This is a genomic window from Yoonia sp. D2-7 (assembly GCF_055809435.1).
On the sequence record NZ_CM147912.1, the window covers coordinates 628893 to 743871 of the forward strand.

Here is a 114979-nt window from a genome sequence, read left to right on the forward strand (position 1 = left end):
GGCAGACAACAACTACTTTTCGCATACGTCCCTAGATGGCAGCACCGTAATCGATCGCATTCGCGCGGAAGGATATGACGCCCGTGGCTGGGGAGAGAACATCGCTGGACGTCAACAGGATCAAGAAACCGCGTTCGACGGTTGGATGAATTCGCCGACGCATTACGACCTGATGGTCGCCGACGGTCTCGAAGATTTTGCCCTTGGTGTCGCCGGTGTTGGATCGCGCACAAGGTGGGTGCTGTTGATGGCCGTTGAGCGGTGATCTGCCGTGCCGATTTGTACAAACGACGGAATGCTTTAAATTTGTCATAGCCAAACGCCCATAGGAGGTTCTTTGATGCATCGCTCTATTATCGCCGTCTTCGGATTGGTTGCTCTGGCGGCCTGTCAATCGACTACCTCGGGCGCCAAAGGTATTGTGGCTGATCCAGGTGTCGCAGAAGTCCCGGTGGATATCGCTGCTGATCCAAGTGTCGAAGAGGTCTCGGTGGACATCGCGACCGATCCAAGCGTCGCAGTTGTCCCAGTTGTCAGCCCCTTAATGGATACGCCACCGACAACGGCCGTTGCGGACGTTGATTTTGGCGAACTTCTGAATGGTCTCAGGATTGATAACGGCCTGACGATGGTGACCTATGACGCCCGTCTGGATGCTGCGGCACAGAAACACGCGCAAGATATGCTCGACAATAACTACTTTTTGCACATCTCGCAGGACGGTCGGACACCTTTGCAACGGATTGCCGCCGAAGGGTATGTCGCGGCCTATGCCGGCGAAAACATCGCACAGGGTCAGCAGAATAATCAGGATGTAATAGATGCGTGGCTAGATTCGAAACCGCACCGTCAGCTGATGCTTGACCAAAGCCTACCGAACCAAGTCGCAGAGGATTTTGCGCTGGGTGTCGCCGGACAAGGGGCCGATACGCGGTGGGTTCTGCTGATGGCACGTGAACAGTAGACGTTCAGCTGCCCCAGAAGAACTGCGTTAGATGGTAGAAAATCGGTGCCGCAAAAACCACGCTGTCCAGTTGGTCCACAAATCCACCTTGCCCCGGAATAAGATGCGACCAATCTTTAACGCCCCGATCCCGTTTGATGGCCGCAAAGACCAGATTGCCGAACATCCCAACCAGTGACGCGATGCCCGCCATGGCCATTGCCCCAAACACGCCGAAGGGCGTGATCCAGCTTAGCAAAGCACCAATCAGAACCGCGCTACCAACCCCGCAGGCCAGCCCTTCCCATGTCTTTGGTGACAAACCCGGTGCGATCTTTGTTTTGCCAATTCGGCGGCCAAAGAAGTATTCAAGAAGGTCCCCGAATTGCACGACGAGCACCAAGAAACCGATCAGCAAGACCGACCTGTCGTTCACCCCGTCGAATGAAATGGTCATCAAGGCGGGCACATGGCTGAGGCAGAAAACACTAATCATCAGCGCCCATTGGGTTTCCGCCACGCGGATCAGGTAGCGGTTCGCGTCACCGCGCAGGGCTGAAACGATGGGTAGCAGCAAGAATGCGTAGACGGGGATAAAGACGGTAAACAGGCCTTCCCAACCCATCCACACGAACAGGTATTGCAGCGGTAAAACGGCAAAGAACGCCAAGGCCAGTGATTTGTGATCCGCTTGCCGTTTTGCCGTCAGCGTCAGGAATTCGCGCAGGGCTGCGAAGCTTGCGAAGAGAAATAATATGACGACCGCAACGCGCCCCGTGATCAACGCGAGGCCCACCAATAGGACGATGCCCCACCAGCTATGGACACGTGTCATGTAGGTTTCGAGAACAGGGCTTTCTTCGCCCATCCCTTGGCGCGCACGCAGGACTTCGCCCAATGTGGTCAGCGCCAACAAAATGGCCAGAACGCCAAGGAACAGAAGGACAAGGTCAGACGTTGTCGTGGTCATTTCGACCGGTAGGCTTGTCGGGTTCATGACGTCGCCTCCTGATCGTCGGGTTGGTTTGCGTCAGGGCGCAAGTCCGACAATGCTTTGGCGGCGCGGGCCAAAAAGGCGTCTTTGCTTTCGCCTTCGTGGACCTTCACAGGGGTCCCGAATGTCACTGTACAGATCAACGGCAACGGGATCACTTCGCCTTTTGGCATGATTGTGTTCAGGTTCGCCACCCACGTCGGGACAAGATCAACATCGGGACGCGCGACCCCCATGTTGTATAGGCCCGCCTTAAACGGCAGCAGCGGGTCTTCTGTCATGTTCCGATTGCCTTCGGGGAAGATGATCAACGATGACCCTTCGTCCAGCGCCTCTAGTATCTTGTCCATTGGTTTGTCGTTCACTTCGGGACGACGATCGACCAGCACGCAGTTAAACACCTCTGGCCCAACAAAGGCGCGGATCGGGTTCTTGAGCCAATAATCGGCTGCGGCAACCGGACGGACGCTGCGTCGCAATGCAGATGGCAACACCGCCCAGATCATCGGCATATCGCCGTTGGACGTGTGGTTCGCGTAATAGACCCGTTGGCGCGGAACCGGTTCGATGCCTTGCCAGTCGGCACGCACTGCGGTGATGAAACGGGCGAAAAGCCGTAAAGTGTGGCCGACGATTTTCGCGGCAAGAACGCGTAGAATATTCATCCGGCCACTTTGTCGCGATAAGTCGATCTTGGAAAGAGACTTATCAGTTTTTGCGCGCCCGAACGGGCGTGCCCTTTCACGTCTTAACTGGCGCACCACCCGCGAAAGTATTCACGCCGTGATACCCGATCGGGTCTTCCTGCATTTGCAGATGCAATCCGTCGTCTGTGTACGGATGTGCGCGGGCGAGGTTTTCGTCCACGTCAATACCAAGTCCGGGGGCGGTTGGGACCGGAATATACCCGTTTTCTATTCTGATGCTGTTCTTGATCAGCGCATTGTGGAACGGTGTTTCAATCGTTTCAGCCATCAGGATATTCGGAATAGAAGCCGCCAATTGCACGTTAGCAGCCCATTCGATGGGCCCTGCATACAGATGCGGCGCGACCTGCGCGTTATAGGTTTCGGCAATCGCTGCGATCTTCTTCGTTTCCCAGATACCGCCTGATCGTCCCAACGCAGGCTGCAGAATGGACGCGCCATTGCGCAAGGCATCCGCGAATTCGATCTTCGTCGACAGACGTTCGCCGACGGCAATGGGGATCGGAACTTGGGCTGCGATTTTGCTCAACTCGGTTGGTGTGTCGGGCGGAATAGGTTCTTCGTACCAAAGCGGGCTATAGGGTGCGATTGCACTGCCAAGCCGGATAGCCCCAGCCGTCGTAAACTGACCATGTGTGCCAAACAGCAGATCAGCTTGATTGCCCACAGCATCACGGATCGTTTTGCAAAATGCGACAGACAGGCTGATGTCGTGCATCGCTGGCATATGTCCTCCACGGATCGTGTAGGGGCCCGCTGGATCAAATTTGACGGCGGTATAGCCTTGCGCGACCGCCTGAACCGCACTTTCAGCCGCCATATCAGGATCGGACCAAAAGGTGGGCAGGGCATGGCCGGATTGCGGGTACAGGTATGTGTAGGCGCGAATGCGGTCGTTCATGCGCCCACCGATAAGCGCGTGAACAGGACGGTCGCGATCTTTGCCAAGAATGTCCCAACAGGCGATTTCTAACCCTGAAAACGCGCCGATAACGGTCAGGTCGGGACGCTGGGTGAACCCCGCCGAATAGGCACGGCGGAACATCAACTCGATGTTCTCTGGATTTTCGCCCGCCATATGGCGGTCAAACACGTCGTGGATCACAGCCCGCATTGCATCGGGACCGACGGAGGACGCATAACATTCGCCCCAACCCGTGATGCCGGTGTCCGTCGTCACCTTGACCAATATCCAATACCGCCCGCCCCATCCGGGGGCAGGGGGCGCGGTTATGATCACATCAAGGTCTTGCAGCTTCATGGACGTGGCACCCTTGGTTGTTGCGGACAAATCAAACGCGTCGTTAGTCGAAAATGATCACATTGCGTTTGGCGCTGCCGGTTTTTGTGTCTGCAATGGCTTCGTTGATCTGGTCCAGCGACCAACGACCCGAAATCAACTCGTCTAATTTCAACCGTCCTTGATCGTACAGATCGGCCATCCAAGGGATGTCGCGTTTGATCACAACGTCGCCCATTTTCGATCCGACAAGGCTTTGCCCGACAGCCGCAAAGTTTGCGGGTTCGTATTGCGAAACGGCCCCCGTTGCGGGCATGCCAACCATAATCACCTTGCCACCATAGGCCAGATAACGCGGCGCCGTATCGTAAACGGGGGCAGCGCCGACCGTCACAAACACAGCGTCCGCGCCGCGCCCCAGCGCTTGTTTAGCAGCTTTCCACGGTTTGTCTTGGGATGCCAAAACACCATGCGTCGCACCAAATTCTTTCGCGATGGCCAGTTTTTCTTCGGACATGTCCACAGCCACAATGCGCCGTGCGCCAGCGATCCGCGCACCTTGGATCGCGTTCAGCCCAACACCGCCGGCACCGATCACGACGGCGTCTTGGCCTGCTTTAAAATTTGCGGCGTTGACGACAGCCCCGACACCAGTGATCACGCCACATGCCAGCAACGAAGCCGCGTCCATCGGCATGTCAGCCGGAATTTTCACGACTTGGCTTTGATCCACAACGACCTTTTCAGCGAATGCGCCGGATGCCATCGCCTGATGCAACTTGCCCCCGTCCGCTGTTTGCAAAGGCCCGTGGTCCCCGTCGTACGGCGTGCCGCAAATCGTCGGTTTGCCGGACGAACAAGACGGGCAGGTCCCGCAGGCGCGGATCAACGTCACGACAACAGCATCACCGACGTTCAGACCGGATACGTTGTCGCCCACGCCAGTGATCAGACCTGCAGCTTCATGGCCGTAGACCGCTGGCAGCGATCCGCCCCATGCGCCGTCAGCAAAGGAAATATCGGAATGGCAAATCGCGACAGCCTTCAGCGTGACTTCGATTTCGCCAGTTCGTGCCGCGCGTAGGTCAACGGTTTCAACGGTAAGCGGGTCGCCGAATGCATGACAGACGGCAGCTTTGATTGCGGGCATATCGGCTCCTTTGCGTTTGATTGCAGCAAAGAATGGGCGCGATTGATAAGCAAGCTTTTTATCTGGTCGTGGGGCGCGAACCAATAAACAGACCGATGCAACCCAGGGTCAAGATTGCGGACAATAAGAACGGCGCGCCGGGCAGGTAAAGTGTCGCATCATTCCGTGTGAAGTAAAAGAAAGTTTGCGTCATGATCAGCGGTGCCGCGATCGTTGCGACAGCATTGATCGATGCGATTGTGCCCTGCAGTTCGCCCTGTTGATCATCAGCGGCGGTGCGCGACATGATGCCTTGCAACGCCGGTCCGGCGATCGACCCAAGTGCGGTCAGCGGCGTCATGGCCAAGGCCACCCATCCGTTTGTGACGAACCCCAAGGCCACAAACGCCAACACATCGATCAGCAGGCCAAAGATCACCGCGTTGCGTTCCCCGATTTTAGCGAGGATCGGACGGATCAACAGGCCTTGGACGACCGCGATACCGATCCCGAAAACGCCCAATGAAATCCCGATCATGCCGGGTGACCAGCCGAATTGAAGCGCCCCGTAGTAGGCCCAAACGCCCGGATACACGAAGAACGCAATCGCATAGACGAACAGGATCACCATCATCGGGCGCAGACCCGGCAGGTTGCCGATGTGTTTGAATGCACCGAACGGGTTGGCTCTGCGCCATGTAAAAGGGCGTCTGATCCGGTCTGTGACTGTTTCCGGCAGGACGAAGTAACCAAACGTGGCGTTACCTGCGGCCAGCGCTGCTGCCGCCCAGAACGGTGCGCGTGTCCCGTATTGCGCCAAAACGGCCCCGATCAGCGGGCCAAGCACAAAACCAACCCCAAAGGCCGCACCAATCAGGCCGAAATTCGCGGCTTTTTCTTCGGGCTTGGAAATATCAGCCATGTAAGCAGCTGCAGTCGACTGTGTCGCCGCAGTGATCCCGCCAATGATCCGTCCAATAATCAACAACCACATCGTCGTGGCCACCGCCATCAAGACGTAATCGAACGCCATCACGACAAGCGAAATCAGCAGAATGGGTCGCCGTCCGTACCGGTCAGACAGGCTGCCGATGACGGGCCCAAAGAAGAACTGCATCACGGCGAAAATCGTCGCAAGAACTCCGCCCCAGACGGCGGCACTGCCGATATCGGTGCCTTCAATTTCGCGGATCAGATCAGGCATCACAGGCATAATCAGCCCGATCCCCATAGAGTCCATCACGACCGATAGCATGATGAAAGTGATCGCAAGGCGCTGGTTCATAAATCGGGCTTTCCGCAGAGAATTACTTTGGGGCGATGAAACGCCCCAAGCCTAACACCATTTGGGGCAACGTCATGGCCTGAACAAGAGGTGCCGTTTCTGGTGACGCTGATTGCAGGGCCGCATTCAGATGTGGCATCTGATGTTGGATCGCGGCATCTGCTGGCGTTTGCGTCTGAACCGCAGCGGCAGCGTCGCTGATCCAATCCGCGATGGATTGAATGTCTTTCACAGGATCGGTGCCGTGCCCGTCGCGCAAGCCCAACCCGCCAGCAATGCCGTCAGAAATCGCGGCGTCTTGGTGGTAGGCTGAGAACGTTGGCGTTTCGTCTTGGCCCAGACGCGCCGCAATAATCTTGAACGATTGACGCAGACGTAAAGACAGGCCTGTCGCCGCAGTCAGCCCAGGATCGCTTTCGAAATGGATCCACTTTGCGTGTTCGGGCGCTTGCATCTCTTTGCCGAACTCGGCGACCAGCGCGGTCACGGGATCGCCTGTTTCTGCCGTCATGGCCGAAAGCGCTGCGGGATCAACCTGCACTTCCATGCTGGCGCGCTGGATGGCTTGGGCTGATACGTCAGGGATCTGGTTAGCTTTGGCTTGGGTAAGAGCAAGCGTGCCCATGACAAGCAATTTGGCCCGTAATTCAGCGGTATCCGTGAACAGGGGGGACAGTTCAGTGTCGTGAAACACCCCGCGCCATGTGGGGCTGTCGTAAAGGCTGGCAGTCATCGTTTAGCTTTCTGCAATGCGGATCAGTTCAGCGGCCAATGCGGCGGGCGCTGATAGGAATGGGGAATGGGACGTCTGCATTTCGGACACAGTGCCGTCTGGCCAATCGGACGTACGGTCGATCTGGTAGGCAGGCGGAATGGCGCGGTCATCAAGGCAACGGATGTAGTGGCGATTATGGGTGCGTGTCCCGCCTGCATAGGCCGTCACCTGCGGGGCAATCGGTTGCGGGCACAACTGCGCAATCGCCCAATCCGAAAGGCTGGGATCAACGTCATGGTAGAACTTTTCATGCGCGAGGTCCGGATCAATCGTGACGGTTTTCCCGTCTTCGCTTTTGATCATCGCGTCCGCCAAAGGCTGCGTATCGGCAAGCAGACGCATATCGGCGATGGACTTGCCCGCTTCCGGCACATGGGCACACAGATAGATCAGTTTATCAATCATATGCGGGGATTGGTCGGCGGCAACGGTGATCGGGTAACCAGCCATGGAATGCCCCACCAGAACCGTTTTGCCATGCATCGCGGCCCTGATCTTGCCTGCGTACATATCAAGCGTGACCAAAGCGGCGGGGGTTTGGTCGTCGCCATGTGACGGCAGATCGATGGCGCGGGCGGTGTGGCCTGCGGCAGTCAGATGCGGGATCACATGATCCCAACACCACGCACCATGGGCAGAGCCGTGTATCAGTAGAAAATCAGTCATTCGTTCATGTGGCCGGTGGCAGCGATGAAATCAATCAGGATTTTAGCGTAAGCCTCTGGTGCTTCAACGCAGGGCAGGTGACCGACGCGCCGCATCAGCTCAAACTGCGACCCCGGAATGAGATCAACGGTTTCGCGGACCAGATCAGGCGGGGTGGCCCCATCTTCGGACCCTGCGATACCGAGCGTCGGGATGCGCAAGCCAGAGGTTGGCGTGTAAAAATCAGTGCCAGCAATCGCGGCACAAACGCCCGCGTAGCCCGCGGCAAGTGTATCGGTCAGCATCTTACGCGATGCGGGCAGGTCGGGCGACATCAGATAGTCGCGGCTAAACCAGCGGGCCATTGTGACATCAGCGATTGACCCAAGCCCCTTGTCGATCACCGCATCGATCCGGTCCTGCCACATCGGGCCATTCCCGATCTTCGCAGCCGTATTCGATAAGACCATGGCGCGGATCAGATCGGGGCGTTTGACGGCAAGACCCTGCGCAATCATGCCCCCAACGGACAAACCAACGAATAGCGCGTCCTTCACGTCGCAAGCGTCACAAACAGCGGCGGCATCGGACACCAGCGCGCCCATTGTGTAAGGTGCGTCTGGCACGTCGCTTTGGCCATGTCCGCGTTTGTCGTAACGGATGATCCGCAATCCTGCGGGTAAAAGTGGGATGATCCCGTCCCACATATGCAAGGTCGTCCCAAGCGAATTGGCGAAAACAATCGTCGGCGCAGTCGCATCATCCAAGCCGTCAATGCGCACGTGGCAACCCACACCTTCGCGGTCGACTTTCATTTCACGCATCGTGGAATCCTTCGTTCTGAATGCTTTGAAAAAGAATCAAGCCGCGCAATGAGGTCTCCCTCGCGCGGCTTGCTCCCGTTATCCAGCGACCCTGTAAACAGGGGTGAATAACCCTCCCGGGCGCAGAAGACGAAATTGTCACAGAACTGTCAACTCTTGGGGTGCTTATTTTATTTCCGAAAAGGACATTCATGTTTGCTAAAATAACCCAAGGGTTGCATCGCGGCAATCACCGGACATTTCCACCGATTTCCAGGTCTAGCCGTCACGCAACCGCATATGCGCCATGATTTGTCCGTGATCAGAGGCAAGTTTGTTATACGGGGCTTCTGGATGGCTACCGTCAGTCAAGTGATCGTTGAAGACGCTAAAATATTCCATGTCTCCAATGCGTTGCTCGTAATCTGGCGCAAAATGACGGGACATCAGAATCTGGTCGATGCTTTCGAAAACGCCGCCAAAGGCTGACGTATAGACCATGTCGCGGGCGGATTTTCGCACGAACATCTTCTCTGCTGAATGCAGTCGGACCGCGTTAATCTGTTCCCGAATCGCGTCGTTTTCGTGATCTTTGTAGCGATCACCTTGGTGTTCCGCGTCGTGCCTGCGCATCCATGCGTAGTTTTTAAACGGCGTTTCACCGGTAATTATTTCGCTACTTACGGCATGTTCGCTGTCGTTAAAGTCGCCCAAAACCATCACGGGGCGACCTTGCGTCAATTCATTAAGAATCGCCCGCCGCAGAATCCATGCTTCCGCCATCCGTCGCAGCCCTGCACGTAGTGACCCAAGAGCCCGTCCGGCGGCATCATAGTTCACCAGATCGGCGGCAGGTGGGAAAGCGGCACCAGCAGGTTTATCCAATTCACCCAGCTTCGATTTCAGGTGGCAGTTGAAGACGCTGACAATTTGATCGCCGACGGGAATGCGAACCTTTAAGATCGGACGGGACAGGCGGCTGATCTTATATGATCCACCATCGCCACCACCCAGATCACTGAACGGGATTTCGATCGGCTCGGGCAATTCCTGCAAAATCTGCGGGGCATCGGCAAAGCCGAACCGCGACAGTATCGCGACGCCGGGCCGCCGTTCACCGGGGCCGCCGTCGTTCACATTAGGCGCAAAGGCCAGTTCGGCCTGCGCATAGGGTTTGTAAGCCAGTTTGCGGAAAATCGCCTTGCGTGCGTACCGCTTTGACGGGTCCGGCACAGAGGCTTCATTCGCTTCGATTCCTGCGGCGTCGGCTTCGGCGATCACCGCTTGCAGTGCCGCTTCATCGAAAATCTCTTGAAAGCAGACAATATCAGCAGACAGGCTTAGCAGTTGATCCGCGAGCCACGCCTGTTTCCAAGCATGTTCTTCGACCGTGTATTTCTCATAGCGGTAGTATTCTTGCTCCGCCCCGATCAGGTTTTTGACGTTGAAACTGGCGATTGAAAATTCGGTCATGTCTTGTCCTTAAGTCAGGGTCGCAAGGGCGCGGGCGAACATCGGGGCATCTACATTGCCGCCAGAAATCACCGCAATCACTGTGTCGTGGTTCAGTGCGTCAGGATGGAAAAGGGCCGCCGCTAGTCCAACAGCACCACCGGGTTCTGCGACGACCTTCAGCCGTTCAAATGCATGCGCCATTGCTTGCAGCGCTTCATCATCGGTGACGACAATCGCGGGGCCACAAAGTTCCTTGATGATCGGAAACGTCAGATCGCCTGCTTGTTGGGTCAGAATCGCATCGCAGATTGATCCCGATTGCGATGGGTTCTTTTCGATCTGGCCTGACGCTTGGGATCGCGCCACGTCGTCAAATCCAGCAGGTTCAACGGGGCGCGTCACCATGTTGGGTGCATCAGCAGCCAAAGCCGTGGCGATCCCGGACGTCAGCCCGCCACCACCGCAGCAAACGGTCACATCGGCATGGGTAATGCCGAGCGCCTTTGCGTCTTCGGCAATTTCCAACCCGACGGTGCCTTGGCCCGCGATCACATCGGCATTGTCGAAAGGTTTGATCAACGTCAGACCACGGCTATCGGCGATCTCTGCGCCCAAGGCCTCGCGATTGGTATTTTCGCGGTCGTACAGGATAACCTCTGCGCCCAGCGCTTTGGTGTTTTCGATCTTCAGCGTCGGGGCGTCGTCCGGCATGATAATCACTGCCGTTGTGCCATGTGATGCGGCGGCAAGTGCGACGCCTTGGGCATGGTTCCCGCTGGAAAACGCGATAACGCCTGCTTTGCGGGCATTGTCACCTAGGTTCGATACAGCAGACCACGCGCCGCGAAACTTGAACGATCCAGTGTGTTGCAAGCATTCGGGTTTGATCAGCACACGCCGTCCGGCAATTTCGTCCAGAAACGGCGACGACAACAGCGGTGTGCGCCGCGCTTGGCCGTTGATCCGTTTGGCAGCAGCGCGGATTGCGTCGATGTTCATTCCATATCCTCAAGCCATTCGTGCAGCGCGTCCAATGCCATTTCCTCATCTAGAAACGGCACATGACCACGTCCTTCGATATCAGCGCGGATCATGTCGATCCGACGGTCGAGCATTTTATCCGCCGTCGCCTCTGACAACAGATCAGAATTCTCGCCACGGATCAGGCAAAGCGGCAGACCAAGCATCGCATCATACAGCGGCCAAAGATCGGGCATCGGCTGGGTACCAGCCTCAAGCACGGCATCGCGCAGTTTCGGATCGTACCGTAGGTCTAGGCCCGTGTCGGTTTCGATGTAGTGGTTTTCAACCTCAGCCAGCCAGCGCGCCATCGGCACGTCGTTAAAGTGGGACCAGGATTTCGCACGGAATGCGGCGGCCTCTGCGTAGGTCTTTTGCGCTGGGCGACGACCGATGTAATTTTCAATGACATCAAGGCCAGCTTTATCCAGTTCCGGCCCGATGTCGTTCAGCGCTACACCTAACAAGCGGTCCTTCGACGTGGCCGCGATGAACATCGCGATCAACCCGCCCCGCGATGTCCCCAGAATTGCAGCCTGTTCCAGCCCCAGATGATCGAGCAGCGCCAGCGCATCTTCGGCCTCTTGCGGGATCGTGTATGTTTTGTAATCCGCCCAATCCGATTGCCCGCGTCCGCGATAATCCAGGCGGATCAAACGCACAGGCATCATCGTCGGCAGGTGCGGGGCAACATGATCAAAATCGCGCCCGTTGCGGGTCAGTCCTGCAAGGCACAGGATCGGAATACCTTGACCTTCGTCGGTGTAATACAGGCGGGTGCCGTCTTTGGCGTGAAATTCAGGCATATCAGGTTAGGTCCGGAATTGTGGTTAGGTCAGACAGAACATGGTGCGGTTTCGCGTAAAGGCGATCAATTGGTTCGCCCGCGCGGTTCACCCATGCGGTTTGGAACCCGTAGCCCGCAGCACCAGCAGCGTCCCATCCGTTGGATGAGACAAACAAGACCTGATCGCGGGCGCAGCCGTAATGCGCCTCGACAAGGTCATAAACTTTCGCATGGGGTTTAAAGACGCCAACGCTTTCAACAGTCAGGTTCGCGGTGATGAATTCACCCAATCCGGCTGAATCGACCGCACCCGACAACATGTCGGGCGATCCGTTGGATAGGATGCCGGTCTGAATACCACGGCTGTTCAGCTCTGCCAGCATGTCAGGGACTTCCGCGTAGGCGGGCAGTTCCCAGTATAAGGCAAGCAGACGTTCGCGCAGGATCGGATCGTCAAGGCCTGCAGCCTCCATCGCCCAATCTAACCCGTCTTGCGTGACCTGCCAGAAATCGCAGTGCTGATCAGCGACCGCACGCAGCCATGTGTATTGCAGCTGTTTCAGTCGCCAATCGCGGGCAAGCTGGGGCCAGACGGCGGCCAATGCGTCTTGTCCGGGTTCATCTGCCGCCAAACGCGCAGCGGCGTTCACGTCAAACAAGGTCCCGTAAGCATCAAAGATGCAGGTGGTGATTGGCATTGTGTCCCTCCGTCGCGTGTCCCGCCGCACGTTGGCATGCACAGGCGGGAACGAAAAGGGGCAAAGCGGTTTGCGACCTGCGGCGCGTGCCTGTAGGGTCCGGCGACTGAAAATTGAAAGGACGATTATGTCAGAGGCAAAACAGGGCGATACCGTCCAAATCCATTATAAAGGCACATTGGACGACGGGACTGTTTTCGACAGCTCTGAAGGCCGTGATCCGCTGGAATTCGCAGTTGGATCCGGCATGATTATTCCGGGCTTGGACAAAGCCATTCCAGGCATGAAAGTTGGCGACAAGAAAGTCGTGAATGTGCCTTGTGCGGAAGCCTACGGCGAAGTGAACCTTGAAAACCGGCAGGCTGTGCCGCGCGACCAGTTCCCAGACAACATCCCGATGGAAGTCGGAACACAGTTGCAGATGCAAGGCGAAGGCGGCCAGGTGATGGTCGTGACCATCGTCGAAGTAGCCGACACAGAGGTTACCCTTGATGCAAACCATGCGCTTGCGGGCAAGGACCTGACGTTTGCGATTGAAATGATCGCGATCCAGCCCGCCTAAAAAAATGCCCCGCAGGCCTGTTGTCTGCGGGGCATTGAAACAAAATAATGTACTACTCGATAATGTTCACATCGCTAGATTGCGATGGTTAACAATCGGTTAATGTAAGAGTTGCGCGTTTATGCGCGACGTGACTTGCCCAAAATGTTGCTTTTCGGTTTCAGTTTAGCGGTCCGGCCGCGATGATGACATCCCAGACCGTTGCCAAGACGGAACGATGACGCCGGACAGGCCGACGTCATAATCTTACAGGTTGTCGATCTGCGGCATACCAAGCACGTGATACCCACCATCGACGCGAATAATTTCGCCCGTTGTGCACGCACCCGCGTCAGACGCCAGATAAACAGCTGTGCCACCAACCGCTTCTAGTGTTGCATTGGCGCGCATCGGTGCGTTTTCGCCAGTGTGCTTGTAAGTCCGACGTGCACCACCAATCGCCGCACCAGCAAGCGTTTTCATCGGGCCGGGGCTGATCGCGTTCACGCGGATACCGTCAGGGCCAAGATCATTGGCAAGGTAGCGGACAGCGCTTTCCAGCGCGGCCTTTGCGACACCCATCACGTTGTAGTTCGGGGTCACACGGTTCGCACCTTGGTAGGTCAACGTCATGATCGTGCCGCCGTTTGGCATCAATGCGTGGGACCGGCGGGCAACGTCGATCAGCGAATAGCAGGAAATCTCCATCGACCGACCAAAGTTCTCGCGGGACGTGTTCATGATCCGGCCAGTCAATTCGTCCTTGTTCGAAAACGCGATGGCGTGAACCACAAAATCAATCGTGCCCCATTTTTCTTTGATGCCTTCGAATGCGGTGTCCATCGACGCTTCGTCCGTCACATCAACATCGACCATGAAGTCGGACCCGACAGATGCAGCCAGTGGTTCAAGACGTTTGCCGAATGCTTCGCCTTGATACGTGAACGCAAGCTCGGCACCGGCCTCTGCCAACGCCTTGGCAATGCCCCATGCAATAGAGCGTTCATTGGCTACGCCCATTACCAAGCCACGTTTGCCTTGCATCGAAAGTGTCATGTCATGTCCCCTTTGTTGGATTCTCATTGGCGGGTTTGACGGATGAGGTCAAGTTTTAGGGATGTCGCCTGAATTGCAGCAAGAACGGCAGATTCGGCAGCTGATAGGACCACAAGGAAACAAGGGCGTTTTAGGTGCCGCGACAGCTATACGAATGACCTTGCGTAAGTATCTGTTTACGTTGCGAAAAAAGGCGGAATGGTCATTTTTGCGTTGTTTGGGGCAACACTGTGGCTTTGATCAGCACATCTTGCTGCAATTGAGTTGATGAAAACCCCGCCCAGACCGCATTGTCGCCAATTACGAGACAAATTCGATCCATAACACTGCGGTGATTGAATAGGTCGCCTGATGCACTTTGCAAACCGTCCAACGAGGTCGGAACACAAGCAGCAGGCAGCCTATTTGTTGGGATCAATGAAGGGTGAACTAATGATCGGAACGAAATTGAAACTGGGTGTGGCTAGCTCCATTCTTGTGATGGCTGCTGGTGCAGCACAGGCGCAACAGGCGTGTGAATCTTATACTGTCCAGCCGGGCGATTCACTGAGCGGTATCGCACGGTCTGCCTATGGCGACATCAACTTTCAGCAAATCTGGGATGCAAACCGTAGCAAAATCGGTCGCAACCCGAACTCTATTTCCGTAGGGATGCGTTTGGAACTGCCTTGTGCAGACGGCACGCTTGCCTCCGTTGCTGCCGCAGCACCAGCAGAAGACGCTGTTGAAGAAACCGTTGCGGCCCCAGCTGCCGCACCAGCGACAACGCTGAAAATCGGTCTTGTGACTGGCGACGACTACCCACCTTACACGGACGAAGACGCAAACGGCGGCGGTGTTGTGACACAGCTGGTGCGCGAAGCACTTGCAACGGTCGACACAAGCGTCGAAGCCGATATCACATTCATCAACGACTGGGGCTCGCACCTTGACGTGTTGGTGCCATCAGGCGCATTCGACGGCACATTCCCATGGGTCGCACCTGATTGCGAAGCAGGCGGCCTGTCCGAAGACATGCAAGCGCGCTGCGACAACTTCCGCTTTGCTGATCCAGTCTACGAAATCGTAACCGGTTTGATTACATCTGCTGATAACCCACTGGGTACAACCGAAAATTACGCAGATTTCGAAGGCAAAACGATCTGTATCCCTGAAGGCTACGGCGCATTCGTCATGTCCTCTGGTGGCGTGGCAGAAGACGCGGTGACCTATGAAAAGCCAGCAACACCCGAAGCTTGTTTCGAACAGTTGGTCGCAGGGTCTGTCGATGCTGTTGAAATGGAACTGCGTCAGGCGGCTGATCTTGTGTCCAAATTGGACATCGAAGATGAAGTTGCCGTGAACAATGCAGTGAACGCAGTCATCGCTTTGACGGTCTTTGTTTCACAAAACAACGAAGACGGTGATGCGATCTTGGAAGCGATCAATACTGGCCTCGAAAACATCCGCGGCAACGGTGTTTGGTTCCAAACCGTACAGTCCGGTTTCCAAGCCTACTACGGCGAGTAATCGGGTTTCATGCAGTCTTGTACGCCCAAAGAAACCGAAACCAAGGACAGCGCATTTGCGCTGTCTGCAAACCGGAATGGAAATATGTGCACTCAAATTAGTCCAAACTCCAAACCTATGGTCGCACGTCTCGGCGGGCTTTCACAGACGATCGCCTTGGCCACTGCTTTGTGTGGTGGCCTCGCGACTGCAGGCTTTGCGCAAACAGAAAATACAGTCACGCTGAAATACCAAGGCGGTGAAGATATCACGGGCGAATTCCTGGAAGTCGCCAATGGTATGGTCAAAATCGATTCAGCCATCGGCATGATCGCAATTCCGCTGGACGGTCTGTCCTGTGTTGGTGCGGCGTGTCCGGACGGCACCCATATTGAACTGGCGGGTGAACCTGTGACCCTGACGTCCAAAGTCGGTAATGTATCCCTGTCGGGTCACCTGATTGATATCGTCGACGGGCAATATGTCTTGGCGACGAACATCGGCGAAATCAAGATCGACATCGATACGGTCAACTGCGCAGGTGTTGATTGCTTGCCGCAAGAAGGTAACGACGAAGTTCCCTTTGCTTTTGGCGGTAAAGTCACCTTGGTCGGCGGTTCTGCGCGCTTGGAAGGCATTCTGACAGACTTTGTCGATGGTGCCTTTGTGGTCGAAACCGAAAACCTCGGGTTGGTTCGTGTCAGTTCCGACAGCTACACGTGCGAAGGCGAAGGTTGCCCGTAAAAGGTGCGTTCTTCTAACCAAGACCCATAATGCGAAAAGGGGCACATCTTTGCAGATGTGCCCCTTTTGTGTCGTGTGATCGTTGGGCTTAGCCCTTGAATTTGCTCAGCAGCATCGACCCGTTTGTCCCGCCGAACCCGAATGAATTCGTCATGACCGTGTCCAACCCTGCGTTTTCGACGACTTCGGTCGCGATTTCCTCGGCTTTCAATGCGGGGTCCAGATGTTCCACGTTGATTGACGGCGCGATGAAATCGTTTTCCAGCATCAACAGGCAGTAAACAGCCTCGGACGCACCAGTGGCCCCTTGGCTATGACCTGTCATGGACTTTGTGGATGACACAGGTGGTGTGCTGCCTTCGCCAAATACGCGACGAACGGCTTCAATTTCGCCAACATCGCCGACTGGCGTCGATGTGCCGTGTGCGTTGATGTAGCTGACCTTGCGGCCTTCAGGCAGCGTTTTCAAAGCGCCGCGCATTGCACGTTCGCCGCCTTCACCGGATGGGGCAACCATGTCAGCACCGTCAGATGTGGCCGAGAAACCGGTCACTTCGGCGTAGATTTTCGCGCCACGCGCCTGCGCGGCCTCAAGGCTTTCCAGCACAACCATCGCGCCACCGCCTGCGATCACGAAACCATCGCGACCTGCATCAAACGCACGGGACGCTTTTTCAGGGGTGTCGTTATATTTCGACGACATCGCGCCCATTGCGTCGAACAGGCAGGACAATGTCCAATCCAGTTCCTCGCCACCGCCCGCAAACATCGTGTCTTGTGTACCAAGCGCGATTTGTTGAGCTGCCATGCCGATGCAGTGCAGGGACGTGGAACAGGCAGACGTGATCGAGAAATTCATACCTTTGATCTGGAACGCGGTCGCGAGGTTTGCAGATACCGTGGACGACATCGTCTTTGGAACTGCAAACGGCCCGATGCGCTTTGTAGCACCGGTGTTCTCAACAACCTTGTGGGCCGCGAACATCGCAGATGTAGACGGACCACCAGAACCGGCAATCACACCCGTCATCGGGTTCACCACTTGGTCTTCTTCCAGACCGGCATCTTCAATCGCTTGCTTCATCGCAATGTAGGAATACGCCGCACCTGGCCCCATGAACCGCAACGTACGTTTGTCCACGTGATCGGCCACGTTCAACTTCACAGTACCCGCGATCTGGGACCGAAAGCCGTGTTCAACCATATCGGGGCTGGTTTCAATGCCGGATTTCCCAGCTTTCAAAGAGGCCAGAACCTCGTCTGCATTATTTCCGATAGGGGATACGATCCCCAAGCCTGTAACGACGACGCGACGCATGATCAGTCCTTTTTTAAGTCCATGCCTGTTTAGGCGACCCTGCCTGAGAGGCGCAAGAAGAAAGGGGCGCCCGTTCAGGTGCATTCGTATCTGTGACATGCTATTTCAGGGTGAATTCAATTTGGGCCGAATTGTTGGTCCTTTCGGTAGATGAGGTAAGTATGATCGACTGGGCCGGAATATTGCGCGAGCTCATCACGATCTTTGTTGTGATCGACCCTATCGGCAGTGTGCCGGTATTCTTGTTCGCGACGGCGGCGGTTCCGGTCGAATTGCACCGCAGGTTCGCCGCGCGCGCGGTCCTGATCGCGACGCTGGTGTTGTTGGGGTTCCTTGTCGCGGGCCAATATGTGCTCGAATTGCTTGGTCTGCGGTTGGGATCGTTTCAGGTGGCGGGCGGTGTCGTGCTGTTCCTGTTCGCGCTGTCGATGATTTTTGGCGACTCAAAACCGGCCGATGAAATCAATCAGGCCGAACGCGATCACCTGTCCGGCGCGGTCTTTCCGCTGGCGATGCCGTCAATCGCATCACCCGGTGCGATGCTGGGGATCGTGGTCCTAACCGATAACCGTGGGAATACTGTGGCCGAACAAGCCGTTACCGCAGGGCTTCTGATCGCGGTCCTGCTGTTTACACTGCTGTTGCTGCTGGCCGCCGGACAGATTTTCAAAATTATCGGCAACACAGGGGCCAGCGTGATCAGTCGCGTGATGGGGATTATTCTTGCGACTATCGCGGTCGATTCCATCTTCAACGGGTTTGAGGTTCTCGGGATCATCAACGTCACTGGCTAAACAGGCCGCAATGTGATGCTATCCTTTTCGTCAAGAATATTGCGATCAGGAACGGGTTAACATGTCAGACAAAGTAGCTTTGGTCACAGGGGCGGCCCGCGGTATCGGGCTTGCCACGACACAGTTGTTTATCGAAATGGGCTGGCGCGTGGCGATGGTGGATCAGGACGCCGACGAACTGGGAACCGTTGCGGCTAGCCTAAACGATGCGTCGCCCTTTGTGTGTGACGTGTCATCGCCCGATGACGTGGATGCGATGGTGTCCGATGTGACCCGCACATTCGGTCGGATCGACGCGGTGGTGAATAACGCAGGCGTGGCTGACTTTGGCCCGATTGAAGAAACCGACTTCGCACGCTGGCGGCGGGTGATGGACACCAATTTGGACGGTGTATTCCTCGTGTCGCAGGCGACCATTCCGGCATTGCGCGAAACCAAGGGGGCGCTTTTGAACATCGCGTCCATCTCTGGCCTTCGGGCGTCCACGCTACGTGTGGCCTACGGCACATCCAAAGCGGCCGTGATCCAACTGACGAAACAGCAAGCAGCGGAATTGGGCGAATACGGCATCCGCGCCAATTGCGTCTGCCCCGGACCAGTGCGGACCAAGCTGGCCATGGCAGTGCATTCGCCCGAAATCATCGCGGCGTACCACGACGCGCTGCCACTGAACCGCTACGGAACAGAACGCGAAATCGCAGAGGTAATCACCTTCCTCTGTTCAGAAAAAGCGAGCTTCGTAACAGGTCAGATCGTCGCGGCAGACGGCGGGTTTGAAAGCACAGGGGTCGGGTTGCCTGCGTTGCGGGACTAGCCGCGCGCGGCTTAGTGTTCGCAGGCCATTTTGCGAAATCCGATCACGGCTTCGGAAGGGATTGCATCGGGCGATACGACACCACCCGTAGCCAGCCATTTCGAATATTGCGGCGTGTCGCAATCGACCGACAGTATCCCGTGAAAGTCGCCAGACTTACCGTCGCCCACGACATAAAGATTTGTGCCAGACCCATTTCGATTTTCGACGGTCTGTGCGTACCAGCCTTGGGAATAAACGCCGCCGAGTTCTTCTTCAAAGACATGCGAAAGCGCGTTCGCGGCGTCCGCTAGGGCGGGGCAAGGTGCAATCGCCGCAAGACCGACGATTGCGAGTTCGTGAAATGTGAAAGGACTGCGCGTCAAGGGCTTTAGCTCTCGCTCAACGCGACTTTCATGTCTTTCACTTGATAGATGACTTCGCCGTCCGCTTCGACGATCCCGTCGGCGACACCCATCGTCAAACGACGTGTCTGGATCGCTTTGGTGAAATCAATTTTGTAGGTCAGCATCTTACGCTCTGGGCGGACCATGCCGGTCAGTTTCACTTCGCCTACGCCCAGCGCATAACCGCGCCCCTGCCAGCCGCGCCAGCCAAGGTTGAAACCGGTCAGCTGCCACAGACCGTCAAGGCCCAAACAGCCGGGCATGATCGGGTTGCCGGGGAAATGACATTCGAAGAACCACAGGTCTGGATTGATGTCGAATTCAGCGACGATATGACCTTTGCCATGCGCGCCGCCGTCTGCGGATACGTCTGTGATCCGGTCCATCATCAACATTGGCGGGGCAGGAAGCTGCGCGTTGCCGGGACCAAACAGGTCGCCTGCCGCGCATTTCAAAAGGTCTTCTTTGCTAAAACTGCTCGGGAATTGTGACAATGGACTGGCTCTTTTTTGGTTAGTTGCTTTGGCTCACCTGTATCATTTGCGGTAACTTAAGGGCAAGTGGTGTGCCCTTTGCCTGTCAGATCAGCCAAATCCGATGCAGAAAAAGTGTTTTCATTTGATCCTAGCGGTTTTTTACCCATATTAAGAGAGGCAAGGAGACGACCGTCGATGATCGAGACAGCAACAGACCGCGGCACATCATGGCTGGCAACAGCCGACGTGCGCCCAACACGCCAGCGTGTCACGCTTGCGACATTGCTTGTGGGCGATGGTCAGAACCGGCACGTCACAGCCGAAAGCCTGTTTGATGCGGCGTCCAAGCACGGTGAAAAAGTGTCACTGGCCACGGTTTACAACACGCTGCGTGCGTTTTGTGATGCGGGCCTGATGCGCGAGATTACCGTCGACGGATCAAAAAGCTATTTCGACACCAACATCAGCGATCACCCGCATTTCTACTGGGAAGACGATCACAAGCTGACCGATGCAGCCGCTGAACAGTTGGAAATCGCAAAATTGCCTGACGTTCCGGCTGGCGCTGAAATCGCATCTGTTGATGTCGTGATTCGGCTGCGCCGCACTTAATGTCAGGTCGGGTTTCGCTGACCTTGATTCAGTAGAAACACGCTGTCAGTCTTATCGGCATTATACACCTGCTATTCCGCAGGAATTTTTTTAAGTCGATTTCGGGGGCAGCTTTCATGCCAGAACAACATCGGGCCGATTTGGTTCTGTCATTCACGCGCGTCCGCACGGCGCTGGGCATTCTTGGCATGTGTTTGCCGCTTGTCTTGGTACTTGGCGGTCTACTTGATCACCCACGTATTGACGCTGAAACGGGCCGGATTGAACCTACGATCAGCGATTTCTACCACACGACCTACCGCGACATTTTTGTGGGGACGTTGTGCGCTATTGGCGTGTTTCTGATTTCCTACCGTGGCTATCGCCGCGAAGCAGGGGAATGGATCGACGATGATTGGTTGGCAACCACCGCTGGGATCGGGGCCTTTGGCGTCGCGTTCTTCCCGAATGAAGGGGGCGGGGTGACGGTGACCAGCATGACGCAGAACATGCTCGGCGCGGAATTCACGCCGATCATCCACTACCTGTCCGCGCTTGTTTTCTTTTCCAGTCTGGCCGCGTTCTGCTTCGTGAAATTTGCGCGCACCTGTTCGATGGGCCGCAGACGCGTCTACATCGCGTGCGGCTGGGGGATTGTCGCGGCACTTGTCCTAACGGCGGTTGCAGTCATCTTTAAGCGCTTTGTCGGCGGCGTCGGTCGGGAAATGGTCTTGGACTACAATCTGATCTTCTGGTTCGAAGCGATGGGCATCTGGGCTTTTGGGTTGTCATGGCTGACCAAAAGCAAAGCTGATCTCGCTTTGTTCAAACGCTTTGAAAAGCCTTCCGATGACCTACCGTCTCATAGTGGTTTGGACGAAGAACAAATCGGCTAATACGGACTGTGCGACAGCGATTCAGATTCTATTAACCAAGACATAGCTATCTTGGGGTATGACCAGTTTCATTCATCCCGCGCTCGCCACAAATGCCACGTTCTTCACAGTGCGTCTGCAAGATCCGCAGTCGCGTCTGCTTGTTGATCAAGTGGATATCTTACGCCAATCCTTTCGGGTTTGCCGAAAATCGATGCCGTTTCAAATCATGGCTGCCGTGGTCTTACCCGCGCGCCTACATATGATCTGGAGCTTGCCGGACAAGGACGACGATCATGCCGCGCGTTGGCGGATCGTCAAATCCACCTTTTCGCGGCATTGCCCTAAACCGGACACCGCTGATCTATCCCCCGCGATGATCCGCCGTCGGGAAAAAGGCATCTGGCAGCGCAGTTTTTGGCAACACGATATTCGCGATCAATCCGACTACGACCTGCACGAACACCTGATTATCCATGCGCCGGTGTCAGAAGGTCTGGTGTCGCGTCCCGGTGATTGGGCGTTGTCATCGCTCCATACGCGGGGGCAGGGTGTCAGGTTTGCACCGAAGGTCGCGATGCCTGCGGCAACGGTTTCAAGGCCAGTAGCAGACGCCTTATTCTAAAACCACTGACCCGGTTCCATAAGCCCAAGGTTCATCAACTGTGTCGATGACCATTCGAAGGGTGTGGATGACCGCCATCTGAAATCCTGAATCGCATCGCGACTGCCGGGGTTCGATTTCAATGCTTTTGCCGTGCGGAACGAGCAAATCGTTGCCGTTAGGTTGTTATGCCATGGGCAGGCGTAGGTGTTGAATTCCGGTATGTTAAAGGTGTGATCGCCCTGCAATTCCAAACCGGGACGGGCGCGGAACAGGCTGACGCGATCGATCCGGCGACGCACCCAAGGCACATGTTCCTCAAACCGCCACCGCAAACCACCAAAGAAATCCAGCTGGCGATCTTCGTATTCCTGACCGTTCCACCGGGCCAGCGCATAATAACCGGACGTGTCCATATACGCATTTTCCAACGAAACGGCGTTCGGCGATTCCGTCAAATCCCCTGCATACAGATCGACCGTGAAGGTCAGGATCGTCTCGCGCCGTTCTTCGGCGTTAAAGGCCAGCATTTCGCCGACCGTGCGGTCTTCGGAAAACGGGTAGTGTAGATATTCGCCGTTATAACAGTAGTATAACCATTTGCCGGGGGCTGCTGCGATAACGCTATTCACCGCCGTTTCCAGCGCGCCGTCGTCTGACATATCGTGGCCGACCCAGTGGACGCAGTCATCTAACCCGCCCAGCGGCGCGATTTCGTCGCTGGCAAAGACGACAAGCGATTGAAAACCGGCCCGCAGGTGGTGATCAATCGTCGATCTGATTTCGACGTTGTCTTCGACCATGATCAATCCGATAGGCCCCTTGGCAAGTGCGGCTTTGCCGGTGCGCAGGAAACTGGCTAAATCAGGGTACGTCATGTCCGGGTCCATGTATGGATCAACTACTGCTCTTACGTCTCTTTTGCCGTGAAGTTTGCCTGCATTGCAAGCGCGGGCGGTGCAGGGTAGGACAGCGACTGATTTCGCACTCGCTAGGATGTCACAGATGTCAGACCGCACGCCCGCCCCAAAGAAGCTATATATCAAGACGTATGGATGTCAGATGAACGTCTATGACAGCGAACGCATGGCTGAAGCGCTGGGCGGCAAAGGGTATGTCGAAACCAAGTCACCCGAAGACGCAGACATGATCCTGCTCAACACCTGCCACATCCGCGAAAAGGCGGCTGAAAAGGTGTATTCGGAACTTGGCCGTATGAAAGCGTTGAAAGATGAAAAGCCTGATCTGAAATTTGGCGTAACCGGATGCGTGGCCCAAGCCGAAGGCGAAGAAATCATGCGCCGCCAGCCGATGGTTGATCTGGTCGTGGGGCCACAAAGCTACCACCGGTTGCCTGCAATGGATGAAGCTGTGCAAGCGGGCAAAAAGGCGCTCGATACCGATTTCCCAGATGACGACAAATTCGAGACGTTGACAAAACGGTCCAAAGCAAAGCGCGGACCAACTGCGTTTCTGACCGTTCAGGAAGGTTGCGACAAATTCTGCGCGTTCTGCGTTGTGCCCTACACGCGCGGTGCCGAGGTGTCGCGCCCTGCGGATCGTATCATTCGTGAAGCCAACGAACTGGTGGAAAGCGGCGTGCGCGAAATCACGTTGCTGGGCCAGAACGTCAACGCATACCACGGCCACGACGGCGGTTTGGCGGGTCTGATCTGGGACTTGGACAAAGTCGACGGTTTGGAACGCATCCGCTTTACGACGTCGCACCCGAACGACATGGACGACGCTTTGATCGATGCACACGGCACCTGTTCGAAACTGATGCCTTACCTGCATTTGCCCGTTCAGGCGGGGTCAGACCGCATTTTGAAGGCAATGAACCGCAAACACACAGCCGAAAGCTACATTCGGTTGATCGAACGCATCCGCGGCGCACGCCCGGATCTGTTGCTTTCGGGTGACTTTATCGTCGGTTTCCCGGGCGAGACTGATCAGGATTTTGAAGATACGATGTCCCTGATCCGCGAAGTCCACTACGGGCAGGCTTACTCATTTAAGTACTCAACAAGGCCCGGAACGCCAGCGGCAGAAAAGCCTCAGCTGCCAGAAGACGTGATGAACGAACGTTTGCAACGTCTGCAAAGTTTGTTGCGCGAACAACAGGTTGAGACACAGGAAAGCATGGTCGGTCGCGAAGTTTCAGTCCTGTTTGAAAAGGCCGGTCGCGAAGCAGGGCAGATGATCGGGAAATCCGAATACCTTCATGCCGTCTTCGCAGAAGCGCCCATGGACGTGATCGGTCAGGTTCGAAAAGTGAGAATCACCAGATCAGAAAGTAACTCTTTGGGCGGAATCGTGACGGGCGCGCCATAATTGGGGCGGCATTTGTTGTTACGTTAACGTTAATGTTGGGTGTTAATAGTCACTGTTTCCGACGCGGACACAATATGTGGTTATTAGTTCTTTCAAAGTGACCCAATGCTGGTAGAACTATGTCCAATGTAAGGCGAGTAGACGGTAAAAGGTTCCGTCTTTGTTATAGAGACGCAAAACGAGGATATGGTCGTGGCGAAAAAGAATGTCATAAAATCATCGCGTGCGGTGAGTGCAATTGCAGCGGCGGCATCCTTGTCGTTGATGGTGATTGCGGCTCCCGTATCCGCACAAGAAGTTGTCGCAGAAGCTGCGAACGGGACACGCACAATTGTTGGTGAAGAATACACGCCAACAATCTGGGTTGATCCGGATGGGTGTGAACACTGGGTGTTCGACGACGGCTTCGAAGGCTTCATGTCACCACACCGTAACCGTGACGGCAGCCCAGTTTGCCGCCGCCAAGAAGTCTGCGGTGTTGTGCCATCCGACACATTGTTCGCCAACGACGAGCCATGGATCCCTGAGGGCCGCAAGGCACAGCTGATGGATTACTTCGCGAACCTCGGCGTTTACGGTGTTCTGATCCACGGCCACACAGATGCAAACGCGTCAGACGAATACAACATGCGTCTTTCACAGCGCCGCGCCGATATGGTTGCAGGCATTGCCCAAGACGCTGGTGTTAACGTTGTTGAATCTCGCGGGTTCGGTGAACGTCGCCCAGCACAGGCAGGTACATCTGCTGCTGCATACGCCGCGAACCGTCGCGTCGAAATCATTTGTCTGAAGTAAGGAGCAGTATGATGAAAATGGTAAAAGTTTCCGCTCTGCTCGTTGCTAGCTTGTCCTTGTCAGGCTGCGTTGATTTGTTTGCAAGCCAGCTTGAAGGTGGACAGCGTACAGGTCTGGAACGCACATTCGATGCGGGCCGTGACAGCAAATCCTTGTCCCAGCTTGTTGCTGGTATCTGGGTCGATCCAAACGGCTGTGATCACTGGATCATCGACGATGGCGTCGAAGGTTACCTGTCAGAGCGTCTGACACCAGATGGGCGCCCTGTGTGTTCCGGTGTGGCGCCGCCTGCGACAGCGACTGGCCCGTTCCGTGAAGGTACAGACATTCCTGATCCGCTCTAAATTCGGGCATTTCAGATTTTCCTAAAAGGCCGCGGTTCATCCCGCGGCCTTTTTTCATGTTTTAGGCTCTTGTCGCATGCTGCACTTGCGCCTACCTGCGCATCTTGCAACGATACAAATACGAGTTTCAGAACCGCTTGATCAGGAGAGTTGATTGACCCCTAGCGACCAGACCACGAACGACGATGTTCACACCGGTGATGATGTGTCTGAATCATTGCTCGCATTCCCTGACAATTACCTGCTGATTGACCTATGTGGTGAATTTGACCGCAATCTCGCGACCCTCGAAGATCGGCTATCGGTTCAGATTATCCGGCGCGGCAACGAACTTGCGGTGATCGGTGAAGAAGAGCCGCGCAAGAACGCAATTGATGTGCTGAAATCGCTATACGGGCGGCTTGAGGCGGGCAAATCGTTGGAAGACGGCGACATTGACCGCGAATTGCGGATGGGTCCGGCAGAGGTGCGCGGCGCAGAACCGGGTGATCAGAAAGAACTGTTCAAAGGCGTCAGCGGGGCACGCGTCGAAATCAAGACGCGCAAGAAACTGGTTGAACCACGTACAGAAGCGCAAAAGGCCTATGTGCGGTCTTTGTTCGACAAAGAACTCGCCTTCGGGATCGGGCCTGCGGGGACAGGTAAAACCTACCTTGCTGTCGCGGTCGCGGTGAACATGTACATCAACGGAGAAGTCGACCGGATCATCCTGTCGCGGCCAGCGGTCGAAGCGGGCGAAAAGCTTGGGTATCTACCGGGCGATATGAAAGACAAAGTCGATCCGTACATGCAGCCGCTTTATGATGCGCTGAATGACTTCTTGCCGGGTAAGCAAACCGCGAAGCTGATCGAAGAGAAACGGATCGAAATCGCACCTTTGGCGTTCATGCGGGGCCGGACGTTGTCGCGGGCGTTTGTTGTGCTGGACGAAGCACAAAACGCGACGCCGATGCAGATGAAAATGTTCCTGACGCGCTTGGGCGAAGGATCGCGGATGGTCATCACTGGTGACCGAACCCAGATCGATTTGCCGCGTGGGGTGACGTCTGGCTTGTGGGATGCCGAACGGTTGTTGAAAACAATCCCGAAGATCAGCTTCAACTACTTCACCTCAAAAGATGTCGTGCGCCACCCGCTGGTTGCAGCGATCATCGAAGCCTACGAAGCAGACGATCCCAAGTGATCTGGTTTTACCGCGAAAAATCGAGCTGCGATCGTGACCGTTGATTGCGTGATCGAAGATCCGCGCTGGGCGGATCTTGAAGCTGTGGCTGAATTGGCATCGAACGCGGCGCTGGCTCACTTGGGGCTCGATCCGTCCGCGTTCGAAATCAGCCTGCTTGCTTGCGACGACGCACGTATCGCAGTGCTGAACGCAGACTTCCGCGAAAAGGCGAAACCCACGAACGTGCTCAGCTGGCCATCTGATGAACGCGCCGCTGAAGTGCAGGGCGAAATGCCAACGCTGCCGACCCCGGGGCCTGATAGCGAACTGGGCGATATCGCAATTGCCTATGACACTTGCGCGCGCGAAGCCGATGAACAGGAAAAGCCTTTCAAGGACCATGTGACCCATCTGATTGTTCACGGAACCTTACATCTTTTGGGTTTCGATCACGAAAATGAGCCGGATGCCGCCCTTATGGAAGGTTTAGAGACGGAAATCCTTGGCAATTTGGGGTTAGCTGACCCATATAGGGAATAACCCGCGTATTTGGGTGTGTTTAAGGCAAGGATGAATGGGCGACACAACGGACGGCTCCTCTAACGCGGCGCAACGCGCGCTGGGTGAGGAAAGTGAAGAAATGAACCGCGGCTTTATTGGCCGTTTCTTTGATGCCTTTAGTGGTCCGGGCGATACGCCTGAGTCAGACACGGACAAGCCGCATCTGATATATCCACAACCGGCCATGCCTGGGATGCGGAACCTACGGTCCATGCGGGTCGAAGATGTCGCAATTCCGAAGTCGGACATCGTGGCAGTACCAATCACGCATTCCCAAAGCGATCTGATGGACGTGTTCCGCGAAAGCGGACTGACACGGCTGCCCGTCTTTGACGGCACGCTTGATACGCCGCTTGGCAACGTGAACATGAAAGACTTCGCGCTGGCGTATGGTTTCCAACAGGATGCCGGTGCATTTGATCTTCGCAAAATCCTGCGGCCATTGTTGTTCGTGCCGCCATCCATGCCGTTGGGCGTTTTGCTGCAGAAGATGCAGCAGGAACGCAAACACATGGCGTTGGTGATCGATGAATACGGCGGGACCGACGGGCTTGTCACAATCGAAGATCTGATCGAACAGGTCGTTGGCGCGATTGAAGACGAACATGACCACGAGGAAGAAAAACAATGGGTGCAGGAAAGCCCCGGTGTTTATTCTGCGCTCGCAAAGACACAGCTTGAACCGTTTGAATCCGAGATCGGGATCGTCCTGACGGCCCACGACGAGATTGACGAAGAAGAAATCGACACGCTCGGCGGGTTGGTCTTCATGTTGTCTGGTCATGTGCCTGCACGCGGTGAAATCGTAAGCCACCCAGACGGAATCGAATTCGAAGTTGTCGATGCTGACCCGCGCCGGATCAAACGGCTGCGCGTGCGATTGCCTGATGCCGTAGATGGCTAACGCGATGGCGATGCGCTTTGCCGGTCTTGGCTGGCGGTTGCGCGGGCTTTGTCTTGCGTTGCTTGGTGTGTTGATCGGCCTTGGTCACGCGCCCTTTGATCTTTGGTTCATCAGTATCGCCGCACTTGCGGTGGCCTTTGTACTGATGCGCAACGCGCCCGATGTACGGACAGCGCTTTGGCACGGCTGGGCGCTGGGCCTTGGCTATTTCGGCTTTTCACTGCGCTGGATCATTTCGCCGTTCCTCGTTCATGTGGAACGTGACGGATGGATGGCGCCGTTTGCGCTGGTCCTGATGGCTGCGGGCTTTGCCTTTTTCTGGATGCTGGCGGCAGGGCTTAGTCGCAGGTTCTACAATGGCGGCATGATCAGCCTTGGTTTGTTGATCGTCGGGGTCGAAGCCTTGCGGTCGTTGATCCTAACCGGATTTCCGTGGGCGCTACTTGGGCATGTTTTGCTCGAAGTTCCCATGGTGTCCGAATTTGCCGCACTCGGTGGTCCGCATTTGCTATCGCTGACGGTCGTTACGCTTGCGTTGAGTTGCGCGGCCTTTGGGACAGAACGATACGGTGCGAGTTTCTTGGGAATAGGGATCATCGCGATCCTTGTGTTTGGTTTCGGCATCACCCGCTTCAACACCGCCCCGCGCGACAGCAGCACTATCGTCCGCCTCATCCAGCCAAACGCCCCGCAAGACGAAAAATGGGACATCGACAAACGCCACATCTTCTTTGAACGGATGATTGGATACACTGGCGAAGGCGACGTGCCTGATCTGATCGTCTGGCCCGAAAGTTCAATACCGACGCTGCTGAACTACGCGGATAGCGAACTCGAAGCGGTCGCAGATGCGGCGCGCGGTGCGCCTCTGATTGTCGGCGTGAACAGGGCCGAAGGCGGTCTGTACCACAACAGTTTCATTCTGCTGGGGCGCGGCGGCGTGATTGACGCTTTCTATGACAAACAGCACCTTGTGCCTTTCGGCGAATATGTGCCCGGTGGTGATTTGCTACACGAATTGGGTGTTCAAGGTTTCGGGTCGTCCTACGGCGGTGGGTTCACCCCCGGACAAGGCCGCCGCACGATTGACGTGCCCGGCATCGGGCCAATCCGGCCCCTGATCTGCTACGAAGGCATTTTTGCGGAAGAAGTCGGCGGAACGGACGTACGACCGCGCGCGCTCGTTCTCATCACGAATGATGCGTGGTTCGGCAAAGACGCAGGGCCATTCCAACATCTCGCGCAGGCCCGATTGCGGGCAATCGAACAGGGTATCCCGATGATCCGCGTCGCAAACACAGGCGTCAGTGCGATGATTGATCCATACGGTCAGATCACGGCATCAATCCCGATGAATACGAAAGGTTTCCTTGATGTCGCTCTGCCCCATGTCCGCCCGCCGACTCCTTACAGCAGGTATGGCGACTATCCGGTCTTGGTGTTGCTTTTTGCCGCTTTGTGCGTCCTGACTTTGCGTCGCCGACAATTTTAGTTGACCCTAGGGGGGGAGAGGCCTAGGTCCAATGCTAGCCTGCCACAACGGCTTCCTGACGTGGCAGATTGATTTAATGGAGCACTATCTCATGGCCAGACAAGACTATATTTTCACTTCGGAATCCGTTTCCGAAGGGCATCCTGACAAGGTTTGCGACCGTATTTCAGATTCCATTCTGGATGCGTTCCTTGCAGAAGAACCAGAGGCGCGGGTCGCCTGTGAGACATTCGCAACGACAAACCGTGTCGTTGTTGGCGGCGAGGTTGGCCTGTCCGATCAAAGCAAGCTGACAGAATACATGGGTCAGGTTGAAGGCATCGTGCGCGGCGCCATCAAAGACATCGGCTACGAGCAAGACAAATTCCACCACGCAACGTGCAAGGTCACAAACCTTCTGCACGAACAATCCGCGCATATCGCGCAGGGTGTCGATGCGGCTGTGGACAAGGAAGAAGGCGCTGGCGACCAAGGGATCATGTTTGGTTACGCCACAACTGAAACCGAAGAACTGATGCCGGCCCCGATCCAGTATTCCCACGCAATCCTGCGGCGTTTGGCCGAAGTGCGTAAAGACGGGACCGAACCAACATTGCGCCCTGACGCGAAAAGTCAGGTGTCTTTGCGCTACGCTGGCGGTAAACCGGTTGAAGTCACATCCATCGTTCTGTCCACGCAGCATTCCGATGAAACGCAAACAAGCGACGACATCCGTGCGATCGTCGAACCCTACATCCGCGACGTGCTGCCTGACGGTCTAATCACGCCAGAAACCAAATGGTGGGTGAACCCGACAGGGATCTTCGTCATCGGTGGTCCTGACGGCGACGCGGGCCTGACAGGTCGCAAAATCATCGTGGACACATACGGTGGTGCGGCCCCGCATGGTGGCGGTGCGTTTTCTGGCAAAGACCCGACCAAAGTTGACCGCTCTGCCGCCTACGTGTCGCGCTATCTCGCGAAAAACGTTGTGGCTGCTGGTATGGCTGAAAAATGTACGATCCAGCTCTCCTATGCGATTGGTGTGGCCAAACCGCTGTCGATCTACGCGAACTTGCATGGCACCGGTGAAGTCCACGAGACGGAGATCGAAAAAGCCATCGCCGAAGTGATGGACCTAACACCACGCGGTATTCGCGAACACCTGCAACTGAACCGCCCGATCTACGCACGGACAGCGGCCTACGGTCACTTTGGCCGCGCACCGGATGCAGATGGTGGGTTCTCGTGGGAAAAAACCGATCTGGTTGATGCCCTGAAAGCTGCTGTTTAAGCCGCAATTACACGAGACGAATATCAGGGCAGATTGCGCAAGCGGTCTGCCCTTGTTACATCGCAGCCCATGACACAAGACAAACACCCCTCCGGCGCCCCATGGCGCAACTTCTATGGTCGCTTCAAAGGGAAAACCATGCGGTCGTCCCAGCAAGAATATCTTGATGAGGACCTCGCCGCATTGTCACCGGGTGCTGTCGACTGGGATGTAAACCCGGACCGGACCCCGATTGATCTGAACGCTTTGTTTGGCGACAAAGAAATCTGGCTCGAAATCGGTTTTGGCGGCGGTGAACATATGGTGCATATGGCCGCGACATATCCGGATATCGGCTTGATCGGCTGCGAACCGTACCTGAATGGTGTGGCGATGCTGCTTGGTAAAATTCGCAAGGCTGGCGTGTCGAACCTCGCGGTGCATCCGGGTGATGCACGTGATCTGTTTGACGTGTTGCCGCCGGAATCGATTTCCAAGGTGTTCCTGAACTACCCTGATCCGTGGCCCAAAAAGCGCCACCACCGTCGGCGGTTTGTAACGCAAGAACATCTCGTGCCCTTGCACGGTGTCCTGAAACCGGGCGCTGAATTTCGTGTGGCCACTGACATCAAAGACTACGTGCGCCAGACGATGGAAGAAGTGCCGAAGGCCGGTTTCACATGGACCGCTGAAGGTCCAGAAGACTGGCGCGTCGCTTGGGACGACTGGCATTCCACCCGTTACGAGCAAAAAGCGATCCGCGAAGACCGGACGCCACACTATATGACGTTCCGCCGGAATTGATGGCGGGAGCCTCCGGCGGGGATATTTGAAGCCAAAAGAAACAACGCGTTATGGACCCAATGGGCGACCTAAGGTAGACGCGACTGATACTTAATACGGAGCGCAGCATGTCTGGCCACGGTACACCCATTCCAATGACTTCCCGCCCATGTGGGCCTTTGACGGGCGAGGCCAATGTTCCGGGTGACAAGTCGATCTCGCATCGGTCGTTGATCTTGGGCGCATTGTCAGTCGGTGAAACCCGCATCACAGGGTTGCTGGAAGGCGAAGACGTGTTGGATACCGCGAAAGCCATGCGTGCCTTTGGCGCAGAGGTCACAGATCACGGCGGCGGCGAATGGTCCGTTCACGGCGTGGGTGTCGGCGGTTTTGCCGAACCTGAACAGGTGATCGACTGCGGGAATTCCGGCACTGGCGTTCGGCTGATCATGGGGGCGATGGCGACCAGCCCGATCACCGTAACGTTCACGGGCGATGCGTCGTTGAACAGTCGTCCGATGGGCCGCGTTACCGATCCCCTGGCCCTGTTTGGCACGCAGACTGTTGGCCGCACTGGTGGCCGCTTGCCGATGACTTTGGTCGGTGCTGCTGATCCATTGCCTGTGCGTTACGTTGTGCCGGTGCCATCCGCCCAAGTAAAATCCGCCGTTCTGCTGGCGGGGCTCAACGCCCCCGGCCAGACTGTCGTGATCGAAAAAGAAGCAACCCGCGATCACACTGAACGAATGCTTGCAGGTTTCGGCGCTGAACTGACTGTTGAAGAAACGGATGAAGGGCGCGTCATCACGCTGACCGGCCAGCCGGAACTGAAACCGCAGGATATCGTCGTGCCGCGCGATCCGTCTTCTGCCGCGTTCCCTGTCTGTGCGGCGATCATCACGCCGGGGTCCGACGTGCTTGTCCCGAACATTGGACTGAACCCGACCCGTGCGGGCCTGTTCACCACGCTGCAGGAAATGGGCGCAGACCTGACGTATGAGAATATGCGCGAAGAAGGCGGCGAACCCGTTGCTGACCTGCGTGCGAAATTCTCGCCGAACCTCAAAGGGATCGCTGTGCCGCCTGCACGTGCGGCCAGCATGATCGACGAATACCCAGTGTTGTCGGTCGTTGCATCCTTCGCAGAAGGCGTGACCGACATGCAGGGCGTGAAAGAATTGCGCGTGAAGGAAAGCGACCGGATCGACGCAATGGCCAAAGGCCTGCGTGCTGCTGGCGTGACTGTTGATGAAGGCGATGACTGGTGGAAAGTCACTGGTCTGGGCCACGGCAACGTGCCGGGCGGTGTCACGGTGGCCAGCGTGCTGGATCACCGGATTGCGATGGCGTTTATGGTCTTGGGCATGGCGTCGAACAAACCGATGACCGTGGATGACGGATCGCCGATTGCGACGTCGTTCCCGATTTTTGAAAGCCTGATGGGCGCACTTGGCGCACAGCTGGTCCGGTCAAACGCATGACGTTTACGGTCGCGATCGATGGGCCTGCTGCAGCTGGCAAAGGCACGATTTCCAAGGCGGTTGCAGCCCATTTTGGGTTTGCCCACTTGGACACTGGCCTGTTGTACCGCGCAGTTGGTGCAAAGGTGATCGCAGGATTAGCACCGATTGACGCGGCCCAGACGCTTGATCCGTCCGATCTGGAAGACGACAGTCTGCGCACAGCTGCCGTGGCACAAGCGGCAAGCGAAGTCGCCGTGATCCCTGAAGTTCGCGCCGCGTTGGTCGATTTTCAACGCACGTTCGCCGCACGCGATGGCGGGGCTGTCTTGGACGGCCGTGATATCGGCACCGTGATTTGCCATGATGCGGATGTGAAACTGTTCGTCACGGCATCTGCGGCCTGTCGTGCTGAACGGCGCTATAAAGAATTGGCTGGCAAAGGCCACGATGTGACGCCCGCAGGCGTGCTTGCCGATGTGCAGGAACGCGATAAGCGTGACAGTGAACGTGCTGCAGCACCGATGGTCGCGGCTGACGATGCGACTTTGATCGACACGTCCGATATGTCGATTGAACAGGCCGTTGCCGCTGCAATCTCGGCTGTGGACACAGCCCGTCACAATTGATCACAGTCATTTTGGTCGCCAGCGTGACAATATCTGGCTAGCCTTTGGATAACCCGAAGGAGACCCCGATGTTTCGCGCCATGATCACAGCTGCATTGCTGACCGCCACGCCGCTTGCCGCCCAAGAGGCGGAACCGCATATGACGATGGAACGCTTGGCCGAAATCGTGCTGGTTCTGGACGAAGATGCGAATGTTACCCCCAATGGTCTGGAATTCGTCATTGATGATGTGCCTGTCCTGATCGTCGCCGATGTCCGCGCGAACCGGATGCGTGCAATGGTGCCGATTTCGTCTGTCGAAGGCATGACATCCGAAGAAATGGAACGCGTCTTGCAAGCCAATTTCGACAGCGCACTTGATGCCCGTTACGCGATTGCGATGGGGCGGTTGTGGGGCGTCTTCATCCATCCGCTTCGTGAATTGGAACGTGATCAGCTGATTTCGGGCATCGCCCAGACCGTCAACGTGGCCCAGACCTACGGCAGTCTTTACACCTCAGGTGCTGCGCAATTCGGGGCAGGGGATAGTTCTGGGCTTCAGGCGCAGTTGCTCGAAGAATTGCTTGAAAAAGGCCAAGACATCTAGCCGCGCCACCAGTGTTGCAGATGTAGCCAGCCTGTAAACGGAACGATGGCCCACAGCACGACACCCGCAATATGATCGGCAAGATTTGCGTTGGCCTGAAACGTCGCGATAGCCTGCAAATGGGGCGTATCGAACAGGCCGTCGATGACCCATTGCGACGGTAAGCCTTCAAAGATGAATTGGTAAAAGGTGTAAAAAACCTGCGGCGATACCGTGAGGATTACACCAAAGACCAACATACCGATTGCAATATCGAACAAGGCCCATGCTGTGCCGGACACCTGTGTCTTGAGGGATAAAATGATCCGCGTCTTGACCGCAAACAGCCAAAACACGCCCGCCATCCCAAATAGACTAATGCTAAGAACGCCCGCGCGCCCCGCGATGCCAAGTGTCCAGTAACTGTCGTCAGGATAACCTGCTGCGATCATGGGCCAAATCCCCGCGGCGGCGATGCCGACACCGATCATGCAGGCAATCACCCCGATGAATAACCGCCACAGGTTCGGCGATTTGTCACGGGTCAGCAGCCAAAAGCCTGCAAACCAGATCAGCGCCAATCCTGTGGAAAGGGCGGTCACGCAGGGTCGTACATCACCAGTGGCATGGTGTTGCCCAAGAAATAACGGACCGCATCAACGTAATCGAAGACCAGCGAAATCCCGATAATGACAATCATGAAGGTCAGAATACGTTTCGGCCATGTCGGGAAATCGTCACGCCGATTTTGCATGATCAGGTAAACGATCAAAGGGGTCCACATGATGATATGCGGCAGGCCAAGCAATTTCACATAGCCCATCTGCTTATACATGTAATCGATTGCAAACGCAGCGATCAGGCTGGCGACAATCGAAATGATCCCGATCATGCGGGTCTTGCTCCAGAAGATCAAAACCACTGGCGCAACGAACCCGCCCAGCATCAAGAGCGGCAACCAGACCCGCAACCACGAAGGTCCAAATTCGGCCATTGCTTCATTAAGTGTCATTGCGCTGCTCCTGATTTCCACGTGCACAATCACTGCTGGAATGTTGGGCGGCTTGCAAGTTTTTACGTAAACTTTTGTACGACCCACCATCGGTAGAGCCTTTGTTTACAGGTTGCTCGTAAGCCTACGTCGCAGTGAAAACAAAAGGAATATTGAGATGGCTTTTTCAAAAATGGGCAATGTCTTGACCAAAGCGACGGGTGCGGTCGCGATCGTCATGCTGGCGGGTTGCTTAGGCGGCTCCAACGGGGGCACCACGGGCCAGCCTCAAGATATCGTGGATAATCTACCTGAAGAAATCATTCCAATCGTTATCGAAAATGAAGACGAAATTCGCGACATCATTGATACGGAATTGGACGGTGATCTACAGGAACAAGCGGACGAGATTGTTGATCTCATCGTCGCAGTGACGACCACGACTGTTGCAGTGACCAGCGTAACAACGGCTGCCGCTACGGATTAAGGCATAGGGCCTGTCACCGCGTTACAAAAAAACGCAGTGGCAGGCGCCGTCACCATATCACGCAGCCTGCTCAGCGGTGTCGGGGGGGGTGACGTCAATCGAAAAGGCCGGCACCCAATCGTGCAATTCGCGGTCCGGCAAAATCAGCGACGCAACGCTTTGCGTCGTACGCAAACATCCCCGACCAAAAGGGTAAAGCACGTCTTCTGTCGGGTCGTTATGCGTACGTCGGGAATATGCGTAGTTAAGCTGACATCCCGCAGGCACCGGACCAGCACAGGTCAATGTCAGATGACCATCTGCGGTTGGGGTGATTGATTGGACGAAATCGGCGGCTTGGCCAGTGACCTCAAATCCATCGGTAAATCGCGGTGCAGGGACGCATTCGCGGTCAATGACGGTCGTTGCAGGGGTGCGTAGCTGCACATGAATAGAACATCCGTCGGTGGTCGCCGATATCGGCGCGATAGGCGCGGTCGGCATTTGCCCATTGTGAATGCGGGCGGCGCATCGACCAACTTGTTCGCCTGTAAGCACTTTGCCAGTTGCATCCAAATGCGCGGAATCGAAAAGCGGCATCGCATAATTGGCGTTGGCAAACGCGGCATTCGGACGAATATCAGCGATATCTTTGATACCTAACCGGTTTTCCCACGCGTTTCCGTTGTGCATTGGTGCGGTACCGGACGCTTGGGTCAAAAGCCATGTCGTTGGAATGCCAAGATCATTTGCCGCGTCGTCGATGATATCCATCATCTGGGTCAGCAGCGCGATGTACTCCGCGCGGGGCGTGTTGCGGTCGGCCTCACCGTGGTAAAACGGGATGAACATATGATGAATGGGTTGTCCCATTTCGTCCGCGGCAGCGGCCATTTGTTGAATATCCGCGATCATGCTCAACATCAAAATGGATGCTGTACCGTCATGTTCGCGAAAGATGCCTTCGATAACGCGGTCACGGTGGATTCGACCGACAAGGGGTCTGCCACCTTTTGCACCGCTGCGGACGATGACTTGGCCAATGTTGGCGTCGTTCGCGTCGTGCAGAAAACGGACTGCGGTTGCGACGCCGCTGGACTGGCATTTGGGATCAAATCCATAGGACGGCACAAACCCATCGATCACTTTGGTGCGGGGGCGCCCCATGACACCGCGAAACCCGAAACCGTCATTGGGCAACACGATCCGTGGGTCATCCAAGATCGGTTGGTCGAATGCGGGTCCAGCGTTGTGACAATCGGCGTTGGATTGTCCGAAGGACATGAAAAGAATGCTGTGCGTCATAGCGCGATGTTAGGCCTGACATTTGGGGCATGAGTTAGGCGAAGATTTGAAAAAATCGGATGCGGATGTGGGGCTGCGGTTCAATACATCAACACTTTTTCACCTTTCAGTTGTGTTGTGACCCGCGAATGGATATCCGACATCTGTTTACAAGTATTAAACTAACTGAATTTGGAGTGTGTTTTGTTGAAACCTACGTTGGCGACTATCTGCTTTTTTGCCTTGATCAGCTGTGGTGGCGCGCAAACAAAACCGGTGATCGATGACGTCGATGTGCTGACCGTTATCCGCATTGATGATACCCACACTCCGATTAGCCCCGAAGAACCGAATGTCGGGCAATCTCAACCTGATCCGGTTGATAGGATTCCGCCCGAATTGCCTACATTGGGTCTCGTCGCGGACGAAGATACCTCCGGCTACTATTATCCGGTAGATGTCGAACCGGTCGCCGATACTGGGATTAGCGCCATCGTCTTTTCGGAATCCGGATTGATTGTTCTGCCGAAGACTTTGATCAATAATTCCCTGAATGATCCGGGCGCTATTCAGGATCTTTTGCTGCGTGGCCTAGGTGAAAGCTTCCCGCAGGCCGCGAACTGGACCTTCCGTGCGCTCAATAACTCCGATGAAATCTCGTGGGTTCTGTGGTGGCGCTACGGGTTCTATGTGCCAAACTATTCCCCATACGGCGTCATTGTTGTCGGCGACGAAGATGCGTTCTTAGGTCAACTTTACGAAGCCATCTTTGGTGATCCACTGGAACCCGACACTGGTACATACGACATGATCTCTGACATTGTGACGGCAAGCTCTTCAGTCACCACAACCAGCAGCAGCCATTAACGCAGGCTTTTGGCGGCGTGACAGATCAAAAGCAGCGATCAGGCTGCTTTTGACTTGGCCTCATTGCGGACGCCAATCGTAAAGCCGGGCACCCACCGCAACAACTGTTCGCCGGGTAGAACAAGCGACGCACCAATCCATGCTTCACGCAAACAGCCGCGCCCGAAGGGGTAGGATGTGTCTTCTGTCGGATCAGCATGGGTGCGCGACGCGAATGCGTAGTTCAGTGTAAACTGCGCAGGCAGCGGACCGGAACAGGTCAGACGAAGTGCGCCGTCTTCTGTCACCTCGACGGCCTCCACGAAATCCGCCGCTTGGCCCATTACCTGAAAGCCAAAGTTGCATCTAGGCTGCGGAAAACGGGTGCGGTCGATCTCTAATTTGGGTGCGCCGCGGAACGTGACGGTAATTGTGTTATCCGATGCAGTCACGTGATCCGGACGGATGTGCGGCACATATCGGCCATTGTCGATTGCAGCGGCCTGCATCCCGATTAATTCACCTGCCATGACTTTGCTGCGGGCATTCAGGTGGGCGGCGTCAGCCAATTCGTATCCGTAATTTGCAATCACGCAGGACGCGTTTTCGCGCGTATCCGCGATATCCTGGATGGCCATACGGTTCTGCCACGCGTTGCCGGCATGGGTTGGCGAAGTACCAGACGGTTGGGCCATTAACCAATGAACGGGTAGGTCCATATCGGCAAATGCCTGATCGACGTAGTCCATCATCGCGGTCAATTCCGCGAGATAGACCGCGTAGGGGGTGCTTTTGTCTGCTTCGCCATGCAAAAACGGGATCATCACACGGGAAACAGGACGGCGTTTGCGTGCCGCGATGTCAATAATATCGCGGGCCTGTGATAGATAACTGTCGAGGATAAATGAAATTTCGCCGGTCGCACTGCGGAAAATGCCATCAATGTCGCGGTCGCCCTTCTTGACCCCCAATAAGGCGCGTCCACCTTTGGCTCCGCTGCGAATAATCACCTGTTCGATGTCATGATCACGGCGATGCTTCAAATACCGGACCGCGGCAGGCAAAGCTAAGGATTGGATGCGCATGTCCCGACCGTAGGCTTTTTGAAAGCCGGTCATCGGACGTTTGGGTGCACGCCCATGTGTGCCGCGAAAGCCATGACCGTCGTTCGGAACCACGACTCGGTCGTCGTCCAGAAAATCGCTGGTAAAGGCAGGACCAGCATCATGGTGGTCCGCGTTCGATTGGCCGTAAGGCATCATTAGTAAACTACTCGTCATAGGTGTTCAGATAAGACGGAACGCAGCCTAGGGGAATGCTGCCCCGACGGAAATGAAACGGGCAGGACGCGAAACCGGCGGAATGTGACCTGCATGCAACCCCAACGAATTTGCACCGCGGCCCTTGCTATTAACGCAAACTCGGCCTATACGCCGCCTTGTCTAAGCGTCGAAACAGGCGCGGATATGAGACTCGAGCAGGGTTGGTTTGCGCCAGCCCTGTTGTTTTATGTTCGAAACAAACGTTTGGACCAAACCGAAACCCAAGACCGGCGGACACAACCGCTTGGCCCACACAGTACTAAACGTTAGGAAAACGACGCCTCATGGCTAACACAATGGAAGAGTTTGAAGCACTCTTGAACGAAAGCTTCGAAATGGACACACCGAGCGAAGGCTCAGTTGTCAAAGGCAAGGTTATCGCGATCGAAGCGGGCCAAGCTATCATCGACGTCGGCTACAAAATGGAAGGCCGCGTTGATCTGAAAGAATTCGCAAACCCTGGTGAAGAAGCTGAACTGGCTGCTGGCGACACTGTTGAAGTGTTCCTGCGTCAAGTTGAGAACGCCCGTGGCGAAGCTGTTATCTCTCGTGAGATGGCGCGCCGCGAAGAAGCTTGGGATCGTCTGGAAAAAGCATATGCTGACGAAGAACGCGTCGATGGCGCAATCTTTGGCCGCGTAAAGGGTGGTTTCACTGTAGATCTGGGCGGCGCTGTTGCGTTCCTTCCGGGTTCTCAGGTTGACGTACGCCCAGTACGCGATGCGGGCCCATTGATGGGTCTTAAGCAGCCATTCCAGATTCTGAAAATGGACCGTCGTCGTGGCAACATCGTTGTATCCCGTCGTGCCATCCTCGAAGAATCACGTGCTGAGCAGCGCGCTGAAGTCATCGGCAACCTGACTGAAGGTCAGGAAGTTGACGGCGTGGTTAAGAACATCACTGAATATGGTGCGTTCGTTGACCTTGGCGGTGTTGACGGCTTGCTGCACGTGACAGACATGGCTTGGCGCCGTGTGAACCACCCATCCGAGATTCTCACAATCGGTGAGACAATCAAGGTTCAGGTGATCAAGATCAACAAAGAGACACACCGTATCTCCCTCGGCATGAAGCAGCTGCAGGACGATCCGTGGAACGCTGTTGAAGCCAAGTACACAATGGAATCTGTCCACACTGGTCGCGTGACCAACATCACTGACTACGGCGCATTCGTTGAGCTGGAACCAGGTGTTGAAGGTCTTGTGCACGTTTCTGAAATGTCTTGGACAAAGAAAAACGTACACCCAGGCAAAATCGTTTCTACTTCGCAAGAAGTTGAAGTCATGGTTCTGGAAATCGATTCAGCCAAGCGTCGCGTTTCCCTTGGTCTCAAGCAGACACAGCGCAACCCATGGGAAGTCTTCGCAGAACAGTTCCCTGAGGGCACTGAAGTTGAAGGCGAAGTCAAAAACATCACCGAATTCGGTCTGTTTGTTGGCCTCGAAGGCGACATCGACGGCATGGTTCACCTGTCCGACCTGACATGGGAAGGCCGCGGCGAAGACGTCATCGGCGATTTCCGCAAGGGCGACATCGTGAAAGCCAAGGTTGCTGAAGTTGACGTTGAGAAAGAGCGCATCTCGCTCTCTATCAAAGCGCTCGACGGCGACCCATTCGCTGAAACAATCGGCGGCACAAAGCGCGGTTCGATCATCACTGTTGAAGTGACTAAGATCGAAGAAGGCGGCATCGAAGTTGACTATGAAGGCATGAAATCCTTCATCCGTCGTTCCGACCTGTCCCGTGACCGTGCAGAACAGCGTCCAGAGCGTTTCGGCGTTGGTGATAAGGTCGACGTTCGCGTCACCAACATCGACTCCAAGACACGCAAACTGGGTCTGTCCATCAAAGCACGTGAAATTGCTGAAGAAAAAGAAGCAGTTGAGCAGTTCGGTTCTTCCGACTCCGGCGCTTCCTTGGGCGATATCCTTGGTGCAGCATTGAAGGGCGGCGACGAGTAATCGTTACCCCTTAAGACTTGAAGAAGGCCTCGCAAGCAATTGCGGGGCCTTTTTTGTGCGTAGCGTCAGGCGCTGGAACAATTGACTGACGGGCAATCGTTGTTAGGTGTCTTGTCTGTCACAAGATCGGGGACCCAGATGACTTTACCAGATACGATGTTCGGCGTTGTTATGACGGGGCATGGCGGTCCCGAAATGCTGGAATGGCGCGATGATTTGCCAACGCCAAAACCGGCAGCGGGCGACGTAGTCATCCGCGTGGCGGCCGCTGGCGTGAATAACACCGACATCAACACGCGCATCGGTTGGTACGCAAAAGAAGGCGCAGATGACGCATCTTGGTCCGACACGCCGCTTGGTTTCCCACGCGTTCAGGGCGCAGACGTCTGCGGCGAAATCGTTGCGGTCGGTGCGGATGTCGATCCGGCGCGGATCGGCGAACGGGTCCTGATCGAACCTTGTATCCACGTGGCAAATGGCGAAACAAAATCGCCGCCATGGTACTTCGGGTCTGAATGCGACGGCGGGTTTGCAGAATTTACCAAGGTCGACGCCCGTTACGCCCATCCCGTGAAAACGGACATGACCGATATCGAACTGGCGTCCTTCCCATGTTCCTACTCGACAGCTGAAAACATGCTGACGCGTGCGGCTGTGAAATCAGGCGACACCGTTCTCGTAACCGGTGCATCGGGCGGCGTCGGGTCCGCAGCTGTGCAATTGGCAAAGGCGCGCGGGGCAGAGGTGATCGCAATCACGTCTGCTGCGAAGGCAGATGCGCTGAAAAAACTGGGTGCCAAACAAACGTTGGACCGCAAGGACGATCTGATCGCGACACTCGGCAAAGATGCCGTGGACGTTGTGATCGACCTTGTTGCGGGGCCGTCGTGGCCTGCTTTGCTTGACGTGTTGCGCCCGAAAGGCCGGTATGCGGTTTCGGGTGCCATCGCGGGGCCAATGGTGACGCTGGATGTCCGGACGCTCTACCTGAAAGACCTCAGTTTCTTTGGCTGTACCGTGATCGAACCAGAGGTGTTCGGGAACTTGGTCAAGCGGATCGAAAACGGGGACATCGCGCCATTGGTCGCGCAAACTTACCCGCTGCGTGACATCGGTCAGGCGCAGGAAGACTTTCAAGACAAAGGTCACATCGGCAAATTTGTTCTGAACGTATCTGGCTAAGTGGATCGCGCCCCGCCCGCAAAGGCGAGGCGCTGTTTCTTAGAACTTCATGTGCCCCATGGTGATCAGGTCAATCTTGAACTGTTGCGCATGATCCTGAGGCGGCAGACCAATGTCTGCCCGCATCCGGTCGCTCAAACCGTCAACGCCGGGCTGCTTTTCAACTGCAAGGTCCGGTGGGCGGGTTCGCTTGAACAGCCTTGCGACAGTTGCCAAAACCACCTTTTTGATGCCGAATTCGGCAACCAGATCGTCGATGATCTCTTGTGGTGTTGGTGTTTTGATAGGAAGTGCATTCATTGTCGTCACGTTTTCCGGCCGCGCACGTGCGAAACCGTTCCTTTACTGATGAAGATCCGGTCGGCAAACGGCAGACAAACTGCGGCAGCCAATAAGGGGATCAAATTGTTAAGTTTTGGGATGGGATGGCACGAAATGCCGAGGCGGCTTTAAGCGCGAGAACCTGCGCCTGACGGAGTCATAGCCACTGCAAAATTCGCCCAAAGGGTATGTAAGCGTTCGAAATTGTACATGCGACACCCTCCTTAGGTTGTGTGGTTGCAGTGCGGTATGCGTAGTGGAGGAGCGGATTCGATCAAGGGTCTCAGTTCGATCAATCGCATGACCCATCCGTATTGTTGCCAAAACGCAACACTTCAAGCATCCCAAAAACACTGCGAAATCGGCAGGGACATTCCCCGAAACACTGTTCCAGACCTGCGAATCGGGGACCTATGCGCCAACGTGACTTGCCTTATGATGCTCAAAACACCGGAAAATATGTAATTTGATGTGGCTCAGGCAGGGCTGAACCCGCCAATCAGGTGTATTTTCATACAATTTCCCCGCGTCGGTGTATTCCGTGAACAGAATTTTGCGGCTACAGTCATCGGAAAGCAGGAATAGACCTGCGGATACTGCCTGACTGCCTTTGGGGGGCCACTGCCATGATCCGATCCGAATTGATCCAAAAGATCGCTGACGAAAATCCGCATCTTTACCAACGTGATGTCGAAAAAATTGTGAATACAATTTTCGAAGAGATTACCGATGCGATGTCTAATGGCGATCGGGTCGAACTGCGCGGATTTGGCGCATTTTCGGTAAAGAAACGTGATCAGAGAATAGGCCGGAACCCTCGTACCGGTGAATCGGTTGAGGTAGAAGAAAAGCACGTGCCTTTCTTTAAGACCGGTAAACTCCTGCGCGACCGTCTCAACGGCGGCTGAAAGTAAACAACTGATGAAAACGATCCGTTATGCCTTTTGGGCACTCGTTGCCCTTGTTCTGATCCTTGTTGGGCTGGCCAACCGTGACTTTGTGACGGTCCGCGCGATGCCACCAGCGTTGGCTGATATGTTGGCGATTTCGCCAGACGTGTCGCTGCCGATGTTCATCATCATTTTCATCAGCGTCGGCGTTGGTCTTTTGATCGGTTTCTTCTGGGAATGGATCCGCGAACACCGCATTCGCGTCGAGGGCCGCAAGAAGGCCCGCGAAGTGCACCAGCTGAAGCGCGAAGTTGATACGCTGAAAACGGAAAAAGCGGGCGGCAATCAAGATGATGTGCTTGCTCTGCTCGAAGGCCCGACCGGCAAAGCCTGATGCCTACTGACACTCGTGTAAAGATTTGCGGCCTGCGCGATCAGGCCATGATGGATGCTGCCGTGACGGCAGGGGCTCATTATGTGGGGCTTGTTTTCTTTCCGAAATCGCCGCGCAACGTCAGTATTGCCCAAGCCGCACCATTAGCGCAATCCGCGCCCATCGGAATTGCGAAGGTCGGGTTAGTCGTTAATCCCGACAATGCCTTGCTCGATGCGATCCTTGCAGATGTGCCGCTTGATGTCCTGCAACTCCACGGGTTTGAAACGCCAGAACGTGTCGCAGAAGTGCGTGCGCGTTATGGTCTGCCAGTCATGAAAGCGGTTGGCGTTGCTGATGCTGACGATCTGCCTGCGCTCGATGATTACGCACAGGCCGCCGACATGTTGCTGGTCGATGCAAAGCCGCCAAAAAACGCTGATCTGCCGGGCGGCAACGGCCTGTCATTTGACTGGACCCTGATTGCAAACCGCAGGTGGCCGACGCCATGGATGCTTGCTGGTGGGTTAACACCTGACAACGTGTCCGAAGCAGTGGCGCTGACCAAAGCGCCACAAGTTGATGTGTCATCAGGTGTGGAAACGGCACCGGGCGAAAAATCAGCCGACCTAATCAGCGCATTTGTCGCTGCGGCTACTCGCTGATCTCGTCGACCGCATAATCACGCAAGACATCAATCGGGACGATTTCTAACGCACGCACATGCGTAGCGTGAAGATTCACGCGCGGCGCGCAGCCTTCTTCGTGGGCTTGCAGGAAACGCGACGCACACAGGCACCAACCATCGCCTGCCTTTAACCCCGTAAAACCGAATTCAGGGCGTGGCGTGCTTAGGTCGTTGCCCACATATTTGGAAAACGCGAGAAATTCGTCGGTCATCACTGCGCAAACTGTGTGGCTGCCCTGATCTGCAGCGCAGGTGTCACAGGCGCCATTGCGAAAATAACCCGTCACGGGATCAAGCGAGCAGGTCTGCAACGTGCTGCCGAGGACGTTGAATGACGGGTCTTTCTCCATATCAGTCTAGGCTTTCTGCGATGGCGCGGAACATGTCTTCGTTTTGACGGTTCACGCCTGCGAAACGGAAATTGCGGTCACTGGCATTCAACACAATGACAACGTTCCTCGGTTGGTCGATGTAGATGTACTGACCGTAAATGCCGCGCGCCATGAACTGCCCCGGGGTCGCACTCACAGGAATCCACCACTGATAACCATATCCGGTATTTCCGGGGGCGGTATTCGCGGATGGCACGGTAGAGGCGGCGATCCAGTCAGCAGGGACAATTTGCTGGCCTTGCCACTGACCATTCTGCGCAATCATTTGTCCAAAGCGGGCATAATCACGTGTCGTGATATTCAGGCCACCCAAGACAAATGCGACGTCGTAACCGTCGACCAAGTAAGTCGGCTCTGCCTCGAACCCAAGCGGCGCGATGATCTTTTCGCTCAACAGATCAGGGATCGTGCGACCGGTCGCACCACGGATCACCATGCCCAAAATATGGGTATCAATCGACACATATTGCCATTGCTGACCTGCGGGCGCAAAGGTTTCGGTCAGCCCTTCAGCAAACCCGTCCATCGATCCACCTAGCGCAAGGATACGCCCCATGCGGTTAATGTCGCTGCTGAATTTCAGGTAATCTTCGTCAAAGGTGACGCCGGACGACATTTGCAATACGTCTTTGATCGTCGCGCCATCGTATGCTGAACCGATCAAGCTTGGTACATACTGGGTAACCGGCGCATCAATGGTTTCGATCGTGCCTTCATCCACCAACACGCCCATTAAAGCTGAAAGAAAGCTTTTTGCGACGGACCACGAAATCCGCAAATCGTTCGCATCGGTGTCTTGGTAGTAATCCTCGAACACCACTTGCCCGTCTTTGAGAACAAGCAGGGCGGTGACGTTACGATCTGTGATGAACGTATCGATTTCTGCGGGCAGCGTGGCTGTCGATCCTGCGGGCAGTTCACTGACAGGCCCTTCGCCGCGCGATACGGGAACTGTCAAAAATGCAGCGCCCATATTCGAGAAATTGTTGGTGATGTCGTCTTCGGAAAACAGGCTTTGAACGGCCATCAAACGACCGATTTCTTCGTATTTCACGGCGCAGCCCGCCAATGCTGCCAGAACAACTGCGGCGGCGATGCGACGATACTTCATTTGAAACGATCCATCAGCTTTTGCATTTGGGTGCGGGTATCTTCGGGTTCCGGCGCGGGGGCGGGCTTGGCCTTCTCAGGCTTGGGTTTTGTTGTGGACGACCGCGGTGGGGCTACGCGCAAGGCCACCGCATTCAGGAACTTGCCACTGTCGCCCGCGACCAAATGATCAATGCCGTCGGAAATACCGCGCATTTCGTCGTCCAGCCAATCCTGATCAGCCTTCGCAAAGTCACGCAGCACAAAGCCGGGCACCGCGTCTTTATGACCAGGGTGTCCAACACCAAGCCGAACACGGTCATAGTCGGGTCCGATATGGCTGTGGATGGACCGCAATCCGTTATGGCCCGCATGTCCGCCGCCCGTTTTGACGCGCACTTTTGCAGGGGCTAGATCAATTTCGTCGTGAAAGACGATCACATCCGCAGGGTCGAGCTTGTGAAACCGCATGGCTTCACCGACCGATTGACCGGACAGGTTCATAAAGGTTTCAGGCTTCAGCAGGATAACCTTGTCGCTTCCAAACCGACCTTCAGAGACTTGACCCTGAAATTTCGACCGCCACGGGCTGAACCCGTGATCAGATGCAATGCGATCCAGCGCCATAAACCCGATGTTATGACGGTTGCCTGCGTATTTTGTGCCGGGATTACCAAGGCCAACGATAAGTTTCATGCAGGTATCTTAATGGTGCAATGCGGGGGCCTCAAGCGACCTCTGACGTGACGCGGCGGCGGGAGCCTCCGGCGGGGATTTAGAAAACGTCAAAGAAACAAAAAGGGCGTCCGCATAAGGACGCCCTTTGAAATCGTAAAAGTCGGGAAGATTACTCTTCGCCGCCCTCAGCTGCTGCTTCTGGTGCTTCAGCTTCGCCTTCTTCTTCGTCGTCCGCGCTAACAGTCTTAGGCGCAGAAATCGCAGCGATTGTGAATTCACGGTCGATAACCGGCTTGGAACCTTCTGGCCAAGTCACGCTATCGGATGTGATCACGTCGCCGATGTTGGCTTCGGACAGATCGATGTCGATGCTTTCCGGAATGTTGTTGGCTGTCACGCGCAGCTCAATCTCAGTCCGGTTGATTGTCAGCATGCCGCCAGCAGGGGCGTAAGGTGCGTTTTCTGCGTTGATGAAGTTCACACCAACAAACAGGTTCACCTTAGATGTCTGACGCAGACGCATGAAATCAACGTGGATCGGCAGATCCTTAACAACGTCACGCTGAACGCCACGGCAGATGACGCGGACGTCTTCTTGACCTTCGACTTTCAGGTTGAACAAAGTCGCCAAGAAGCGACCTTTGCGCAGACGTGTCAGCAGTTTGTTGAAGTCGAGGTTGATCGCAACAGGATCAGCACCGCCACCATAAACAACACCAGGCACCATGCCTTCGCGACGTGCTGAGCGGGCGGCCCCCTTGCCTGTCCCCGCGCGAGCCGTAGCTTCGAGATCTGGAATGTTTCCAGCCATAAGAATTCTCCAAAGTAATAATGGGACCGCCCTCCAAGGGTGTGCGATCCGGTGAAGCCTGCCTATTAGGGGGGAATCGCCTGCTTGGGAAGGGGTTTTTGACCCAAAATGCAGAAGAATGGGTATGGTGTCGCATATGTCCGCAGTCATTTCATCTTGATCATTGGGATGAGTGGTGCGAACGGTTCCGTTATGTCAATTTTGTCAGCCTTGCGTATCTCGCGCCGCCCTGCTGCGGCCTTTGTCATTGTCGGCCTCTTTTGGGGGTGTTTTGCGGCTTATGTGCCTGTGTTGAAAGACCAGCTTGGCGCAAGCGACGGGTTGTTCGGGATACTGCTGTTGGGGTCGGCGACCGGTCTTGTGTCATCCATGTGGATCGCGCCGCGTGCTGACCGCATTTTGGGATCGCGCAGTATGCAAGTCGGTGCGGTGATGCTGGCCTGTATCTGGTTGGTGCCGGGCGAAATCAGCACACCAATCTATTTCGCCTTTGCATTGGGTTTTGTCGGGCTGGCATCGGGGTTGCTGGACGTGGTGATGAACGCGCGGGTGTCCGAATTGGAAGCCGCGCACAACAGGTCCTTGATGAACGCCAATCACGCAATGTTTTCGGTGGCATATGCGGTGTCGGCCGTCATCACCGGTATCGCCCGCGAAGCAGGCATGCCGCCCACACCCGTCTTTGCGGGTTTCGGGGTGGTGGCCATTCTGCTGGTGCCCATGCTGAACATGGAGGTCGCCGACGTCGAAGCCGATGACGGTACCCAAGGCAAATACCCGCTTTGGCCTATCATGCTGTGCGGCGCGATTGTTTTGGTGGCCTTCATGTCCGAAGCCACGGTCGAAGCATGGTCTGCCCTGCACGTCGAACGCACACTAGGTGGCGGTGCCGCCGAAGGCGCGCTTGGCCCCGCGATGCTTGGCATCACGATGGCCGTCGGTCGGTTCTCGGGGCAGGCAGTGTCGGAACGGTTCCGCGAAACGCAGGTCGTGATCATCGCGTCTATGGTTTCTGCGGCAGGGGCCATCATCGCAGCAACGGCCGCGTCACCTTGGATGGCTTACGTGGGCTTTGGCACGCTGGGCCTTGGTGTGTCGGTCATCGGACCAATGGGGCTTGCCTTGATCGGCAAAGTCGTCCCGCCACACCTGCGGACCGAAGCGATCAGCCGCTGTGCGGTCATCGGCTTTTCAGGGTTCTTCTTTGCCCCGATGGTCATGGGGCTGATCTCGGAAAGCTACGGGCTGCGGGTTGCTTTCGCTTGCGTGGCGCTGCTGTTGATATCCGCAGCACCACTGGCGTTGTTGGCATCCCGCCTGCCAAAATATGCGAAAAAGACCTAGGTCCAGTCGCCTGCAAAATCCTTCGGGACAAGCAGAGTGTCACGATCAACTGTATTGATATCCCGGTGCCCGCATAGGGCCATGGTCAGGTCCAGTTCCTTGTGGATCACCTCAAGCGCCTTGGTCACACCAGCTTCGCCCATCGCGCCCAAACCATGCACAAAGGCACGGCCGATGTAAGTACCCTTTGCGCCCAAAGCCATGGCTTTCAAAACGTCCTGACCGGACCGGATACCGCTATCGAGATGGACCTCAATCTTGTCACCCACAGCGTCGACGATCTGTTCCAGCATCCGGATGGACGACAACGCACCGTCCAACTGCCGACCACCGTGATTTGAGACGATGATCGCATCGGCGCCAATCTCAACGGCCTTCTTCGCGTCTTCAACGTCCAGAATACCTTTCAGGATCACAGGTCCGTCCCACATCTTACGCAGTTCCGCGACACGGGCCCAATCCAGCGACTGATCAAAGGAATCAGCGGTCCACGTGCTAAGCGATGAAGGGTCGGTCACTTCTTTCGCGTGACCGACAATGTTGCCGAAGAAACGGCGCTTGGTCTGCAACATCTCGATCCCCCACGACCATTTCGTGGCGAGGTCCGCGATGGTCTTGGCCGTAAATTTTGGCGGGGCGGTCAGGCCGTTCTTCAGGTCTTTGTGGCGCTGGCCCAGAATTTGCAGATCGAGGGTGATCATGATGGCAGAACATTTTGCGTCCTTTGCGCGGGCCATCAAACGGGTCATGAATTCATCGTCTCTCAGGGTGTAGACCTGAAACCAGAACGGTTTTTCCGTGTTCTCAGCGACATCTTCAATCGAACAAATTGACATCGTAGACAGTGTGAACGGAACGCCGAACTTTTCGGCGGCCTTCGCGGCTTTGATTTCACCGTCTGCGCATTGCATGCCAGTCAACCCGACAGGGGCAAGCCCCACAGGCATCGCAACATCCTGACCGATCATCGTGGTTTTCGTGGTCCGATCGGCCATATCGACAGCCACACGCTGACGCAGCCTGATCTTTTCGAAGTCGGTCGTATTTTCGCGGAATGTCTGTTCGGTCCAACTGCCGCTCTCGGCGTAATCATAAAACATCTTCGGGGTACGGCGTTTGTGCATACGCTTTAGGTCTTCGATGTTCGTAATCACGGGCATTGGGATATTCCTCAAATTGGTGCATATTTCTTACCAATCAGGCATGGTTCTGGCAATACCCCAAACCACAGACCCGCTAGTCGCTGTTAAACATCCACCCAACGCCAAACCGATCCCGACAAATTCCAAACGCACTGGCCCAGAACGTCGGCGCGAGCGGCATGATCACCGCGCCACCTTCGGACAGAATTTCGAATGCGGTCTTCGCTTCTTCCAGCGTGTCCCAATTTGTCTGAATGTTGAAACCGTGATGGCCCGGAAACGGATCATTGCCCATCGTGTCGGACACCATAATGACCTGTCCGCCGAACCGGACTTGACCATGCGCCAGCCTCGCGCCGACCTCTGGCGGGAACTTTCCCTCAGATTCGGGCATCTCGTCGAACCGTTGGACTTCCGCCAATTCACCGCCCAAGGCGCGGGCATAAAGCGTCAAGGCGTCACGCGCGGTTCCGTCGAACGTCAGGTATGGGCACATTTTCATCGCTTTTCCTCCTGTAATGATGTGATCGTAACATAAGTCTGGCTTGCAGCGCACAGCGTTGCTGCCTAGAAGCGCGGGAACGCAAAACCGGAGAGTGCTGCAATGGGTTTCAAAATGGGTATCGTGGGTCTGCCAAACGTTGGCAAATCGACCCTGTTTAACGCGCTGACAAAAACAGCAGCGGCGCAGGCGGCGAACTTTCCGTTCTGCACAATCGAACCAAACGTCGGTGACGTGGCTGTGCCTGATGCGCGGCTCGACACGCTGGCAGGGATCGCTGGGTCCAAGCAAATCATCCCGACACGGATGACGTTTGTCGACATCGCAGGCCTCGTCAAAGGCGCGTCCAAAGGCGAAGGGTTGGGTAACCAGTTCCTCGCGAACATCCGTGAATGTGACGCAATCGCCCACGTGCTGCGCTGTTTTGAAGACGACGACATCACCCACGTCGAAGGCCGTGTTGATCCGGTTGAAGATGCGGATGTGATTGAAACTGAACTGATGCTCGCCGATCTCGAAAGTATCGAAAAGCGTCTGCAAAACCTGACCCGCAAAGTACGCGGCGGCGACAAAGAAGCTGTCGATCAGGTGCGTCTGCTCGAACTCGCAAAAGCAGCGATTGAAGACGGCAAACCTGCGCGGACTGTGCAGATCGACGAAGACGACGCAAAGCAGTGGAAAATGCTGCAACTGCTGACCACCAAGCCCGTTCTGTACGTCTGCAACGTCGAAGAAGACAAAGCAGGCACTGGCAACAGCCAATCCGACCGCGTCGGTGAAATGGCCGCAAAGCAGGGCAATTCCCACGTCGTGATTTCTGCACGGATCGAAGAAGAGATTTCCCAGCTTGAAGCTGATGAGGCAGAAATGTTCCTCGGCGAAATGGGTCTGGAAGAAGCCGGTCTCGATCGTCTGATCCGCGCAGGTTACGAATTGCTGCACCTTCAGACATACTTCACCGTCGGTCCAAAAGAAGCACGCGCATGGACCATCAAAGAAGGCACATCCGCACCGCAAGCCGCTGGCGTCATTCACGGTGATTTCGAACGTGGCTTTATCCGCGCTGAAACCATCGCTTACGACGACTTCGTAACCTTGGGCGGCGAACAACCGTCAAAAGAAGCGGGCAAAATGCGCGCAGAGGGCAAAGGCTACATCGTTAAAGACGGCGACGTGCTGCACTTCTTGTTCAACACCTAAAACGGCCTATTCCGCTGCGATGTCGGACCCTCCGACATGCGTGGTTTCGGTCAAGTGCATGATGGACGGGGCGCTTCGTAAAAGGTGCCCCGTTGCTGTTTTCAGGTCCGCGACAAACGCAGCTTCTGCTGTTTCCCGATCCGCATCTGACAGCCGCAACAGGTGCGATGGGTGAACCGTCAGGAACACGGGCAGGCCATCGGTGCCCACCTCGACGGTACCGCGCCGCCGCGTGATGTCTTTCCCGTTGCCCGTCGTGGCCCGCGCGGCAGAGGCCCCCATCGCAATGATCAGTTTTGGTTTCACCAACGCCACCTCTGACCGCAGCCACCACGCGCAATGGTCCACCTCTGACGTCGTGGGGTTCACGTGCAACCGACGTTTCGCGGTCGGTTTGAATTTGAAATGTTTGACAGCGTTCGTGATGTAAGCGGCGTCAGGATCAAGGCCCGCTTGTGCTGCCAAGCCGCGAAAGAGCTGGCCAGCAGGCCCCACAAACGGCAAACCTTGCATATCTTCATGATCACCGGGCTGCTCGCCGACAATCATCAACGCAGCATCACGCGGCCCGCAGCCTTTCACGACCTGCGTCGCAGGTGCATGCAGCGGGCAACGGGTGCAGCCGTTCAGATCGGCATCCAACATGTTCCAGCTCGCTGGCTGTGCGGATTGCATCAGCTGGTCGCGGATCGCAGCCATCCGTTCAGGGGGCAGGGTCGGGGCCGCATCCTGCATCTTGCGTACCTTTTCTTCGGCGTCTGCGATCAGCCCGGGAATGAACTGCGTTTCCGGCATGTTCTTCCAGTATTTCTTGGGCATCTCGGACGTCATCGCGCTGATCTTCACCCGCGCGGGATTGAAGATGTTGCAGAAATAGGTGCCCCAAAGGTCTTCGGCACCATCCTCTGGCAGCTCCGGTTTTGTGTCACCGGGGTGCAGCGTCAATTTACCGTTCGTGAACTTCGCGGTGACCGATGGCGTCACGATCATCCAGTCCATGTCGCCAAACCTGCGTACAAAAAACTGGGCGGTTGGTTCCATCGTGTGATGCGTGGGCTCAAACCACGCGCCAAAGCTACGGCGCGGCCCTTCGCTGCGCAGATCACGGAACCGCACGAACGCCTTCATCTTATGCTGACACCGCCGCACAGCTTTTTCCATCTGGCGCAGTTTGGCCAAATCGGGATCGGCGCGATCCGCCATCAGACCAGGGGTATCCTTCAGCCGCCACAGCAGCGCGTAAAGACGGGCAAACCGCTGCGGATCCTTATGCCAGACGACAACATTGGCAAGCTCGACAAAGTCCTTCGACACTTTTACTGCCCGACGCGGGGCAGGCAGGTCTGCCGTGCTTTCAAACAATTGCGGCGCCTGACCGTCGAAATCCCACAGCACATCATCCGGTTTTACTCGGGCCGCCAGCAGACGCCGCGCCGCATCGCGCCACGCGGTATCCGTACCAATCATCGGGATCGAAATCGTATGCATTATAGTAACGTCAGTTGTTCCGGTGGCGGGGCGTAACGGGCGCGCAGGTTCGCCGCATCTGTCATCGCACCCGGTGTCCAGCCTAATGCGGTGATGAACGGCTGCGCCTTCTTCACCGATGCGCCCAAACGCAGCAGGTCTTCGTAGCGCAACGTGCGTCGGCGGCGGGTCTGCAGAATGCGGCCCACGGTTTTGGTCCCGAACCCCGGTACGCGCAACAACATCTCGCGGGATGTGATATTCACGTCCACAGGAAACAAGGCGCGGTTTTGCAAGGCCCACGCCAGTTTCGGATCAATCTCAAGATCGAGGTTCCCATCACTGCGCGCCGCCGTAATCTCACCCACATCAAACCCATAAAACCGCAGCAACCAATCCGCCTGATACAGCCTGTGTTCGCGGATCAACGGGGGCTTCACCAAGGGCAGTTTTGCGGTGGCATCAGGGATCGGGGAAAACGCCGAATAATAGACGCGGCGCAATTTGTAGCCCTGATACAGTGATGTCGATTGGCCCAAAATCGTCGCATCGGTAGATTGATCCGCCCCCACGATCATCTGCGTCGACTGACCTGCGGGCGCAAATTTTGCGGGACGTTTACCGCGATAAGACCGATCCTTTTGCGCCGCCCGTTTGTCAGAAACCTTGCCCATCGCTCGCCGGATCGTCGCCGGTGATTTTTCGGGGGCATAGGCCTGCACAGCGCGATCCGTCGGCAGTTCCACATTGATCGACAATCGGTCCGCATAAAGCCCTGCCTGATCAATCAGCGCCTGATCAGCATCGGGGATCGTTTTAAGGTGAATGTACCCCTTAAACCCTTCATCCTGACGCAATCGCCGCGCGATTTCGACCATATCTTCCATCGTCTTATCGGGGTTCTGGATCACACCAGACGACAAAAACAACCCTTCAATATAATTGCGCCGGTAGAATTCGATTGTCAGTTGCACGACCTCATCCGGCGTAAAGCGCGCGCGCTGCACATTCGATGAAACACGGTTAATGCAATACGCACAGTCATAGATGCAAAAGTTCGTCATCAGGATTTTCAGCAGACTGATGCAGCGCCCATCAGGGGCGTACGAATGGCAAATGCCGGACCCTTCCGTAGAGCCAAGCCCGCCTTTCGTGCTGTCACGACGGGTCGTCCCGCTCGACGCACAAGACGCATCGTAACGGGCCGCATCGCTCAGAATCGCGAGTTTCTTTTGGAGATCAAGTTGCGCCATGTGTTCATGTTATGTTCTCATTGCGGGGAGGGCAAGAACAAGAACGCAGGCGGGGCAAATTACCACAGTCAATTCAAACGGATCTGTGTGCTTCGCGGCATGCGCATGTGTTTGCCACGTTGCACCATTCGCGAAAGGGCGTGCGCGTCATTCACACTGACATCCCGACATCGCCAGTGCACGCCTTGTGCACTGGTTGTGCACGCAAATCACACGCTGGATTGTGGAGGTTAAGGGTTTAAGATCACACCGATGTATGCGGCGTCACACTTTCTTCCCAAAGCCCCTTGCCCCCTTCGATCCACGCAGCTAAACGGGTCAACGGAGACGTGGCCGAGTGGTCGAAGGCGCTCCCCTGCTAAGGGAGTAGGCCCGGAAGGGTCTCGAGGGTTCGAATCCCTTCGTCTCCGCCACCTTCATATTTTATCCTTTATTCATAAGGGTTTATGGGAGTGATTGGCGAACCTGAGATTTTGGTTCGTCAAGTTTTGTTCCCCTTTAGATCCGGCCCAGCCTCGTGATAGCTTCATCAGCAAGCATAGGGCGACTTGCGTCTCTTGTATAGCGAGTCACCTCAGCCAGAGTAGTGTGGCCAGTGACGGCCATGATCTCATGAGGGGATGCGCCGGCCTCAGCCAAACGTCTCGCAATAGCTTTTCTCAAGCCATGCGAGGTGCATTTCGGGAGGTTGGCTGCGTCGCACCAACTTCGCATACTGTTTCCAAGTCCGTTGGCCGAACGATTTTTTCCAGCTTTTGTTTGAAGGAAAGTAAAGTTTTTGATCGGACATGCGTCCAGCGCCGAACGCAGTACGGAATGCACAGGGATGTCGATGAGAACACCGCCGTTGTCTTCAGTTTTTTGACGCCGGTAACGTATGCGATCTCCGTCAACATTCCCCCAACCCAAGTTCACAGCGTCCGCACGCGCCGCGCCAGTATAGAGCATCAACGTCATGCTGATGTGGGCCGTCGATCCAACAGCGTGTACTGAATAGAATTTCTCAATCTCTTCTTCAGTCCACGTGTGAAAACCTGCAGACCGAGTTTTTATAGGTTTGACATGCCGAACCGGATTATCAGCTCTCCACTCAAGGTCGATGGCTAAATCCATCAGTGCCTTAATCCTATCTCTCAGATTGTTGGCTGCACTGGGCGTATCATTCTGTGCGGCAAGGATTGCCTTTACATGCCGCCGGGCCATACTGACCGAGCTCTTAGAGCCATGCTCAACACGGAATCTTTCCAGAATACCCCGATATGATGTCTTCGTACTGGACTTGAGGCCAAGGAATTCGGGAGACTGGTAGTATCTCGCGATCAAGTCGGAAATTGATTTCGGAACGGTTTTTTCCAATCCAGCTCCTGGTTTCAAGCGCACGCCGGCAACCGCATTTTCGTATCTTCTCAAAAATTCTTTAGAGCCGTATTCCGAACCAAGCTCCGCAGAAAAACCCCTCTTGCGAAACCGCCAGCGTTTTTTTCCGTGGCGATCAGAATACTCGGATACGCCGCAAAACTTCTTGTCTGCGCAACAACTCATGTGAGATTAAGTCCAATATCCCATTCGTTCGGCGCATCCTCGCTGCCGGGCTCCCCCAGAAAAACTCTAAGACCTCCGTCTTGGAGAATCTCGAACTTAGCGACTGAGTATCCGGAACTCTTGGCCGCTTTTAATGCTCTCTGTATTTCAGATTGGGTAACGATGGCTTTCCTGTTCGACATGTTTGACCTAACTTTAAGCGCGGCGGGACGTGTTGACCCAATAGGCAATCTATTGAGCCTCCGTGTGCCTACATGACAACACTGGAAAACTCTCGTAGCGCAGTTTGAATTACGGTCATTCGGACCGGACAAATCTTCATGATTTAGTCAAGATTAGGTGTCGATTTTTCGATGCGCCCACTTTTCAGCTATCAGAAATTTAGGTTGCCGATTTCTGGTTTCAGCCTCTTCGAAGCGCGTTGTGTAAATAGATGTATGGTCAGTTCAATTTTTGACGAAGTAATTTTTTTGATTTTTTCATATGCACCTGCAGCTCATAGGTTGCCAAGTTTGTCGATCAAGCAAATCTGACGATTTCGTCGGCGTGGGTGCTCTCTCATTTTGCGATGGCTTAGCCAAGCACTCACCGCCGCAGCGCATTACGATGCCGTTGGCGTATCCATGCTATAGGTAGATCCAAGCCTAACCCGTTCAATTTAGTTTTTCAGCACAATGATCCGCGTCGTATCGAAGGCGCATGCCCTGTTCCAAAGAGACAATTCAAGAAATTCCTTCGTATCAAACATCTTCGACCAATCTCATTATTAGAAGCCGCGATGAAGGAAAAAGACCAAAGGAAAAAAAGAAATTTCTTTGCCACCTGCTGATTTTCGCGCCCTCATTGTGAGGCGCGATTTTCACCAGGTAGCGACGACATGAACCTCCAAAAGACCCTGACACCACCGGGACGAAACCCGACTTTTACCACTCAGGAGGCAACATGTATCACGACAAAAACATCCCCAATTGCGAACTCTTACACCGTCAAATTGGCGAAATCTCTCTTCGGGCGTACTTCGATCAAAACGAGGAAGGGCTCGGGCATGCCGCAGTGCTGCTCGGTGGGCGCCGCGGCGCGCGTCTCATCAACGCTATCCGTGAGGCATTGTCACAGCCTGGGCCTATCACGCGTCGCTTGCGGAGCCAGTTGTTTGACCTGCGGCGCCTACTGTTTCTCGAGCATACCTACGATGAAAATTGGGGTGATGACGCATGTTTTGTACTGCTCGAGCCTGATGATCCGTTCGTTCCGGAAATCTGCCTTCTTGCTGACACCTTAAACGAAGCGTTGGAGAATGCTGGATTGATCGACACTGGTGACGGCCGCACGGCGTAAGAGCTTGCCCGCATTTTTGGCGACACGCAGAAGTGCGGGCACCCCCACCTCTCCCAGGAAATTCGAGTAAAGGCCAATTTTCTTCTTCTCTATTTGCGACAGTGGCCAATCTCATTGTCACCAACGCAAGAGCCAACCAACTGATCTCACCTCAGGAGCCGACAACCACAGGAACTACCTCCACCGACCGAGCGACCATGAAGCCGCAGAATAGGCATTCGAACCATATATCGCTTTCTCGCATGAACGGAGGTATCTCATGCTTAACACCGCCAACCTTAACGCCGCTCAGGCGGCACATGACAGAATTGCAGACACAGAGTTGCACATGCGCCGTCACGGAGTTTCTCTTTGTGACTTGTTCGCCGCTTTCGACGCTCCCTCGGGCTTTGATGCATTCTGCGAGCTCCATGGCATCTTTGGAACCCAGTATCCGGATGCCGCTGCGATCAAGGCGGCTCTCCAAGAGATTGAAGCTGCATTGTCCAAACAAACTGCTGAAGCCGCCGACATCGCATCACGCGAACGGGGATTCGATGCGTCGGGAGCTTTGCGCTGGCACGGCGCTCGGATCAGCGAACTGCTTTCGCGGTTCAACAATGTTGTATGAATCAGAGCCGAGCTACCAATTGAACCAAAATCGTTGTCGGGGTTTCGACCCCGGCGACGGCCAGCTGGACCAAGATATCTGCGATGTCTCCATGTGGCTCGTCGAGAAATATCGAGTGCCATTTGTACATCTCTGGATAGACAAACATCACTTCCAAGGCGATTATCAGATCGCGAGCGTTACGGCCATGATTTGGGAAAAACACCTCGATCATCTGACGGCCGCCGCAAGGAAGGCGTTTCTCGCGCTCGACTACGAGATCCATGACACTGGTGCTGAAGTCTACGCTTTGCAGTGCTGCGACGGAACGCACTCGAAACACGATGCATTGCGTGCTTACGCGCGCATTGAAGCTGTCGGTCATCGCGCGCTCCACGAATATTTTTGTTCTGGGTAAGCGCTGCGCCATCCGGCAGGCCTGTGGGAACCTTGAGCTGCGTCAATCAGTTTCGGCCCTATGCACGACAACCCCGCGATCCGACACGCTGAGGGTTTGGCGATGTAGCGACAGGTTCCTCGCACCAAGTTGTATTGAAGAAAGGCATATTGAGCGTTGATTTGATCGGCTCGGCCGAGCTGACGGTTTCAAGAATGGCCTCATTGGCGAGAGCCGAGGCTGCAGCCCTTTCCGATCCTGAAATCAGGGGTGGGCTGCCGGTCATGCGCGGAACACGAATTGGTGTTTACGAATTAGCGGATCTCTGCAGGTTTGAAACGGTTCACTACATTTTGGAGAATTTCCCAAGCCTGACGGCAGAGCATCTTGAACAGGCAAGCCTATATGCAAGGGCTCATCCGCTCAGTAATATCCCAGGTTGAGTTTGTTCTCTCTGGCAACCTGGAAAGGGCCACCGAAACCGCTGCTGCAGCTTGCACCTTCGGCGAGCCATGATGTCATTGGCTCGAAGCGGCCCATCAAAGAAGTAGCTTCTGCTGCCTTGATCCCCATGGAGATTGAAACGACCCATTGGAGCGGGCCTCATTGCTCGCGACCAATGTAAGTTTCCTATGTACATAGACCTGCGAGGGATGTTCGAAGGACAATTATCAAACTCTCCGCACTGCGAACCATTTCTGTAGTTCAAATCTAATCATTAGCATGCGCACCTTCACTACAGATTGACACGCAGAGCAGCGTGTGCAGCATCGAGCCATACTTATCAAGAGTTGCATTATGTCAGAAATCATTGATCCAATAACCACAGCTGAGGAAGATCAGAACCTCACGGTAACTTTCTCTACGGCGGAGAAAATCAATTTCTCCTCCGCCCAGAACGGCGTTTCGATTCTTCGCAAGATTAAGTTAATCAATGGGACAGATGCGCCTCTGGAGAACCTTTCTATTACGATTGAGAGCACGCCCTCTGTCATCAAGCCGAAAACCTGGACGCTTGATCGGCTTGGCCCAGGCGAAGAACGGAAGCTGTCTGATCTCGAAACGCCCTTAAATGACGCGCTCCTATCCGGGCTGAACGAGGCAGAGTTTGGCCAATTGAAATTGACGGTATCCGCCGATGACACGCGACTGTTTCGCGAAGACCGTCGGATCGAAATGCTGGCTCGGGACGAATGGGGCGGCATCGGAGATATGGCCCATCTGCTGGCTGCTTATGTCTCGCCCAACGATGCGGTGGTGGCACCCATCCTGAAGGAGGCCGGTCGGCTGCTGGAGCGTGGCGGACAAAGCGGCGCAATTGACGGCTACCAGTCGAAAGACCCAGGCCGTGCGTGGATGCTTGCGGGAGCAATCTGGTCCGCGACCACCGCGCTTGGATTGACCTATGCCTATCCTCCAGCATCTTTCGAGACACGCGGCCAGAAGGTTCGCAGCCCTGCGCGCGTTAAATCAGAAGGGCTTGCAACCTGCTTGGACAGTTCCTTGTTGCTTGCTGCGTGTTTCGAAGCGGCTGGGTTGAACTCGGTGGTTCTATTTTCTGAGGGACACGCTTGGACAGGTGTTTGGCTTACCGAACGCGATTTCGGTCAGGTGACCGAACCTGATGTCATGACTGTGCGAAAGGCTATTGACGCCCGCGAATTTGTCACCATGGAAACCACACTTCTGACAAAGCGGCCAACTATCGGTTTGGAGCAGGCGGTCAGCGCTGGGCGTGATCTGACGGCTGAACGCAATGAGCATACCTTCCAATTGGCTGTTGATGTTCGGCGGGCCCGCGTCGCGCGCATCCGGCCTCTTGCCTCTCACAGCACCGAGACAAACCCAGAAGCTGAACAGATCGAAGCTGCGCCCCCAGCCTTACCAAAGCCGCTGGCGTTCGATTTCCTGCCAGGTGATCTCGTAGATGAAGAGCCGAAGACGCCACAAGATCGCATTTCCCGCTGGCAACGTAAGCTGCTGGATCTGTCCCTGCGCAACCGCTTGCTGAATTTCCGCGATACCAAGCAAACTATCCCCTTTGTCTGTCCGGACGTTTCGAGTCTTGAAGACCAACTGGCTGACGGAAAGAAATTCAAAGCTCTTGCTCTCAAGGACGAAGACCCAGTCGGACAGCGTGACCTGCTAAACAAGGAAGAACCTAAGCTGCTCGAAGAAGTCGCGCGCGATGCCTTTGCTAAAGGACAACTGGCTGTTCCATTAACAGGAAAAGATACAAACAACCGCCTTCTCGGGCTTTTCCGTAAGGCCAAGAGCGACATGCAGGAAGGCGGCACCAATACTCTGTTTCTCGCCGCAGGCTTTCTGCGTTGGAAAAAGACTGACACCGATACACGTAGCTACCGCGCTCCATTGCTGCTCATCCCTGTGAAGGTATCGCGTCGCTCGGCCCAATCCGAATTTATCATCGAGCACCATGAGGACGACGTCCGCCTGAACGCGACCCTCCTCGAATTTCTCAAGCGCGACTTCGACCTTCATATTCCGGAACTTGAGGGAGAGTTGCCGCGTGATGAGAGCGGCTACGACTTGCCGCTGATCTTCGAAATCATGCGGCGCAAAGTGCGTGACGTCGCGGGGTTCGAGGTGGTGGAGGAGCTGGCTATGTCAACTTTCTCCTTTGCCAAGTTCCTGATGTGGAAAGACCTGGTAGAGCGGACAGATAGCCTGCGCAATAATGCATTGGTACAGCACCTCGTCGACAATCCAACCGAGCCATTCCTTCGCGAAGGTGCGGCCGCACTTCCCTCAGCAGCTGATGTGGATCGACGGGTCGCACCACGAGATATGTTCACGCCGTTGCCTGCGGATTCTTCACAGTTGTCGGCCGTCCTTGCTGCACAGGATGGGCATGATTTTGTCCTTATCGGCCCTCCAGGAACCGGCAAAAGCCAGACTATCGCTAACATCATTTCGCAGTGTCTCGCTGTTGGAAAGACCGTTCTTTTCGTTGCCGAGAAGTCCGCGGCGCTGGACGTCGTACATCGTCGCTTATCGGCGCATGGGCTTGGCGACGCGGTCTTGGAACTCCATTCCAACAAGGCAGACCGAAAGTCTGTGCTTAATCAACTGGGTCGTAGCTGGGATCGGCAGGGCGCAGTGTCAGAGGCCGAATGGATCCGCGTGACTGATGACCTTTCGATCAAGCGCACTCAGTTGAATGAGTATGTTGCGGCCCTTCATCGCAAGGGTACGCAGGGCTTCAGTGTCTATGAAGCGGTGGGCCATGCTGCGCACGCGGAGGTTTCTTTTGAGCTGTCCTTTGACAACAAGGATGCCCACGATGCCGAGAGCTATGCGCATTTAAGGACCTTGGCCGAGGCGGTCGGGCGCTGTCACCAAATTGTTCAGGACCGCCCTGCTTTGCCACTGGTCGGTGCCCAAGAGTGGTCATTCGGCTGGCAAACTGAGCTTTTGTCGCGCTCGGAGAACCTGCGAAAGGCCACTCGTGAAGTGGCAGAGCACGCGACGGCTTTAACTGCTTTGTGTGGGTTAACTGAAGATGCTCTGACCAAGGACCGGCTTGAGAAACTGGTGGCGCTTTCTGGATGGCCGGCCAACGGTTCCGATGTAAGCTGGGGCTTGGAGGCGGACCTGTCGAATGCGGTCCAGGAAAGTGAACGACTTGCCCCAATGTTGGAGGCGTATCGCACCGCGTCCGAGGCACTATCGGCAAGTTATCCTTTGGATCGACTGAGCACGATGCCGCTCGACCAGATGGATGCTGACTGGCGGCGTGCCCAAACCAAGTTCTGGCCATTTTCAACCTTCGCCAAATCCGCAGTGCGAAAGCTGCTGCAGACCTACACTACAGGTGGCAAGGCTGATCCGAGTAACGACATTGCCAGTCTCGATGCCTTGCGGCGGATCAACGGCGACATCGAGACCATTGCATTGTCCAGCTGTCCCGCTTTCGAAAAGGCCGCAACCGACGCCACCCGTTTGGCCCAGTTGATCGGAGAGGCGCAGCAATTCAGAGCGGTGACCGACCCGCTGGCGTCAAAGGTCTCGGATCACTCACGATGGACTGAGGTCAAACTCACACTGGCACGCCGCGAGACTGGCGACCTACGGACAGCCCTGGATGGCTTCAGTAGGCTTCATCAGCATTGGGTCGCTCAGGCGGATGCCTTCCAGCAAGTAGCAGGCACCGACCCGACAAAGCATTCATTTGATGACCTCACCCAGCTGCTTGATCAAACGTTGGAGAACCGCGAGGCGTTGGAGGACTGGACGCGTTGGATCAACGTCCGTAATCAAGCTTGCGGGGCAGGATTGACCTCTCTGGTCGAAGCTGTTGAAGCCCGAACTTTGACTGGTGCCGTCGAAGAAGCTTTCACCACGGCCTACGCCCAGTGGTGGCTGCCGCAAGCCATGGACGCAGAAGCAGTGCTGCGGGGCTTTTCCCATTGGTCCCATGAGGACGCGATCAACAAGTTCCGCGCCCTCGACGATCGTGCTACTGAGATGGCAGCAGGGCAAGTCCTTCACCGCATCCGCCATGGTTTACCTGCTCGCGATGGCGTGGCCCGCAAATCGGAGCTGGGAACCCTGCGCCACCAGCTCGGCCTGCAACGCCCAAGTATGCCGATCCGATCCCTGGTTTCAGAAATGCCTGATACCTTCACCAAACTCGCACCATGTGTTTTGATGTCGCCGTTGTCTGTCGCGCAATACCTGCCTGCGGGGCAAGCTGCCTTTGACGTCGTGATCTTCGACGAAGCGTCTCAGATCACAACCTGGGACGCGATTGGTGCCATCGCACGAGGACGGCAAGCCATTATCGTTGGTGACCCCAAGCAGCTGCCTCCAACCAACTTCTTTGGTCGTAATGATGACCCCGAAGAGGATCTGCCAGAAAGCGAAAAAGACCTCGCTTCTATTCTTGACGAGGTGTCGGCTGCGGGTATCCCGACCCAGCAACTCGACTGGCACTACCGGAGCAGAGATGAATCACTGATCGCATTCTCCAACTGGCATTACTATGGCGGGAGACTGGTGACCTTTCCGTCACCAGCCACGGAATCCCAAGCGGTAAAGTTGCATCAGATAAATGGCACCTATGCCCGTGGCATGGGACGCACTAACGAAGACGAGGCCCGAGCTATAACCCGTATGGTTGTGCGACGGTTGACAGAATGGCTCGTATTGCCTGAAGAAAAGCGCCTCACTCTCGGTGTCATCACTTTCAACGGTGAACAACAAGGGCTGATCCTCGACTTGCTGGATGAGGAGCGCCGCAAGAACCCCGCACTGGAGTGGTTCTTTGAAGACGACCGCGAAGAACCCGTCATCGTTAAAAATCTGGAAAACATCCAAGGGGACGAACGCGACATCATGCTGTTCTCGATCACCTTCGGCCCAGATCATGCAGGCAAGCTTTCGATGGCATTTGGTGCCCTCAATAGCGATGGTGGGGAGAAGCGGCTGAACGTAGCTATTACCCGCGCCCGGCAGGAGTTGCACATCTTTGCCTCGATTCGTGCTGATCAGATCGATTTGACCCGCACAAAGGCGCTTGGCGTAAAGCACCTTAAGGGTTTTCTGGACTTTGCAACGCGTGGCCCAGTAGCGCTTCCTTCACAAGACGATGGTTCGCTCGGCCCTGTGGAGAACGTCTTTGAGGGGGCTATCAAAGCGGCCATCGAGGCGAAAGGTTGGGAACTACGACCGCAAATTGGCGTCTCGGGCTTCCGTATCGATTTGGGCGTCGTGCATCCGGACCATGCGGGCGTCTACCTTGCAGGGATCGAATGCGATGGGGCGACCTATCACGGCTCTGCCACGGCCAGAGACAGGGATAAAGTACGACAAGCCGTTCTGGAAAACCTCGGCTGGACGATTTTGCGTATCTGGTCGACAGATTGGTTCAAGAACCCAAAGGCCGTCGTTGAGCGTATCCATGACGCGCTTACGACCCATCTGGAGGACGACCGGGCAAGGTGGGCAGAGGAAGAGGCCACCCGAGTTACTCCATTTGATGAGGAATTTCCGGCCGACGACATCGAACCTGTCGAACAAAGTAATGCAACTGAGACCGTGACCCCTCCGGTGAAGCTGGAGCAAGTCCCTGATCCAATAACGGATCTACTCGAAACTCGCGAAGAGCCTCTTGTTGCAGGCGTTAACCGGCCAGAACATGTTTCAATAGAAGCTGTCGCTACCGAAGAAGTCGGAGATCTAACCCCCGATCCGGAGCGATTCTACGATGTGGCCTACATCCCGCGCCTTGAACGTCTCATAGAGGATATCGTCAAGAATGAAGGCCCGCTTCCAGTGCCGCTCCTATCCCGACGCGTCGCTCAAAAACATGGATGGCAACGTACTGGTCGACGTATCGTTGAACAAGTACGCGCGGCCTTGGCGCGCATCGATGTCCACAATGCGGACGGCATCGATTTTGCCTGGAGCAAGGGCAGTCACTCAAACCGTGTACCGTTCCAGGCTGACCTGGATCGCAGCATCCGCGAAATCTCGCGCGCAGAAATTGCGTGGCTTTATGACGCCAATGCACCGACGCTCGAACGAAGCGACGACCCCGCTCGCGACCTATCACGGCTGGCAGGTATGCAACGTTTGACGGCCGACAGTCGAAGCTATCTTGAAGCCTGTATAAAATGGCGAACAGAAACCGCATCGATGCCAAGCGCAGACGCACCACAGAAAGATGGAGATCGCGATCTGTAACTTTCCAGTGCGAAGGCAAACAATAGGTACGGCCAATTTCACGGTTGTGGCAGGGGCACGAGCAACGGCGTCGCGTTCTATGGCCCTTTTGGGCTCCTAACGTGATCGATGCTTCCGAGCAGTTAAAGACAGTTTTTCGGATTTGTCTGTAACTGAAACTGCGCGTCAGTCTACCGCCAAAGGGCCTTTAGACGCCCGAAGAGCCGCACAGCGGGTCAAGAAGCCTTGATCGCTGGGCAAAACGGCAGCAATATCAACTGTTAGGCTCTCCACTTAGGGAACGTCGGTACAGGATGCCTATAGTTTACAGTTAAGTTCGCCGCAGTTGCCTACTTCCAGAGAGTATATGGAAACAACGAAGGCGCTTTGGTTGCTTTCTCCCAACCAATAGGGAATGTTCGATTTTATTACCTAAGCGGCGTTCAGAAAAGAAATCGAAATGCGTATTTTGCACACGGCCGACCTCCATTTGGGGCACAGCCTTAACGGATGGGATAGAGATCTCGAACACCAGATTTGGTTTGAACGCCTTGCAGATATAGTCGAGCAAGAAGAAATTGATCTCCTGCTCATTGCTGGAGATATCTACGACAATACCAATCCGTCAGGCGAAATTCAGAAACTATTCTATCGCGGGTTAACAAAACTCAAAGACCGACGCCCAACCCTTCGGACAGTGATCAGTGGTGGGAACCATGACCCCGTCCGTCGGCTCGAAGCGCCCGGAGTTCTCCTAAGCGAGTTTGACATCCACGTCGTGGGCGGAGTGCATCGTAAAAACGACCTCAAAACAGGAGAGCTTGTCTTCGATCTTGAGCAGCACCTTGTCTCTATTCCCGATCCACTTGGGGGCATTGCCTTGCATGTGCTGGCTGTTCCATTCCTGCGTGCCTCTGACCTGCCAGGTTTGACATTTGGTCAATCGCAAGCAAGCGACGAGGAAAGCCCCGTCGTAGCTGCAGCCCGCCGGTTTTTCGCAGAGCTAACCGACATGGCTTTATCCCATATCTCACAATTGGGTGCATCCGGTGGCGCCGCAGCCCCGCTCATAGCAACGTCACATCTACATTGCGCTGGTGGCCTTGAGAGTGAAGGCGCAGAGCGTCGGATTATGATCGGTGGCTCGCACGCCATACCTCCGAATGTCTTCCCCCCTGAACTACGCTATGTTGCCCTCGGGCATCTTCATCGGCCTCAGACACTCGACGGTGGCCGGCTCAGGTATTCAGGCTCCTGCTTTCCGCTCTCTGCCACTGAAATTGGGTATGATCATGGTGTAACGATCATTGAAATCGGCACCAATAGCGTTGAACATCGGCATGTCAGCGTCGCGCGCCCTGCACCTGTTCTGCGACTGCCAGAAACCGGATCAGGCCAAAAAACACTCTTGATCGAAGATCTTGATGCAGCTCTGCAGGCACTTGTAGGTGATGAACCTCTGAAAGATGCTCCCATGGGCCTTCGCCCCTTTGTCTATCTCGAAATGGCGGCCACGGATGCGGCTTCAGTGATCACGGCGGAGGCTGCAACGCAAGTGAAGGCGCGTGGGCTGCGCTTGGCCGGCATTCGCGTGCGGCGCGAAGCTTCGAAAGAGGGCGATGAACAAGCCACTCGGATTATCAGTAATCTCAAAGATACGGAGCCGGAGGCGCTTTTCTCAGAGGCTTACCTGAACAAGAATGGTATCCCTCCGGAAGAGCGCCACCTAACAGCGTTTCGAGATGCATTGGCGGAGCTCTGAAACATGGACATCCTCTGCATCAAGGGCTGCAACATCGCAAGCCTGGCCAAACCCTTCGAAATCGACTTTGAGACAGGTCCTCTGGCGGGCTGCGGTCTCTTCGCCATTACCGGCAAAACAGGCGCGGGAAAGTCCAGTCTACTCGATGCCATGTGCCTTGCACTTTATGGCGACTGTCCGCGGCTCGGTAGCTCGGGAGTGAATGATCTCGTGCCGGATCCATCTGGCGTACCCCTGTCTTCGACAGACGCACGAACACTTTTGCGCCGTGGTACCGCCGAGGGGCATGCCACGGTCCGTTTTCGCGGCCGCGACGGTGTCGACTATGAGGCCAACTGGTCGGTACGGCGGGCCCATGGCAAACCAACAAATCGCCTTCAGAACGTTGATCGTGCACTGGTTCGGTTATCGGATGGTGTTATTCTGGAAAACCAAGTTCGCCGCGTCAACGAACTTGTAGTCGAGCTTACTGGCCTCACCTATGAAGAGTTTCGTCGCTCAGTACTATTGGCCCAAGGTGATTTCGATAGTTTTCTGAGCGCGAAGACTTCAGAGCGGGCAGCCATACTTGAAAAGGTCACAGGAACCAGCCTGTACCGGGAGATTTCGAAAAGGATCTACGTTGCAACGCAGGAAGCCGAACGCGCAGTTTCGGACCTCGAAATCAAACTCGGTGAACACCAAGTGCTTTCGGACGAAGGACGTAAAGCTCTTGAAGAAAAAAAGGCTGGGGTTGCAAAGCAGCGCAAGGAGACCGCAGAAAGTCTAAAGAGCATTCAGGCAGATCTTGAATATTACAAAGCGCTGACTGAGGCGCGGGACCGACTATTGAAGGCTGAAAGTACCCGCGAAACAGCCAACCAAGATTGGGAGAATGCTCGCGAAGACCGCGCTTTACGCGATGAGATTAGGAAGGCGAACTCAGTTCGAGCCGAGTATCGGGAAGCGACCGAAGCCCGGAAGGCGAAAATATCCGCAGTTCACACTGTGAATGAAGTCGAGGACAAACTGTCTGAGGCCAACAAGGTTGAGAAAGAAACGCGGAAAACTGATACAGAAGCCAAAAGAGTGCTTGAGGAGCTTGAAGACCGCTTCAAAGCCTACGGTCCGATTTGGAGCAAAGCCGAACAACTTGACGCAAAAATCACCACGGCTCTCACCGAGGTCACTGAGGCAGACAAGAAGGTTATATCGAGCCAGAACGACGTAAATGCTAAAACGGAGTCCCTTGAGACGAAAGAAGCTGAGCGTAAGAAATTACTGATCAAAATCGAGCAACTTCAAACCTCTATTGACGCGGAGCAAGCCGGCACTATCCTCGTTGAACAATGGAGCGTTCTTGAAGATCGCCTTAAAAGTCGCATGGAAGCTGCGCGAGTTCACGCCAGCGCCGGAGCCACCGCAGAGAAACTCGGAAAAGACATCGGAGTTAAGCTTGCCCGAAAATCCGAGCTTGATGAGTTGATCAAAGCACACGAGACCACTCGAAAAACGCACGAAGAAAAGATCCAAAAAACCATCGAGAGCCGAAACGCGTTAGCAAAGGTCGACCCGGTTGGCAGGCTAAGCCGCTTAACCACGGGCGCATCCACCGTGGGGTCACTGATAGAACTTGCTCGGAGACATGACGAGGCGGAAGTAGCCGCCCGCAATTTTGCTCGTGACATCGTAGACAAAGTCGAAGCTCTTAAACGGGCCAAAACATCAAATGACGCAGCACAAAGGGCCTTGAACGACGCAGGTTCGCGGATCAGTGCACTTGAAGTACCAGCGGAACTTGCCGAGGCGGCGGTTTCATCCGAAGCACAAAAGTTGCGCCGTCACCTTGTAGATGGTCAACCCTGCCCTGTTTGCCAAGCAACCGAGCACCCTGTGCACGCTGAAGGTCCGGCCGCTGAATTGGCACAGCGCTTGCGAGAAAACCTCGAAAAAGCACGCAAAGATCGGGATGAGGCATCTACCGCGCTGGTTAAAAGCACGGCGTCTATCGAGACGATCGCGCGAGATCGACAGCACATGGAAAAAAGTAGGGATAGTTCCGAAAAGCTGGCGCTCGAGTTAAAGGATGAATATCGTGAACTCGCCGAAACTGAGACGACAGGACCAATCGCAGATCGCGTTCCTAAAAATATCATAGGCGCTGTAGTCTTACTTAGAGAGCTTTCTGAGCAGATGAAATCATGGCGCGTTCAGTTGCAGAGTGACTGTGATGCCCTTGCAAAGATGGATCAAGAAATCGAAGCGCTACGGCGTCAGGTGCAAACGGAGGCTGAAACCTTACGGACCCACCGTGATGAGCGTCAAGCCATCACTGATGACACTGAAGTTGCTGAAAAAGAAAGAACGCGAGCGCAAGGTGAGGTCGAAGCGGCTTTGCGAACTACTGGTGTAATCGATCTGGAACTCGGAAACCGCTTTGCCATACTTGATCTCGTTGGGGAGGACATTGGCTCGAACGGCGATGAAATCCTTAAAACCTTGGCCGAGCGACGCGAAGCGCATCAGCGCAATCTTGAGGAAATGAAAGAATCCGAAACCAGTAGAGCTAATTTGACTGGTACGATCGCTATCGATGAGGCAGCGCTCATCACAGCCCAAGCGACATTGTCCGAGGCCAAAGGGACCAATGCAGCCCGCATAAAGGTGCATTCAGATTTGATATTAGAACGTTCCCAACTTCTTGGTGGACAAGAGACTGGCCCTCACCGGACAGCATTTAACGAGCGTCGCAAGAAGGCTGCAGAAGAGCGCGACCGGGCAGCTGCGGCGCATTCATCTGCTGAAAAGCTGAAATACGGTCTTGAGGCTGAAAAGCGTTCCAGCGAAACAATCCTATTGAAAACAGAAGCACGCGTTGAATCTGCCGAATCTGAACTCGATGCTGCCAGCCAAAGGTTAGCAATCCCGCCAAAACGCTTGGAAGACCTCTTGTCTATGCCCACGGCCGAGGTCACGCATCTCGAAGATCGCATATCAATTCTTGAGAAACACCGCTTGGCATCTCAAGAAACAGTCAAAACTCGACAAAGCGATATTGAGGCGATCATCTTGGCGCGAGTGGACGCGCAAGAGGATGGCTCGCTTGAGAGTAGCCAAGAATATCTCCAGGATCGTAAGCTCGAGATCACCGCTGGCGACGAAGAAGATCAAAAGAATGAGCAGGAATACACTTCTCAGCTTCGGGCCGACATGGAGGCAAAAACGCGCCAAGCCACCATTATCACACAGATTAATAAGGCAAAGATAATTCGCGATACTTGGGCGGCAGTCAATGACACCGTGGGATCGGCCAATGGCGACAGGTTCTCTCAAATTGCCCAGGAGGTTACCCTCTCGATCCTGGTGGAACAGGCGAATAACCATCTCGCAGGGATTAAACCTCGCTATCGCTTGTCACTGGGTGAGGGGAAGCTCTCTCTGTATGTAATTGATGAAGATATGGCGGGGGAAATCCGATCTACGCGCAGTTTATCTGGCGGTGAGAGGTTCCTTGTTTCGCTTGCGCTTGCTTTGGCTCTTTCATCTGTCGGTGGCTCGGGCGTTGTGTCAGGGACACTGTTCATTGACGAAGGTTTCGGCACACTCGATGCTGAGAGTCTGGACCTCGCAATTGACTCTCTTGAGGCCCTACAAGCGCAAGGCCGCATGGTCGGCGTGATTAGCCATGTGCAAGCGATGAAGGATCGCATACCTATGCAAGTTCAAATTGAAGCTCAAGGGGATGGATCGAGTGAGGTCGTAGTCGCTTCATAGCAACCATATGTGCCACTTTGAGTTAATAGCATTTCGTAGGCGGCAAAGACCCTTGGGTGACCCAAAGGACTAAGTAACAGCAGTGCCCTTTGCTGCGTCGGACATTAGGCTGGCGTGTGATCCGATCCTGCTGCGCACCGAAGCCGATGAAGTAGGGGTGGACTTAGCCAGCGAACACACCCAAAAATTAGGGTACCGTTCGCATTGCTAAGGTACCCTTAAGATAGTGAGTGCGAGTATTGCACCCAAAAAATTTCGGCTGCAATTCTACCAAGTGTGAAGAATATAGATAATGCAAAGGTGAATTTTAGATGACATCGAAATATCAAGTCAACATGGCGAACTGTTACGGGATCTCTTCATTGAGCCATGAGTTCACCTTTGAGAACAACAATATGCCAATCGCGATCTATGCCCCTAATGGGTTGATGAAGACGTCCTTTGCGCGTTCCTTCAAGGACTATTCATCAAAAAAATCTCCCAGAGATTTGGTGTATACAGAGAAAGTTTCAACTTTTCAGGTTTTAGATCAGGATGGCGTCGAGATTGTTAACGATGCGGTGTTTGTAGTAGATTCAATCAACGAAAAATACGCTTCTTCAAAAATGTCTACGTTGCTGGCCAGCGAGGATCTCAAAGCCGAGTATGACGAGGTTTTTAACGCGGTAGGTGAGAAGCGTGATGCGCTCTTGAAGTTACTTAAACGAAAAGTTGGCGTCACAAAGGGGATCGAACAAATGTTCACCTCTTCCATAGGGTTTCCTGAAAGTGAATTTCTTACAGCTTTGGGCACTGTGGAACGCGAAGTTAAAAAAGATTCCCACATCCAGTTCTGTGATGTTTCATACAAAGTATTGTTCGATCCGAAGGTTATAGAACTTTTGTCAGATGAAGAGATGAAAGGGCTTATTGTTCAATACTCTGAAGTTTATGACAAACTTCTCGATGAATCCCACTTCTTCAAGCGAGGTGTATTTAACCACACCAACGCGGGCCAGGTTGCGAAGAACCTCAAAGATAATGGATGGTTCAAAGGCGGGCATACGGTAAGCCTGAAGACCAACGAGGGTGAGCTTACAATATCCGACGAGGGTGAGCTCGGAGAATATATCGAAGCGGAAAAAGAACGCATTCTTAGTGACCAAACTTTGGGCGAGATGTTTGCAAAAGTTGATGGAAAATTGAACAATAAGGCGCTCCAAAATTTTCGGGACCACTTGCTTGATCATCCTTATCTTGTACCTGAACTTCAAGATATCGATGCTTTGAAGAGAAGAGTATGGATCGCCTATTTGACCACGATGAAATCTGAGTATGTGGGCCTTTTGGAAGAGTATGATTCCAGCCTGGAGAAGTTAAAGGGAATTATAGCAAAGGCAGATGCAGAGCTTACGCTATGGGAAGATGTTATCAACACTTTTAACAGTCGTTTCTGGGTGCCGTTCAAAGTAAAGGTGAAGAACAAAGCAGATGCAGTTCTGGGTATCGAGGGGCCACAAATTGAATTTGAATTCCGAGATACTGGCGGCGAACCGAATAAGCGAATTTCATCTGAAGAACTCTCACAAGTCCTCAGCAACGGAGAGCGCAGAGCACTTTACATTCTGAATATCATATTCGAAGTTGAAGCACTTCGAAGAGCAACGCATGAAACACTTTTGATCGTAGATGACATCGCCGACTCATTTGATTACAAAAACAAGTATGCGATAATCGAATATCTGAAAGATATTAGCCGCAGTGATCATTTTCACTTACTGGTTTTGACGCATAATTTTGATTTTTACCGGACTGTCAAAGGTCGGCTGGGCATCTATAGGCCGAACAAACTAATCGCTGGTCGATTTGAAAACAAAATTACCTTGCAGGGCGATACGATGGGGGACAATCCTATCGAAAGTTGGACGAGCACTCTTGATGAACCCAAATCTATGGTTGGCTGCATTCCCTTTGTTCGAAACCTGGCAGAATATAGTGGTGACAAGGAAACGTTCGCAACCCTGACCAATCTTCTGCACGTCAAAGAAACATCAGATTCCGTTACCTTTGATGACTTGCGTAAGGTTTTTGGAAACGTACTGTCGGAAGACATGATGAAAAAATGTCATGGGAGTGATTGTTCTGTCTTGGCCGAGGTAAGTAATATGTGCGCCAAAATTGTTGCCTCGCCGCTTGATGAGGTATCGCTGCTGGACAAAGTTGTCTTATCTATGGGCATACGGCTTCACACTGAGCGCTTCATTATCGAGAAAATAGCGGACCAAGGTTTTGTGGACGGCCTACGAGGTAATCAAACCAGCAAATTGATAAGAAGGTTCCGTCGAGATAACGCTGATCAGGACACCCACTTACTGTTAGAGCAAGTCTTGTTAATGACGCCAGAGAACATTCATATGAATTCCTTCATGTTCGAACCTATTCTGGATATGTCCCCTCATCATTTACACGGCCTTTACAATCAGATTATGGCCATGAAGTAACGCGCCCGCACAAACAGCATGTGTTCTACCGATAATCATTCTTTCGGTAAACCGACTAAAGCGGTTGAAGGGGCACCAAAGGTGCGGCTGCTGCACAGGCAGGTTATGATTATCAACTCGAAGTCTCTATCCTCGCCGCATTGCGGCTTCGCTTGATATCCCAAGCAACAAGCCGACTTGTCCTCGAGCCAGCGATGACGAAGATTTCGAAACAGACCTTGCGCACGAGACACCAGGCCGTGTGCAATCAAGTGCGATGAAGGCGGGTGGATACAAGCTCGTGGTCCAGTCCAAGCTGCGCACCGGCGAACCTTGGTTGTTCGCGGAATTCGGTGCGCTCCTAAAACACGCCAATCAGCGCGGAAAAAATCTTGGGTAAACTTGAGACGCCATTTGGGTTCGTCATTATAGAATTTACTTATTTGCTTTCAAAGGGTGAAGTGCACAGGTTCGCCGAACTAAGTGCTTGAAAGTAGGTAAACAATGCAATCCCACCGCATTCGCCACCCCGTATTTTTCCTGCATTTTTTCAATGACTTAAACGCATATTGGCGAACCTACCAAAGGGGTTCGCCAATACACTGTTCTATGATCGTTCTATTTTAGCTTCTCAATGGCACCATCGGCTAAAACTGGGCGATTAGCATCCATTGTGTAGCGGGTCACTTCTGCAAGCGTCAAATGCCCGGTGACGGCCATGATCTCATGAGGAGACGCGCCCGCTTCGGCCAGCCGTCTTGCAATTGCTTTCCTGAGCCCGTGAGAGGAACAGTTCGGAAGGCCCGCTTCATTACACCACTCGCGCATCATGTTTCCCAGCCCGTTTGGAGAGCGACTTTTTCCATTTTTTGTCTCGAGAAATGTGAAGGCATTTTTCGGACAGATATCAAGCACAGCACGAAGCTCAGGATGGATAGGAATGTCTATTAGAACACCCCCATCATCCTCAGTTTTCTGCCGTCTGTAACTGATCCGGCCTGCTTGAATATTCCCCTTCCCAAGTTTCACTGCATCTGCTCTCGCGGCTCCAGTAAACAACATCAATGTCATTGCGGTATGTGCCAGTGTGCCAAGGCTGTACTTTGCGTAAAACTTGTCAATTTCCTCTTCCGACCAAGTATGAAAGCCCTTCGATCGCACTTTCAAAGGCTTTATTGTCAATATTGGATTTTCCTTCCTCCATTCGAGGTCGACGGCGAGGTCCAACAGAGCTTTCAGCCTATCCCGCAGATTGTTCGCGGCCGCAGGTGTCTCGCTTTTTGCTGCAAATATTGCCTTGAGGTGGCGACGTTCAAGTTTGACAGCACTCTTGTCCCCGTGCTCCTCCCGAAACCGCTCCAACATATTGCGATAGGTCGTTTTGGTACTGCTCTTGAGGCCCAGAAAATCCGCCGTTTGGTAGTATTTAGCTATGAGATCCGAAAATGATCTGGGGACAGCTTTTCCGCTACCAGCACCTGACGGAGACCGAAGCCCTGTCACTGCGTCCTCATAGCGTCTGACAAATTCTGGCGACCCGTACTCTGGCCCCAACTCAGCAGAGAAATTCTTTTTCCGAAACCGCCATCGGCGTTTTCCATGGCGATCCTTGTACGGCGTCGCACCTGGAAATTCCTTTTTGTAGCGCCCAGTCATGCGTTGCAGCACCCGGGAAAAAAGTTTGTTTTGATGTGGTAGTTTTTTCTGGTGAAATCCAACAAGTCGCGCTCAGGGCGGTTCGTCAAACCTTGGAATTTCCATTTAAGTGTAAACACCCAAAAATTGCCGGTTCGCCAACTTAAGTATTTGAATTTATTCGAACGGTTTAGTCCCTTCGTCTCCGCCATCAACCTCGATTTTGCGTTAAGGACTGACGACCCCTTTGGGGGCAACCGACGGCGTGCCGAGCGGGCTGGGCGTCGCTTTCGCTTCGAATTTGGCTTGTCGAAGAGCTCTATCTCACCGTGCGTCGCCTAATAGAAGGCGCCAAAAAATCCGCCTCTCTGCAATGCGGTGGCTTACCGAAGCCGCTAGTGCAAGGTCGCTGGTTGTGCTTGGAAATGCTCTTGTTTGCCGCCCGTGCGTGGAGGTCGCACAAGACACATCTGTTTCAGAGCGAGCCCAAATTCCGTCGCGAGGGACGTCAGCAGCGGGGCGACGTCAGGCCGGACCAGTAGCGTCGCGATCAGCATCGCGTCGTCCTTGTCACCCACAACGGCAGTTCCGATGAAATTGGCGAAACAGGATTCGTCGGATCCAAGGCATTTGCAATCGACGGCATGCCGCATCAGTGGTCTACGTCCATGTTGTGTGCACAGGCTGCATAGATCTTCAAACGATTTCAGCGCTTTACGTCCCCGATCAGGGCCAAGTCGGGACGCAAAATCGTGCCAAACCTGCGCCTGACTATCCGGACCATCGCACCACAGCCGCAGATACATCACGGATGCAGCTTCGATATCCTCAAGTTCCGTAATGAAACCGACAGCCGCGCCACCACGTTTTTCCTGTGCGCTTGTCATTTGGTCAGGATCAACTTGCCGGCCCGCGTGATCCGCAGGGTGTAGGTTTGATCCCCTAGCACGATGTGGGCTTGGCCGACGTCCTTTGTCAGGTCTTCCGCCGCATAGGTTGGTAAAGTGGTGGCGACGGGTGTGCCTGTCTCTTTTGCGATTGGAAGTGACATCATGACAGACTTCCTTTGGTTTCAGCTGCGGTCCATTTGCGATGTTTCATCAAGCCGTCCTCACATGGTTTACGTGTCGGGCTTCCCTGCAAAGGATTCGGGTGGCTTGACTGATACAATACCTGACTGAATCAGTAGGATATGTCAATCCGGGAAAGCAAGACGGTGGCTGTGGTCCGCCTAGCCGAAGTTTCGCTTACGATTTCGGGCTAAAAATCCGCGCGGCGAGAGGCGCGCCAAGGATCACCACAACAATCCGCAAAACATGGTGGGCGATCACAAAAGCCATATCCGCGCCTGCGATCAAAGCTAACACTGTCATCTCTGCCTGACCGCCCGGTGCGAAGGCCAGCAGCGTTTCCATTGGGGGGGCGAGGTGAAAGATATGGATCGCCTCTACAAATAGCCCTGCGAGCACTAGCAAAATCACACAAAACCCAAGTGCGGCTAACACGTCGCGGCGCAGTTCTTCGCCGGTCACGCCTGCGTATTTTGTACCAACCGTCATTCCGATAAAGAATTGCGCCATCCAGATCGCCTCTGCTGGCGGGCGGAATTGCAAGATGCCGGATAGTGCAAGGATGGCCGCCAAGATCATTGGTCCAAGGATCGACGCACCAAACAGTCCTACGAATTTGGCAATTTGCCAGCCCGCAATGCCACAGACGGCCATTAAAACCATTTGCGACAGGGGGAGGGTTGTTGCCGACACGCCGGGAGGATTGTCAAAATCGACGCTCCAATAACCTTTCAGGATGAATGGAAGTGCAACCACGATGACCAGCACCCGTGTCGCATGAATAAGGGACAATGCGCGGACATCGCCGCCCGCTTCTTCGCCAAACAGCAGCATGTCCTGTAGACCACCGGGCATGGCGCTGTAATAGCTGGTCGCGAAATCAAAGCCCCACAGTTTTTGGAAATAGGGGACGCCAAGCAGCCCGATCATGAAGATCATAAATGGGACAAGGATCAGGGTGGTCCACATGCTGGCCATGCTTACGACAAGCGCCCATGTGAACGTGGCCCCAACAGCGACCCCCAGTATTGTGCGCATGAGGTTGTTCACCACAGGCATGCCGCGCATTTCGACGCCGATCAGGGCCGCGATCAAGCACGCAAATATCGGGCCAAGCAACCAAGGGAGCGGTAGGTTCAGGTACAATGACGCGGCCACGCCAGCCCCTGCAATCAGGTATGTGCGAAGAATTGCAATCATTGGTTCATCACCGCCAATCGATGACGCAGCGATGTTTGCAGGTGTGTGGCCGCAGCGGCACCTGCGGCGTCGCTGTCGCCTTTGGAAATTGCTGTGATGATCTGGGTGTGTTGTTCGACGACGGTTTCGATCCGCGCCGCATCCGCCAGTGTTGTTGGACCCAGCAACAATAGCGCATTGTTCAAGGCGCGTGCGGATTCCAGCAAAAACCTGTTACGCGCGGACAAATAGATCGACTGGTGGAGGCGCTGGTTGATTGCTGCAGCTTTTGACGGATCCTTCACGGTTTCGGCCATCTGATCGTTCAACGCTGTCAGCGCGTCGACCTCTGCTTCAATCGCATGTTTGGCCGCCAATTCTGCCGCGGTGCGTTCCAGCACCAGCCGCATTTCGTATAGTTCCACGACCTCTGTCTGCCCCAATTCACGTATGACGGCACCGACACGTGGGCGGTGTTCGATGATGCGTTCCGCCTCTAGGCGCCGCAATGCTTCGCGAACGGGCGTGCGTGACAACGAAAAACGGTCCGCGATTTCGACTTCGCGCAGCCTATCGCCGGGGCGATATTCACCCTGTTTGATCGCATCCATCAGTCGACTGAACGCGACGCTGCCTTGAGATTGGTCGGTGGTCTCGGGAGAGGTCATCGGAAGCTCGCGTATTGTATCCACGTGGATGCAATACGCGAAAGCTACCCAAAATGTCAAAGCGATTATTGTCCGGCGTCGCCGTCGTGTTTTGCCAGCCACGCGAGTATTGCCCGATTGGTTTCATCCGGCATCTCTTGTTGAATCCAATGTCCGCAATCAAGGCTGACGACATCAACATTAGGCACGAACTTTGTCAGGCTTGGGGATTTTGGGATCATGTCGCGGTCACCGTAGATCATGAGGGCGGGTAGGGTGATGACGGGGCCCACCTTGGCCAGAATTTCCCAGTTGCGATCAAGATTTCTGTACCAGTTAATGCTGCCCGTGAAACCGGATTGATCGAACGCAGACGCAAAAACGTCCAAATCTTGATCGGTCATCACAGGTTCGCCAAGCGGCGCGTCTGCCTTGGCCAGATTGATCATCATCATGCCCGGTTCCGGCGACGTTGCAGGTACGTTCTTGCGATACAGATTGCGCAGGAACCGTTTTGGGTTGGCATCCAACACTGCGTCCGCAACACCCGGTTGCCGATTGAAGTGTACGAAATAATTGTCTGGTCCAAAGATGTCTTCCATGAACGCAATCCATGGTTTTTCGGTACGTTCTTGATAGGGCAATGCAAGGTTAATGATCTTGCTCACACGTTTGGGGTGCAGCATGGCCAGCCCCCACACAACGTTTGCCCCCCAATCATGACCCACAAAGATCGCGTCGTCGTAGCCGTAGTGATCCAGCAGCGCCGCCAGATCGCTGGTCAAATGCGTTAAGTCGTAATCTGTGACAGTCTCTGGTCGGGATGAACGCCCGTAACCCCGTTGGTTGGGCACGATGACATGATAACCAACCGCTACGAGGGCCGGAATTTGATTGCGCCACGAATACGCATGTTCGGGCCAGCCATGACACAGCACAATCGGACGACCAGCGTTTTCTTCTCCCGATTCAAACACTTCAAGCGTGATACCATTGACGTCGATCAAGGTAGGCTCTGGAAAGTTGGTAGCATCAAACACGGCGTATTCTCCTTTTTTACATGTTTGATCGGTCTCTAATCTGTAATGGTGCCAAAAAATGTCACTATTGTGCGTTAGGCTACCGAAATGAATTCACGTCAGAGACAAGCCGAGATTGTGCGCAGCCTACGGCGCAATGGAACGTCAACGATTGGCGATTTGGCCATGCAGGTCGACGCGTCGCGGCGCACGATCCTGCGGGATATCTCAGCGCTACGCGACGAAGGATTTGTTATTCACTCTGAACCGGGGCGGGGCGGTGGTCTGCAACTTGATCCACAGTCGGTGCAGACGTCTGCGCGGTTATCGGTGGCAGAGGTTTTCGCGCTTCTGATCAGTGTAGCGTCAATGCGAGCAGCTGGAAATCTGCCGTTTGCGGGTTTGGCCGATGCAGGATTGGCGAAGATTGAAAGGGCGCTACCATCCGAAAAAATTAAGGATCTCCGCAGGTTTCTGGATTGCCTGTACGTCGGTCAGCTGGCCCCGCAGGTCGATATATCTGACTTGGGCACAATGGACGACGCCCTGCTGCCTGCATTTGAAACGGCTTTTCTTGAACTGCGGCATCTTCGGTTCGGGTACCGCGACGCAAAGGGCAACGTGTCAACGCGCGAGGTTGAACCGCAAGCGATGCTGATCTTGTCGCCGGTCTGGTATTTGGTTGCGTGGGACCCCGCGCGTTCCGATTTCCGTCATTTTCGCATGGATCGCATCAGCCAGCCTCAGGTCGTTGAAGGCGCGACATTCCGGCGCCGTCACGTGCCGTTCGATGATACTGTCCGTCCGGTCCAAAGCCATGGTGGCTAACGCGTTCTAACGGACTAAAATCGTCGGCGGTGCAGCGTTCAGCTGATCAATGGCGAACCCTGCGGCGGCTTTGTATTTGGCCATGAAATCGGCCCGTTCCTGTTTCGGAATAACGGTATCGATATCGTCAAAAACCCCGCCGCACCGATCATTGAGGATGTTCAGCAATCCAAAAGGACCTGCGCCACGGTTGCGCAGAACCAGCTCGGATATCGGGCTGCACAATTGGTCGTCAAAGTTAGTCAGCGCGTCTGACGTCACGCCGTGCTTTTGCAGCGCAGCCCCAAGGACACGGGCATCCACGATGGCTTGGCTCGCGCCATTTGATCCGGTCGGATACATGGCGTGCGCGGCATCGCCGATCAACGCAACCGATCCATCGACCCAAGTTGCAACGGGGTCGCGGTCGATCATCGGGTTTTCATACGCGCAGTCGGCCTGCGCAAGCATCGCTGGGACATCAAGCCAGTCATATCGGAATTCGTCAAAGTGATGAACAAAGTCGTCGACGCTGGCAGGACGGAACCAGTTCTGATGATGCCACCCGCCATCGGTGTCCATAGTGACCTCTGCGATCCAGTTGATCAGGGCCAATCCATCGGCATCCGGTTGCGAAATCGGATACATCACCATGCGCTGACGGTGTGTGCCAAGCCCGACAAAGGACGATCCAGTCCGCCAAGGTTTGGCGCGCACTGTGCCACGCCACATCACGGCACCGCCCCAATGGATCGGCGGCTGGTCAGGGTGCATCTGGGCGCGCACGGCCGAATGTATCCCGTCTGCACCGATAAGAATCCGACCGTCTATGGTCGTGCCGTCCGACAAATGAACCGCGACGCTGGCAGGTTTGTTGTCATAGCCGGTGACTTTTGTGCCCAGTATGACGGCGTTCTCGCCAATCCGTTCGATGACTTTCTGGTACAAAATCATGTGGAAAGCGCCACGATGGACCGCATATTGCGGCCAAAGGTAACCGGCATCTGTTCCGCGTGGTTCCGCGTACACTTCTTTACCGTTCAGCCCAACCAGCGCCCATTCTTTGGCTGCGATACCGACGCCGTCCAGATCATCAGCCGTTATGCCAAGATCGAATAGTTCGCGCACAGCATTGGGTTGAATGTTAATTCCAACACCCATCGGGCGCATTTCTTTCGCGGCTTCGATGATTGTGCAAGGAACACCGATCTGGTGCAGCGTTAACGCAAGCGCAAGCCCGCCAATTCCTGCGCCCGCGATCATCACGTGGTCTGACACTGCAATATTCCTCACCCTGACGCTGCGCAGCAAACGGCTCGCAGTTGCACAGTGCTGATATATCATCAGCTAAGCAAGATCGGGTCGTCAGATGCGGATGTCATCTTCGGTCATGGCAAGCGCACGTGCAAAGGCATCATCCTTGTTTTCCCGAATGTCTTTTAAGAGCATTAACATTGATCGTATCCAAATGGAGACGGGTTAGGTTGTTGACAGAATGCCGGACAAAGGTATCCATACGTCGCTAACCCAAAGGGGGGACCTTTCGCTGTGGTCGAGAACGACGCGTTTGCGAATTTAAAGAGTGACGTTATCCTTACGGGCACGGTACAGCAGTCGATTGAACGACTGACCGGATTCTTCGAGGTTGATTTCGTTACGCTTCATTTGTTTCGTGGCGGTATTGATGCCACGAACAGCCCCTTCGTCCGCACCAATTATCCTGATGCTTGGGTCAGCCAGTATTTGCTGAACGACTACGTCCGTATTGATCCGGTCCTTCAGCATGCGCAAAACCACGAAGAACCGTTTTGCTGGTCTGAAATCGCCTTGGGTGTCCAACAATTGCAAATGATGGAAAAGGCCATTGCAGCGGGCGTTGGCCAGACTGGTTTCACCGTCACGCATGTTGATAGTATCGGCCGTCGCAGCATGTTGTCGTTCAACGCCAAAGCGGCGAAAGGTGGCGGAACGTGGAAACCGTTCTTGAAAGAATACGGCGAACGCCTGCAAGGCCTTGGCGCAGACATGCACCTGAAATCGCTGGCCGAACTCTATGGTGAAAATGAAGAACTGCCCCAACTGTCGCGGCGCGAAAGCGAATGCCTCAAATGGACCGCAGAGGGTAAAACCCACACAGAGATTGCGATCATTCTTGGCCTGTCCGACCATACAGTTCGCGGCTACCTGAAGGATGCCCGCGCCAAATTGGACAGTGTTTCGCTGGCCCAAGCAGTCGCAAAAGCATCTTCCATGGGCTTGATCTAATCTAGGTATCAACGACGCGGTGACGATTAGGCGCAGCCACAGATGATGTCTGTGCCGGCACGGGCGTTTTCACCGACGGTGGCATAGCCGTCGCGTATCCACCAATCGAGCCCGCCCATCAGTTCTCTGACTTGGAAACCAAGTGTCAGAAGCTTCAGCGCGGTCTTGGTGGACGCGTTGCAGCCGATTCCGTCGCAGTAGCAGACGTAGACTTTGGACTTGTCCAGATAGGCCGTGGATTGGACACAGATTTCGCGGTGCGGCAGGTTAATCGCACCTGGAATAGCTTCTTTCGCAAAAGCCGCCGCAGACCGGCCATCAACAACCACAAGGTTGGTGTCCACATCTTGTAGGGCTTCATAGGTATCCCAAGAATCGAATTCGTAAGAGAGCTTCTTTTGGTAGTGAAGCAGTTGATCCATATCCATGCCGTGTTCCTTTGTTTCTGTCTGCTGCCGCAATGGGCATTGACCGTGTTGCCCTTAAGCTAGGGGAATCTGCGTCTTCCATATATTCATCCGAAATGGACGCCCGATCGTAGCCCCTCAATTGAGGGGGGTGGCTCTCAGGGACCCGTCAATAAAGGTTGGACACGCGAAAGAGCTGGAAAATGCCCCGTAATTGGGCAATCTTGAAACTGTTCTGACCTCAAAGAGCACTGATTGATCGAAAGACACAGACTATGAGTATGACACTTGCATCCTCTCCTGCACCCGCTCACCCCGATTGGACCGCATTGACGACCGAAGCCGCAGCTTTGATCGAAAGCGAACCCACATTGGCTGAACTTGTCCGGTCCTATTTCCCCGAAGACGGCACATTTTCGTTGGCGCTATGCAGTTTGCTAGCCGATAGTTTGCAGGCCCCGTCAGTTGGAAAGGACGTCTTGGAAAGCCTCTTTCAAGATGTTCTCGCAGCAGAAGCAGGAATTGCACAGGCCGCATTGGTTGATCTCCAAGCGATCCGCAGCCGCGACCCGTCTTGCCCGTCCTACCTTCACGCATTTCTGAACCTGAAAGGGTTTCAAGCCTTACAGGCCCACCGTATTGCGCATCACCTCTTGAGCGTTGATCGGAACGAAATGGCGGTTTGGCTGTCCAATCGCGTATCTGTCGTGACTGGGGCTGACATTCACCCTGCAGCGAATATCGGCGAAGGCGTGATGTTTGACCATGGATCGGGCGTTGTGATCGGTGAAACGGCTGTCGTCGAAAATAACGTCTCTATTCTCCAAAACGTCACACTCGGCGGGACTGGCAAAGTTGGCGGCGATCGTCATCCCAAAGTGCGCTTTGGCGTGATGATCGGGGCAGGGGCCAAGATCATAGGAAACATCGAAATTGGCGCGAATAGTAAAGTCGCAGCTGGCAGCGTCGTACTGAAAGATGTCCCGCCCAATTGCACGGTCGCGGGCATCCCTGCGCAGGTTGTACGCATCCATGATGCTCGAACAGTGCCGTCCGAGATGATGGATCAATCGCTGTAGCAATTGCGCCCAATGCGATTTTACCAGCGCCTGCATCAGATGGTGCAGGCGTTTTTCGATCAAGTAGTCAATTTTTTATAGGCGCCAGAGATGGGCGGCATGCAGCATGTGAACGCGCCACATGTCCCGAATCGACTTGTTATTATGGGGCGAACGACGGGCGCTTCGTGGTCGGAAATGTGTCTGCCTAAGATGTCCGCACATCGCGAACATCATAAAACTGTCTAGTTTGTCGATTTCGTATGAGTGATTGCAGGAATAATATTTGGGCGGCGGACGTAGCCTATGCAAACGTTAGGGACGGATAAAATCCAAACTGTGATTTCTGGGAGGAACACATGAAATCTTTGATGAATACGGCTTTAGGGCTGTCTTTGGTTGTTGCGACGTCATCTGTTGCGGTTGCTGATGGGCACGCGCAGGAATTGACGATTGCGATTGTGAACAACGGTCACATGATCAACATGCAGAAGGTTGCGGAAGCTTACACTGAGGAAACTGGTGTTGCTTTGAACTGGGTGTCTTTGGAAGAAGGCGTTCTGCGCGAGCAGGTGACTTCTGATACGGCAACTGGTGGTGGTCAGTACGACATCATCAACATCGGCATGCAGGAAGCGCCGATTTGGGGTGCTGCTGGTTGGATCGAACCGCTTGAGTTCGGCGCTGACTACGACGTTGACGACATGCTGCCAGCGATGCGCAATGGTCTGTCTGCGGACGGCACATTGTATGCGGCACCGTTCTACGGTGAATCTTCTATGGTGATGTACCGTAAAGACCTGACAGACGCTGCTGGCGTAACAATCGCTGACAACGACAGCTGGGACAACGTGAAGGCGGCTGCTGCTGCGATGCACGATCCAGACAACGGCGTTTACGGTGCATGTTTGCGCGGTAAGCCGGGTTGGGGTGACAACATGGCGTTCGTCACAACAATGGTGAACTCTTTCGGTGGTGCATGGTTCGACGCGGACATGAAGCCAGCGCTTGATTCCGACGAATGGAATGCAGCTGTCAACTTCTACGTTGATCTGCTGGGTACATACGGCCCTCCAGGTTCTGAAGGGAACTCCTTCAACGAGATCCTCGCTTTGTACAACGAAGGCAAGTGTGGTCTGTGGATTGACGCGACAATCGCGGCTTCTTTCCTTGAAGTAGACGGTGTTGCTTACGCGCAGTCTCCGAATGCTGGTAACCCAGTGGGCGCGAACTGGTTGTGGGCATGGGCGATGGCTGTACCTGCGGGCACAGAAAACGCGGATGAAGCCAAAGCATTCATCGAATGGGCGACATCAAAAGCGTACATCGAAGCTGTCGGTAACCACCCAGACTTTGGTTGGGGTTCTGTTCCAACAGGCACACGTACATCCACATATGCGATCCCTGAGTTCCAGGCAGCTGCTGCATTTGCAGACGCTGAATTGGCAGCGATCAATTCTGCGGCGCCAGAAGCCACAGACATCAAGCCATATGTTGGTGTTCAGTTTGCAGCGATCCCTGAGTTCCCAGAAGTGGGTACAGCAGTTGCACAAGAAATCGCAGCGGCCCTGTCTGGTGCGAAATCTGTAGAAGACGCACTTGCAGCAGCACAGTCTGCAGCAGACGCAATCATGTCTGAAGCGGGTTACTACTAACCCTTTCGGCTGAAATAGGATGGGCCCGGCTGAGGTCGGGCCCAGACCTTAAGAGACGTTTACCACCTGTATTTATTGACCATTTTGCTTTGATGCGACGCCCGCGTGTGCTGTGGCGCTGCGCGCTCAATGATCATCTGTTTTTGCGAATTGCCCCAACCTGCCTGCATCGATCTGTCCACCTCTCGCTGTCCGCCCCGATCTGCTTGCACTGTCTTGACTGAAACCCTGCCCCAAAAGGTGACCCGAGCTATGTCTACGAAAAGAACGCTCCCCCGGATCTTACAAACGCCAGCTGTTTTGCTGTTGCTGGTATGGATGTTGGTCCCGCTGAGCATGACGCTTTACTTCTCGTTTATCCGGTATGTGCTGAACTCGACGATCCGGCCGGAATGGACGACACCGGCGCTCAGTAACTGGCGGGGCTTCGGGAACTATCAGTATGTTCTGAATGCCAAGGATTTTTGGTTTGCGATCCAGAACTCTGTGCTGATCGTGTCCAGCATTTTGGTGCTGACGGTTGTTTTGGGTCTTGGGATTGCGGTTTTGGTGAACCGGAACTTCCCGGGGCGCGGGATTGTCCGTGTTTTGCTGATCTCGCCGTTCTTTGTGATGCCAGCGGTGAACGGGGTGTTGTGGATCAACATGATTTTGGACCCTGTGTTGGGTTTGCAGGGGATTGCTGTTGGCGGGATCAACAACATGATCGACGGGTTGCGTGACTTCCCGGTGTTGGGTTGGTTCTTTAACCTGTGGCCTGTGTTGGAACCGATCTCTTTCCGCGCCACACAGACCTCTGCTTATGCGGTCATTATGATGGTGACGTGGCAGTGGACTCCTTTTGCGGTGTTGATCTTTATGACGTCGTTGCAGTCCGAGGATGAAAGCCAGAAAGAAGCGGCGACGCTTGATGGGGCGTCTGCGTGGTCGCAGTTCATCAACCTGACGGTGCCGCATCTGGGGCGTCCGATTGCGATTGTTGTGATGATCCAGTCGATCTTCCACCTGTCACTTTATGCGGAAATCGAGATTGTCAGCCGCGGGAACGGCAACAAAAACCTGCCTTATCTGATTGGTGAGTTCACCTCGAACAACATCGGTGCGGCAAGTGCGACAGGTATCTTCGCGGTCATTCTGGCCAATATTATCGCCATCTTCTTGCTGCGCATGGTCGGCAAGACGTTGATGGACTAGGAGAAAAGACAATGGCTACCGTTTCTCAGACCTCGAAATTTAGCAAGATCGCATGGCCTGTTGTGGCTTGGATCGTGGCGCTGATCTTCTTCTTCCCGATTTTTTGGTTGGTGTTCACCAGCTTTAAGACGGACGCGGATGCAGTGAAGCCTGAATTCCTGTTCAAGTTCACGCCGACGTTGGAAAACTACACCAACATGACGGAGAACTATGATTACTGGCGCTTTGCGACCAATTCGGTGATCACGTCGACCTTTGCGACTTTGTTTGCGCTGGTGGTGGGTGTGCCTGCGGCCTATGCGATGGCGTTTGATCCAAGCCGTCACACCAAGGACATTCTGATGTGGATGTTGTCGACCAAGATGTTGCCAGCGGCGGCTGTTTTGTACCCGATGACCTTCCTGACGAAGAACATGCTGGGCATCTTTGACACGCACTTTCTGGTCATCTTGGTGTTGTGCCTGATCAACCTGCCGATCGTGATCTGGATGTTGTTCACCTACTTCAAGGAGATCCCGAAAGAGATCATCGAAGCGGGCAAGATGGACGGTGTGAGCACATGGGGCGAAATCAAGGATATCCTTATTCCGCTGGCGTGGGGTGGCATTGCATCGACCGCACTGCTGACTTTCATCTTCTGCTGGAACGAAGCCTATTGGACGGTCCGTTTGACCACGATTGATGCGGCGACTTTGTCGAAGCTGATTGAAGGCAACCGCGCACCAGAAGGTCTGTTCTTTGGACGTCTGTCGGCAGTATCGACAGCGGCTGTGGCCCCGATCATTGTGTTGGGCTGGTTCTGTCAGAAACAGCTGGTGCAGGGTCTGACCTTTGGTGCGGTGAAGTAAGGCGGCTGGCGGCGTCTGATCGCAAGATGCCGCCACGCGACCGGGCTGGAAAAAAGAGATAAATCATGTCGATAATGGTTCCAAAAATTGAGTTAGTCGATCGGACCACACGGTCGATCCGCTATCTTGAACATGGATGGCCTACGGATTTGTGTCGGTGGCATGCCCATGAAGAATACGAATTGCATCTGGTTGTGGCGACACGCGGCAAGGCGTTTGTGGGCGATTACATCGGTGATTTTGAAGCGGGTGATCTGTTCCTGACGGGGCCGAACCTGCCGCATAACTGGATCACGGATAAGGTCTGGACCGAACCTGTGGCGACCCGCGATATGCTGGTGCAGTTCAGCCATGAAAGCTTTGAAAAACTGGCCGAAGGGTTCCCCGAATTTGGCGAGGTCCGCAAGATGCTGACGCTGGCCCAGTCTGGCGTGCAATTTGAAGGGTTCAATCCGACCTTTGCGCGCGGTCACATGGAGTCGATCCGTAATAACGAAGGTCCTGAGCGTATTCTGGCGTTCATCCGGTTCCTTGTGCGGTTGAATGAGCATGCGGAAAAGAAGGTCCTGTCGGTGTCCAAGCTGGTGCAGGTTCAGGGCGGCAGTAAACACGCGCGGATCGGGGCTGTGGTGGATCACATCGTGGCCAACTTCAAAGACGATTTTAGCGTGGGGGATGCGGCTGAAATGGCGGGGATGACCCAAGCCACCTTCGCGCGCAATTTTACATCTGTGACGGGCCACAAGTTCGTTGAATTCCTGACGTCTGTGCGCGTGGGCCAAGCCTGCAGCATGCTGTATGCGTCGGATGCGACGATCTCGGATATCAGCTTTGATGCGGGGTTCCGCAATCTGGCGAACTTCAACCGTCACTTTCTAAAGATGAAGGGCATGACCCCTTCAGAGTACCGCGATACAGCGCGCAAAGACTTGTCTAAACCAATGGAGACCACATCATGAATAGCGCAGTTCTGCACCCAATCGGGGCGACGGGATATGACCGCGCAGCCTGTGCTGTGGGTGTCGTGCATTTGGGGTTCGGGGCGTTCCATCGGGCGCATCAGGCGATGTATCTTGATGATTACATGGACAAGTCCGGTGATCTGAACTGGGGTATTGCGGCTGTGAACCTGCGCGGTGCGGAAGCAGGGTCTTTTGCGGCGGCCGCAGATGATGTGGCGCGCCACGACGGGTACTTTTTGAAATCCTATTCGCCGGACGGGCAGGTGGCGTTGCGCCGTGTGCGATCGCATGTGCATTTTGCAGACTGGAGCGCGGACCGGACAGCATCCGAGGCGTTGCTGGCGCGCGGTAGCGTACATCTGGTGACGATTACGGTCACCGAAAGCGGCTATTACACCGATCCGAATGGCAATCTGAACCGCGCGGATCCAGTCATTGCAGCTGAAATGGCGGGTGATCAGACGCAAAGCGTTTACGGGTATCTGCGGGCGGGTTTGCAGGCGCGGATGGATGCGGGCGGTGCCCCTTTGACCATCGCGTGTTGTGATAACATCCGCCAGAACGGCAAGATGTTGCACCGCAATCTGCTGGCCTATCTTGAGGCCTGTGGCGATGCGGTGTTGCACGCGTGGGTCGCGGACAACGTGGCGTTCCCCTGTTCGATGGTGGACCGGATCACGCCGCGCAGCACGGTTGAATTGGGCGTGGAACTGACCCAGTTGATCGGGTCAGAGGTCGCGTCACCGATCATGGCCGAAGATTTTATCCAGTGGGTTTTGCAAGACAAAGCCGCAGGGCCGATGCCAGATCTGGCGCAGGCGGGTGTGACCGTGACGCCGGATGTGGATCCTTACGAGGAAACCAAAATCCGGGTGCTGAACGGCGGCCATACGGCCTTGTGTTATCTGGCTGCGTTGGAAGGTGTTGAAACCTTTGATGCGGCGATGCGGGTGCCGCATTTGCACCGCCACTTCCGCGCCTTTGAAGCAGACGAAGTGTTGCCTGCGATCACCATTGATCTGCCGTTCTCGAAGGCGGATTATCTGGACCAGATCGACGCGCGGTTTAGCAACCAGGCGATTGGCGATACGGTGGCGCGGATCTGTGCGGATGGCATGGTGAAGTTCCCGATCTTTATCCGCCCCACGCTGGAAGGCTGCCTGAAACAAGGCATCTTGCCGAAAAACGCGATCCGTTCGATTGCCAGCTGGCATGTGTTTGCAACCCATGTGGCGGCGGGCAAAATCCCGTTCAAATATGTGGAACCCAGCTGGGACGATCTGTCTGCCATGCTGGGCACGGACGCCTTTATCACATCGCGCCAACTCTGGGGCGATCTTCCTGAAACTTACCCTGAATTTGCCGAAACCCTTCGGCACGACATCTCTGAATTGGAGCAAAAATGGCCGGTTTGACACTGCGCGACGTGCGTAAAAGCTATGGTGCCACGCAAGTAATGCATGGCGTTGATCTGGATATCGACCACGGCGAATTTGTCGTGTTTGTGGGTCCATCAGGCTGCGGGAAATCCACGCTGTTGCGGATGATCGCGGGTCTTGAGGAAATCACATCCGGGTCGGTGAAGATCGGTGATGTGGAAGTCAACGATGTGGCTGCGTCCAAGCGTGGCGTGGCGATGGTGTTCCAGACCTATGCGCTTTACCCGCATATGAGCGTGTATAAAAACATGGCCTTTGGTCTGAAGCAGGCCAAGACTGATCCGGCCGAGATTGACCGCCGCGTGAAAGCTGCCGCAGAAATCCTGCAGCTAGGTGATTATCTGGACCGGAGCCCGCGCAACCTGTCGGGTGGTCAGCGTCAGCGTGTGGCCATTGGCCGTGCGATTGTGCGTGATCCGGAAGTGTTCCTCTTTGACGAACCGCTGTCCAACCTTGATGCGGCCCTGCGCGTGCAAACACGTCTGGAAATTGCGCGTCTGCATGAACGCCTTGGCAACACAATGATCTACGTGACCCACGATCAGGTCGAAGCGATGACGCTGGCCGACAAAATCGTTGTGCTGCGCGATGGCCGGATCGAACAGGTCGGATCACCGATTGATCTGTACGAACGCCCCGACAACGCCTTTGTGGCCCAGTTCATCGGTAGCCCGAAAATGAACTTCTTCGATGGTGCGGAACTAACCGACGGGGCAGCAGCCCACCTCGGCAAACCGGCTGACGCCAACGTGCAAGTCGGCCTGCGCCCCGAACACCTGACACCATCCGCAGAGAACGTCGTCGTCGAAGGCAAACTGGAACTGGTCGAAAACCTGGGCGAATACGCGCTCGTCCACCTGATCACAGCCGCAGGCACAGAGTTCATCGCCAAAACCGAAAAACCACCACACCAAGCCAAAGGCGAAACCATCGGCTTCACAATCAAACCAAACCTCGCACACGCCTTCGATAAAGCAACAGGTCTAAGAATTACGGGTTAATCCGTTTTGGGGCCGGTAAATGCCGGCCCCTACGCTCTTGCGCGTTCCCTGCGTGGATCAACAAAGGGGACGTCGCACACGGTTCCGGTCAGCCGTTTCATATGACCGCCCATTTGACCAATCTCGAGTAGCGTTCCGTTTTCAGCGTGCCCAGCGGAAATTCGGACCATTGCGATACCGGCTTCCAACGTTGGTGAATGGGTCGCCGATGTCACGATCCCGATCTGGCGTTCGCCCGCATAAATCGGTGCGCCATGTGGCGGCACATCGCGGCTGTCTAGGATCATGCCCTTCAGGACACGACGCGGATTTTCGGCATTTCGGACTAGCACTTCCCTACCAATGAAATCGTCCTTATTCAGATCAACGGCAAAGCCCAATCCGGCTTCAAACGCATCGACGTCTGGTGCGAATTCCGCACCTGCGGCCGCAAGACCCGCTTCGATCCGGATGATTTCAAGCGCATCACCGCCCATCGGTTTGATCCCATGTGCTTGTCCGGCCGCCATCACCGCATCCCACAAAGCGGGCGCATCCTTGGCGTCGCAGAACATCTCGTAGCCCAATTCACCGGTGTAGCCCGAGCGCGACAACATAAACGGTATCCCTTCGCGATCATGCAAACGGGCCATCGTCACGCCGAACCATTTCACGTCATCAAGCGCAGGAACTTGGGGTTGGGTAAAGACGATGTCGCGTAACACATCGCGGGACTTTGGTCCTTGCAGCGCGAGGTTGGGTAGCGATGACTGCATATCGTGGATGCGCACATCTAGGTCTTTGGCCTGTTCCAGCAAATGCCGCGCAGATTCTTCGTGTCCGCAACACCACCGGAAGGTTTGTGGTCCGATCCGGAACAGTGTGCCGTCATCAATCACCGCACCCTGTGCGTCACACATCAACGCGTAAGTGCCGCGCCAAAGTGCCAGCTTTGCGATGTTGCGGGTCATGCAGCGTTGCAAAAGCAGTTCGGCATCGGGTCCGAGGATATCGTATTTGCGCAGCCCGCTCATGTCTTGCAGCGTGCAGGCCTCGCGGCAGGCCCAATATTCTCCAATGGTGCCAATGCTGGGATAGCTTTGCGGCAGCCACAAGTTACGTGCAGGCGCATAGTTCTGGGTCAGTTTCGAGGTCGCCGGATGAAAAGCCGAATTCTGGCTTAGGGACATGCGTGCGTCTTCCTTTTCGCGGTGGGCAATGGCGCGTGGGATGGACGCGTCGGGTTCATAAATGCGGACATGAATATCCGTCGGGTTCCAGCCGTTGATGGGATCGACGTCATCGGGACAGGCTGTGGTGACACAAACCAGATCGTCCATCGCCTGCATCGCGACATAATCACCGGGACGCGACCAGGATTCTTCTGACTGGAACAGATTATCGCCGTGATCGATCCACGAATTGAAGAAAAAATTGATCGCAGGCCACGCGCTACGCCGTTCAACACCGTAAGGGTCCATGGCATCCGCGATATTGTCGCTGCAATTCACATGACCGGGGAACCCACGTTCCTCGTATCCACGTGCGGTGCAGGCCAGCCCAAATGTATCGTGCCGCCCAACGGTATCTTGGACGACATTCAACAGCGGACGCATGTCGCTATCGTAGAATTTGTCGAACAAGCCGGGGCCGGGGTAGGCGCTATGCACCATCGACCGCGTGACTGTGCTGTCGATCCGCTGCTCCATTCCGCGATCCAGACCCGCTGTCCGGAAGGCCATGAAATCGGAACATTGCTGGCCATCCACGTCGATGATTTGCACGGTTTCGCCTTTGTTTAGGCGGTACGCTTGGGCGGTGGCGCGCGAGACAGTGAATTCATCACGAATTTTACCAAGCGGGTCCGGCAGCAACATATTCGGCGCAGCGGCCTGTTTCAGGTTCACGCGAAACGCGCCAGTGCCCGCGCCTGCGACATGGTCATCGCTAGTCGTCGGATTGATCAACCAAAGGGTACAAGCCGCGCGGGCGGATAAAACGAGCAGCGGTTCATCGGACTGGATGGTGCAGGCTGGCAGGTTCTCGGCGTGTCCACCGTATGATGCGGCCCAACCCACAAACGGGGCAGAGGCGAAATCGGCCAAACCAACCGACCCGTTTTTCAAAAGCCCGAGCGCGGGTAGTGCGTCGTCGCCTGCGTCATCCACCGCGACCAGTCGCACGATAGGTGCGTTTTGCACCGATATTGTGTCGCCAGATTTGACTGTAGTTTTTGTGGCACTGCGCGGATGAACCGTCCAATTCAGCGCAGGGTGCGGTGCGGACATGCCCGGAAATCGGCGCCCTTTTGGGGTCGATATTCCGTTCTGAAAAGACGTGAGAAGGTTCACCAGAAACCCTGCCTCTTGGTCTGTTGCGCATTATGTGCGTAAGGCAAATGTAAGCGGTAGCAACTGGCCTTAGTCAAGTCACATTGATGGGGCCAGTTTGTGAACGCGGTCCGGTCAGGTGGATTTCGCCGCCCATGTTCTAAGAAAATGCGCGTCATACAGCGGCATCGGCATGACTTCGTCGCCGATGATTGTCGTCGCGGGTGATAAATGTCGCACGTTGCTTAATCGCGTCGCACATTTTTCACCTACGCCCAGTCCACCCGTGACAGGGCAACGTGCAATGATGTCGTCTGCAATCATTTGTTCGGTAAGCGGATCAAAGGTCGAATTTCGGCCGGACCCCGCGCAATTGATCACAAAGCCTGTGTCATAGCTGGACACATTGCCAGCGCGGTCCGTCGTCAAAACGCGCGCGCCATTTTCCGTCGTCTCAATCGCGCTGACACGTCCGCTGATCGTGCGCGTTGCGCCTTGATCCAGGAGGCGTTGAAAATCGAGGATCGTGTCACGCGTCCCGCCTCTGAACCAATGAAACAAGGTGCGCGGGACAAGGCGGGCTTCGTCGATGTCGGGTAGGAAAGTCGATAACGGATTGTCGATAAAATAGGCGCGGAACCCCGCCCGAATTTCGCGCATTTGATCACCTGCGGCGCGGGCCGTTTGCATCGCTTGCCAAACGTCATCCAAGAAATCCTGCGCGGTTTTGTGTCCCGACTTTAGTTTCGGTTGCGTCAAATAACGCGGCATGCGGGGGATCAAGGGGGCGGGAATAGAACCGTCTGATGAACAGGCGACAAACCGTAATTTGTCTTCAGCGACAACGGATTGGCACAACCGTAACGCATCCAGCATCGTGGCATTTGACCCAACGCAGAAAATCTCGGCACCTGCTTTGATGTGCTCTGCAATGCGGGCTTCGTTTCCGAAAAGGCTAGGGGCGCAGAACGGCCCGTCGTCCCCTTGCAGCCGTTGTGTTGATGGGCCGCCGGGGGCGATATCGACATAATCGGCTGTATATTCCGCGCCAGAATTGGTTGTGATTGTGATGGCGCCATCCACTTCGGCAATCGACACAGCCGTTTCTGCGACGAAATTGATGGTCACATCTTTGGCGCGTAAATCCGCGAAAACACGCGCCACGCGCTGTTCCATGTAATCGCCGTAGAAAGCCCGCGGAATGTTCAAGCCAAAGGTGTCCCCGCTTGCCAACAGCGGTGCTGCGGCCGCGATCCAATCCGGCCGGCGTCCTTCCATTTTGCCGCGGATCACGTCCCAATTCTGCGTGATCCATGCCGCAAAATCCGGATCAATGTCGTCTGCAGGCGAATTCAGCAGATAGGCATAGCGCCACTGCGTCTCTGCATCGTCGGCAGCATAGGCAACACCGCGCCCAAAGGCATGCACGTTCGGGCTGATGATGGTCAGGATCGATCCGTTTGGAAGATCACTCGTTTCAACAAACGCAGCTGCCGTAATACCATCACCCACAACAATCCGGTGAGAGGGACGGGTCAAAGGCGCGGCGTCGTTCATGTGGTGATGTCTCCGGTAAGCAGGCCGTGTATGTGCACGAATATGGGGCGAAAGACCACCCAAAAGACGCGATTTAGCCGCACACACCGCCAATCACATACACGTCATGCAGCCCTTGCATGCGCGGGGGGATGGCATAGGTTTCACAGCACACCGATACAGGCCACAAACCCAAGGATCACCATGACCCGATTGTTCGCCACTGCACTTGCGCTTTTGCTACCACTTGCCGCGACGGCCGAAGAGGCCGTCACCACGTTTACACTTGATAACGGGATGGATGTTGTTGTGATCGAAGATCACCGCGCCCCTGTTGTCACGCATATGGTGTGGTACAAAACCGGATCGGCAGATGAACCCGTCGGCGCTTCCGGCGTGGCCCATTTCTTGGAACATCTGCTGTTCAAAGGCACAGACGTGCTGGAACCGGGCGAATTTTCGGCAACTGTTGCGGCCAATGGCGGCACGGATAATGCTTTTACCAGCTATGACTACACCGCCTATTTCCAACGCATCGCCGCTGATCGGTTAGAGCTGATGATGCAGATGGAAAGCAACCGGATGAACAATCTGGCGATAACCGAAGCCGATATCGAAACCGAACGGCAGGTCGTGCTGGAAGAACGGAACCAGCGGACTGAAAACAGTGCGGGTGCCTTGGCCCGCGAACAATTCACCGCTGCTTTGTATCAAAACCACCGTTACGGCGTGCCGATCATCGGGTGGAAGCACGAAATGGAAGACTTGTCGCTGCAAGATGCGCTCGACTTCTATGACCTCTATTATTCCCCGAACAACGCGATCCTGATCGTCGCTGGCGACGTTTATCCGGACGAGGTTCGCGCATTGGCCGAAACCTATTACGGTGTGATCCCGGCTGAACCTGACCTGCCGGAACGCATTCGTCCCGAAGAACCACCGCAGCGCGCCGAACGTCGGATCACCTATGTCGATCCACGTGTTTCGCAGCCCTATCTCGCACGCAGCTATCTGGCCCCCGAACGCGATGCGGGCGCACAAGAAGAAGCCGCCGCTTTGGTCTATCTGTCTGAATTGCTTGGCGGATCGTCGTTTACATCCGTGCTGGGCACAGCCCTGCAGTTTGAAACGCAAAAAGCCGTTTACACAGGCACAGGTTACAGCGGGTCGTCGCTGGACGACACGTCCTTCGGCATTTCAGTCGCCCCTGCAGAAGGCGTCAGCCTGTCGGAAGTCGAAGCCGCAATGGACGACGCCATCGCCGCATTCCTCGACGCCCCGATTAGCGAAGATCGCATGGAAAGCATCCGCACACAGTTGCGCGCCTCAGAGATTTACGCGCTTGATGACGTCGGCGGCATTGCACGGCGCTACGGCGCGGGTCTGACACAGGGTCTTACCGTCCAAGACATCCAAGATTGGCCCGAAATCTTGCAAAACGTAACCGCCGAAGACGTCAAAGCGGTCGCTGCAAAAGTCCTGAATCGGGACCAAGCCGTGACCGGTTGGGTCGTGTCCAGCCAAGAGGAGGCGCGCTAATGTTCCGCTTTATTATCACGGCCGCATTTGCCGTTACCGCGTCTGTCGCCACCGCCGCCGTGGATATCAAAACGATCACGTCAGACGGCGGGATCAATGCGTGGGTCGTCGAAGAACCGTCGATCCCGTTTGTCGCGCTCGAAATCCGTATCCGTGGTGGTGCATCGCTCGACGTCGAAGGGAAACGCGGCGCTGTGAACCTGATGATGGGCCTGCTGGAAGAAGGGTCAGGCGACATGACCGCGCAGGAATTCCAAGCGAAGCGTGAAAGCCTTGCGGCATCGTTTGGCTACCGCGCCTATGACGACACAATTTCACTTTCCGCTAAATTCCTGACCGAAAATCAAGAGGACGCACTGGCCCTGTTCAAGCAGTCATTGGTCAGCCCAACATTTGACCAAGACGCCATTGATCGTGTGCGCGCACAGGTCATTTCCGGCATCAACAGCGATGCCAAAAACCCCAACCGGATTGCGGGGGCTTTCTTTGACGAAGCCGCTTTTGGCGACCACCCCTATGGCAGCAGCATGGACGGGACTATTGAAAGTGTGACCGCGCTGACCCGTGACGACATGTTCGACGCCCACCGCAATGTCCTGACACGTGACCGGTTGTTCGTATCTGTCGTGGGTGATGTGACGGCGGACGCGGTTGGTCCAATGCTTGATGATTTGCTGGGGTCTCTGCCTGACGAAGGGCCGGCGTTACCCGATGACGTTGATTTTGGTCTCGCGGGTGGTGTCACAGTGATCGACTATGAAACACCGCAATCCGTCGCCTTGTTTGGCCATGCTGGCATCGAGCGAGACGACGACGATTTCTTTGCCGCATACATCATGAACCAGATCCTTGGTGCAGGCGGTTTTGAATCGCGCCTGATGAACGAAGTCCGCGAAAAGCGCGGCCTGACCTACGGGATCAGCACGTTCCTCGTGCCGAAATTCCACGCCGAAATGATGCTGGGGCAGGTTGCTTCTGCAAATGAAACCATCGCCGAGGCAATCGAAGTCACGCGCAATGAATGGGCGCGCATGGCGGACGAAGGCGTCACAACCGAGGAACTGGAAACCGCGAAAACCTTTCTGACGGGCGAATACCCGCTGCGGTTCGACGGTAACGGTGAAATCGCCGACATCATGGTCGGAATGCAAATGATCGGCCTGCCGCCCGAGTATGTCATCAACCGCAACGATTACATCGAAGCCGTGACCTTGGACGACATTAACGGTGTCGCGGACGAATTGCTCGATCCAGAGGCGCTTCATTTTGTCGTTGTGGGCCAACCCGAAGGCCTAACAACAACTGAATAAACGCCATTTACCTTCGCGGATTTTTCCGTGGATAACTCTGGCGGGCACCTCGTAGAATCAACGCGGGCCATGCTACACCTTGTGGCATGGCCCATATTGACCCCCAGATAAAGCCGCAGCCCGTTATCCGACAGCTGGATGATGCTGCAATCAACCGCATCGCCGCAGGCGAGGTGCTGGAACGTCCGGCCTCTGCCGTGAAAGAATTGGTCGAGAACGCTGTTGATGCGGGTGCCACGCGCATTGAGGTCGTGATCGCCGATGGTGGCAAAACCCTGATCCGCGTCACCGACGATGGCTGCGGGATCGCGGCACATGATCTACCGCTTGCTTTATCGCGTCATGCCACGTCGAAAATAGACGGCTCCGATCTGCTGAACATCCATTCCTTCGGGTTTCGGGGCGAGGCGTTGCCGTCGCTCGGTGCGGTTGGCCGTCTAACCATCACATCCCGCGTGCCGCCTGAAACCGCCGCCCGTATCGCGGTGGCTGGCGGCGTGACAGAACCAGTCGCACCCGCCGCACTGAACAACGGCACCGCCGTTGAATTGCGAGACATGTTCTACGCGACACCCGCCCGCCTGAAATTCCTCCGGACCGATAGGGCAGAGGCGCAAGCCGTCGGCGACGTCATCAAACGTCTCGCGATGTCCGAACCGTTCATCACCTTCATCCTGCGGGATGCGTCCGGCGGTGATCAACGCACCACATTCCGCGCTGACGCGGAAACAGGCGATCTATTCGACGCACTGCATGGGCGGCTACGGTCCGTCCTCGGCCGCGAATTCGCCGAAAACGCCATTGCGATTGATGCGGAACGAGGCGGTTTCCACCTGACGGGGTACGCGGCCCTGCCGACCTATTCGCGTGGTGCGGCCATCGCGCAATTCTTGTTCGTCAACGGGCGGCCCGTCCGCGATAAAATGCTGCTTGGTGCGTTGCGTGCCGCTTATATGGACGTGCTATCGCGTGACCGTCATCCGGTCGCTGCGTTGTTCGTCGATTGCGACCCGACGCTCGTCGACGTCAACGTGCACCCCGCGAAATCAGAGGTCCGTTTCCGCGATCCCGGCGCTGTGCGCGGCTTGATTGTGTCTGGCCTACGTCACGCGCTCGCTGGGGCAGGGCATCGCGCGTCGACAACTGTCGCAGGGGCCACCTTGGGTGCGATGCAGCCCGAACAGGTCGAACCCCGCGTCTACCAAATGGACCGCCCGTCTTTCAGCGCACGGTCCATGACGTTCCAAGCGCAAGCGCCACAACCGATGGCGGGGTTCGCCGAACCATCCGCGCGGTTCGAACCAGTGGAAGAGGTCGCGACACCAGTTCGCCAAGACCTACCGCTTGGCGCTGCGCGCGCGCAGGTACACGAAAACTACATCATCGCACAGACCGAAACCGGCATGGTCATTGTCGATCAACACGCTGCGCACGAACGGCTGGTCTATGAAAAACTGAAGACGCAAATGGCGGAAAACGGGGTCGCGGCGCAGGCGCTTCTGATCCCCGAGATTATCGAATTTTCCGACAACGAGGTCGCGACCCTACTGGGCTTTGCCGAAGAGCTGACCAAGATGGGCCTCACTATTGAGGCTTTCGGCGGCAACGCCATCGCCGTGCGCGAAACGCCGGCAATCTTAGGCGAAATCAATGCGGGTAAACTGCTGCGCGATATCTTGGACGAACTCACCGATCAGGGCGACAGCACGCAGCTCAAATCGCGTATTGATGCCATCCTGTCCCGTGTGTCATGTCATGGCTCTATCCGGTCAGGCCGCCGTATGCAGGCCGACGAAATGAACGCCCTGCTGCGCGAAATGGAGGCGACGCCCATGTCGGGGCAATGCAACCACGGCAGACCGACATATGTGGAGTTAAAGCTCAGTGATATTGAACGTCTGTTTGGTCGCACATGATTGAAATCGCAGGACAAAGTTACGCATTTGATGACCCTCGGGTGATCGCTGCGATCATTGGTATATTGATCATTGTTGCCGTGCTGTGGTTGCTAATTTCCTCAGCGCGTAAGGCCACGCAATCCACGTTGCTTGTGCAAGATGTGGCGGCCCATATCGGGCGTTTGTCCTACGATGTGAACGCGCTCGCACAGGGGCAAAGCCAGCTGTCCGGCAATATCCAAACCGTCAGCGATGCACAGGCAAACGCGCAGGTCCGTGTGATCCAAACAATGGAAACACGGTTGGCAGAGGTACAAACGCAGGTCGCTGATCGTTTGGCCGAAAATGCGCGGCGCTCCGCGATGAGCCTGACTGAAATGCAAGAACGGATGAAAGAATCCCTTGCCGGATCATCCGAAAAAACGACCGAAAACCTCGCGAAGTTACAGGAACGGCTCGCGACCATCGACAAGGCCCAGACCAATATCGAAAAATTGTCCGGCGACGTTTTGTCATTGCAAGATATCCTGTCGAACAAACAACGGCGCGGCATGTTTGGCGAAATCCAACTGACCGACATCGTGTCAAAAGCGCTACCGTCCGACGCCTACGCCCTGCAAGCGACCCTATCGAACGGGAAACGCGCGGATTGCCTTGTGCATCTGCCGAACCCTCCGGGCCCCATCGTCATCGACGCGAAATTCCCGTTTGAAGCCTACGAAGCCTATGCCGCCGCCGAAACCAAACCGCAGCAGGAAGCAGCGCTGCGTGACCTCGGCAACGCGGTGAAGGTACACATCAAAGCGATCTCGGAAAAGTATATCATCGAAGGCGAAACCGCCGACGGCGCGATCATGTTCCTACCATCAGAGGCGGTCTATGCAGAACTGCACGCGCGTCTGCCACAAGTCGTCCGCGAAGGCTTCAACGCCCGCGTTTGGATTGTGTCGCCGACGACCTGCATGGCGACGCTGAACACGATGCGGGCGATCCTGAAAGATGCGCGGATGCGCGAACAGGCAGGCGAAATCCGCAAGGCGTTGCGTCACCTGCACCGCGATGTGGAAATCATCGGTGAAAAGGCAAGCAAACTGGAAACCCATCTGCGCCAAGCGGGCGACGACGTGGCTGGTGTGCTGACGGCCGCAACCCGCGCTGGCAAACGCGCGGACAGGTTGGACAACTTTGACTTCGAAGAATTGGCTCCAGACGCTGATCCAAAGGTGGTTCCTCTTGCGCCGCCCGATCCCTAGGGCCATTGTGCACGTAACGCTTGTAAAGGAACAGTCGCTATGATCCGTTTGATGTCCGCCGCATTGGCAACCGCGACGCTTGTCGCATGCACAGATGGACAGGCTTTGCCGGAACGGATTGATGTGCCGGCCCAAGCCAGCCGCACCTACGCAGAGCTTTTCCAAGACCAGCCATTTGACACCGCATCTATCAGCGTAGTTGCGACAGAACGAGGCCGATTTGGCCGCGATATCCTGCGGACGTTCGAATTGCGGCCTTGTCAGAACGGCGCACACGTCTGCGGCACACGCACGGGATCGGTGCAACAAACACCGGATTACTACGTGGTCACTGGGGCTTATCCGGGCCGCACATTCCACCTGTCACCGGGCGGCGACGGATATATGCAATCAGCGGCAGGCACTGCTGTTGTTGCTTGGAACTAAGGCTTAAATACCGACGAAACGCTGGGCCAGCCGCGGCAAGAACCCGTTGAATTTCAACGGTGCGTCGCTTGCGGCAAGGCAGATACAGTCCATTCCGTCTTCGGCAACAGGCGTGTGATGCAGGTCTTCGTTCGCGACCTCGATATCACCTTTGCCAAAGCGGTCATGTTCGTCCTTGAACGCGCCCTGCAAAACAAGCGTCAGCTCCGTGCCGCGATGCCCGTGATCCGGAACAGCGGTGCCCGCAGGGATGCGCAGCAACCGGACCGATGCGTCTTTGGATGTCTTCAACACCGCTTGACTGACGCCGCCGCCAATTTTGCGCCATTTCACGTCGTCGATATTGCCCGATATGTATTCTTGCAGCGGCGTTGGGAAAATGCTGCTGGTCCGCGGGGTAGACACGTTGACCGGCGCGTCTGGTTTCGCGCTGATCTTTGCCATGACCGCAGCTAGACTGTCTTCGGCCATGTCCACAGCATCCACGCTTTCCACCACAGCACCACCCACAGCGTCAAAGCTGGCAAGACGCGCGCGGCATTCGTCGCAAAGTGAGATATGCGTCGCCACAACCACGTTGAAGGCTTCTGGCAAAGCACCAGCAGAATAACCCATCAACAGGTCATCCGTGAGGTGATGTTTAATCGTCGTCGTCATTACGTGTCCGTTCATCCTATGGCGTGGCGCAGGCGGTCCAGCGCTAGCCGTATACGTGATTTGATAGTGCCCAAAGGCAAGCCTGTTTGGGCGGCAATTTCGCTATGCGTCAATTCGCCATAGTAAGCTTTTTCGATCAAAAGCCGTTGTTTGTCTGGCAGGTCCGCGATGGCCTTGCCTAAAATTTCTGTTTCTTGCTGAAGCGCGATGGCGTCAGCCTGATCAGGGTCCGCTTCGGGTCCCCATGGTAGGTCTTCGGGTTCCACCCGCCGCTGTTTGCGCAACAGGTCGATTTTGCGGTTCCGCGCAATTGTAAAGATCCACGTCGACACGCTGGCCTTGGCTGGATCAAACAAATGCGCTTTGCGCCAAAGTGTGACCATGACTTCCTGTGCGCATTCTTCGGCCATGTCCGCGCTGGCGCCCGACTTCATCAAGAACGATTTCACCCGCGGGCCAAAATGGGCGAACAATTCGGCGAATGCCGCTTTGTCTTGTTGATCACGCACTGCGATCAATTGCGGCACCCAAGCTGCGCGTTTTGCGGCCTTTTCGTCTTGCACTTGTCTCGCTTTCGTCCTGATCGTCCGCGCAGAAACGACGGGCGTCGCCGCCGCAATAACTGCATCGTCAGGTTTGGCCGAGGGGGTGATCGTGGTCAACATATGATTGTTACGACGGCACGTTCAGTTTGGATCACAGGTCGGGACAATTTTTTCGCAGTCTCTTTTGGACAGTATAATTGGACCGTCTTTGCGTTATGGTCGTCCGAAGTCGCACGAAAGTCTGCGGGTCAACTGAAACTCATCCAGTTGCGCATTCGTGTCGTACTAAGACAAAGAAAACCCGCCGGGAGCACTATACACCAATGCCATTTGAAACTTCGACGACCACGCCACGGAAAATTGCCGTCATCGGCGCTGGCATTTCCGGAATGGGCGCGGCCCATGCGCTTGCGAAAAATCATCAAGTTGTCTTGTTCGAAGCGGAAAACCGGCTTGGCGGGCATGCGCGATCTAAAATGGCTGGCAGGCAAGGGGATCAGGCCGTTGATACGGGCTTCATCGTGTTCAACTACGCCAATTACCCAAATCTGACCGCGCTGTTTGACCACCTCGAAGTGCCCGTTGTGAAGAGCAACATGAGCTTTGGCGCGTCCTTTGGTGGCGGGCGCATGGAATACGGGCTGGCCAGCGCCAACGCGTTGTTTGCCACGCGATCCAACATCGTGAACCCGAAATTCCTGCGCATGGTGCGCGACATCCTGAAGTTCAACAATGACGGGCTTGAGGCATCAAAGGAAGAAGGCCTAACCATCGGTGGTCTTCTCGTGAAGCTTGGTTTGTCCGACTATTTCGCTGACCATTATCTGCTGCCATTTTCAGGCGCGATTTGGTCGACACCCAAAGAAAAGATCATGGATTTCCCTGCGAAAACGATGATCCAGTTTTTCGACAATCACGCATTGATGTCCGCCAACGGGCAGCATCAATGGTACACGGTTGAAGGCGGCAGTCAGGAATACGTGCGTCGTTTGGGGGCGTCTATGTTCTCGCGCGGGGTGGAAGTCCGTCTTGCATCGCCGATGCACGCTGTTCGCCGTTCGCCCGTAGGCGTCGATGTGAAGGTCGTGGGGGGCGACTGGGAACACTTTGACGAAATCGTCTTTGCCACCCATTCCGACGACACGCTTGCCATGCTGTCAGACGCGACAGAGATGGAGCAAAAGACGCTTGGCGCGGTGAAATACCAGCCGAACAAGGTCGTTTTGCATTCAGACACCAACATCATGCCAAAGCGCCGCCAGACGTGGTCGTCGTGGATTTATTCCGAAGAAGCCGGTAAAACATCCGACCAGATCGACCTGACCTACTGGATGAATTCGCTGCAGCCGTGGCTGACTGAAGATCCGCTGATGGTGACTTTAAATACAACCCGTCAGATTGACGAAAGCCTGATCTGGGACGAGGTCACATTGCGCCACCCGGTCTATGATCTGGCCGCAATCGAAGCACAGAAACAAGCCGTCGCAATGAACGGATCAAACCGCACATGGTTCTGTGGGGCATGGATGAAGAATGGGTTCCACGAAGACGGGCTTGCCTCTGCTTACGACGTCGTCACGGCGCTGAACGCGATTGACCGCGCTCAGATCGCTGCAGAGTGACACGTATCGATCATATCGCAGGCGAAACCTACCATGGCAGGCGGGGCGCGGTGAAAAATGCGTTTCGCTATTCCATCGACTACGTGCTGATGGATGCCGACGCGGCGGTAAAGGGCCCTGCGCTGTTTGCACGCAATGGCGCGAACCTGATGTCGTTGCAAGACAGCGACCATGGCGGAAAACCCAAGGCAGGCATTGGCGCAGATTGGGTGCGCGATGTGTTGGCGGCGCATAAGATTGAACTGACCGGACGCATCGACCTGCTCGCGCAGCCACGGCTGTTGGGGCATGTGTTCAATCCGGTGTCCTTTTGGCTGTGCCACGACGCGACAGGCGCCTTGCGGGTCGTGATCGCGGAAGTGTCCAACACCTTTGGTCAACGCCATTCCTACCTGTGCCATCACGACGACATGCGTGAAATCACGAAAGACGAAACGCTGTCAGCGACCAAGATTTTCCACGTGTCCCCGTTTCAGCCAATTGAAGGCGGCTACACCTTCCGGTTCGATATTACCGATGATCACGTCCATATCGTCATCGACTACACGCGGGGCAACGGCGGGTTGATCGCAACGCTCAAAGGCGATCGCAAACCGCTGACCAATGCATCCATCCTGAAATCGGCCATCCGCCGCCCGTTTGGATCGCGCCGCGTGCTGGCGTTGATCCATTGGCAAGCGGTCAAACTGTGGTGGAAAAAAGCGACCTTTCGATCTTGCCCCGAACCGCTCGACCACGACATCAGCCAATGACCCGTCTGCCCGCCTACAGCCTGTTTGCTGCCGTAATCAACGCGGCTGGCCTGCCGATCTATATCTACGCACCGAAGCTCTACGTCGATAACTACGGCGTAACGCTGGCTGCGCTTGGCACGATGCTATTCGCGCTGCGGCTGTTCGACGTGATCCAAGATCCGGTGCTGGGCTGGATCAGCGAACGCCTTGGCCGTGCCCGCCCCATCGCCGTCGCCTTTGCAGGTGCTGTCCTTGCGATTTCTATGATCGGGCTGTTAGCTGTCACGCCACCGATTGCGCCACTCTACTGGTTCGGCCTCACACTGCTTGGGCTGTTCTCTGCTTTCTCTTTCCTCACCATCAATTTCTACGCGCAAGGCATCGCGAAGGCAGGCGATGATCCCAAAGGTCACGTTAAACTCGCGGCGTGGCGGGAAACGGGCGCGTTGCTGGGTATCTGTGTTGCTGCCGTCGCACCAACGGTTCTGATGGGCTACAGCTTCGACGCATTCACGGCATTTGCTTGGGGTTTTGCAGCCGCGACGGTCGCGGCGATCTTGTGGATGTGGCCCGAATGGTCGGGACGTGTGCAAACCGAACCAACGCCGATTCGCACGATCTGGAACGATGCACAGGCGCGGCGCCTGTTGTTGTTGGCGCTCGTCAACGCAACGCCGCTTGCGGTCTCGTCCACGCTCTTTCTGTTCTATGTGGAAAGCGCGCTGGGCGCCGTCGGTTGGGAAGGCGCGCTGCTTGTGCTGTTCTTCCTTGCCGCCGCGTGTTCATCGCCGCTGTGGTCAAAACTGGCGGGGCGATACGGCGAAAAGCCTGTTCTGCTGGCGGCGATGAGCCTCGCAATCATTTCTTTTGGATATACTTACACTTTAAGCACCGGCGATGTGATCCCTTTCGCGATTGTCTGCGTACTATCAGGAGCGAGCATAGGTGCGGACCTCACATTGCTCCCTGCCATGTTCGCAAAACGAATGAGTGTGATCGCCCCGAACGGTGGCCAAGGCTTTGGGCTGTGGTCGTTGGTCAGCAAATTTACGTTGGCTTTCGCAGCAGTGGTTCTGCTGCCGTTGTTGGAAGGTGCGGGGTTCCAATCGGGTGGGCAAAACCAACCTGACGCGGCGATCAAGACGCTAGTGGTGCTTTATGCGCTGGTGCCGTCTACATTGAAACTGGTGGCAATCGCCTTGTTGGCGGCTACCAAACTGGAGGATTAAACGATGTCGTTTCTTCCCTACGTTCTAATCGGTGCGGGCCTCGTGTTGGCGGCCATGGTCCTGAAATCGCGCTACGTTTCATTTTGGGCGCAAAAGCCCGAAGACTATGCTGGTCATGGACCACAGTTCGACATTCGCGAAACCCTGAACGGGCCGATTGTCTGCGAAGGCATGATTTACGGGCCAACGGGCAAGGTCACATCGCGTTTCACTGCGGACTTTGTGGCGTCTTGGGACGGCAATGTGGGCGTGATGAAAGAGGTATTTCATTACGACAGCGGCAACGTCCAGAACCGCGAATGGAAACTGACCTTGGGCAACGACGGCGCGATCAAGGCGGAAGCCCCTGATCTTGTGGGTGCCGGACATGGGCAACAAAAGGGATCGGCGGTTTTGCTCAACTATCGGATCAAACTGTCCGAAGAGGCTGGCGGTCATGTTTTAGATACGACAGACTGGATGTATCTGATGGCGAACGGATCAATAATGAATCGGTCCCAGTTTCGTAAGTTTGGCATAAAGGTCGCGGAACTTGTCGCGACGATGCGTCCCGCAGATGGCGCACGACAAATGATTGCAGGAGAATAAGACGTGAGTGAGTGGCAGGGAAAACGGTATTGGCTGGTTGGCGCAAGCGAAGGGCTCGGGCGGGCCGTCGCACATAAATTAAGTGCAGCGGGCGCCGAGGTCATCGTCTCTGCCAGATCCGAAGATCGGCTAAAGTCACTTGTCGAAGAACTGCCTAGCAAAGCGTCCTATGTCACCGTCGATGTGTCAGACCGCGACGCGGTCGAAGCGGCGGCAAATCAAATCGGCGATATCGACGGCGTTGTCTATTTGGCTGGCGTTTATTGGCCGATGAAATCTGGCGAATGGGACAACGAAAAAGCCGACATGATGGGCGAAATCAACTACCTCGGCGCATCACGTGTCGTAGGCTCGGTTGTGAAAAACATGATGGCACGTGGCGCTGGGCACATCGTGCTGACCGGCTCTTTGTCAGGCTTTCGTGGTCAAGCAGGTGCAATCGGTTATTCGGCGTCAAAGGCGGGCGTTATGGCGTTGGCCGAAAGCATGCACGCGGATCTGCACAAAACGGGTGTGCGGGTCCAACTTGTGAACCCCGGTTTCATCAAAACGCGCCTGACGGAAAAGAACGACTTCCACATGCCGTTTATCATGACGCCGGAAGAAGCCGCCGACGAAGTCTTCGATCACATGAACACCGACGGGTTCAAGAAAAGCTTCCCGCTCGTGTTTTCATGGATCTTCCGCGGGTCACAGTTCCTACCCGATTGGATATATTATCGTCTCTTTGGAGCGAAATAGGGCAAAAGATCACGAAACTAGCCATAATCGCGTCTTATTTACGGATCATTAACTAAGGGTGACGATTCTCGTCGCTGCATTGGGGAATGATGACATGACGCTACTTCGCAAGATTTCGAACGCCATTGGCTGTGCTGCAATTGCTTTGGCTTTGCCAATGTATGCAGGTGCGACCGGGCCGGTTGACGCGATTGTGGCTACAGATTTCGTAAGCTCCGGACGTGTCGTAAATCACGTGCCTGACATGTCGAAAGCAGATCAAGCTCAAGGGCGTGCCGCGATTTGGGCGCTGACAACGCAAAGCCATGCGCCTGCATGTGCAGACGACGATGCGTGTTTCGGCACATTCCAGACGGGCGCGCAGTAGCGCGCGAAACCCGTCGGCATTTGCCCATCTTAGCTGATGTTTTCGACAAACGTGGCTTTCGCACGCCCCCAGACACCCTGACCCAGATCATCTAGTCCCATCAGGTGCGGCAACAGCTGCCCTGCGAAATCTTCGCTACTTTCGCGCGGTAACAGTGACGGCAGGTTATCAATCGCCATCACATCCAACGGTGGATCGTCGTGCACGCGCAGGTTTGGGGCAGCCCAAGTCGTCGCTTGGTCATAGACTTTGATCGGTGAAAAATCGCTGTCCGGATCGCAGGCAATATCGCCAATCACCGTCAGTTTGCGATCATCAGTTGGTGTGGTCGCCGGGACAAACACGGGTGTGCCGGGACGGGCCAAAATGCAATTCAGGAAAATATCGTGCTGCAGGACTTCTGGGAACGGTCCGCCGCTTGCCGTTTCGGCCATGTCCCAACCGACAACACGCAGGCCCAACGCATGACACAAATCGGCAGCACCTGTCCCGACACGCCCCAGCGCCCCAATGATCAACGTCGATGGGGTGTGACCCGCAAGGGCCGTCTTGATCCGGCCCTGTAAATCTTGCGCATCCTTGACGCCCTGCACATCAGCCTGAACGCCGCCATCTTGTTGCGCGGCCCATGCCAGCAACGACATCGCAGCACCCGCATAGCCTGCCCAATACCCAAACGCGGCGATCCGGCGACCGTCGGGATCAACAAGATATTCCAGATCAAAAAGCGTACCACCACCCGCCTGAAACCGATCAAGCAGGACGCGACCGCTTGGCTGGCCCTTATAGGCATGACCAAACATGATGTGGCGATGACGCAGGGGCGTGCCGTCTTCGGGCAATTCTTTCAGGCCAAAGATGATCGCGTCATCAGGCGCGTCAGGCCAACTGCCTGCGGCGGCGGTCGCGCACCCTGCGGTTACATATTCAGCGGTTGGGATGCAGCGATCATCGCTGTCCTCGACGGTGATCTCAAAACCGGCCGCAATCATCTGTGCAGCACCATCAGGCGTTAGCCCAACGCGTGTTTCATGGGCGCGTGGTTCTGCGCGCAGCCAAATATGGGTCATAACATGCCTTTCGCGATGACGGCCTGAACGGACGGGCGGGTTTTCATCATATCGACGAAGGCGGACAGCTTTGGATAGGCTGCAAGATCAACACCGTCACCAGGCACCCAAGACAGCACCATAAACAGGTAAGGATCAGCAAGGCTAAAGTCCTTGGTCACAAACGGATCAAGCGTCAGCATCTCTTCAAGATATGCGCATGACGCGGCCATGGTTTCAGAGACCTTTGCGGTCATATCATCAAAACTGGACTGCTGATCGGCCCAGCGGTGGCCCCGCATTTTATGGGCGTGGTTCACATGCATCGTCGACGCCAGATAGAACATCACTTCGCGCATCCGCGCTGTCGCCATCGGCGTGTCAGGGATCAACTGACCGCTTGTTTCCGCGATGAATTCAAGGATTGCACCGGTTTCGGTTAATGTCCCAGCACCTGTGACCAAGGCCGGCACACGGCCTTTAGGGTTCACGCTCAGATACGGTTCTTTCGCCTGTGCACCGCTTGCGAAATCGACGGCAACCGCGTCGTAGGCAAGACCCACTTCCTCAAGCGTAATTGCCACAGCGATTGATATCGTTTTGGGGGCGTAGTGTAGCGTCAACATGGGCGGTCCAATCAATAATGGGTGCGGGCAGTCAATCGGTCAGCGTGATCCAAATGCGGGGAGCTGTTAAAGGTGGACACCAGCGGCCCATGATCCGTCACGTGAATGCGATGCACCGACGTGTTCAGGATCGGCAACGCGATGCGGGCCATTTGCGGAATATCCAGACCAAGGATGCTGGACACCGACTGGGCAATGATCCCGCCAGACGTGACACATAAAATCCGACGACCGGGTTGTGCGGCCATATCCATCACGGCCTGCACGCGATCGGTAAAATCTTGATAAGTCTCGGTTCCCTTGATGTGGCCGTCTTTCCATGCGGACAGTGTCGCGGGGAAATGGGTCACGAAATCCTCGGGCGATGTGCGGGTGGTTTCGGGCTGGTGGGCGGCCATTTCGTCGGTCAGATCGTAATAGGCGATCTCGTTCAGCCGCTCGTCTACGGTCACGTCAGTAAACCCCATACCGGCGGCTGTTTCTTTCTGACGGCGCAGCGATCCGCTGAAGATGGCGTCAAAGGGACCATCATGCGCGTGGATCCATTCACCCAGCCATTTGGCCTGCTGGTGGCCCAATTCCGACAGTTTATCGTAGTCGATTTCATTGTCCGCAGCAGAGTTCGCCTGCCCGTGCCGCACCAGTGTAATTTCGCCCATAACAATCCCTTTTTGTCGCAGGGCCAGAGGTAGGGGGTCTGACCCAACTTGGCAATGTGTGTGGTGACCTTAGGCTTTGGTGTCAGGGTAGGGGCGCACGAAAACCCATTTATCTCCTTCAGACAGGTCCGGATCAAAGGCGTATCCGCCCGTCGTGAAATCCTTCACTTGTTCGGCGTCGGTGGCACGTTCTTCGGTCAGAAAACGGGCCATGGCACCGCGTGCGCGTTTTGCAAAGAACGACACGATGCGGGGCTTGTCGTCTTTCACTTCCATGAATTGAGGGGTGATGACGCGCAGCTTCAGCGCCTTGCGGTCGGCAGCCCCGAAATATTCCTGCGACGCGCAATTGACCAACGTGTCGGTGTCCAACGCATCCGCCTGCGCATTCAGCGCCTTTGCGATATCGTCACCCCAGTAATCGTACAACGACTTGCCGCGCCGCGTTTTCAAACGGCTACCCATTTCCAGACGGTACGGTTGGATCGCATCCAGTGGGCGCAACAACCCGTACAGACCGGACAAAATTCGCAAATGATCTTGGGCCCAATTCAGATCGTCGGGTTCCAGCGTTTTCGCCTCTAACCCCTGATATGTATCGCCGTTGAAGGCCAATGCAGCAGGCTTTGTCATGTCCTGCGTAGGCTCTGCCGCGAAGTCGCGAAAACGTTCGCGATTCAGGCGGGCCAAGTCGTCAGAGATGCTCATCAGATCGCGCAATCCGCCCAATGTCAGGTTCTTGGCAGTCTTGGATAACCGCACGGCGTCCGCCTGAAAATCCGGTTGCGTGGCCCTAATGTCGACGGGATCCATGTCCAATGATTTAGCGGGCGAAATGACGGTTAACATGGCGCATGGTCCTCTGGCAGCGGGCGTTGGCGTAGATGTATCACGCAGGTTCGCGTTGACCAGTCCACCGGTTCATTTCGGCCCGCGTTGCAATTTACGTTTAGGTCACATTTGTTAATGCGGGTGAGACAGAACTGCGGTATCCCTAAGGTCTGTACCCTGCAGCCGAAGCGACCAAAGGCCCGCAACCCTATGAACCGATTAGAAATTGAAACCCTGATCAGCAGCGTCGCCCTTGGTGATCGTAAGGCATTTAATGCGCTTTATGATGCAACCAGTGCGAAACTTTTGGGGGTGTGCCTGCGTATCTTACATGACCGCGCCGCAGCAGAGGACGCCATGCAGGACACGTTTATCAAAGTCTGGAAGAATGCCGACCGCTTTGCGGTAAACGGCTACAGCCCGATGACGTGGTTGATCACGATTGCGCGCAATACGGCCATTGACCGGTTGCGGGCGAACAAACCATCTGTCGACATCGAAGATTATACAGACACGATCGCATCATCTGGCCCCACTGCCGAAGGACAAGTGATCGCATCGGCAGAGGCACGGCGCATCACCAAATGCTTTGGCGAATTGGAACCAACACGCAGCGCGGCCATCAAAGCAGCCTACCTAGACGGTTTGCCATATGCCGACCTTGCCACGAAATTTAACGTACCTCTGAACACCATGCGCACATGGTTACGGCGCGGCCTTATCGCACTACGGGAGTGTATGTCGTAATGAGCAAACAAGCAGACATGACCCCCGACGACACCGAATTTGCAGCCGAATACGTTTTACGCGTGTTGCCTGACGACGCCCATCGCGCGGCGGCGGCGCGTGCTGCGTCTGATCCCGAATTCGCCGCACAAGTGCGCGAATGGGAAGACCGGCTTGCACCGCTGACTGACGAAATCATGCCCGTGACTCCGTCCGGCATCGCAAAATCCGACCTGATGGAACGCCTGTTTGGTGTCGATCCGGCACCGGGCCTTCTGGGACGGGTCGGGTTCTGGAAAGGTCTGACCGTCGTCTTGTCGGGTGCGGCAATCGCGTCAACGCTGATCTTGTTTGGGCCAACGGAACCTGTTGCCGTAGGGCCGACATATGTGTCCGAACTGGCCGCCGAAAACGACGATCTGCGCATCTTGGCGGTTTACGATGTAGGCGCTGAAAACATCCAGATCACACGGACGTCGGGTGCCGCGAACGATGGTCGTAGCTTACAGCTTTGGTGTCTTGTCGACGGTGTTGAACCGCGCCCTGTGGGTGTTTTGACCGATGATCCGACAGCAACGATCCGCTTGCCCGCCGCGTGGTTCGATGGCGTCGATAGCTGGAGCCTTGCCGTCAGTGACGAACCGCTAGGTGGATCGCCGACTGGTTTGCCAACAGGTGACGTCTTGGCTGTCGCGCAAATGACGCGTCTGTAACGCTTAAGCGCTTTCGAGCACTTCAAGGAACGCATCGCCAAAGCGTTCGGCGTATTTTTCGCCGATCAGCTTTTCGATCATCGTGCTATCCGCGCCGCGCAGTTGTGCGACTTTGGCCAACAACGACGCATTCAGGCTCATCGGTTTATCCGCACCATGCGGGCCGCGTTGCAGGTCGGTCTGGACAGCCAGCAACCGATCATAAACGTCGCCTTCATTGCGTCCAGCGAGTTTGCGGCGTTGGGGATGCAGCTGTTCTGCCTCACCCGCAATCACTTCAAGAAACGCATTGCCGTAACTTTCCAGTTTCTTCGCGCCGACACCGCCGATACGGGCCATATCGTCCAGCGTCATAGGACGCTTTTCAGCCATTTCGATCAACGTGCGATCGTTGAAAATGATATAGGCGGGGGCATTTGCCTGTTCGGCCAGATAACGGCGCTTTGCTTTCAGCGCGGACAGCAACGGTGCGTCTTCTTCGCTGACCATCTGGCGGACTTTCGGGCCCGTACCTTTTGCCGCGCGGATCGTATCGCGACGCAGTTCAATCGACGCTTCGCCCTTCAAAATCGGAATCGCCCCGTCGGTCATCCGCAACGCACCATGCCGTGCGGGATCAGGACGCATCAGATCATGGCCCATCATCTGCCGGAAGATCGCCTGCCATTGGCGGCGGTCGTATTCCTTCCCGACACCATAGGTCGGAAGGCTGTCATGACCACGCTGGCGGATTTTGTCCGTATTTGCGCCAAGCAGAATGTCGATCAGATGACCAGACCCGAACCACTCTTCTGTCCGCAACGCGGCTGACAAGGCCATGCGCACAGGCGTGGTCGCATCGAAAATCTCGGCGGGTTTATCGCACAGATCACACTTGCCGCACGGCTCTGGGTTTTCGCCGAAGTAACGCAGCAGGTTCACGCGGCGACACCGCAGCGCCTCTGCCAACCCTAGCAACGCATTCAACCGCCCATGATCAGCAGCACGCCTTTCAGGTGGCGCAATCCCTTCGTCGATCTGTTGCCGACGATACCGGATATCGTCGGGGCCAAACAACGTCAGTGTTTCGGCAGGATCACCATCCCGACCGGCACGACCGATTTCTTGGTAATACGCCTCAATGGATTTCGGCAGATCAGCATGCGCGACCCAGCGGATGTCAGGCTTATCAATTCCCATCCCGAAGGCGACGGTCGCAACCACAATCAACCCGTCTTCTTGCTGAAAACGGCGTTCCACATCGCGGCGTTCTTCGGCGTCCATGCCGCCGTGGTAATAACAGGCGGAATGTCCGACCTCGCGCAGCGCACCCGCCAGCGTTTCAGTTTTTGCACGCGTGCCGCAATAGACGATGCCGGACTGGCCTTTGCGCGCACTTGCAAAGTTCAGGATCTGGGCGCGGGGCCCATCCTTCACCTGAAATGCGAGGTGAATATTCGGGCGGTCAAAACCATACAAAAACGTCGCAGGCTTTTCGCCGTCGAACAGTTTGCGAATGATCTCTTCTTGTGTTTCGGCATCTGCCGTGGCGGTAAAGGCGGCCAATGGCACATCCAAAGTCGCCCGCAGTTCACCGATCCGCAGATAATCTGGACGGAAATCATGGCCCCATTGGGAAACACAATGCGCCTCGTCGACGGCAATCATGCTGACACCCGCACGGCGCAACATGTTGATCGTCCCGCTCGATGACAGACGTTCAGGGGCCATATACAGCAGCTTCAGCGTACCCGCTTCAAGCCCGCGCCAGACGGCATCGGTCTCTTCATCCGTATTGCCGGACGTCAGCGCACCGGCCTCAACCCCCGCTTCGCGAAGGCCCCGCACCTGATCGCGCATCAACGCAATCAGCGGAGAAATCACAACAGTGACACCATCGCGGACCAATGCTGGCAATTGGAAACATAAGGATTTGCCGCCACCCGTTGGCATGATCGCCAGCGTATTGCGCCCATCAACCACAGCTTCGACAATGTCTTGTTGGCCGGGCCGGAAGGCATCGAATCCAAACACATCACGAAGTAGCGTGGCAGCGCCCATCGGGGAAATCCTGTTGTTTTTTGTTATCTGCTCGTTTGCCTAACAGTCTCATATGAATGCCCTCTAAACAAGGGCGAAGGATGCGGTGATACGCCGCCGCACCGCTTCTTTTGGCCTTAAATATCCTCGCCGAAGGCATCGCATTTTGCAAAAATGCGACACCGCGTGTGCCAGCCCTCGAACGAGACATTGACGGGGGCTAGCCCGCAAACCCTCAGAGTTGTTAGGGACAGATGAAATTCAGAGCCGCTCAATTGCGAGCGCGATGCCCTGACCGCCACCGATGCACATCGTGATCAAAGCGCGTTTGCCGCTGATGCGTTCCAGTTCATACATCGCCTTCACCGTGATGATCGCACCTGTCGCGCCAACCGGATGGCCAAGCGCAATCGCACCGCCATTCGGGTTGACCTTCGTGGGGTCCAGATCAAGGGCGCGATTTACTGCGATGGCCTGCGCGGCAAAGGCTTCGTTGGATTCGATCACATCGAAATCAGGCGCCTTTAGGCCGGTCTTCTTCAGCAGATTTTGCACAGCTGGCACAGGACCAATGCCCATAACCTCTGGCCGCACACCTGCGTGGGCGTAGCCCAAAACGCGGAACGCTGGCGTTAAGCCTGCCGCGACGGCTGCCGCTTCCGTTGCCATAACAACCGCAGCCGCCCCGTCGTTTAAGCCAGATGCGTTGCCCGCCGTGACGCTGCCGTCTTTCTGGAACGCAGGACGCAGGCCTGCGAGTGCATCCAGTGTTGTGGCCTTCGGATGCTCGTCCGTCGCAAATTCAACCGTGTCGCGGCGTTTGCGCACTTCGACCGGCACGATCTGATCGTCAAACCGACCAGCTGCAATCGCGGCGGCCGCACGCGTCTGGCTTTCCATCGCAAAGGCGTCTTGGTCTTCGCGTGTGATGCTGTGTTCACCCGCCACGTTTTCTGCCGTCACGCCCATATGGCCTGTCCCGAACGGGCAGTTCAGCGCGCCGAGCATCATGTCCTGGGACTTGATATCACCCATCTTCGCCCCCCAACGGGCGTCGGTCATGATGTAGGGCGACCGCGACATGTTTTCAGTCCCGCCCGCCAACGCGAAATCGGCGTCACCTAATGAAAGCGCTTGGAACATCGACACAATCGCCTGCACACCAGACCCGCATAGACGGTTCACGTTCATCGCAGGTACCGTATCCGGCACGCCCGCTTGCATCGCGGCGACG

The 114979-nt window shown here is 55.3% G+C and carries 110 protein-coding genes, 1 tRNA gene and 1 riboswitch (2 of these 112 only partly in view); of the genes, 61 read left to right on the forward strand and 50 right to left on the reverse strand.

The annotated features are described in order from the left end of the window. Positions 1–265, forward strand: the 3' portion of a protein-coding gene (locus AC0L7R_RS02945) for a CAP domain-containing protein (protein ID WP_473658721.1). 233 nt of this gene lie to the left of the window's left edge; only the last 265 of its 498 coding nucleotides appear in the window; its start codon lies off the left edge, out of view; it ends in the stop codon at positions 263–265. A 75-nt stretch (positions 266–340) separates the two neighbouring features. Next, a complete protein-coding gene (locus AC0L7R_RS02950) occupies positions 341–964 on the forward strand; it encodes a CAP domain-containing protein (RefSeq protein ID WP_473658722.1) in 624 nt (207 codons plus the stop codon). A 4-nt stretch (positions 965–968) separates the two neighbouring features. On the opposite strand, the gene AC0L7R_RS02955 is transcribed toward AC0L7R_RS02950, so the two are convergent. The 12 genes from AC0L7R_RS02955 to AC0L7R_RS03010 all read right to left on the reverse strand — a co-directional run bounded on the left by AC0L7R_RS02955 (position 969) and on the right by AC0L7R_RS03010 (position 12481). Beyond that, complete coding sequence (locus tag AC0L7R_RS02955) at positions 969–1913, reverse strand: phosphatidate cytidylyltransferase (protein WP_473660346.1); 945 nt, start codon at positions 1911–1913, stop codon at positions 969–971. Positions 1914–1936: 23 nt separating this feature from the next. Continuing rightward, on the reverse strand, positions 1937–2602 hold the full coding sequence (locus AC0L7R_RS02960; protein WP_348108925.1) for a lysophospholipid acyltransferase family protein: 666 nt from the start codon (positions 2600–2602) through the stop codon (positions 1937–1939). Between the two features lie 76 nt (positions 2603–2678). Beyond that, positions 2679–3905, reverse strand: coding sequence for an enolase C-terminal domain-like protein (locus AC0L7R_RS02965; RefSeq protein ID WP_473658723.1), 1227 nt, complete (start codon positions 3903–3905; stop codon positions 2679–2681). A gap of 43 nt (positions 3906–3948) precedes the next feature. Beyond that, entirely contained in the window at positions 3949–5034 is a 1086-nt protein-coding gene (locus AC0L7R_RS02970) for a zinc-binding dehydrogenase (protein WP_473658724.1), read from the reverse strand. A gap of 58 nt (positions 5035–5092) precedes the next feature. Further along, positions 5093–6298 carry an MFS transporter gene (locus AC0L7R_RS02975; RefSeq protein ID WP_473658725.1) on the reverse strand — a complete coding sequence of 402 codons (1206 nt, stop codon included), beginning with the start codon at positions 6296–6298 and terminating at the stop codon, positions 5093–5095. A 22-nt stretch (positions 6299–6320) separates the two neighbouring features. Continuing rightward, positions 6321–7031 (reverse strand): lyase family protein, encoded by a 711-nt coding sequence (locus AC0L7R_RS02980; RefSeq protein WP_473658726.1) that lies wholly within the window; start codon positions 7029–7031, stop codon positions 6321–6323. Positions 7032–7034: 3 nt separating this feature from the next. After that, positions 7035–7739, reverse strand: coding sequence for an alpha/beta fold hydrolase (locus tag AC0L7R_RS02985; protein ID WP_473658727.1), 705 nt, complete (start codon positions 7737–7739; stop codon positions 7035–7037). Continuing rightward, positions 7736–8533 (reverse strand): 3-oxoadipate enol-lactonase, encoded by a 798-nt coding sequence (gene pcaD, locus AC0L7R_RS02990; protein WP_473660348.1) that lies wholly within the window; start codon positions 8531–8533, stop codon positions 7736–7738. Before pcaD ends, AC0L7R_RS02985 begins: the two co-directional genes overlap by 4 nt. 267 nt (positions 8534–8800) lie before the next feature. Next, the gene (locus AC0L7R_RS02995; protein WP_473658728.1) at positions 8801–9994 is read right to left on the reverse strand and encodes an endonuclease/exonuclease/phosphatase family protein; all 1194 of its coding nucleotides are present in this window, start codon (positions 9992–9994) and stop codon (positions 8801–8803) included. Between the two features lie 9 nt (positions 9995–10003). After that, positions 10004–10975 (reverse strand): pyridoxal-phosphate dependent enzyme, encoded by a 972-nt coding sequence (locus AC0L7R_RS03000; protein ID WP_473658729.1) that lies wholly within the window; start codon positions 10973–10975, stop codon positions 10004–10006. Continuing rightward, complete coding sequence (locus tag AC0L7R_RS03005) at positions 10972–11802, reverse strand: alpha/beta fold hydrolase (protein WP_473658730.1); 831 nt, start codon at positions 11800–11802, stop codon at positions 10972–10974. The genes AC0L7R_RS03000 and AC0L7R_RS03005 overlap by 4 nt, the downstream gene beginning before the upstream one ends. Position 11803: 1 nt before the next feature. After that, the gene (locus AC0L7R_RS03010) at positions 11804–12481 is read right to left on the reverse strand and encodes a haloacid dehalogenase type II (RefSeq protein WP_473658731.1); all 678 of its coding nucleotides are present in this window, start codon (positions 12479–12481) and stop codon (positions 11804–11806) included. Positions 12482–12608: 127 nt separating this feature from the next. Here AC0L7R_RS03010 and AC0L7R_RS03015 point away from each other — a divergent pair, with 127 nt between their 5' ends. Continuing rightward, the gene (locus AC0L7R_RS03015; RefSeq protein ID WP_247129651.1) at positions 12609–13043 is read left to right on the forward strand and encodes an FKBP-type peptidyl-prolyl cis-trans isomerase; all 435 of its coding nucleotides are present in this window, start codon (positions 12609–12611) and stop codon (positions 13041–13043) included. Positions 13044–13289: 246 nt separating this feature from the next. Here the strand turns inward: AC0L7R_RS03015 and AC0L7R_RS03020 are convergent, their stop codons facing one another. Then, positions 13290–14078 (reverse strand): enoyl-ACP reductase FabI, encoded by a 789-nt coding sequence (locus AC0L7R_RS03020; RefSeq protein WP_348108914.1) that lies wholly within the window; start codon positions 14076–14078, stop codon positions 13290–13292. A gap of 432 nt (positions 14079–14510) precedes the next feature. On the opposite strand from AC0L7R_RS03020, the gene AC0L7R_RS03025 reads away from it, so the two are divergent. Next, positions 14511–15587 carry a LysM peptidoglycan-binding domain-containing protein gene (locus AC0L7R_RS03025; RefSeq protein WP_473658732.1) on the forward strand — a complete coding sequence of 359 codons (1077 nt, stop codon included), beginning with the start codon at positions 14511–14513 and terminating at the stop codon, positions 15585–15587. A gap of 84 nt (positions 15588–15671) precedes the next feature. Next, the gene (locus AC0L7R_RS03030; RefSeq protein ID WP_473658733.1) at positions 15672–16310 is read left to right on the forward strand and encodes a hypothetical protein; all 639 of its coding nucleotides are present in this window, start codon (positions 15672–15674) and stop codon (positions 16308–16310) included. 88 nt (positions 16311–16398) lie between these two features. Here AC0L7R_RS03030 and AC0L7R_RS03035 read toward each other — a convergent pair whose 3' ends face one another. Then, positions 16399–17628: a beta-ketoacyl synthase N-terminal-like domain-containing protein gene (locus tag AC0L7R_RS03035; RefSeq protein ID WP_473658734.1), complete on the reverse strand. Its 1230-nt coding sequence runs from the start codon at positions 17626–17628 to the stop codon at positions 16399–16401. Positions 17629–17789: 161 nt separating this feature from the next. Here AC0L7R_RS03035 and AC0L7R_RS03040 point away from each other — a divergent pair, with 161 nt between their 5' ends. Further along, the gene (locus AC0L7R_RS03040) at positions 17790–18422 is read left to right on the forward strand and encodes a MarC family protein (protein ID WP_247129656.1); all 633 of its coding nucleotides are present in this window, start codon (positions 17790–17792) and stop codon (positions 18420–18422) included. 61 nt (positions 18423–18483) lie between these two features. Further along, positions 18484–19236, forward strand: coding sequence for an SDR family oxidoreductase (locus AC0L7R_RS03045; protein ID WP_473658735.1), 753 nt, complete (start codon positions 18484–18486; stop codon positions 19234–19236). An 11-nt stretch (positions 19237–19247) separates the two neighbouring features. On the opposite strand, the gene AC0L7R_RS03050 is transcribed toward AC0L7R_RS03045, so the two are convergent. Together AC0L7R_RS03050 and fabA are read right to left on the reverse strand one after the other, a co-directional pair. Continuing rightward, positions 19248–19601, reverse strand: coding sequence for a hypothetical protein (locus AC0L7R_RS03050; protein WP_473658736.1), 354 nt, complete (start codon positions 19599–19601; stop codon positions 19248–19250). Between the two features lie 5 nt (positions 19602–19606). Then, the gene (gene fabA, locus AC0L7R_RS03055) at positions 19607–20116 is read right to left on the reverse strand and encodes a bifunctional 3-hydroxydecanoyl-ACP dehydratase/trans-2-decenoyl-ACP isomerase (RefSeq protein ID WP_473658737.1); all 510 of its coding nucleotides are present in this window, start codon (positions 20114–20116) and stop codon (positions 19607–19609) included. A 177-nt stretch (positions 20117–20293) separates the two neighbouring features. On the opposite strand from fabA, the gene irr reads away from it, so the two are divergent. The 3 genes from irr to AC0L7R_RS03070 all read left to right on the forward strand — a co-directional run bounded on the left by irr (position 20294) and on the right by AC0L7R_RS03070 (position 22189). Then, a complete protein-coding gene (gene irr, locus AC0L7R_RS03060; protein ID WP_247129660.1) occupies positions 20294–20710 on the forward strand; it encodes a Fur family transcriptional regulator Irr in 417 nt (138 codons plus the stop codon). Between the two features lie 116 nt (positions 20711–20826). After that, a complete protein-coding gene (locus tag AC0L7R_RS03065; protein WP_247129661.1) occupies positions 20827–21585 on the forward strand; it encodes a hypothetical protein in 759 nt (252 codons plus the stop codon). Positions 21586–21643: 58 nt separating this feature from the next. Then, positions 21644–22189 carry an REP-associated tyrosine transposase gene (locus AC0L7R_RS03070; protein WP_473658738.1) on the forward strand — a complete coding sequence of 182 codons (546 nt, stop codon included), beginning with the start codon at positions 21644–21646 and terminating at the stop codon, positions 22187–22189. On the opposite strand, the gene AC0L7R_RS03075 is transcribed toward AC0L7R_RS03070, so the two are convergent. Continuing rightward, positions 22186–23046, reverse strand: coding sequence for a glycosyltransferase family 2 protein (locus tag AC0L7R_RS03075; RefSeq protein WP_247129663.1), 861 nt, complete (start codon positions 23044–23046; stop codon positions 22186–22188). The genes AC0L7R_RS03070 and AC0L7R_RS03075 overlap by 4 nt on opposite strands. 127 nt (positions 23047–23173) lie before the next feature. Here AC0L7R_RS03075 and miaB point away from each other — a divergent pair, with 127 nt between their 5' ends. From miaB to AC0L7R_RS03135, 12 genes are all read left to right on the forward strand, one after another. Continuing rightward, positions 23174–24502: a tRNA (N6-isopentenyl adenosine(37)-C2)-methylthiotransferase MiaB gene (gene miaB / locus AC0L7R_RS03080; RefSeq protein WP_473658739.1), complete on the forward strand. Its 1329-nt coding sequence runs from the start codon at positions 23174–23176 to the stop codon at positions 24500–24502. Positions 24503–24688: 186 nt separating this feature from the next. Further along, a complete protein-coding gene (locus tag AC0L7R_RS03085; RefSeq protein ID WP_348108222.1) occupies positions 24689–25297 on the forward strand; it encodes an OmpA family protein in 609 nt (202 codons plus the stop codon). An 11-nt stretch (positions 25298–25308) separates the two neighbouring features. Beyond that, positions 25309–25641, forward strand: a complete 333-nt coding sequence (locus AC0L7R_RS03090; protein ID WP_247129699.1) for a hypothetical protein — start codon at positions 25309–25311, stop codon at positions 25639–25641. Between the two features lie 154 nt (positions 25642–25795). Then, entirely contained in the window at positions 25796–26824 is a 1029-nt protein-coding gene (locus AC0L7R_RS03095; RefSeq protein ID WP_247129666.1) for a PhoH family protein, read from the forward strand. Between the two features lie 33 nt (positions 26825–26857). Continuing rightward, positions 26858–27346 (forward strand): rRNA maturation RNase YbeY, encoded by a 489-nt coding sequence (gene ybeY / locus AC0L7R_RS03100; protein ID WP_473658740.1) that lies wholly within the window; start codon positions 26858–26860, stop codon positions 27344–27346. Positions 27347–27380: 34 nt separating this feature from the next. Beyond that, complete coding sequence (locus tag AC0L7R_RS03105; protein ID WP_348108220.1) at positions 27381–28271, forward strand: hemolysin family protein; 891 nt, start codon at positions 27381–27383, stop codon at positions 28269–28271. Beyond that, a complete protein-coding gene (gene lnt, locus AC0L7R_RS03110; RefSeq protein WP_473658741.1) occupies positions 28264–29763 on the forward strand; it encodes an apolipoprotein N-acyltransferase in 1500 nt (499 codons plus the stop codon). Before AC0L7R_RS03105 ends, lnt begins: the two co-directional genes overlap by 8 nt. 36 nt (positions 29764–29799) lie before the next feature. Further along, a riboswitch (SAM-SAH riboswitch) is annotated at positions 29800–29847 on the forward strand. A 7-nt stretch (positions 29848–29854) separates the two neighbouring features. After that, on the forward strand, positions 29855–31036 hold the full coding sequence (gene metK, locus AC0L7R_RS03115; protein ID WP_473658742.1) for a methionine adenosyltransferase: 1182 nt from the start codon (positions 29855–29857) through the stop codon (positions 31034–31036). A 69-nt stretch (positions 31037–31105) separates the two neighbouring features. Continuing rightward, complete coding sequence (gene trmB / locus AC0L7R_RS03120) at positions 31106–31819, forward strand: tRNA (guanosine(46)-N7)-methyltransferase TrmB (RefSeq protein ID WP_473658743.1); 714 nt, start codon at positions 31106–31108, stop codon at positions 31817–31819. A gap of 107 nt (positions 31820–31926) precedes the next feature. Continuing rightward, the gene (aroA, locus tag AC0L7R_RS03125) at positions 31927–33279 is read left to right on the forward strand and encodes a 3-phosphoshikimate 1-carboxyvinyltransferase (RefSeq protein ID WP_473658744.1); all 1353 of its coding nucleotides are present in this window, start codon (positions 31927–31929) and stop codon (positions 33277–33279) included. Beyond that, positions 33276–33887 carry a (d)CMP kinase gene (locus AC0L7R_RS03130; protein WP_473658745.1) on the forward strand — a complete coding sequence of 204 codons (612 nt, stop codon included), beginning with the start codon at positions 33276–33278 and terminating at the stop codon, positions 33885–33887. The genes aroA and AC0L7R_RS03130 overlap by 4 nt, the downstream gene beginning before the upstream one ends. 68 nt (positions 33888–33955) lie before the next feature. Further along, a complete protein-coding gene (locus AC0L7R_RS03135; RefSeq protein WP_348108013.1) occupies positions 33956–34474 on the forward strand; it encodes a hypothetical protein in 519 nt (172 codons plus the stop codon). Here the strand turns inward: AC0L7R_RS03135 and AC0L7R_RS03140 are convergent. Both AC0L7R_RS03140 and AC0L7R_RS03145 read right to left on the reverse strand, forming a co-directional pair. After that, positions 34471–35055, reverse strand: a complete 585-nt coding sequence (locus tag AC0L7R_RS03140; RefSeq protein ID WP_473658746.1) for a hypothetical protein — start codon at positions 35053–35055, stop codon at positions 34471–34473. The genes AC0L7R_RS03135 and AC0L7R_RS03140 overlap by 4 nt on opposite strands. Further along, entirely contained in the window at positions 35052–35465 is a 414-nt protein-coding gene (locus AC0L7R_RS03145) for a hypothetical protein (RefSeq protein WP_473658747.1), read from the reverse strand. The genes AC0L7R_RS03140 and AC0L7R_RS03145 overlap by 4 nt, the downstream gene beginning before the upstream one ends. Positions 35466–35622: 157 nt before the next feature. Between AC0L7R_RS03145 and AC0L7R_RS03150 the strand changes: the two genes are divergently transcribed. Continuing rightward, on the forward strand, positions 35623–35931 hold the full coding sequence (locus AC0L7R_RS03150; protein WP_473658748.1) for a hypothetical protein: 309 nt from the start codon (positions 35623–35625) through the stop codon (positions 35929–35931). 57 nt (positions 35932–35988) lie between these two features. Here the strand turns inward: AC0L7R_RS03150 and AC0L7R_RS03155 are convergent, their stop codons facing one another. Then, positions 35989–37194, reverse strand: a complete 1206-nt coding sequence (locus AC0L7R_RS03155) for a hypothetical protein (protein WP_473658749.1) — start codon at positions 37192–37194, stop codon at positions 35989–35991. A 276-nt stretch (positions 37195–37470) separates the two neighbouring features. Between AC0L7R_RS03155 and AC0L7R_RS03160 the strand changes: the two genes are divergently transcribed. Further along, positions 37471–38061: a hypothetical protein gene (locus AC0L7R_RS03160; protein WP_473658750.1), complete on the forward strand. Its 591-nt coding sequence runs from the start codon at positions 37471–37473 to the stop codon at positions 38059–38061. A gap of 38 nt (positions 38062–38099) precedes the next feature. Here the strand turns inward: AC0L7R_RS03160 and AC0L7R_RS03165 are convergent, their stop codons facing one another. Continuing rightward, positions 38100–39320 carry a hypothetical protein gene (locus AC0L7R_RS03165; protein ID WP_473658751.1) on the reverse strand — a complete coding sequence of 407 codons (1221 nt, stop codon included), beginning with the start codon at positions 39318–39320 and terminating at the stop codon, positions 38100–38102. 338 nt (positions 39321–39658) lie between these two features. Between AC0L7R_RS03165 and rpsA the strand changes: the two genes are divergently transcribed. Both rpsA and AC0L7R_RS03175 read left to right on the forward strand, forming a co-directional pair. Beyond that, positions 39659–41323 carry a 30S ribosomal protein S1 gene (gene rpsA, locus AC0L7R_RS03170; RefSeq protein ID WP_247129701.1) on the forward strand — a complete coding sequence of 555 codons (1665 nt, stop codon included), beginning with the start codon at positions 39659–39661 and terminating at the stop codon, positions 41321–41323. 138 nt (positions 41324–41461) lie between these two features. Then, on the forward strand, positions 41462–42505 hold the full coding sequence (locus AC0L7R_RS03175) for a zinc-binding dehydrogenase (protein ID WP_473658752.1): 1044 nt from the start codon (positions 41462–41464) through the stop codon (positions 42503–42505). Between the two features lie 39 nt (positions 42506–42544). Here AC0L7R_RS03175 and AC0L7R_RS03180 read toward each other — a convergent pair whose 3' ends face one another. Continuing rightward, positions 42545–42805, reverse strand: coding sequence for a hypothetical protein (locus tag AC0L7R_RS03180; protein ID WP_247129681.1), 261 nt, complete (start codon positions 42803–42805; stop codon positions 42545–42547). A gap of 647 nt (positions 42806–43452) precedes the next feature. On the opposite strand from AC0L7R_RS03180, the gene ihfB reads away from it, so the two are divergent. From ihfB to AC0L7R_RS03195, 3 genes are read left to right on the forward strand one after another with little or no spacing between them, the layout of a single operon-like run. After that, complete coding sequence (gene ihfB, locus AC0L7R_RS03185) at positions 43453–43734, forward strand: integration host factor subunit beta (RefSeq protein WP_247129682.1); 282 nt, start codon at positions 43453–43455, stop codon at positions 43732–43734. Positions 43735–43747: 13 nt separating this feature from the next. Further along, a complete protein-coding gene (locus AC0L7R_RS03190; protein WP_247129683.1) occupies positions 43748–44110 on the forward strand; it encodes a LapA family protein in 363 nt (120 codons plus the stop codon). Further along, positions 44110–44754 (forward strand): phosphoribosylanthranilate isomerase, encoded by a 645-nt coding sequence (locus AC0L7R_RS03195; protein ID WP_473658753.1) that lies wholly within the window; start codon positions 44110–44112, stop codon positions 44752–44754. Before AC0L7R_RS03190 ends, AC0L7R_RS03195 begins: the two co-directional genes overlap by 1 nt. Here AC0L7R_RS03195 and AC0L7R_RS03200 read toward each other — a convergent pair. The 4 genes from AC0L7R_RS03200 to AC0L7R_RS03215 form a co-directional block, all read right to left on the reverse strand. After that, a complete protein-coding gene (locus AC0L7R_RS03200) occupies positions 44744–45127 on the reverse strand; it encodes a DUF2237 family protein (RefSeq protein ID WP_473658754.1) in 384 nt (127 codons plus the stop codon). The two genes, AC0L7R_RS03195 and AC0L7R_RS03200, sit on opposite strands and share 11 nt — an antisense overlap. 1 nt (position 45128) lies before the next feature. Then, on the reverse strand, positions 45129–46280 hold the full coding sequence (locus tag AC0L7R_RS03205) for a serine hydrolase (protein WP_473658755.1): 1152 nt from the start codon (positions 46278–46280) through the stop codon (positions 45129–45131). After that, complete coding sequence (gene pth / locus AC0L7R_RS03210) at positions 46277–46954, reverse strand: aminoacyl-tRNA hydrolase (protein WP_473658756.1); 678 nt, start codon at positions 46952–46954, stop codon at positions 46277–46279. Before pth ends, AC0L7R_RS03205 begins: the two co-directional genes overlap by 4 nt. A 151-nt stretch (positions 46955–47105) precedes the next feature. Further along, positions 47106–47747: a 50S ribosomal protein L25/general stress protein Ctc gene (locus AC0L7R_RS03215; RefSeq protein WP_348108000.1), complete on the reverse strand. Its 642-nt coding sequence runs from the start codon at positions 47745–47747 to the stop codon at positions 47106–47108. A 192-nt stretch (positions 47748–47939) separates the two neighbouring features. Here AC0L7R_RS03215 and AC0L7R_RS03220 point away from each other — a divergent pair, with 192 nt between their 5' ends. Further along, on the forward strand, positions 47940–49091 hold the full coding sequence (locus tag AC0L7R_RS03220; RefSeq protein WP_473658757.1) for an MFS transporter: 1152 nt from the start codon (positions 47940–47942) through the stop codon (positions 49089–49091). Here AC0L7R_RS03220 and AC0L7R_RS03225 read toward each other — a convergent pair. Together AC0L7R_RS03225 and AC0L7R_RS03230 are read right to left on the reverse strand one after the other, a co-directional pair. Then, positions 49088–50251, reverse strand: a complete 1164-nt coding sequence (locus AC0L7R_RS03225; protein ID WP_247129690.1) for an alpha-hydroxy acid oxidase — start codon at positions 50249–50251, stop codon at positions 49088–49090. The genes AC0L7R_RS03220 and AC0L7R_RS03225 overlap by 4 nt on opposite strands. A gap of 76 nt (positions 50252–50327) precedes the next feature. Beyond that, entirely contained in the window at positions 50328–50735 is a 408-nt protein-coding gene (locus tag AC0L7R_RS03230; RefSeq protein ID WP_473658758.1) for a VOC family protein, read from the reverse strand. A 102-nt stretch (positions 50736–50837) separates the two neighbouring features. On the opposite strand from AC0L7R_RS03230, the gene ychF reads away from it, so the two are divergent. Beyond that, positions 50838–51935, forward strand: a complete 1098-nt coding sequence (gene ychF / locus AC0L7R_RS03235) for a redox-regulated ATPase YchF (protein ID WP_247129692.1) — start codon at positions 50838–50840, stop codon at positions 51933–51935. 6 nt (positions 51936–51941) lie between these two features. Here ychF and AC0L7R_RS03240 read toward each other — a convergent pair whose 3' ends face one another. Continuing rightward, positions 51942–53423, reverse strand: coding sequence for a UdgX family uracil-DNA binding protein (locus AC0L7R_RS03240; protein ID WP_473658759.1), 1482 nt, complete (start codon positions 53421–53423; stop codon positions 51942–51944). Next, positions 53423–54655, reverse strand: coding sequence for a putative DNA modification/repair radical SAM protein (locus tag AC0L7R_RS03245; RefSeq protein WP_473658760.1), 1233 nt, complete (start codon positions 54653–54655; stop codon positions 53423–53425). Before AC0L7R_RS03245 ends, AC0L7R_RS03240 begins: the two co-directional genes overlap by 1 nt. A gap of 323 nt (positions 54656–54978) precedes the next feature. On the opposite strand from AC0L7R_RS03245, the gene AC0L7R_RS03250 reads away from it, so the two are divergent. Continuing rightward, positions 54979–55068: transfer RNA gene (locus AC0L7R_RS03250), tRNA-Ser, on the forward strand. 85 nt (positions 55069–55153) lie between these two features. Here AC0L7R_RS03250 and AC0L7R_RS03255 read toward each other — a convergent pair. After that, entirely contained in the window at positions 55154–56197 is a 1044-nt protein-coding gene (locus AC0L7R_RS03255; RefSeq protein ID WP_473658761.1) for a tyrosine-type recombinase/integrase, read from the reverse strand. A gap of 942 nt (positions 56198–57139) precedes the next feature. On the opposite strand from AC0L7R_RS03255, the gene AC0L7R_RS03260 reads away from it, so the two are divergent. Beyond that, positions 57140–57535 carry a hypothetical protein gene (locus AC0L7R_RS03260; RefSeq protein WP_473658762.1) on the forward strand — a complete coding sequence of 132 codons (396 nt, stop codon included), beginning with the start codon at positions 57140–57142 and terminating at the stop codon, positions 57533–57535. Between the two features lie 259 nt (positions 57536–57794). After that, entirely contained in the window at positions 57795–58145 is a 351-nt protein-coding gene (locus AC0L7R_RS03265) for a hypothetical protein (RefSeq protein WP_473658763.1), read from the forward strand. A gap of 1 nt (position 58146) precedes the next feature. Here the strand turns inward: AC0L7R_RS03265 and AC0L7R_RS03270 are convergent, their stop codons facing one another. After that, positions 58147–58554, reverse strand: coding sequence for a hypothetical protein (locus AC0L7R_RS03270; protein WP_473658764.1), 408 nt, complete (start codon positions 58552–58554; stop codon positions 58147–58149). 137 nt (positions 58555–58691) lie between these two features. Between AC0L7R_RS03270 and AC0L7R_RS03275 the strand changes: the two genes are divergently transcribed. The 5 genes from AC0L7R_RS03275 to AC0L7R_RS03295 all read left to right on the forward strand — a co-directional run bounded on the left by AC0L7R_RS03275 (position 58692) and on the right by AC0L7R_RS03295 (position 73203). Further along, entirely contained in the window at positions 58692–58964 is a 273-nt protein-coding gene (locus AC0L7R_RS03275) for a DUF433 domain-containing protein (protein WP_473658765.1), read from the forward strand. Between the two features lie 355 nt (positions 58965–59319). Next, complete coding sequence (locus tag AC0L7R_RS03280) at positions 59320–65229, forward strand: DUF3320 domain-containing protein (RefSeq protein WP_473658766.1); 5910 nt, start codon at positions 59320–59322, stop codon at positions 65227–65229. 439 nt (positions 65230–65668) lie between these two features. Then, a complete protein-coding gene (gene sbcD, locus AC0L7R_RS03285; RefSeq protein ID WP_473658767.1) occupies positions 65669–66970 on the forward strand; it encodes an exonuclease subunit SbcD in 1302 nt (433 codons plus the stop codon). Positions 66971–66973: 3 nt separating this feature from the next. Continuing rightward, positions 66974–70723, forward strand: a complete 3750-nt coding sequence (locus AC0L7R_RS03290; protein WP_473658768.1) for an AAA family ATPase — start codon at positions 66974–66976, stop codon at positions 70721–70723. A 311-nt stretch (positions 70724–71034) separates the two neighbouring features. Further along, complete coding sequence (locus AC0L7R_RS03295) at positions 71035–73203, forward strand: hypothetical protein (protein WP_473658769.1); 2169 nt, start codon at positions 71035–71037, stop codon at positions 73201–73203. A 597-nt stretch (positions 73204–73800) separates the two neighbouring features. Here the strand turns inward: AC0L7R_RS03295 and AC0L7R_RS03300 are convergent. The 6 genes from AC0L7R_RS03300 to AC0L7R_RS03325 all read right to left on the reverse strand — a co-directional run bounded on the left by AC0L7R_RS03300 (position 73801) and on the right by AC0L7R_RS03325 (position 78753). Next, entirely contained in the window at positions 73801–74838 is a 1038-nt protein-coding gene (locus AC0L7R_RS03300) for a tyrosine-type recombinase/integrase (protein WP_473658770.1), read from the reverse strand. 374 nt (positions 74839–75212) lie between these two features. Then, complete coding sequence (locus tag AC0L7R_RS03305) at positions 75213–75704, reverse strand: hypothetical protein (protein WP_473658771.1); 492 nt, start codon at positions 75702–75704, stop codon at positions 75213–75215. Continuing rightward, positions 75701–75868, reverse strand: a complete 168-nt coding sequence (gene hemP, locus AC0L7R_RS03310; protein WP_473660350.1) for a hemin uptake protein HemP — start codon at positions 75866–75868, stop codon at positions 75701–75703. Before hemP ends, AC0L7R_RS03305 begins: the two co-directional genes overlap by 4 nt. A 196-nt stretch (positions 75869–76064) precedes the next feature. Beyond that, a complete protein-coding gene (locus tag AC0L7R_RS03315) occupies positions 76065–77087 on the reverse strand; it encodes an AbrB family transcriptional regulator (protein ID WP_473658772.1) in 1023 nt (340 codons plus the stop codon). Then, positions 77084–77734 (reverse strand): FCD domain-containing protein, encoded by a 651-nt coding sequence (locus AC0L7R_RS03320; RefSeq protein ID WP_473658773.1) that lies wholly within the window; start codon positions 77732–77734, stop codon positions 77084–77086. Before AC0L7R_RS03320 ends, AC0L7R_RS03315 begins: the two co-directional genes overlap by 4 nt. Positions 77735–77799: 65 nt before the next feature. Further along, a complete protein-coding gene (locus AC0L7R_RS03325; RefSeq protein WP_473658774.1) occupies positions 77800–78753 on the reverse strand; it encodes an alpha/beta fold hydrolase in 954 nt (317 codons plus the stop codon). Positions 78754–78840: 87 nt separating this feature from the next. Here AC0L7R_RS03325 and AC0L7R_RS03330 point away from each other — a divergent pair, with 87 nt between their 5' ends. Further along, positions 78841–79560: a WYL domain-containing protein gene (locus AC0L7R_RS03330; protein WP_473658775.1), complete on the forward strand. Its 720-nt coding sequence runs from the start codon at positions 78841–78843 to the stop codon at positions 79558–79560. Positions 79561–79566: 6 nt separating this feature from the next. Here AC0L7R_RS03330 and AC0L7R_RS03335 read toward each other — a convergent pair whose 3' ends face one another. Beyond that, positions 79567–80802: an FAD-dependent monooxygenase gene (locus AC0L7R_RS03335; protein ID WP_473660351.1), complete on the reverse strand. Its 1236-nt coding sequence runs from the start codon at positions 80800–80802 to the stop codon at positions 79567–79569. Between the two features lie 285 nt (positions 80803–81087). Here AC0L7R_RS03335 and AC0L7R_RS03340 point away from each other — a divergent pair, with 285 nt between their 5' ends. Further along, positions 81088–81804: an autoinducer binding domain-containing protein gene (locus tag AC0L7R_RS03340; protein WP_473658776.1), complete on the forward strand. Its 717-nt coding sequence runs from the start codon at positions 81088–81090 to the stop codon at positions 81802–81804. Positions 81805–81830: 26 nt separating this feature from the next. Here the strand turns inward: AC0L7R_RS03340 and AC0L7R_RS03345 are convergent, their stop codons facing one another. Then, a complete protein-coding gene (locus tag AC0L7R_RS03345; protein ID WP_473658777.1) occupies positions 81831–82232 on the reverse strand; it encodes a rhodanese-like domain-containing protein in 402 nt (133 codons plus the stop codon). Between the two features lie 254 nt (positions 82233–82486). On the opposite strand from AC0L7R_RS03345, the gene cysE reads away from it, so the two are divergent. The 7 genes from cysE (at position 82487) to AC0L7R_RS03380 (ending at position 90368) form a co-directional block, all read left to right on the forward strand. Beyond that, entirely contained in the window at positions 82487–83290 is an 804-nt protein-coding gene (gene cysE / locus AC0L7R_RS03350; RefSeq protein ID WP_473658778.1) for a serine O-acetyltransferase, read from the forward strand. Positions 83291–83628: 338 nt separating this feature from the next. Further along, positions 83629–84924: an ABC transporter substrate-binding protein gene (locus AC0L7R_RS03355; protein ID WP_348107371.1), complete on the forward strand. Its 1296-nt coding sequence runs from the start codon at positions 83629–83631 to the stop codon at positions 84922–84924. Between the two features lie 252 nt (positions 84925–85176). Beyond that, positions 85177–86118 carry a carbohydrate ABC transporter permease gene (locus AC0L7R_RS03360; RefSeq protein WP_348107372.1) on the forward strand — a complete coding sequence of 314 codons (942 nt, stop codon included), beginning with the start codon at positions 85177–85179 and terminating at the stop codon, positions 86116–86118. Positions 86119–86129: 11 nt separating this feature from the next. After that, complete coding sequence (locus AC0L7R_RS03365) at positions 86130–86966, forward strand: carbohydrate ABC transporter permease (protein WP_247130164.1); 837 nt, start codon at positions 86130–86132, stop codon at positions 86964–86966. Positions 86967–87031: 65 nt separating this feature from the next. Beyond that, a complete protein-coding gene (locus tag AC0L7R_RS03370; RefSeq protein ID WP_247130165.1) occupies positions 87032–87925 on the forward strand; it encodes a helix-turn-helix domain-containing protein in 894 nt (297 codons plus the stop codon). Further along, a complete protein-coding gene (locus AC0L7R_RS03375) occupies positions 87922–89343 on the forward strand; it encodes a mannitol dehydrogenase family protein (RefSeq protein ID WP_473658779.1) in 1422 nt (473 codons plus the stop codon). Before AC0L7R_RS03370 ends, AC0L7R_RS03375 begins: the two co-directional genes overlap by 4 nt. Continuing rightward, positions 89331–90368: a sn-glycerol-3-phosphate ABC transporter ATP-binding protein UgpC gene (locus AC0L7R_RS03380; RefSeq protein WP_473658781.1), complete on the forward strand. Its 1038-nt coding sequence runs from the start codon at positions 89331–89333 to the stop codon at positions 90366–90368. The genes AC0L7R_RS03375 and AC0L7R_RS03380 overlap by 13 nt, the downstream gene beginning before the upstream one ends. 29 nt (positions 90369–90397) lie before the next feature. Here AC0L7R_RS03380 and AC0L7R_RS03385 read toward each other — a convergent pair whose 3' ends face one another. Together AC0L7R_RS03385 and AC0L7R_RS03390 are read right to left on the reverse strand one after the other, a co-directional pair. After that, positions 90398–92635, reverse strand: a complete 2238-nt coding sequence (locus AC0L7R_RS03385; RefSeq protein ID WP_473658782.1) for a DUF1989 domain-containing protein — start codon at positions 92633–92635, stop codon at positions 90398–90400. Positions 92636–92812: 177 nt separating this feature from the next. Further along, on the reverse strand, positions 92813–94234 hold the full coding sequence (locus AC0L7R_RS03390) for an FAD/NAD(P)-binding protein (protein ID WP_473658784.1): 1422 nt from the start codon (positions 94232–94234) through the stop codon (positions 92813–92815). A 183-nt stretch (positions 94235–94417) separates the two neighbouring features. Between AC0L7R_RS03390 and AC0L7R_RS03395 the strand changes: the two genes are divergently transcribed. The 5 genes from AC0L7R_RS03395 (at position 94418) to AC0L7R_RS03415 (ending at position 100639) form a co-directional block, all read left to right on the forward strand. Then, on the forward strand, positions 94418–95752 hold the full coding sequence (locus AC0L7R_RS03395; protein ID WP_473658785.1) for an insulinase family protein: 1335 nt from the start codon (positions 94418–94420) through the stop codon (positions 95750–95752). After that, positions 95752–97062: an insulinase family protein gene (locus AC0L7R_RS03400; RefSeq protein WP_473658787.1), complete on the forward strand. Its 1311-nt coding sequence runs from the start codon at positions 95752–95754 to the stop codon at positions 97060–97062. Before AC0L7R_RS03395 ends, AC0L7R_RS03400 begins: the two co-directional genes overlap by 1 nt. Positions 97063–97148: 86 nt before the next feature. After that, a complete protein-coding gene (mutL, locus tag AC0L7R_RS03405; RefSeq protein WP_473658789.1) occupies positions 97149–98978 on the forward strand; it encodes a DNA mismatch repair endonuclease MutL in 1830 nt (609 codons plus the stop codon). Continuing rightward, on the forward strand, positions 98975–100213 hold the full coding sequence (locus AC0L7R_RS03410) for a DNA recombination protein RmuC (RefSeq protein WP_348108459.1): 1239 nt from the start codon (positions 98975–98977) through the stop codon (positions 100211–100213). Before mutL ends, AC0L7R_RS03410 begins: the two co-directional genes overlap by 4 nt. Positions 100214–100252: 39 nt before the next feature. Then, positions 100253–100639 (forward strand): hypothetical protein, encoded by a 387-nt coding sequence (locus AC0L7R_RS03415; RefSeq protein ID WP_473658791.1) that lies wholly within the window; start codon positions 100253–100255, stop codon positions 100637–100639. A 3-nt stretch (positions 100640–100642) separates the two neighbouring features. Here AC0L7R_RS03415 and AC0L7R_RS03420 read toward each other — a convergent pair whose 3' ends face one another. Together AC0L7R_RS03420 and AC0L7R_RS03425 are read right to left on the reverse strand one after the other, a co-directional pair. Then, positions 100643–101296: a ChrR family anti-sigma-E factor gene (locus AC0L7R_RS03420; protein ID WP_473658793.1), complete on the reverse strand. Its 654-nt coding sequence runs from the start codon at positions 101294–101296 to the stop codon at positions 100643–100645. An 11-nt stretch (positions 101297–101307) separates the two neighbouring features. Further along, positions 101308–101961 carry a sigma-70 family RNA polymerase sigma factor gene (locus AC0L7R_RS03425; RefSeq protein WP_348108457.1) on the reverse strand — a complete coding sequence of 218 codons (654 nt, stop codon included), beginning with the start codon at positions 101959–101961 and terminating at the stop codon, positions 101308–101310. A gap of 203 nt (positions 101962–102164) precedes the next feature. Between AC0L7R_RS03425 and AC0L7R_RS03430 the strand changes: the two genes are divergently transcribed. From AC0L7R_RS03430 to AC0L7R_RS03455, 6 genes are all read left to right on the forward strand, one after another. Further along, complete coding sequence (locus AC0L7R_RS03430; protein ID WP_473658795.1) at positions 102165–103463, forward strand: FAD-dependent oxidoreductase; 1299 nt, start codon at positions 102165–102167, stop codon at positions 103461–103463. Next, positions 103460–104215, forward strand: coding sequence for a DUF1365 family protein (locus tag AC0L7R_RS03435; protein ID WP_473658797.1), 756 nt, complete (start codon positions 103460–103462; stop codon positions 104213–104215). Before AC0L7R_RS03430 ends, AC0L7R_RS03435 begins: the two co-directional genes overlap by 4 nt. Next, positions 104212–105426, forward strand: a complete 1215-nt coding sequence (locus AC0L7R_RS03440) for an MFS transporter (RefSeq protein WP_473658799.1) — start codon at positions 104212–104214, stop codon at positions 105424–105426. The genes AC0L7R_RS03435 and AC0L7R_RS03440 overlap by 4 nt, the downstream gene beginning before the upstream one ends. A gap of 3 nt (positions 105427–105429) precedes the next feature. Next, positions 105430–106014: a DUF3833 family protein gene (locus AC0L7R_RS03445; protein ID WP_473658801.1), complete on the forward strand. Its 585-nt coding sequence runs from the start codon at positions 105430–105432 to the stop codon at positions 106012–106014. A gap of 3 nt (positions 106015–106017) precedes the next feature. Then, positions 106018–106755, forward strand: coding sequence for an SDR family NAD(P)-dependent oxidoreductase (locus AC0L7R_RS03450; protein ID WP_473658803.1), 738 nt, complete (start codon positions 106018–106020; stop codon positions 106753–106755). A gap of 94 nt (positions 106756–106849) precedes the next feature. Further along, a complete protein-coding gene (locus tag AC0L7R_RS03455) occupies positions 106850–107122 on the forward strand; it encodes a hypothetical protein (RefSeq protein WP_247129193.1) in 273 nt (90 codons plus the stop codon). Positions 107123–107151: 29 nt separating this feature from the next. Here AC0L7R_RS03455 and AC0L7R_RS03460 read toward each other — a convergent pair whose 3' ends face one another. From AC0L7R_RS03460 to yaaA, 4 genes are all read right to left on the reverse strand, one after another. Continuing rightward, on the reverse strand, positions 107152–108192 hold the full coding sequence (locus tag AC0L7R_RS03460) for a saccharopine dehydrogenase (RefSeq protein WP_473658805.1): 1041 nt from the start codon (positions 108190–108192) through the stop codon (positions 107152–107154). Next, positions 108189–108797, reverse strand: a complete 609-nt coding sequence (locus tag AC0L7R_RS03465) for a glutathione S-transferase N-terminal domain-containing protein (protein ID WP_473658807.1) — start codon at positions 108795–108797, stop codon at positions 108189–108191. The genes AC0L7R_RS03460 and AC0L7R_RS03465 overlap by 4 nt, the downstream gene beginning before the upstream one ends. 11 nt (positions 108798–108808) lie before the next feature. Then, the gene (locus AC0L7R_RS03470) at positions 108809–109456 is read right to left on the reverse strand and encodes a histidine phosphatase family protein (protein WP_473658809.1); all 648 of its coding nucleotides are present in this window, start codon (positions 109454–109456) and stop codon (positions 108809–108811) included. A gap of 69 nt (positions 109457–109525) precedes the next feature. Continuing rightward, positions 109526–110305, reverse strand: coding sequence for a peroxide stress protein YaaA (yaaA, locus tag AC0L7R_RS03475; RefSeq protein WP_473658811.1), 780 nt, complete (start codon positions 110303–110305; stop codon positions 109526–109528). A 192-nt stretch (positions 110306–110497) separates the two neighbouring features. Between yaaA and AC0L7R_RS03480 the strand changes: the two genes are divergently transcribed. Together AC0L7R_RS03480 and AC0L7R_RS03485 are read left to right on the forward strand one after the other, a co-directional pair. Next, complete coding sequence (locus tag AC0L7R_RS03480) at positions 110498–111034, forward strand: sigma-70 family RNA polymerase sigma factor (RefSeq protein WP_473658813.1); 537 nt, start codon at positions 110498–110500, stop codon at positions 111032–111034. Next, positions 111034–111726, forward strand: a complete 693-nt coding sequence (locus tag AC0L7R_RS03485; protein WP_473658815.1) for an anti-sigma factor domain-containing protein — start codon at positions 111034–111036, stop codon at positions 111724–111726. The genes AC0L7R_RS03480 and AC0L7R_RS03485 overlap by 1 nt, the downstream gene beginning before the upstream one ends. 3 nt (positions 111727–111729) lie before the next feature. On the opposite strand, the gene recQ is transcribed toward AC0L7R_RS03485, so the two are convergent. Then, positions 111730–113766, reverse strand: coding sequence for a DNA helicase RecQ (gene recQ / locus AC0L7R_RS03490; protein ID WP_473658817.1), 2037 nt, complete (start codon positions 113764–113766; stop codon positions 111730–111732). A 240-nt stretch (positions 113767–114006) separates the two neighbouring features. Continuing rightward, a protein-coding gene (gene bktB, locus AC0L7R_RS03495) for a beta-ketothiolase BktB (RefSeq protein WP_473658819.1) crosses the window boundary here: on the reverse strand, positions 114007–114979 show its 3' portion. The gene runs 203 nt beyond the window's last position; 973 of the gene's 1176 nt are visible here — the last part of the coding sequence; its start codon lies off the right edge, out of view; it ends in the stop codon at positions 114007–114009.

Coding starts and splice junctions, on each gene's coding strand:
- AC0L7R_RS02950 (WP_473658722.1), top strand. CDS start 341: ATGCATCGCTCTATTATCGCCGTCTTCGGATTGGTTGCTCTGGCGGCC.
- AC0L7R_RS02955 (WP_473660346.1), bottom strand. CDS start 1,913: ATGACCACGACAACGTCTGACCTTGTCCTTCTGTTCCTTGGCGTTCTG.
- AC0L7R_RS02960 (WP_348108925.1), bottom strand. CDS start 2,602: ATGAATATTCTACGCGTTCTTGCCGCGAAAATCGTCGGCCACACTTTA.
- AC0L7R_RS02965 (WP_473658723.1), bottom strand. CDS start 3,905: ATGAAGCTGCAAGACCTTGATGTGATCATAACCGCGCCCCCTGCCCCC.
- AC0L7R_RS02970 (WP_473658724.1), bottom strand. CDS start 5,034: ATGCCCGCAATCAAAGCTGCCGTCTGTCATGCATTCGGCGACCCGCTT.
- AC0L7R_RS02975 (WP_473658725.1), bottom strand. CDS start 6,298: ATGAACCAGCGCCTTGCGATCACTTTCATCATGCTATCGGTCGTGATG.
- AC0L7R_RS02980 (WP_473658726.1), bottom strand. CDS start 7,031: ATGACTGCCAGCCTTTACGACAGCCCCACATGGCGCGGGGTGTTTCAC.
- AC0L7R_RS02985 (WP_473658727.1), bottom strand. CDS start 7,739: ATGACTGATTTTCTACTGATACACGGCTCTGCCCATGGTGCGTGGTGT.
- pcaD (WP_473660348.1), bottom strand. CDS start 8,533: ATGAAAGTCGACCGCGAAGGTGTGGGTTGCCACGTGCGCATTGACGGC.
- AC0L7R_RS02995 (WP_473658728.1), bottom strand. CDS start 9,994: ATGACCGAATTTTCAATCGCCAGTTTCAACGTCAAAAACCTGATCGGG.
- AC0L7R_RS03000 (WP_473658729.1), bottom strand. CDS start 10,975: ATGAACATCGACGCAATCCGCGCTGCTGCCAAACGGATCAACGGCCAA.
- AC0L7R_RS03005 (WP_473658730.1), bottom strand. CDS start 11,802: ATGCCTGAATTTCACGCCAAAGACGGCACCCGCCTGTATTACACCGAC.
- AC0L7R_RS03010 (WP_473658731.1), bottom strand. CDS start 12,481: ATGCCAATCACCACCTGCATCTTTGATGCTTACGGGACCTTGTTTGAC.
- AC0L7R_RS03015 (WP_247129651.1), top strand. CDS start 12,609: ATGTCAGAGGCAAAACAGGGCGATACCGTCCAAATCCATTATAAAGGC.
- AC0L7R_RS03020 (WP_348108914.1), bottom strand. CDS start 14,078: ATGACACTTTCGATGCAAGGCAAACGTGGCTTGGTAATGGGCGTAGCC.
- AC0L7R_RS03025 (WP_473658732.1), top strand. CDS start 14,511: ATGATCGGAACGAAATTGAAACTGGGTGTGGCTAGCTCCATTCTTGTG.
- AC0L7R_RS03030 (WP_473658733.1), top strand. CDS start 15,672: ATGTGCACTCAAATTAGTCCAAACTCCAAACCTATGGTCGCACGTCTC.
- AC0L7R_RS03035 (WP_473658734.1), bottom strand. CDS start 17,628: ATGCGTCGCGTCGTCGTTACAGGCTTGGGGATCGTATCCCCTATCGGA.
- AC0L7R_RS03040 (WP_247129656.1), top strand. CDS start 17,790: ATGATCGACTGGGCCGGAATATTGCGCGAGCTCATCACGATCTTTGTT.
- AC0L7R_RS03045 (WP_473658735.1), top strand. CDS start 18,484: ATGTCAGACAAAGTAGCTTTGGTCACAGGGGCGGCCCGCGGTATCGGG.
- irr (WP_247129660.1), top strand. CDS start 20,294: ATGATCGAGACAGCAACAGACCGCGGCACATCATGGCTGGCAACAGCC.
- AC0L7R_RS03065 (WP_247129661.1), top strand. CDS start 20,827: ATGCCAGAACAACATCGGGCCGATTTGGTTCTGTCATTCACGCGCGTC.
- AC0L7R_RS03070 (WP_473658738.1), top strand. CDS start 21,644: ATGACCAGTTTCATTCATCCCGCGCTCGCCACAAATGCCACGTTCTTC.
- AC0L7R_RS03075 (WP_247129663.1), bottom strand. CDS start 23,046: ATGACGTACCCTGATTTAGCCAGTTTCCTGCGCACCGGCAAAGCCGCA.
- miaB (WP_473658739.1), top strand. CDS start 23,174: ATGTCAGACCGCACGCCCGCCCCAAAGAAGCTATATATCAAGACGTAT.
- AC0L7R_RS03085 (WP_348108222.1), top strand. CDS start 24,689: ATGGTCGTGGCGAAAAAGAATGTCATAAAATCATCGCGTGCGGTGAGT.
- AC0L7R_RS03090 (WP_247129699.1), top strand. CDS start 25,309: ATGAAAATGGTAAAAGTTTCCGCTCTGCTCGTTGCTAGCTTGTCCTTG.
- AC0L7R_RS03105 (WP_348108220.1), top strand. CDS start 27,381: ATGGGCGACACAACGGACGGCTCCTCTAACGCGGCGCAACGCGCGCTG.
- lnt (WP_473658741.1), top strand. CDS start 28,264: ATGGCTAACGCGATGGCGATGCGCTTTGCCGGTCTTGGCTGGCGGTTG.
- metK (WP_473658742.1), top strand. CDS start 29,855: ATGGCCAGACAAGACTATATTTTCACTTCGGAATCCGTTTCCGAAGGG.
- trmB (WP_473658743.1), top strand. CDS start 31,106: ATGACACAAGACAAACACCCCTCCGGCGCCCCATGGCGCAACTTCTAT.
- aroA (WP_473658744.1), top strand. CDS start 31,927: ATGTCTGGCCACGGTACACCCATTCCAATGACTTCCCGCCCATGTGGG.
- AC0L7R_RS03130 (WP_473658745.1), top strand. CDS start 33,276: ATGACGTTTACGGTCGCGATCGATGGGCCTGCTGCAGCTGGCAAAGGC.
- AC0L7R_RS03135 (WP_348108013.1), top strand. CDS start 33,956: ATGTTTCGCGCCATGATCACAGCTGCATTGCTGACCGCCACGCCGCTT.
- AC0L7R_RS03145 (WP_473658747.1), bottom strand. CDS start 35,465: ATGACACTTAATGAAGCAATGGCCGAATTTGGACCTTCGTGGTTGCGG.
- AC0L7R_RS03150 (WP_473658748.1), top strand. CDS start 35,623: ATGGCTTTTTCAAAAATGGGCAATGTCTTGACCAAAGCGACGGGTGCG.
- AC0L7R_RS03155 (WP_473658749.1), bottom strand. CDS start 37,194: ATGTCCTTCGGACAATCCAACGCCGATTGTCACAACGCTGGACCCGCA.
- AC0L7R_RS03165 (WP_473658751.1), bottom strand. CDS start 39,320: ATGACGAGTAGTTTACTAATGATGCCTTACGGCCAATCGAACGCGGAC.
- rpsA (WP_247129701.1), top strand. CDS start 39,659: ATGGAAGAGTTTGAAGCACTCTTGAACGAAAGCTTCGAAATGGACACA.
- AC0L7R_RS03175 (WP_473658752.1), top strand. CDS start 41,462: ATGACTTTACCAGATACGATGTTCGGCGTTGTTATGACGGGGCATGGC.
- AC0L7R_RS03180 (WP_247129681.1), bottom strand. CDS start 42,805: ATGAATGCACTTCCTATCAAAACACCAACACCACAAGAGATCATCGAC.
- ihfB (WP_247129682.1), top strand. CDS start 43,453: ATGATCCGATCCGAATTGATCCAAAAGATCGCTGACGAAAATCCGCAT.
- AC0L7R_RS03190 (WP_247129683.1), top strand. CDS start 43,748: ATGAAAACGATCCGTTATGCCTTTTGGGCACTCGTTGCCCTTGTTCTG.
- AC0L7R_RS03195 (WP_473658753.1), top strand. CDS start 44,110: ATGCCTACTGACACTCGTGTAAAGATTTGCGGCCTGCGCGATCAGGCC.
- AC0L7R_RS03200 (WP_473658754.1), bottom strand. CDS start 45,127: ATGGAGAAAGACCCGTCATTCAACGTCCTCGGCAGCACGTTGCAGACC.
- AC0L7R_RS03205 (WP_473658755.1), bottom strand. CDS start 46,280: ATGAAGTATCGTCGCATCGCCGCCGCAGTTGTTCTGGCAGCATTGGCG.
- pth (WP_473658756.1), bottom strand. CDS start 46,954: ATGAAACTTATCGTTGGCCTTGGTAATCCCGGCACAAAATACGCAGGC.
- AC0L7R_RS03215 (WP_348108000.1), bottom strand. CDS start 47,747: ATGGCTGGAAACATTCCAGATCTCGAAGCTACGGCTCGCGCGGGGACA.
- AC0L7R_RS03220 (WP_473658757.1), top strand. CDS start 47,940: ATGTCAATTTTGTCAGCCTTGCGTATCTCGCGCCGCCCTGCTGCGGCC.
- AC0L7R_RS03225 (WP_247129690.1), bottom strand. CDS start 50,251: ATGCCCGTGATTACGAACATCGAAGACCTAAAGCGTATGCACAAACGC.
- AC0L7R_RS03230 (WP_473658758.1), bottom strand. CDS start 50,735: ATGAAAATGTGCCCATACCTGACGTTCGACGGAACCGCGCGTGACGCC.
- ychF (WP_247129692.1), top strand. CDS start 50,838: ATGGGTTTCAAAATGGGTATCGTGGGTCTGCCAAACGTTGGCAAATCG.
- AC0L7R_RS03240 (WP_473658759.1), bottom strand. CDS start 53,423: ATGCATACGATTTCGATCCCGATGATTGGTACGGATACCGCGTGGCGC.
- AC0L7R_RS03245 (WP_473658760.1), bottom strand. CDS start 54,655: ATGGCGCAACTTGATCTCCAAAAGAAACTCGCGATTCTGAGCGATGCG.
- AC0L7R_RS03255 (WP_473658761.1), bottom strand. CDS start 56,197: ATGAGTTGTTGCGCAGACAAGAAGTTTTGCGGCGTATCCGAGTATTCT.
- AC0L7R_RS03260 (WP_473658762.1), top strand. CDS start 57,140: ATGTATCACGACAAAAACATCCCCAATTGCGAACTCTTACACCGTCAA.
- AC0L7R_RS03265 (WP_473658763.1), top strand. CDS start 57,795: ATGCTTAACACCGCCAACCTTAACGCCGCTCAGGCGGCACATGACAGA.
- AC0L7R_RS03270 (WP_473658764.1), bottom strand. CDS start 58,554: ATGGCGCAGCGCTTACCCAGAACAAAAATATTCGTGGAGCGCGCGATG.
- AC0L7R_RS03280 (WP_473658766.1), top strand. CDS start 59,320: ATGTCAGAAATCATTGATCCAATAACCACAGCTGAGGAAGATCAGAAC.
- sbcD (WP_473658767.1), top strand. CDS start 65,669: ATGCGTATTTTGCACACGGCCGACCTCCATTTGGGGCACAGCCTTAAC.
- AC0L7R_RS03290 (WP_473658768.1), top strand. CDS start 66,974: ATGGACATCCTCTGCATCAAGGGCTGCAACATCGCAAGCCTGGCCAAA.
- AC0L7R_RS03295 (WP_473658769.1), top strand. CDS start 71,035: ATGACATCGAAATATCAAGTCAACATGGCGAACTGTTACGGGATCTCT.
- AC0L7R_RS03300 (WP_473658770.1), bottom strand. CDS start 74,838: ATGACTGGGCGCTACAAAAAGGAATTTCCAGGTGCGACGCCGTACAAG.
- AC0L7R_RS03305 (WP_473658771.1), bottom strand. CDS start 75,704: ATGACAAGCGCACAGGAAAAACGTGGTGGCGCGGCTGTCGGTTTCATT.
- hemP (WP_473660350.1), bottom strand. CDS start 75,868: ATGTCACTTCCAATCGCAAAAGAGACAGGCACACCCGTCGCCACCACT.
- AC0L7R_RS03315 (WP_473658772.1), bottom strand. CDS start 77,087: ATGATTGCAATTCTTCGCACATACCTGATTGCAGGGGCTGGCGTGGCC.
- AC0L7R_RS03320 (WP_473658773.1), bottom strand. CDS start 77,734: ATGACCTCTCCCGAGACCACCGACCAATCTCAAGGCAGCGTCGCGTTC.
- AC0L7R_RS03330 (WP_473658775.1), top strand. CDS start 78,841: ATGAATTCACGTCAGAGACAAGCCGAGATTGTGCGCAGCCTACGGCGC.
- AC0L7R_RS03335 (WP_473660351.1), bottom strand. CDS start 80,802: ATGATCGCGGGCGCAGGAATTGGCGGGCTTGCGCTTGCGTTAACGCTG.
- AC0L7R_RS03345 (WP_473658777.1), bottom strand. CDS start 82,232: ATGGATATGGATCAACTGCTTCACTACCAAAAGAAGCTCTCTTACGAA.
- cysE (WP_473658778.1), top strand. CDS start 82,487: ATGAGTATGACACTTGCATCCTCTCCTGCACCCGCTCACCCCGATTGG.
- AC0L7R_RS03355 (WP_348107371.1), top strand. CDS start 83,629: ATGAAATCTTTGATGAATACGGCTTTAGGGCTGTCTTTGGTTGTTGCG.
- AC0L7R_RS03360 (WP_348107372.1), top strand. CDS start 85,177: ATGTCTACGAAAAGAACGCTCCCCCGGATCTTACAAACGCCAGCTGTT.
- AC0L7R_RS03365 (WP_247130164.1), top strand. CDS start 86,130: ATGGCTACCGTTTCTCAGACCTCGAAATTTAGCAAGATCGCATGGCCT.
- AC0L7R_RS03370 (WP_247130165.1), top strand. CDS start 87,032: ATGTCGATAATGGTTCCAAAAATTGAGTTAGTCGATCGGACCACACGG.
- AC0L7R_RS03375 (WP_473658779.1), top strand. CDS start 87,922: ATGAATAGCGCAGTTCTGCACCCAATCGGGGCGACGGGATATGACCGC.
- AC0L7R_RS03380 (WP_473658781.1), top strand. CDS start 89,331: ATGGCCGGTTTGACACTGCGCGACGTGCGTAAAAGCTATGGTGCCACG.
- AC0L7R_RS03385 (WP_473658782.1), bottom strand. CDS start 92,635: ATGTCCGCACCGCACCCTGCGCTGAATTGGACGGTTCATCCGCGCAGT.
- AC0L7R_RS03390 (WP_473658784.1), bottom strand. CDS start 94,234: ATGAACGACGCCGCGCCTTTGACCCGTCCCTCTCACCGGATTGTTGTG.
- AC0L7R_RS03395 (WP_473658785.1), top strand. CDS start 94,418: ATGACCCGATTGTTCGCCACTGCACTTGCGCTTTTGCTACCACTTGCC.
- AC0L7R_RS03400 (WP_473658787.1), top strand. CDS start 95,752: ATGTTCCGCTTTATTATCACGGCCGCATTTGCCGTTACCGCGTCTGTC.
- mutL (WP_473658789.1), top strand. CDS start 97,149: ATGGCCCATATTGACCCCCAGATAAAGCCGCAGCCCGTTATCCGACAG.
- AC0L7R_RS03410 (WP_348108459.1), top strand. CDS start 98,975: ATGATTGAAATCGCAGGACAAAGTTACGCATTTGATGACCCTCGGGTG.
- AC0L7R_RS03415 (WP_473658791.1), top strand. CDS start 100,253: ATGATCCGTTTGATGTCCGCCGCATTGGCAACCGCGACGCTTGTCGCA.
- AC0L7R_RS03420 (WP_473658793.1), bottom strand. CDS start 101,296: ATGACGACGACGATTAAACATCACCTCACGGATGACCTGTTGATGGGT.
- AC0L7R_RS03425 (WP_348108457.1), bottom strand. CDS start 101,961: ATGTTGACCACGATCACCCCCTCGGCCAAACCTGACGATGCAGTTATT.
- AC0L7R_RS03430 (WP_473658795.1), top strand. CDS start 102,165: ATGCCATTTGAAACTTCGACGACCACGCCACGGAAAATTGCCGTCATC.
- AC0L7R_RS03440 (WP_473658799.1), top strand. CDS start 104,212: ATGACCCGTCTGCCCGCCTACAGCCTGTTTGCTGCCGTAATCAACGCG.
- AC0L7R_RS03445 (WP_473658801.1), top strand. CDS start 105,430: ATGTCGTTTCTTCCCTACGTTCTAATCGGTGCGGGCCTCGTGTTGGCG.
- AC0L7R_RS03455 (WP_247129193.1), top strand. CDS start 106,850: ATGACGCTACTTCGCAAGATTTCGAACGCCATTGGCTGTGCTGCAATT.
- AC0L7R_RS03460 (WP_473658805.1), bottom strand. CDS start 108,192: ATGACCCATATTTGGCTGCGCGCAGAACCACGCGCCCATGAAACACGC.
- AC0L7R_RS03465 (WP_473658807.1), bottom strand. CDS start 108,797: ATGTTGACGCTACACTACGCCCCCAAAACGATATCAATCGCTGTGGCA.
- AC0L7R_RS03470 (WP_473658809.1), bottom strand. CDS start 109,456: ATGGGCGAAATTACACTGGTGCGGCACGGGCAGGCGAACTCTGCTGCG.
- yaaA (WP_473658811.1), bottom strand. CDS start 110,305: ATGTTAACCGTCATTTCGCCCGCTAAATCATTGGACATGGATCCCGTC.
- AC0L7R_RS03480 (WP_473658813.1), top strand. CDS start 110,498: ATGAACCGATTAGAAATTGAAACCCTGATCAGCAGCGTCGCCCTTGGT.
- AC0L7R_RS03485 (WP_473658815.1), top strand. CDS start 111,034: ATGAGCAAACAAGCAGACATGACCCCCGACGACACCGAATTTGCAGCC.
- recQ (WP_473658817.1), bottom strand. CDS start 113,766: ATGGGCGCTGCCACGCTACTTCGTGATGTGTTTGGATTCGATGCCTTC.